This window comes from uncultured Lutibacter sp., from assembly GCF_947493565.1.
Classification (GTDB): Bacteria; Bacteroidota; Bacteroidia; order Flavobacteriales; family Flavobacteriaceae; genus Lutibacter; species Lutibacter aestuarii.
On the sequence record NZ_CANLRG010000005.1, the window covers coordinates 173015 to 288357 of the forward strand.

Sequence of the window (115343 nt, forward strand, 5' to 3'; positions counted from 1 at the left end):
CTTCTATTGATGAAGTTTTTACATTTATTGAAAAATGGGATTTAGAGCGTTTTAATTTACCTTATGAAACAGATGGAGTGGTGGTTAAAGTTAATTCATTAGACCAACAAGAAGAATTAGGATATACTGCTAAAGCTCCGCGTTGGGCCATAGCTTATAAATTTAAAACCGCTCAAGAAAGCAGTGTTTTAAAAGAAATTACTTACCAAGTTGGTAGAACAGGAGCTATAACTCCTGTCGCTAATTTAGAACCTGTGCAATTAGCAGGAACTATAGTTAAAAGAGCTTCTTTACACAATGCAGATCAAATTGAGAAGTTAGACATTAGAGTGGGGGATACTGTGTTTGTAGAAAAAGGAGGTGAAATTATTCCTAAAATAGTTGGTGTAGATTTAAGTAAAAGACCTTCAAATTCTGAGCCCACAAAATACATAACGCATTGCCCAGATTGTAATACAAATTTAATTAGAAAAGAGGGTGACGCAAAGCACTATTGTCCAAATGAATATGGCTGCCCAACTCAAATAACAGGTCGTATTCAACATTTTATTAGTAGAAAAGCAATGGATATTGATGGTATTGGTGCAGAAACAATTGAATTGTTGTTTAAAGAAGGCTTGATAAATAATTATGCCGATTTATATGATTTAAAAGTTGAACAAATTATTCCTTTAGAGCGTATGGCTGAAAAATCAGCTCAAAATATGATTATTGGAATTGAAAATTCTAAACAAATACCTTTTGAAAAAGTGCTTTTTGCCTTAGGAATTAGATTTGTTGGAGAAACTGTAGCTAAAAAATTAGCCAAACATTTTAAATCAATTGATAATTTGATGAATGCAAGTTTTGAAGAATTAATTGCTGTGGATGAAATTGGAGAACGGATAGCACAAAGCGTGATTGATTTTTCAAAAAATTTACTAAATATTCAATTGGTAGAGCGGTTAAAATCTTATGGAGTTCAGTTAGAGCTTTCGGCTGAGTCACTAGCTAACACTACTACAATTTTAGAAGGTAAAACATTTGTTGTTTCAGGAGTGTTTACCATATTTAATAGAAATGACTTAAAAAAATCTATTGAGGATAATGGTGGTAAAGTGGCAACATCAATCTCTAAAAAAACAGATTATGTAATTGCTGGAGATAATATGGGACCTAGCAAAAAAACAAAAGCTGAAAATTTAAATATACCAGTTATTTCAGAAAGTGATTATTTAAATATGTTAAAATAGAATTTAAGGTTTAGATATTATCAATTATAATTCTATTACGTCTAATTTTAATTTTACCTTCGTTTTCTAACTGTTTTAACAATCTTGAAACTACTACTCTAGAGGTGTTAATATCATCTGCTATTTCTTGGTGAGTAATAATTAAAGTGTTTTCTTTCATTATTTTAACCTTGTCTGTTAAATATTTTAATAATCTATTATCTAACTTCATAAAAGCTAAACTATCAATAGATTCTACCATTTCTATAAGTCGCATATGGTAGCTATCAACAATAAAGTAACGCCAAGTTTTATATTTTTTTAGCCATTCATCAACTAAACTGACAGGAATAAAAATGCCTTCAGTTTCTTTTTCAGCTAAACCTCTAAACATGCTTTTACTGCGGTTGATACAATTTATAAATGAAATAGCGCATGTATCACCTTTTTCTAAAAAATAAAGTGCTATTTCATCTCCATTTTTATCTTCTCTAATAATTTTAACAGCTCCACTAAGTATCAAAGGAACATGGGTCATTTTATCATCAATATCAATTAACATTTCCCCATTACTAATGGTTCTAAAAATACCATTTTCAACAATTTCATCAATCAATTCTTTTTCAAAAATTGATGAATAATAATCGTTCAATTTACTTCTTAAAATATCTTTATCTGTTGTCATATTTTATATTTAAATGGAGAATATTCCATTTAGCAAAAATACGAAAAAAAACATAAAAAACTCCTAACATAATTGTTAGGAGCTTTTCCTCAAATAATTACTTAATTAATTAAAACCTTACTTGAAGTTGCATTAATAAAGCATCATTATCAATGCTTAATCCAGTTTCAATTTTGTTTTGGTAGTTAACTTGTAATCTTGTTTTAGCATTTATAAAATAGTTTACACCTAAAGTCATCATTTCTTGGTATCCAACTTTTTTAATATCTAAATCTTGATCAAAGTATTCATATTTAAAAACAGGTTGTAATTTTTCATTTACATTATAAGTTGCCATTACATAAGCACCTGCTCTTTTTTCACCTAATTCTAATGGAGTAGATCCACAACCACCATCAGCAGCTCTGTTATAATCACCTTCATCATAAATATACTCACCTTGTAAAGCAAAATCTTTATAGTTTACTAAAAATTCAGCTCCATAGGTGGTTCTGTCTAAGTCGTTATTATTAGGGTAACCATATCTAAAACTACCTCCTACAGTTAAAAAATCGAATAATTTATAAGAAGCTCTACCAATAACATCTTTTTTAGTGTTGTTGTCTTTAACACCTAAACCTCTACCATTCATTAAAGCTAAAGAGTAGCGAAATTTTGTTTTGCTAGTTCCACCTAACATCATTACCCCTAAATCTCTTTGAGGTGCTACTAATTGATCTGAAACAATAGCTCTATCAATAGTTGTTAAGGCATGACAAGCAGTAGTAACTTCTAAACCAAAAGGCTGTTTAAATGATCCCATTGAAAATTTTGTCCACTCATGTTTATCATAAGTAATAAAGGCATCTAATAAATAAACATTGCCATCTGATGATACAAAGTCACTAGTTTCTAGGGCAACATAGTAAGAGAAAGAACGATTAACTCTACCACGTACTCCTAATCTAGCTCTTTTAAATTTGAAGGTATTTTCGTTTGCATCAGTAAAATGAGATTCAAACATTGGTTGTATATAACCGAAGAAAGTCATATTACTTGTTGATGGTACCCCTGAAGTACTAGAGGCTGGAGCATCGTCTTCGCAACCTTGTGCAAAAGAACTATTAGTTGTAAAAGCAAATAGTGCGATGAATATTAATAAAATTCTTGTTTTCATATTGTTTAGTTTTTTAAAAGCCCTAAAAAGTAGGTTACTTAGTATTTGCTAAAGAATGCAAATAATTATATTTATGAATTAGATTTTAGGGCTTTAAATTTTTAATTTTTAGATTATTTATTGAACTAATGGTAAATCTTTAGGCTTGCTATCAGCTCCCCATTGGTTTGAGCTAAATGCAGAATTTGTATTGTATAAACCATTCATACCAAAGGTTAAGCTATAAGCGTCATATCCTAAAACTCTTAAGCAGGCGGTAACCACAGCTGAGGTTTGCCCTGTATAACAGTAGGTTACCACTTTTGCATTGGTTGCAGGATCTAAGCCTTTATAGCTATTATCAGCTAAGGTTAAAGGTAAAATTCTGTAAGCACCATCAATATGTCCAAATCCTGAGTAGTCTGCTTCAGAAAAGTAGTTGTTGATATAATAATTAGTTGGATTGTTTAAAACATCTGTTCCAGTAACTGTTTTAAAACCAGCTTCTACAGCATCTTCCACTCTTTTTCTAAGAATTGTTCCACCATCAGTTGATAAAGATGTAAATGAAGGGTCACTAAACACATTATTTGTTGGAGCTCCACCATAAGACCAATTTGAGTGTCCTTTAGCTTCTTCAACCCCAATTTTTCCATTCCAAGGTCCTGCAGTAGTTGCATTCCAACCAGACATTCCCCATTTTAAAGCTTGGGTATGTGAAAATCCATACATACGCATTAAAGCTGTTGCATAGCAAGCAGTTTGTCCAGTATAACATACCATTAGAACAGGTTTGCTAGCAGCAGCTCCTTCAGTTAATATATCTTTAAATGCTATGTTTTTTGCACCTTCTATATGACCAGCAGCAAATGCATCAGCGCTTCTAATATCTAGAATAGTATATTTTGCGATAAATGCAGGAACATCTGCAGCTGTTGCAGGAGGGGCAGTTACAAATTTTTCACCGTCTGTATTTGTAATAATTTGATTAATATCCATATTATTTGTAATCAAATAATCTTTCATAAGTGTAAAAGCAGGAGCTGATACCACATTTAGATCATCTCCTTTATCACAGGAGGTTAAAAAAAGTGATGGAATTAAGAATAATCCTATTAAAAATAATGATAGTTTTTTCATGATTTGTTTGTTTTGATTTGTATAATTGATTGCTTAAAAGCGTTGTTTATTCTACTACAGGGAAGTTTTTTATCTCACTGCTGCTAAAGCCATTCCAGTTTTTTTCTACTAGATTTTTATTCATATAGCTATTAGCGCCATACGCTAAATTAGCAACATCGTATCCTAAAACATTTAAATAAGCTACTACATAAGCTGCTGTTTGTCCAGTATCACAGCTAACTAGTACTTTTTTATTTGTAGGTAAAGTATATAGATTAGTTGTTGATGAAAGAGATGTTCTTGGTTCATACTTGATAGCGCCAGGAACGTGTCCGAAATTATATTTTTCTTCATTCACATAATTTATTATGTAGAAATTTTCAGGAGCTGCAAAAACATCTTCTACTTTTGTAATAAACTCTTTGTAAGGTGTTTCAAAGGCTTTTCTAATTCTTTCTTTTAAAATTTCAGAAGCTTCTGTTTTACCTGTATTTAATGTAGGATATTCACCTTTTTCTGGCATTGGATTGGCAGTTTTCTCAACTTGATCAGCAAAATCATTTTTAGAATTTTTTACCCAAATATTTTGAGCAAATTCTTCAGCCCAAGAACTCATACCCCATTTTAAACTATATACATTATCAAAACCATAAAGTCTTAAAAGGCTTGCATAATAAGCTGCAGATTGTCCTGAATAGCATACGATAGTTATTTTTTTGTAATCAGAAGGTGTAATTTCGTTTTCAAAATAATTAAGTAATTCAGGACCTTTTACATTTTTGGCATTTTTTATATGACCATAATCGAACCAGCTTTCACTTCTAATATCTAATACTAAATATTCTTTATTTTTTAGGTTCTCTTTAATTTCATCAGCTAATACAATTGCAGGTGCATGATTACTGTTTATAAAGTTTCCATTTGCCTCTAAATGTTGAACTAAAAGTTCAAATTCTGTTGGAGGGTTATTTTCTTGTTGTTGATTACTTTTAAAACTACTAAATAAGGTAGCTGTTATAAAAAGTAGTACTAAATATGATGTTAATTTTTTCATCGTGTATTAATTTTAATTCAGTAATTAATGTTTGTTTTATACTATAAAATTAAGTACCAATGACATGTGTTTTTATGATAATTGTCATTTTTAAGTTATATATATTTATTCTCTACAGTAACTTTAGTAACATAATTAACTATCTGATAACTAAAAAGTTAAGTATGATTTTTTTATTTTTTTTGAAAGTGGGAATGACTTTGTTTTTGGAAGTATTATTTTGATAGGTTTTGAATAACAAAACGATGGAATTTTTTTAAGTAAGTTTAAAAAAAAAGCTGTTTTTTAAAAAACAGCTTTTCAATAATTAAAAACTAACAACCGCCTTCAACAGGCATTTTCTTTTTCTTTTTAATTGGAATAATTTTTTTAGGAGTTTTAATAACTTTAGGTGTTGGTTTTGGTTGTAAAGCAGCTTTTTTAATGGATTCGCTTATAAATGCGTTTATATCGGCTTCCGATTTTTCAACAACTATATTTTGTGTGATTAATTTGTTTTGACTGTAACTGTTTTTTATAGTTGCAATTTTTAGGTTTTGATATCCTAATTGATGTAAAATCATAAATGGAACCACTACTTCTTCAGGAGTATTTCCATACATTATAATGGTTTTATTTGTGCTTTTTAACTCTTCTAAAATACCTGTATTTTCTTCATTTAAAATTTCAGGAGCATACATATTTAGGGCATTGTTTAAATGTCCTTTTTCAAATTCATATTGATTTCTAATGTCTATTAAAATAACATCTGAGTTTTCAATTTCATTTAGGGAAATTAAATAATTTTCAGTGGTGATATTTTCTAAAGTAGTTTTAGAATTTACTGCATACATATGTTTTGGTCTTTTATACGTTAAAAGTCCAATAAGTACTACAAGTATAAAAAGTACTGAAGCTATAGATATTCGTTTAGTTTTTTCTAATTCTTTCATATAATAGATATTTAACAATTAACAACCTCCTTCAACAGGCATTTTCTTTTTCTTTTTAATTGGAATTACCTTTTTTGGAGTTACTTTTTTTACTTCAGGTTTTTTTTCTATTTTAAGCTGTTCTGGATAAACTACGCCAAAAAACATACTCGCAGATTTTCTAAATGAATATAGTTCAAAATCTTCTGCTGGCATATTTTCAGTAGGTTTTGTAGGATTTATAATTGTTAAATACCAATTATTGATCCCACCTTTTAGAACTCTTAAATTTTTATAATCTAATCTATTACACAATACCCAAGCTTGATCTGCGTAAAAGTGATCATTTGAAATAAATATAACATCATACTGATTTTGATTAAGATATCCAATAGCATCTTCATCTAATAATTTTTTTAATGGAATATTTATTGAATTAGGGATTGAGTATTTATTAAATTCGTTCTCATTTCTAACATCAATCATTATAAATGATGGATCTTGATTTATAATTTTATTTGCTAATTCATCAGTTGAAATATATCTTTCTGGACTTATAGCATTACTCAATAATTCTTCAGGCTTTATTCCTTCATGTTTTTCGTACTTTGGAAGTAGTACTAAACCTGCAGCTAGTAATAAAAATATGCCAGCGAGTATTTTATATCTAAAAGTTAAAACTTTTGCTACTTTTCTATTAACCATTCTAATTTTTTTAAATTAATAAAATATTTTTTTTCTTCTTTTTCTGATTAAATCTGAAATTACAAAGGCAAGGATTGCAATTATAGTAAAAACAAATACAAACCAATAACGATTGATACCAAAGGAATCCATTAAAGTTATATTACCATAAAAATAACCTTCATAGAGTGGTTGAAATACGGTATATAATTCAGAAAAAATAAATATTCCTACCATAATACCAATTACATAAACTATAGCGTCAATTTTTCCAATGGCAACAGCACATAAGCTTGTTCCAGGGCAAAAACCAGCTGAAACAAAACCTACTCCCATGATAACGCCTCCAATTATTGCTCCCCATAAATAGGTTGGGTGAACATATAGTTGCTCCATATTTATATAACCAAGGTAATCCATATATAAAATACCAATAAGTGATACTAATGCAGCAGTAAAAAACACTTTAAGCACTGCAAAATCGTATCCGTAAAATACTCCTGCTAATTTTCGTGAAGAAGAAAACCCTGATGCTTCTAAAACAAATCCGAAAACAATTCCAATGATAATTGCTATTATGTTGTTCCACTCATAAGGTATGACTCCATTAGGAATTAAAGGTCCCATATATTTTTTTATTTTTTAATTATTAAATCCAATTTTTTCTAAAGAAATATGCTACTAAGAATCCTGTTCCAAAAATAGCAAGCATAGTTATAAAACCACCTGTTGATAATACCGCCATACCACTTAAAGCAGCACCGCTTGTACAACCACGAGCAACTTGTGCACCAATACCAAATAATATTCCACCACCTAAAGCAAATAGCAATCTTCTGTTTTTAGTTATTTTAGGTGAATGTTGAGTTCTCCAGCCAATTCTACCGGCCAATCCACCCGAAATAAAAGCTCCAATTAAAACGCCTAAAGCTTCAAAAACTAACCAAGAGTTTAAGGGAGATTTTTCATCTTTTACAAATTTACTGTAGTAGGCATTGTTTTCTGCATGGTTTGAAGCCAATGCATCAACAATAGTTACTACACCACTTTTCATAGCGCCACTTGCACCTAGTCCTCTTCCTGTCATATAAAAAGTGAAAAGAATAAGTATTCCTAGAAGAAAACCACCAAAGTATGGATTCCAGTATGTATGTTTATTTTTTTGAATATTCATAATATTTGTTTTAATATAAGTATCTAGTTATTTGTCCAGCTTCTACCATTACAAATCTAAAAACTAAACCACCTATTAAAATTAAGATTGCTGGCACAGCAACTGGTACTTTGTACCCAATTAATTCTGTTAGTTCTAAAATAGCGGGAACTATAAGTCCTAAAATAATTACAAAGCCAAAAAACATAAGAGTAAACTCACCTCCAACTAATAGTTGCATGGCCTCTAATTGTACTTCAGAACCAGCGTACATTCCCATCAGCATATGGATTATCAACCCTAACTCAATAACAATAAGGGCTAAATCAATTTTGCTGAAAAGATGTCTTTCTTTAGCGTTTTTAGCTAATAAAATAATGGTTGCTGCTCCTGTTGATAAACCAGATGTTAAAAATAATGGACCTAGTATTGCATTATTCCACAAAGGTCTGGCATTAAAAGCTGATAATAATATTCCTGTATAAATACCTAGTACAATTGATAATGGAATTAAAGCTATCGCCATATTCATTCTATTTTCTTGAAGGAATTTTTCGAACGTGTTTAAAAAATTAAACTTCAATTTCCATTTAGGAAATAATTCAGTATAATAACTAAATACCCATAAAAATGAAATAGGGGTAATGATTAATAATACCCAAGCACCCCAACTCATAGGAGATTCAATTCTGATAGTTGTGTATAATCTCCAAAAATATAATTTGTGAGTTAAATCATAAAATAAAGCCAATAAACCTAATGTTAAAGCAATTGGAGATACAATTGATGCAAACTTAACCGCTGCAGGATATTCTTTGTCCTTTTTTAAAACAGTAATTAATGCTGCAAAAAACAGTAATCCAGCAGCCAAGCCTCCTAAAAATAAGTATACAGATATTGGCCAGTGCCATATTTGTAATGAAGGATCTATATTTGGAATATTTCTTCCACTTGTAAATAATTCTTCTTGCATAATTTTTAATTTATATTAAATAATAAACTTGAGGCTTAGTTCCTGCTTCAGGAGCCAATGTTTTATGTTTTCTATTTTTTAACAATTGCGAAACTTCACTATTTGGATCATCTAAATCCCCGAAATACATACATTTAGTTGGGCAAACAGATACACAAGCTGGAAGTTGTCCTTTTTCTAATCTATGATGACAGAATGTACATTTGTCTACATAACCATCAGGGTGTTGGTAACGAGCGTCGTATGGGCAAGATTCTATACAAGCACCACATCCAATGCATTCATCAGCCGTAACTAATACAATGCCATTGTCTAATTGATGACTAGCACCTGTTGGACAGCATCTTACACAAGGAGCATTATCGCAATGATTACATCTTTCAGATTTTAATTCTAATTCTATACTTGGATAAGCACCGTTAACAGTTTCGGTTATCCAATCTCTACAGTATCCAATAGGAACATTATTTTCGGTTTGACAAGCAACTACACAATCGCTACATCCAACACATTTTAAGGTGTCAATTACCATTGCATATCTCATAACTCAATATTTTTATGTGGATTTTCAGTTAAAATTGATACAAAATTTCCTCTCATACCAGTCCCACCCATAATTGGGTCGATAGCTACTTTTGAAATTAGTTGAGTATCGTTAATACCTTTTCCAAAGGCGCGACTTAATTTTTTATTGGTGTGTCCAAAACCATGAACCATATAAACAGAATCCCAACGAACTCTTTCCGTAACTCTAACTTTAATTGGGAAATTAGAAGTAATTTCATCCTGATTTTTTAACCAAACTTCTTGCCCTGTTTTTAAGCCTAAAATTCTAGCAACTTTTGGGTTCACCCATAAATTATTTTCACTTTTTAAATCGTTTAAATTAGGGTTATTAGCTGTTCTACTAAATGTATGCATTGGAGCTCTACCATAATTTAATCGGTAAAAGCCTTGTGGAGGTTCTGGGTGTTTTATGTAATTTGGCAATGGGTCAAAACCTAAATTTTTTAATTCTTGAGAATACAATTCAATTTTACCACTAGCTGTTGGAAAATGATAGGCTTCATTTTCATTTAAGTATAATGGACCCGATGTTCTTGAAAAATTTTTCACTCCAATTTTATTCATTTCGTCTAAAGAGGTTCCCATTTGTTGTAACTGCCATTCAATTACTTCTTCATAATCATCATAATTAAAATAGTCACCTAAACCTAAACGTTCTCCAATTTGTTTTGCTACCCACCATCCCGGTTTAGAATCGTATTTTGGTTTAACAGCTGGCACTCGAACAGCAATTGAAGGCTCTCTATTAGTTGCAGATCTTATATCATCATAACGTTCTAAATAAGTACATTCAGGTAAAACTACATCTGCATACCCAGTAACATCCATCGGCATGGTATCCATTACAACCATAAATTCTAATTCATCCATTGCTTTTTCAAGCATTTCTTTTTCTGGAATAGATTTGGTAATATTAGTACCGGCAACCATCCAAGCTTTTATAGGATATTTATTATCTTTACTAGGGATTGAACATTTAATAACTTCACTTGTAATACCCATTTGAGCTACAGGATATTTCTCTCCAATATTTTTCCAATCCCACTTAGGATGAGGGTATTTTGGTGAAGGGTATTTAGGAACTTTAATACTTTCTTTAAAGTAGAAACCACCTCTACGACCCCAAGAACCTAATAAAGCATTTAAAATAGCTATTGAACGAGCTCTTTGAGTATCATCTCCATACCAACTTACATGGCGTCCTGGATGTATAATAACTGATGGAGAAGCACTTGCCATTGCTCTAGCAGTTTTTCTAATTTCTTCAGGTTTTATAGTTGTTATTCCATAAGCCCATTCAGGAGTAAAAGTACTCACATGGTCTTTTAATTGATTAAATCCTGTAGTGTATTTTTCAACATATTCTTTATCATATAAACCTTCCTCAATAATTACATTCATCCAAGCAAGCATTAAAGCTATATCTGTAGCAGGTTTGATAGCTAACCAATGTTTTGATTTGCTAGCTGCTGTTGAAAAGCGTGGATCTACTGTAATGATTGTAGCACCATTATCAATTGCATCTGACATTTCTTGCACTTGAGAATTGTGCATGTTTTCACCAATATGAGATCCAATTAACACTAAGCATTTGGTGTCTCTAATGTCAGTTGGTTCAGGTGAACCAACCCAAGATCCATAGGTTAATGCAAAACCTGCTTCACGAGCACCTCTACATTGTGCATAAGCTGGTTCTGCGATGGTGTCTGATCCAAAAGCTTTAAATAAATGTTCTAAATGTTTTCCAGGTGACCCATGTTTTAATAAGGCAATAGCTTCTGGGCCATATTTTTCTTTAATATTGCTAAATTTTGAAGCAATTAAATCAAGAGCTTCTTCCCAACTGGCTTCTCTAAACGTTTCTTCTCCATTAATAGTTGTTCTAATTAAAGGAGTTTTTAATCGATCTTCATCATTATACATTCCAACACCACCAGTTCCTCTTGGACATAAACGTCCGTAGCAATGTGAGTCATTTTCATTACCAATAATTTTTTGAATATTACCTTCTTCATCGGTATAAGTCCAAGCAGCACATTTCCAAAAACAAACTTCGCAATAAGTAGGAGTTCTCTTAAATTTTTTGGTAACATTTTGTTTTACAAGCTCATCTAAATATGAGTTTGCACCAAACATATTTAGTGCACTTGTAGTAGCTGCTACACCACCCAAACCTAATGCAGAAATTTTAATAAATTTTCTTCTTGAAGTAGTCATAAGTTTAATTATTTATTTCTTGTGTAAAGGTATTTACAGATGTATTTTTATAGTATGATAAATGTCATTAAAAATGGCGTAAAATAGTAACAATGGTTACATTAATAGCTTGAAAATCATATATTTATATGTAACAAAAGTAGCATAACTAAACTCCTTGATTGGTTATCAGTTAATTACATTTTTTAGTAAAAAAAGCTAACATTTTAAATTGTTGTAAATTTGTACAAACGCTCTATTTATGAAATTAAAATACTCTAAATTTTGGTTTTTTTTGGTAGTTACAATTTTAATTGTAGCTCTATTTTTTGTTAAAAATTTTAAGCTTCAACAAGAAATAATAAAAGAAGATAATTATGTTAAAATTGAAACTATTGAAAAGGAGACTTGTTTAGAGTGTCATCAAAATACCAAGGGATATTCTAATTACCATAATCCAGAATTAATAGGTTGTATAAGTTGTCATTTAGGAAATCCAAACACTATGGATAAGGATGATTCTCATAAAGGAATGGTTCTAATTCCAGGGAATTTAAAAGATGCTAAAGCAACTTGTGGAGTTTGCCATCCAAATGAATTAAACAAGATTGAAAACTCTTTAATGACCACTAATAGTGGTTTGGTGGCTGTAGATAAATATATTTTTGGAGAAGCTGATAGCCCAAATGGTAGATACCACATTCAATTAATTGAAAACTCAGCTTCAGATAAACATTTAAGAGATTTATGTGCAAATTGTCACTTAGGAGCACAAAAAGAAGAATTTGGACCAATAACACAGTTGAGTAGAGGTGGAGGTTGTAATGCTTGTCATTTAAATTATTCTGATGAAGCAATAAAAGATTTAAAGACTTATTTAACTTCAAATAAAAAGGAATTACCTCAATTTCACCCAGCAACTGATATTTTTGTAACCAATGAACATTGTTTTGGTTGCCATAGTCGATCTAGTAGAATTTCAACAAATTATGAAGGATTTCAAGAAACACTGCTAGATGAAAGTGAAGTGATAGCTAAAGATGGATTTAAGGTAATAGAAGATAAAAGAGTTTATAAATATATTGGAGAAGATGTACACCATACAAAAGGAATGTTATGCATAGATTGTCATTCTTCACATGAAGTAATGGGCGATGGTAAGCGTTATATTCATGAAGAACAAGCTGTTAAAGTACAATGCTCAGATTGTCATTTTAAAGAGCAACCCAATACTGTACCTTATGATTCTTTAGATGCGGAAAGTTTATTGGTTTTTTTACACAGAGATTATAAACATTCAGATAAAGAGATAGTTGCAGTTAAAAAAGGAGGGCACCCATTAGTAAATACATTTGTTGATTCGCTTGGAAATGCTTTTTTAATTGGAAAGAGAGATGGAGAGTTGCACCCTTTAAATCCACAATCAGAGGTTTGTTCAAGAGATAATGCACATAAAAATGTAAGTTGTGCAACTTGCCATTCTTCTTGGACTACACGTTGTATAGGCTGCCATAATGAATATGATAAAAACGAACCACGAGCTTTTGACTTGTTAGATAGAAAGTATGGCAAAGGACAATGGAAAGAATTTGTAGCAGAGTTTTCATCATCATTACCAGCTATGGGAGTTCGAGAAAATTCGGAAGTCATACATATTGAACCTGCCGTTCCTGGAATGATTTTAACGATTGATAAGGGTAGTTATTCTGGAAAAGAGTTAGGAGAAGATGTTTCTTTTCATAGATTATATGCACCAAACTCGCCTCATACAACTACTGCTAAAGTTAGAGATTGTAAAAGTTGTCATACCAACCCAGCTACTTTAGGTTATGGTAATGGTGAATTAATTTATAAAATTAGTGAAGGTGTTGGAACATGGAGTTTTACTCCAGCCTATGAATTAAATCCAAATGATGGTTTACCTGAAGATGCTTGGATTCCTTTTTTAAAAGAAGTGGATAAAAATGTGGTTAATTCTACTAGAACAGATTTTAGACCATTTACTGTAAAAGAGCAACAAGAATTGTTGTTAGTTGGAGCTTGTTTACAATGTCATAAAGAAGACTCTAAGGAGATGAAACAAAGTTTAATTACTGGTATTCAGCCATTATTGAAAAAATTAGATAAAAGTTGTATATTGCCAACATGGTAATAATTGCTTTAGATTATGATTAAAAAAATAGCTCTAATTGGATTTCTGCTAGTTTCAATTTTAGATATTATTGGAATCGCTTTTAAAATAGAAAGTTTAATTTTCTTATTTAAACCTTTGATACTTTTATCTCTATTGTTTTTATATTCAAATTCTGTGGTAGATAGAAACAAATGGTATTCAACTGCGTTAGTTTTTTCTTTTTTTGGAGATGTGTTTTTAATTTATTCAGGAGATTTTACTTTTAAAGCAGGTTTAATTTCATTTTTAGTTGCACATATATTATTTATAAGTATTGTTATTAAAAGAATACAAAAAGCGTCTTTTTTAAAAGCTTTACTAGCAGCTATTCCATTTTTTATTGTGTTAACAGGCTTAATTTTTTTAATTAAAAATGCTTTAAATGAATTGTTAGTTCCCGTTGTAATTTATGGAATAACTATTTCAATTTTTGGAATGGTATCTTTCTTAGACTATAGTACTAAAAAAACGAAAGAATCTTTATGGATGTTATTTGGAGCTATTGTTTTTATGATTTCTGACTCTATATTAGCCATCAATAAATTTTATGAATCTTCATTATTTTTTGAAATAATTGTAATGATTACGTATGTTTCGGCACAATATTTAATTTATAAATCAATGGTTTGCGAACAGGTAGAGGAGGCTGAACTAAAAAGTTTTGCCAATTAATGGCAAATTTTTACGTTCATTCCATAAAACAATACTACTTAATATAAAGGTACTTATAGCCATAAAAAAGAGGGTGCCTCCATCATTATTAACTTCAATTCCAAGTAGGGTAAAGTGTATAAATATTGCACCACTGATAACACTTAAGATTAATATTGCTCCAACCCAAACAGTTTTTGGGATTAAAATGAGTATGGCTCCTATTAATTCTAAAATACCTATACCTATTCTTCCATAAGGTTCCATACCTGCCTTTGAAAAAATATAAACACTATCGGGATGTGCAGTAAATTTAAAGCGAAGAGTTTGGATTAAAATAACAGCAATTATAATTCTTATGGTAACTAATAGGTGTTTTTTCATCATAAAAAACTTTCTCGTTTAGACGAAAAAGTTTTAAATAATTACAATAAAGCTTTCTTTTTATTTAGAAAAAACTTCGTTATGCTGTTCTTGTACTTTTATAAAAGTAGTTCTTTTAGTGAGTTCTTTTAACTTACTAGCTCCAACATAAGTGCAAGTAGAGCGTAAACCACCTAAAAAATCTTGAACAGTATTTTCAACGGTTCCTCTATAAGGAATTTCTACTGTTTTTCCTTCAGAAGCTCTATAGTTGGCTACGCTACCTGCATGTTTTTTCATAGCGGTTTCAGAACTCATACCATAAAACTGTTTATACTTTGTTCCATCAATTTCAATAGTCTTACCACCACTTTCAGTATGTCCAGCTAACATACCTCCTAACATAACAAAATCAGCACCGCCACCAAAAGCTTTGGCAATATCACCAGGTATTTTACATCCGCCATCAGATACAATTTGACCACCTAACCCGTGTGCTGCATCTGCACATTCAATAATTGCAGATAATTGTGGATAGCCAACGCCGGTTTTAACACGAGTTGTACATACAGATCCAGGACCAATACCTACTTTAATAATGTCGGCTCCAGCAAGTAATAATTCTTCTACCATTTCACCAGTAACTACATTTCCAGCCATGATAACTTTATCAGGATATTGTTTTCTTGTTTTTTTTACAAAGTTTACAAAGTGTTCAGAATAGCCATTAGCCACATCAATACAAATAAATTTAATTTGTGGATGCTGACTAAATATGTTGGTTAATTTTTTTGAGTCTGCTGTGCCAGTTCCAGTACTTACAGCAAAATAATCAATCATTTCATCAGGAACACTATTCATAAAGTGTTTCCATTCATCTAACGTATAATGTTTATGTATTGCAGTAAATATTTTATGTTTGGCTAATGCCTTAACCATTTCAAAAGTACCAACGGTATCCATATTTGCTGCCATAATTGGTACACCTTTCCATTGGTAATTACTATGTAAAAATGTAAAATTTCTTTCTAAGGTTACTTGTGCTCTTGAGTTTAATGTAGATCTTTTTGGACGAATCATTACATCTTTAAAGCCTAATTTTAAATCTGATTCTATACGCATTTTAATAATTTGAGTTATACAATGATGCTTTTTCCTTTACTTGCTTTATTTTGATCGGCGTCAAAATAAAAATCAATTCTACCCACATTTAAACCATAGCAACCTACTTGATTTACCAATACATTTTCTCCAATGCTATTTTTTGTAATGGTAGGTTTAGGTAGAAAAGTGTGTGTGTGGCCCCCAATAATTAAATCGATATCTTTTGTTTTGGAAGCCAAAACTAAATCGCTAATTTTTGCTTCGTTTTTGTAGTGATATCCTAAATGTGATAAACAAATTACTAAATCACATTTTTTATCTTCTTTTAAAATTCGACTCATATCTTGAGCAATTTCAATAGGGTTTAGATACACTGTTTCTTTGTACATTCTTGGGTCAACTAATCCTTCCAATTCTATACCTAAACCAAATACACCAATTTTAATTCCATCTTTTTCAAAAACTTTATATGGTTTTACATGGGTGTTTAAAATAGTGTTTTTAAAATCGTAATTAGCTATTAAAAAATCAAATTTAGCGTTTGGTAGTTGCTTGTATAATCCATCAATACTATTATCAAAATCGTGATTGCCAATAGTTGCAGCATCATATTTAAGCATGCTCATAAGCTTGAATTCCAATTCGCCTCCATAAAAATTAAAATATGGTGTTCCTTGAAAGATATCACCAGCATCTAATAATAATGTGTTAGGATTTTCTTGTCTTATACTATCAATTAAAGTAGCACGTCTTGCAACACCCCCTTGATTTGGACTTTTATAATGATCATTAGGAAATGGTTCAATATGACTATGCGTGTCGTTTGTATGTAAAATAGTAATATGTTTTTTATTCTCTTTTGCAAATGATTGAAGGGATAAACCACCTAATGTTACAAAAGCTGTAGCAGCCGTTGATTGTTTTATAAAATTTCTTCTTTCCATAATTTTTAAATCTCTTTTCTAAATCTTCCGTCTAATTTAACTTTTACAGTATCAATTTCTTTAAAATAATCAATAATTGCATTTCTTACTTTGTAATCTAATTTATGAAGTGTAACAGGTTCTTTAAAGAAAACCATATTGTCTCCACCGTTTTGTAAATAATCTGATGTTAACACAAAGTAAGTTTTATTTTTTTCAATTGTTTTATGATTGATTTTTAAATCAAAACCATCTTTGGTAACTACTAAATTAACTTGTTTTGAAATTGGATGCGCTCTTTTACCATTGATTAAATATTGAGCTAATTCATTTATTTTCTCATAAGTTAATTCAGTAACAACTAAACTGTTTTCAAAAGGCATTAAATTAAAAGCATTTTCGGTAGTTATATTTCCTTTAGTAATTCCTGCTCTAATTCCACCATAGTTAAACATAGCAAAATCGATATTTTTTCCAGTTCTTGAGTTAAAAACGGGGTTGGCTCTTTCAAAGCATAAATCTGCCATTAAATTTCCTAAGCTGCTTTCTAGTTGACTATCTGTTCTAACTAAATCTGTTTTAGTATAGGAAAGAACAGTATTCATTTCTTTTTCGACTTTCTCTTTATAAGGTTGAATAAAAACTTCAATTTCTTTAACAGATTCTAATTTTTCATTAACAGGAAGTAATTTTCCTTCAATTTTAACCAAATGTTGAGGTTCATTTTTACAGCTAATTACAAGTAAAAGTGTAAAAAATGAAATAATAAATTTTTTCATTGTTGAAATACTAATGATTTTAATTAATTTTGTGAATCAACCGTAAATATAGATGATTTTTACAGGATTCAAACGAAAAACCAATCAAATATTTTTCAACAAAAGAATAGCAGAATTAACAGAAAATTCAACTAAAACAACTTCAAATAAAGTAAAAAATATTATGGTTGTTATTGATGATTCTTCTTTGAAAGATGCCGTTGTAAATGAATTGTCACAACTTTTTTCTATTTCAAAAGATAGTATTGAAATACTTGTTGTTAAATCAAAAAAGGCTAAAAGTGAAGTTGTAGAAAATAGTATATCCCCAAAAGATTTTGGCTGGTATGGAAAAATTAAAACCGAATGGCTAAAAGAAATTTTAACAAAAAAATACGATTTGTTAATAAACTATAGTAAAGTTGAAAACTTATATACCAACTTATTATTATTGCATTGTAAAGTAATATTTAAAGTTGGTTTTGCACATCTAGATAATAGATTTTACGATTTAATAATTAAATGCGAACCAACTGAAATTACCTTATTTAATAAAGAGTTAAAGAAGTATTTAGAGATTTTAAATAAAATATAATGAAAGAATTGTTAGGGACCGGAGTAGCTTTAGTAACACCTTTTAATGAAGATAAATCGGTAGACTATAACGCGTTAGAGCGTTTAGTAAACCATCAGATTGACAATGGTATTAATTATTTAGTTGTTTTAGGAACTACAGGTGAGCCAGCAACTTTAACAGCTGAAGAAAAGGAACAAGTTAAAAATACTATTATTAGAGTTAATAATGGAAGACTGCCATTAGTATTAGGCATTGGAGGAAATAATACACTGGCTGTTGCTAATGAAATTAAAACAACAGATTTAACTGCATTTTTAGCAATACTCTCAGTTTCTCCATATTATAATAAACCAACACAAGAAGGTGTTTACCAGCACTTTAAAGCAATATCTGAGGCTAGTCCATTACCAATTATTTTATATAATGTGCCTAGTAGAACAGGTAAAAATGTTGAACCAGCTACAATTATTAGACTGGCAAATGACTTTGAAAATATAGTAGCTGTTAAAGAAGCTGCAGGAGATATCGTTCAAGCAATGCGTTTAATTCAACATAAACCAAAAGAATTTATGGTGATTTCAGGAGATGATATGATTGCTTTACCTATGACTTTAGCTGGAGGATCAGGTGTTATTTCAGTCATTGGACAAGGGCTTCCAAAAGATTTTTCAGAAATGATACAGCTTGGTTTACAGGGAAATGTAGGTGAAGCTAATAAATTGCACTATAAAATTATGGATAGTATAGATTATATTTTTGAAGAAGGAAACCCGGCTGGTATAAAGGCATTATTGCAAAAAATTTCAATTTGTTCAGAAAATGTGCGTTTACCTTTAGTAAATGCAACTTCAAAATTACACCAAAAATTAGCAAATTTTATAGATAATTATTAGTATTTTTACAGTTCTAAATTTCAAGTAGAATAAATAAAAAATAAGATTATGTTATCAGAAAAAATGCAAACAGCTTTAAATAATCAAATTAGAATTGAAGCTGAATCTTCACAAATATATTTAGCAATGGCTTCTTGGGCTGAAGTAAAAGGTTTAGAAGGAGTTTCTGAATTTATGTACAATCAGTCTGATGAAGAACGCCAACACATGTTAAAATTCTTTAAATATATTAATGAACGTGGAGGTCATGCAATTGTTTCTGAATTAAGTGCCCCAGCTGTCGAGTTTGGTTCTATTAAAGAAATGTTTGAAACGTTATTTAAACATGAGGTTTTTGTTTCACAAAGTATAAATGAATTGGTTCATATTTCATTAGAAGAAAAAGATTATGCGACACATAATTTCTTACAATGGTATGTGGCTGAACAAATTGAAGAAGAAGCTCAAGCTCGAACAATTTTAGATAAAATTAATTTAATTGGTGACGATAAAGGAGGCTTATACTTATTTGATAATGACATTAAACAGCTTTCAGTAGTTAGTTCAGTAGCTCCTCCACCTGCTCAATAATTAACAAACAATTAAGATTGTTAAGCAATATTTATTGTAAAAGCTAGTTATTTTTGTGGTAGAACATACTAAAAAAAATCATTTTAATAATCCATAATAAATAACTAATTTTGCCAAATGCAAAAAAATAAAATATACATATTCATTTTATTGATAAGTATTGGTGTTTCATCTTGTGGTGAATATCAAAAAGTATTGAATAAAGGTACCGTTCAAGAACAGTATCAAATGGCTACCAAAGTGTATGAAGAACAAAAGTATAATAAAGCCATACAATTGTTTGAGAAAATTACACCAAGTTACCGAGGAAAACCTCAAATGGAACGCATTCAATATATGGTCGCACAATCTCACTACAATACAAAACTATATAGCTTAGCAGCCTATTATTTTGATAAGTTTGTTAAAAATTACCCTAAAAGTTCTAAAGTAGAAGAAGCAGCATATTTATCAGCTCATAGTTACTATTTAGCTTCTCCAGTATATAGTTTGGATCAAAAAGATACTCAAGAAGCCATAACAGCTTTGCAAAATTTTATATTTAAATATCCAGAGTCTGACAAAGTAATTGAAGCAAATAAAAATATTAAAGAGCTTACTTTTAAATTAGAAAAAAAATCTTTTGAAATAGCTAAGCAGTATTATCATACAACTGATTATATAGCGGCTATAGTAGCTTTTGACAATTTATTGTCAGATTATTTAGGAACTTCTTTTAGAGAAGAAGCGATGTATTACAAATTTAAATCGGCTTACGAATTAGGTATTAATAGTTTTATTGCTAAAAAAGAAGATAGAATTAAAGATGCTTTAAAATCGCATGAAAGATTTAAGCGTAATTACCCAAAGTCAGATTATTTAAATGAAACTGAAAAATTAGTAAACAACTTAACTGAAGAATTAAACTCTTTATTAGCACTAAAAACTGAAAACTGATGGATTATAAAAACACAAAGGCAGCTTCTACTACTGTAACGTATGATAAAACTAAAATAGAAGAGCCAACCAATAACATTTACGAAGCTATTACAATAATAGCAAAAAGAGCACAGCAAGTTAACGGAGATTTAAAAAACGAACTAATTGAAAAGTTAGAAGAATTTGCAACTTATACTGATAGTTTAGACGAGGTTTTTGAAAATAAGGAACAAATAGAAGTTTCTAAATTTTATGAAAAATTACCAAAACCAACTGCAATTGCAGTAGAAGAATGGTTAGAAGGTAAAATTTATTACAGAAACCCAGAAGAAACTAAATAACACATGTCTATTTTAAGCGGTAAAAAAATTCTTTTAGGTGTTACAGCCGGTATTGCTGCTTATAAAACGGCACATTTAGTGCGACTTTTTATAAAATCGGGAGCAGAAGTTAAAGTTGTTATGACTCCTGCTTCAGTTGATTTTGTAACCCCATTAACCCTTTCAACCCTTTCACAAAATCCAGTTTATACTTCTTTTTATGATAAAGGAGAAGAAGAAACGGAAGAATGGAACAGCCATGTAGATTTAGGTCTTTGGGCAGACTATATGATAATAGCTCCTGCTACAGCAAATACCTTGTCTAAAATGGCAAACGGTGTTTGCGACAATCTGTTGTTAGCTGTGTATTTATCCGCCAAGTGTAAAGTCTTTTTTGCACCTGCAATGGATTTGGATATGTATAAGCATCCAACAACAAAAAAAAGCATTGAAAAATTACAGAGCTACGGAAATATTTTTATTCCTCCATCTACAGGATTTTTAGCAAGTGGATTAGAAGGTGAAGGCAGAATGGAAGAACCAGAAAATATTGTATCTTTTATTGAGAATGATATTGTTACAAAATTACCATTATACAATAAAAAAGTACTAATTACAGCTGGACCAACTTATGAAGCAATTGATCCAGTTAGATTTATTGGAAATCATTCTTCAGGAAAAATGGGTTTTGAATTAGCTAAATCAGCAGCCAACTTAGGAGCTACGGTGTATTTAATTTCAGGACCTTCTAATGAAAAAATTACACATTCTTTAGTGTATAGATATAATGTTGTAAGTGCTGAAGAAATGTATCAAGAAGCTCACAAACATTATCAATCTGTTGATATTGCAATACTATCTGCAGCTGTTGCAGACTATAAACCTAAAGAAATTTCTGCAACAAAAATCAAAAAATCTTCTGATTGTATGACAATTGAAATGGTGCAAACAAAAGATATTTTAGCTTCATTAGGAAAACAAAAAGAAAATCAATTTTTAGTAGGTTTTGCTCTTGAAACCAATAATGAAATTGAAAATGCGACCATAAAACTTCAAAAGAAAAACCTAGACTTAATTGTGTTAAATTCTTTACAAGATAAAGGCGCAGGTTTTAAAAATGAAACAAATAAAGTAACAATCATTGATAAATTCGAAAAAATTTCAGAATTTAGTCTAAAATCTAAGGCTGAAGTAGCTGAGGATATTTTTAAAGAAATTTTGAACAGAATTTATGTATAAAATAATTAGAATATTTTTTTTGTTAACATTTATAACTCAATTAAGTGCTCAAGAGTTAGATTGTACAATTACAGTAAATGCAGACAAAATTCCTGGTTCTAACAAGCAAGTTTTTTCAACCTTAGAAAGTTCCTTAAATGAATTTGTAAACCAAAAGCGTTGGACAAATTTTAATTATAAAGCACAAGAACGAATAAGTTGTAATTTAACATTAACTATTTTAGAGCAAACAGGAAACGACTTTAAAGGTCATATTCAAATACAATCGTCTCGCCCAGTATTCAATTCTACCTATTTAACACCAGTTTTTAATTTTAAAGATGATAATTTTTCATTTCAATATACTGAGTTTGAACCTTTGCAATATAATGAGAATACTTTTGAGTCTAATCTAGTATCTGTAGTAACATTTTATGTGTATACTATTTTAGGAATGGATGCAGATACTTTTGCTTTAGAAGGTGGATCACCGTTTTACACACAAGCACAAAATGTTTTAGTACAGGCGCAACAAAGTGGTTACAAAGGCTGGAACCAAAACGACGGTACAAAATCTAGATTTACATTAATAGACAATCTTTTATCGCCAACCTACACTATGTTTCGTACTTCATTGTATGAATATCATTTAAAAGGTTTAGATGTAATGAGTACCAATAGTAAAAATGGGAAAAAGACCATTGCAGAAACTATTTTAAAACTTAAATCAATTTATGATTCTAGACCCAATGCATTTTTATTACGTGTATTTATGGATTCAAAAGCAGATGAAATAGTTTCCATATTTTCAGATGGACCACGTTATGATACGTTTAAATTAAAAGAAGATTTACTGAAAATTTCTCCAATTAATGCGGCGAAATGGAATAAAATAAAGTAATATTCTTAATCCTAATTAATTAGAATGCTTACAAATCTTTCCATAAAAAATTATGCTTTAATAGAACAATTAAAGGTTAGTTTTAAAGATAATTTATCAATAATTACAGGTGAAACAGGTGCAGGAAAATCTATTTTATTGGGTGCCTTAGGCTTGGTTTTAGGGAAAAGAGCAGACTCTTCAACGCTAAAAGATACAACAAGTAAATGCATAATTGAAGCTCAGTTTTCAATTAAAAATTATAGATTAGAACCTTTTTTTGAAGAAAATGATATAGATTTTGATCAAGAAACGATTATTCGTAGAGAAATTTTACCAAGTGGAAAATCGCGTGCATTTATAAATGATACCCCAACAACATTACAAGTTTTACAGCTATTAAGTGAAAAATTGATTGATATTCATTCTCAACACCAAACCTTACAGTTATCTGACGTTAATTTTCAATTTGAAATTATTGATAGTTTGGCTAACAATTCAGCTAAAATTGAATCTTATAAAAGAGGATTATCAGTTTTTAATAAATTAACTAAAGAGCTAAAAAAAATAAAAGAACATCAGGCAGTTGCAAATGAACAATATGAATATAATTTACATTTGTTTGAAGAATTAGAAAAAGCCAATTTAAAACCTGATGAGCAAGCTATTTTAGAGCAACAATTAGATAAAGAAAATAACATAGAAGAAATTAAATTAAATTTAACAGAAGCACAAGCTTTGGCGCTCAATGAAGAAATTGGGATACAGGCATTGTTGAGTTCTTTTACATCTAATTTAAATAAAATTAAATCTTATGCTCTAGAGTATAAAGAGTTGTATGAAAGGTCTTTAAGTTTAAAAATTGAGTTAGATGACATAACTAATGAATTAGAAAACTTAAATGAAACTATAGAGTTTGACCCTTTAGAATTGGAAAAACTTAATGATAGATTGCAACTCATTTATAATTTGCAAAAAAAACATGCTGTAAATTCAATTTCAGAATTGATAAGTATCAAAGAAAATCTTTCTATTAAAGTAGAAGCTGTTGAAAATTCTGCAACTTTGATCAATGAAAAAGAGAAGGAAATAAAAGTAGTTGCTGAAAAAATAGACAAATTAGCATTCTCTATATATAACGAAAGAAAAAATGCAATTCCTATTTTAATTCAAAAATTAGAAACGGTACTTACTAATTTAGGAATGGAAAATACCCGATTTAAGTTTGAAATTACTCATAGTACAAGTTATTTTACAAACGGTAAAGATGAATTGAGCTTACTTATTTCAGCAAATAAAGGAGCTAATTTTGGAACGTTAAAAAAAACAGCATCAGGTGGAGAAATGTCTAGAATAATGTTAGCTGTAAAAGCTATTTTATCTGAGTATTCCAATTTACCAACCATTATTTTTGATGAAATTGATACAGGGGTTTCTGGTGATGTTTCACAAAAAATAGCAGACATTATGCAACAAATGAGTGCTAATATGCAAGTAATTACGATTACTCACTTACCGCAGATTGCCGCTAAAGGCAAACAGCATTATAAAGTTTATAAACAAGATTTAGATAACAATATAGTTACAAAATTAATGCAGTTAAATGAACATGAACGAGTTAATGAAATTGCAGAAATGCTCAGCGGTAAAAACTTTTCAGAAACAGCCGTTGAACATGCAAAACAGCTGTTAAATTAAGAATTTACTATATTTGCAGCCAATTACACTAAAATCGAAAACAAAATTAGAACTATGCATAATTTATTAAAAGGTAAAAGAGGTATTATTTTTGGAGCATTAGATTCAAAATCAATAGCTTGGAAAGTAGCTGAAAGAGCACATGAAGAAGGAGCAACATTTGTTTTAACCAATGCTCCAGTTGCATTGCGTTTAGGAACTATTTCAGAACTAGCTGAAAAAACAGGGTCGCAAGTAATACCTGCTGATGCAACTTCCATGATGGATTTAGAAGATTTGATTGATAAATCAATGGAAATTTTAGGGGGTAAAATAGATTTCGTATTACACTCAATTGGAATGTCGGTTAATGTAAGAAGAGGAAATCATTATACCAATCAAGATTATAATTTTACAAAAACTGGTTTTGATGTGTCAGCACTTTCATTTCATAGAGTAATGAGTATGTTATACAAAAAAGACGCAATGAATGAATGGGGAAGTATAGTAGCACTATCATATATGGCTGCTCAACGTGTTTTTCCAGATTATAATGATATGGCTGATAACAAAGCTTATTTAGAATCTGTTGCGCGTAGTTTTGGTTACTTCTTTGGACGTGATAAAAAAGTTAGAGTAAATACAATTTCTCAATCTCCAACACCAACAACTGCTGGTAGCGGTGTAAAAGGTTTTGATGGTTTTATTGCTTATGCTGAAAAAATGTCTCCTTTAGGGAATGCAACAGCGTTAGAATGTGCTGACTATACAATCAGTCTATTTTCAGATCTTACAAAAAAAGTAACACTGCAAAATTTATATCATGATGGAGGTTTTTCTAATATGGGAGTTAGCACTGCTATAATGGAAGAGTTTATGAAAGACAACCAGTCTGAAGAACAAGTAGTATCAAAAGAATAAAATAAAAATAAGTTTAGAGTTTATTAAACACAAAAAAAGCGATGATTTTTAAATCATCGCTTTTTTTGTGTTTTTACAGAAATAGTATGGATATCTAAAAATATGTGAAGTATGAGTATTATCACGTTTTTCCCCAATTAAAAACTTTAATTTTGAGAGAAATAAACATAAATTTTTAAAATAATACTATGAGACCACTTAAAATTGTAGTACTAGCTAAACAAGTTCCAGATACGAGACACGTAGGACCGGATGCTATGAAACCAGATGGTACTGTAAATAGAGGTAAACTTTCCACTGTATTTAACCCAGACGATTTACATGCGTTAGAGTTGGCATTAAATATCAAAGATAGAATTCCAGGAACAACTGTTACTTTATTAACAATGGGACCACCAAAAGCGGCTGATATCATTCGAGAAGGATATTATAGAGGTGCTGATTTTGGTGTAATGATTTCAGACAGAAGATTTGGAGGTGCTGACACCTTGGCGACAAGCTATACTTTAGTTAAAGGAATAAAAAAGTTAGCTCCTTATGATTTAGTTTTAAGTGGAAGACAAGCCATAGATGGAGATACAGCTCAAGTAGGACCACAATGTGCAGATAAATTAAATATTCCTCAAGTAACTTATGTTGAAGAGGTGGTACAAATAACAAATGATAAAATTATTGTTAGAAGACGTTTGTCTAAAGGAGTTGAAACAATTTCTTCTCCATTCCCTTGTTTAATGACGGTTCATGGCTCATCTCCAACTTGTAGATCAAGGCATGCTAAAAAAATGATGCAATACAAATATGCTCGCACCAAAACAGAGTTGCGTTCAGCAGATGAAATGTTACTTTCATTACATCAAAAAAGACCCTATTTAACAATTCCAGAGTGGAGTGTTGAAGACATTGAAGCAAATATGGAAAAAATTGGGTTAAATGGCTCACCAACAAAGGTAAAAAGTGTAGAAAACATTGTTTTAACAGCAAATGAAGCTAAATTTTTAACAGAATCTGATGCTGATATTGAAATGATGATAAAAGAATTAATAGAACATCATACCATAGGGTAATTTAAAACTTTTAAAATGGAAAAAATAAAAAGTGTCTTAGTCTATTGTGAAGTTGAAAATCAAAAAGTAGCAGATATAAGTCAAGAGTTATTATCAGCAGGTAAACGATTAGCGGAAAAATTAGGAAGCCCTTTAGAAGCTATGATTTTTGGTTCTGATTTACATGGAATTGAAAGTCAAATTGCTCCTTTTGGTGTAGATAGATTATTTGTTGGAAATAGTTTGAGGCTAGAACCTTATAGAACTTTACCTCATGCTGCGTTAGCTGCACATATATTAAAGGAAGAAGATCCGCAAATTGTATTGTTTGGAGCCACTTCAGTTGGAAGAGATTTAGCTCCAAGGCTAGCTTCAAAATTAAACTGCGGACTTACAGCTGATTGTACAATATTAGATATTGGAGATCATTTTGTAAAAAAGGAAAAGAAAGAATATAAAGATTTATTATACGCAATTCGCCCAGCTTTTGGAGGTAGTATTATGGCTAATATTATCAATTGGGATATGCATCCTCAAATGGCAACTGTGAGGGAAGGTGTTATGAAAAAGGAAATTTTTGATGAACATTACAACACAGAAATTGTTGAAGTAGATGTGCATTCAATTGTAAATGAAGAAGATTTTGTAGTTGAAATTATAGATCGTCAAATTAAAGAATCTGGTGTCAATTTAAAAGAAGCACCAATTATTGTAGCAGGAGGGTACGGAGTAGGCTCTAAAGAAAATTTTGATTATTTAAAAGAATTGGCAGAATTGTTGGGAGGAGAAGTTGGTGGTTCAAGAGCAGCTGTTGATGCAGGTTTTATTGAGCACGATCGTCAAATTGGCCAAACAGGAACAACTGTTCGTCCTAAATTGTATATCGCAGCGGGTATTTCAGGAGCCATTCAACATACAGCAGGAATGCAAGATGCCTCTATGATTATTTCTATAAATAATGATCCAGAAGCACCTATAAATAAATTAGCAGATTACGTAATACATGGAGATTTAGGAGTAGTTGTTCCTAAAATGATTAAGTACTACAAACAAAATGCAAAATAATAAGCAATAATATTAAAAGAGTTATAAAACTCAAACTATAAAAATATATAAAAATGGATAATTTTTTTAAAGATACTCCAGATTTTAAATTTCATTTAGAGCATCCTATCATGAAAAAGATAGTTGCTTTAAAAGAACGCAATTTTTCAGAATCAGAAAAATATGATTATGCTCCAATTAATCATGAAGATGCTATTGATACTTATGAAAAGATATTAGAAATTGTTGGGGAAATTTGTGCAGATACCATTTCAAAAAATGCTGAAGGAGTCGATGTTGAAGGACCTCATATTGAAAATAACAAAGTAGTTTATGCAAAAGGTACTACAGCAGATTACAAAGCATTGTATGAAGCAGGTTTAATTGGTATGTCTTTGCCTAGAAAATATGAAGGATTAAACTTCCCGTTATTGCCTTATGTAATGGCAGCCGAAATGGTGGCGAGAGCCGACGCTGGTTTTGCTAACATTTGGGGGTTGCAAGATTGTGCAGAAACCATCTATGAATTTGGTTCCGAAGAGCAACGTGAAAAATACTTGCCAAGGTTTAATAGAGATGGGGCAACAGCAGCAATGGTTTTAACGGAACCAGATGCGGGGTCAGATTTACAATCAGTAAAACTAAAAGCAACCTTTAATGAAGAAGATAAAAAGTGGTATTTGAATGGGGTTAAACGTTTTATAACCAACGGTGATGCCGATATTTCATTGGTTTTAGCACGTTCAGAAGAAGGAACTACGGATGCTCGTGGATTATCTATGTTTATATATGATAGAAATGATCACGCTGTCCAAGTTCGTCATTTAGAAAAAAAACTAGGCATTAAAGGTTCTCCTACTTGCGAATTAGTATTTAAAAATGCTCCTGCAGAATTAGTGGGTAAAGAACGATTTGGATTGATTAAGTATGTAATGGCTTTAATGAATTCTGCACGTTTAGGAGTTGGAGCACAATCTGTTGGTATTGCTGATGCAGCTTACAGAGAGGCATTGAAATACGCAGAAGAAAGAGCACAATTTGGAAAAGTAATTATTAATTTCCCTGCTGTTTATGAGATGATTACAAATATGAAAGTACGCATTGATGCTTTACGATCATTGTTATATGAAACTACACGATTTGTTGATCTCACCAAAGTTTATGAAGATGTAATGCAAGAAAGACCTTTGGAAAAAGAGGAGCGTATGGAGATGAAGGGTTATGCCAAATTAGCCAATGTTTTTACACCTCTTCTAAAATTAATGGCTAGTGAAGCATGCAATGTTATTGCTTATGACTCATTACAAATTCATGGTGGAACTGGATTTATGAAAGATTTTCCAATTGAACGCATTTATAGAGATGCCAGAATTACTTCAATTTATGAAGGAACAACTCAATTGCAAGCAGTGGCTGCAATTAAAGGTGTAACAACTGGAGTATTTTTAGAACAAATTAAAAATTACGAAGCAAAAGTTTTTGAAGAAAATGTAACTTTAAAAACGAAACTTCAAGAAATGACTGTTTCATTTGAAGAAATTACTCAACAAGTAATTGATACTCATCATACAGAATTATTAGATTTTCATTCAAGAAGATTGGTTGAAATGGCTGGTAATATAATTATGGGATATTTATTGTTATTGAATAGTCAGAGAGATGAAAAATTTAATAAATCAGCTAAATTATTTATCAATTTGGTCAGTTCAGAAAATAAAGAGAAGTTTGATTATATCAATAATTTTAATATTGAAAATTTAGATTTATACAAGTTAGTGCCAACTGAATTATTAGAACCTCAAGTTTAATTACTTTTAATAATTAAAAGCAAGCCTACTTTTAAACTTAAAAGTGGGCTTTTTTTGTGCCATAATTTATAGTTTCTTTTAAAAAACACTAAATTTGAATTCCTAAAAAATTAATTTGTGGAATTGCAATTTTCAATCATTGTTCCAGTGTATAACCGTCCTCAAGAAATTGAAGAATTACTTTATAGCCTAACAAAACAAACATATAACAAAAGCTTTGAAATACTTGTAATTGAAGATGGTTCTAGTTTAAAAGCTGATGAAGTTGTAAAGAAGTTTTGTAAAAAATTAGACGTAACATATTTTTATAAAACCAACAGTGGAGCAGGAGATAGCAGGAATTTTGGAATGAGAAAAGCTTTAGGTAATTACTTTATTATTTTTGATTCAGATTGTATAATTCCGCCAAATTATTTAGTTGAAGTTGAAAAAGCTTTGCGTAAAAATTATACAGATGCTTATGGAGGAGCAGATGCTGCACATCAATCGTTTTCAACCATTCAAAAAGCAATAAATTACAGTATGACTTCTTTTTTTACAACAGGAGGAATTCGGGGTAATAAAAAATCTGTAGGTAAATTTCAACCAAGAAGCTTCAATTTGGGGATTTCAAAAAAGGCTTTTGAAATAACTAAAGGTTTTAGTAAAATGAAAATTGGAGAAGATATAGATTTAACATTTAGACTTTGGGCGTGTAATTTTGAAACACAATTTATTGAAAATGCTTTTGTATACCATAAAAGAAGATCCACCTTTTTACAATTTTTTAAACAAACTTTTGCTTTTGGAAAAGGACGACCTTTTTTAAATAAAAAATATCCTGAAACTGCAAAAATTACCTATTGGTTTCCAACATTATTTATAATGTTATTAGGTTTATCAATTGTATTTTTATTTTTAAAAATTTGGATATTTGTAGTATTTTTTGGCATCTATTTTGTTATTTTATTTTTTGATTCATTTATAAAAAACAAAAAAATATCCGTAGCTTTTACAAGTGTACTAACAACTTTAACACAATTTTTAGGCTACGGACTAGGCTTTTTAAAAGGGCAGCTTTTTAAAAATTAATGAGAGCTATTTTGTCTAAATCTTTTAGAAATAATTTTAAGTTCTTCATTTGTTAATGTCGAAGTTTCTTTTAATTTGTATATAAAAGCATCAACTTCTTCTTGTGTACCTGGGCAACCAATATTATTTCCTTTTTCTTTTAAAACAAGTTCGCCTTCAACCATTTTAGAATCGGCTAAAAGATTTCCATTAGGATCAAAAATTAGCCAATAGGGAATACCACTTTTATCGCCTCCATATTTTGATAAAATTTCATCTGCTCCTAGATTTTCAAGATTCTTTTTATTTGTGGCTTCTTTTACAACTAGGTGTTCAATAACATAGTTTTTATCAAATAAATTTTTTGTTGTTTCATCTTTTATAGAGGCATCCATTTTTTTACACCAACCACACCAAGATGCTTTAAACATAACAAAAACATTTTTGTTTGTTTTTTTAGCTTGGTCAAAAGCATTAGATAAAACTTCTTTAGCAGGTTCTGGTTTTTCTTGTGCTGATGTTATATTAAAAAAAAGGATGGTTAGGGTTAAAATTGTGATTGATTTGATATTCATTTTAAATATTGTTAAGGGTTTATTTAATAGTTTTTAAAGGTGTAATTTCAATAAAATAATATACAATTGAAGCTACTGTTCCACCAAAAATAAGAATTAATGTCCACATGATTTTTTTATTGGTATCATTTGTTGGATTGTTATTAGTGTGAACAATATAATATATTTTAATACCTATACTTACTAAAGCTGTTAAAATAATTAAAATAAAGAATCCGATAAAAGATTGAATTAATTCTATAGGAAATTCTTTTTGATGAGTTTCTAATGCTATTATATTTTCTAGAAAAGTGGAAAAGAAAAAAATAAAAATTAAAATGATGAAAACAATAGGTAAAAAAGTGAAAATTGTAAGCCAAAATTTTGTAGAAAATTTCATGATGATGAATTTATAGATGTACCTTTTTAAAGGTATAATATTTAAAGCAAAAAAAATCCAGAATTTATTTAACAAATTCTGGATTTTTTTATGAGTTAATATACGTTATTCTACTTTGTCTTTTCCTTTTCCTTTGGTAATTTTTATGGTTAATTCATTGGTTTTTTTGTTTAAATCCATAAAAATTGTATCGCCTTCATTTAATTTAGAATTTACAATTTCTTCGGCCAAAGCATCTTCAATATATTTTTGAATTGCACGTTTTAGGGGTCTTGCACCATATTGTTTATCAAAACCTTTATCTGCAATATAATCTTTAGCTTCTTCTGTTAAATTAAGTTGGTAGCCTAAATCTTCAATTCGTTTAATTAATTTGCTTAATTCAATATCAATAATAGAATGAATATCTTCTCTCTCTAAAGCGTTAAATACAATAACATCATCAATCCTATTTAAAAACTCTGGTGCAAAAGATTTTTTTAAGGCATTTTCAATAACACTTTTGGCATTTGCATCAGCTTGTGCAACTTTTGCAGCTGTACCAAAACCTACACCTGCACCAAAATCTTTTAATTGACGAGAACCAATATTAGAAGTCATGATAATTATGGTATTTCTAAAGTCAATTCTTCTTCCAAGACTATCAGTAATATGACCATCATCTAAAATTTGAAGTAGCATATTAAAAACATCAGGGTGTGCTTTTTCAATTTCATCAAACAATACCACTGCGTATGGTTTACGTCTAATTTTTTCAGTAAGTTGCCCTCCTTCTTCATAACCAACATAACCAGGAGGCGCTCCAATTAAACGAGATACCGCAAATTTTTCCATATATTCACTCATATCTATTCTAATCAAAGCATCTTCACTGTCAAAAAGTTCGGTAGCTAACACCTTGGCTAGTTGTGTTTTACCAACACCTGTTTGACCTAAAAAGATAAATGAGCCAATAGGTTTATTAGGATCTTTAAGTCCAACTCTATTGCGTTGAATGGCTTTGACAACTTTAGATACAGCTTCATCTTGCCCAATTACTTTTCCTTTAATTAAATTTGGAAGTTCATGTAATCTATGGCTTTCAGCTTCAGCAACTCTGTTTACAGGGATGCCAGTCATCATTGAAACTACTTCAGCAACATTATCTTCTGTAACAATTTCACGGTGTAATTTTGAAGCCTCTTCCCATTTTATTTGTTCTGCTAAAAGCAATCCTTCAACACGTTTTTCATCGTCTCTTAAGCGTGCGGCTTCTTCATATTTTTGACCGTTTACAGCAGCAGTTTTATCTTCTTTAATTTTTTCAAGTTGAGCTTCTAACTGTAAAACTTCTTTTGGAACTACAATATTTGTGATATGAATACGAGAACCAGCTTCGTCTAAAGCATCAATTGCTTTATCTGGTAAATAGCGGTCTGTCATGTATCTGTTGGTTAATTTAACACAAGCTTCAATGGCTTCATCTGTAAAATCAACGTTATGATGTTCTTCGTATTTTTCTTTTATATTATTTAATATTTGAATAGTTTCTTCAACAGAGGTTGGTTCTACAATTACCTTTTGAAAACGACGTTCTAAAGCACCGTCTTTTTCAATATTGGTTCTAAACTCATCTAGAGTTGTAGCTCCAATACATTGAATTTCACCACGTGCTAATGCTGGTTTTAACATGTTTGAAGCATCTAAAGAACCTGTTGCTCCTCCAGCTCCAACAATGGTATGAATTTCATCAATAAAAAGAATGATATCATCATTTTTTTCAAGTTCATTTACCAAGGCTTTCATGCGTTCTTCAAATTGTCCTCGGTATTTAGTTCCTGCAACTAAACTTGCTAAATCTAAAGAAACAATTCGTTTGTTGAATAAAATTCTGGATACTTTACGTTGATTTATTCTTAAAGCTAAACCTTCAGCAATAGCAGACTTTCCAACTCCAGGTTCACCAATTAAAATTGGATTATTCTTTTTTCTTCGACTTAAAATTTGTGAAACGCGTTCTATTTCTTTTTTTCTTCCTACAACAGGGTCTAACTTACCTTCTTCAGCTAAGCGTGTTAAATCTCTTCCAAAATTATCTAAAACAGGTGTTTTAGACTTCTTAGGGGGTGTTTGACCTGACTTAGGTTGTTCAAAAGGATTTGGCTTTGATGTATCAAAATCGTCATCCGATGTGTTTTCAGCTTTTGGTAAATCAATTTCTTCATCCATAAATAATAATTTAAATTCAGCTTTAACATTTTCATAAGTTGCATCAAAATTATTAAGCAACTTAGTTGTAGGATCATTTTCATTACGTAAAATACATAAAAGTAAATGTGCTGTATTTACAGATGCACTTCTATATAATTTAGCTTCTAAAAAAGTAGTTTTCAAAGCTTTTTCGGCTTGTCTTGTTAAATGTAAATTTTTCTTTTCATTGGTAAAAAAAGTAGCAGAGTTTAAAGGACTTAAACCTTCAATTTTTTTGCGTAAATGATCAAGATTTATATCTAATGAATTTAAAATTTCTATAGCTTTTCCATCTCCTTTACGCAACAACCCCAACATGAGGTGTTCCGTACCAATAAAATCATGTCCTAAACGTAAAGCTTCTTCTTTACTATAGGCTATTACATCTTTAACTTTTGGTGAAAAATTATCGTCCATTTCTATGAGTTTAATATGTAAATTTAACTGATTTTTTTCTTTTTGATGCACAAAAACAAGACCACTTTTTTATAAATCAGTAAAATTGTCATATATGATAGCTTAAAATTATTGAATACCAGTCATTTACAGTTGTTTGGTGTGTGTGTATTATTGTTAATAAAAAATATAAAAACTACCTGACAAATAGGTTGTAAAAAAGTGAAAAATTGTATATTGCTTTGTTAAAAAAAGACAACTAAAATAAATTAAAAAACATATGGCAGACGGAGAAAAACTGATACCAATTAACATTGAAGATGAAATGAAATCTGCATACATTGATTATTCAATGTCAGTAATTGTTTCAAGAGCATTACCAGATGTACGTGATGGTTTAAAACCAGTACATAGAAGAGTATTATATGGAATGCATGAATTAGGAATAAAAGCAACAGGATCTTATAAAAAATCGGCTAGAGTAGTTGGGGAAGTTTTAGGTAAGTACCATCCACATGGTGATACTTCAGTATATGATTCTATGGTACGAATGGCTCAGGATTGGAGCGTACGCTATATGATGGTAGATGGTCAAGGAAACTTTGGTTCTGTTGATGGTGATAGCCCTGCAGCAATGCGTTATACAGAGGTACGTATGCAAAAAATATCAGAAGAAATGTTATCTGATATTGAAAAGGATACCGTAGATCATAAATTAAATTTTGACGATACCTTAAATGAACCTACTGTTTTACCAACAAGAATTCCTAACTTATTAGTAAACGGAGCTTCAGGTATTGCAGTTGGAATGGCTACAAATATGGCTCCCCATAATTTAACTGAAGTTATAAATGGAACTTTAGCCTATATTGATAATAAAGAAATTGAAATTTCTGAATTAATGCAGTACATCAAAGCCCCAGATTTTCCAACAGGAGGAATCATTTATGGCTATGATGGAGTAAAAGAAGCCTTTGAAACAGGTAGAGGTCGAATAGTGATGAGAGCTAAAGCGACCATTGAGGAAGTAAATGGGCGCGAGTGTATTATTGTAACCGAAATTCCATATCAAGTTAACAAAGCAGAAATGATTAAAAAAACTGCTGAACTTGTAAATGAAAAAAAATTAGAAGGCATTGCCAATATTAGAGATGAATCGGATAGAAATGGAATGCGTGTTGTATATGTACTTAAGCGTGACGCCATACCTAATATTGTTTTAAATAAATTATACAAATACACAGCACTACAAACCTCTTTTAGTGTTAATAATATTGCTTTAGTTAATGGTCGTCCACAACAATTAAACCTAAAACAACTAATTCATTACTTTGTTGAACACAGACATGAAGTAATTGTAAGAAGAACTGAATTTGAGCTTAAAAAAGCAGAAGCAAGAGCACATATTTTAGAAGGATTAATAATTGCAAGTGACAATATTGATGAAGTAATTAAAATTATCAGAGCATCTTCCAATGCTGATGAAGCAAGAGATAGTTTAATAACTCGTTTTGAATTAACTGAAATTCAGGCAAAAGCAATTGTAGAAATGCGTTTGCGTCAGTTAACAGGATTAGAGCAAGACAAATTAAGAGCTGAATACGATGAAATCATAAAATTAATTGCCGATTTAAAAGATATCCTAGGTGATGAATCAAGACGTTATCAAATTATTAAAGATGAATTAATTGCAATTAAAGATAAGTATGGTGATGAAAGAAGATCTGTTATAGAATACGCAGGTGGAGATTTATCTATTGAAGATATGATTCCTAACTCTCAAGTAGTAGTTACCATTTCACATGCTGGATATGTTAAACGTACCAACTTAGATGAATATAAAGTTCAAAATAGAGGAGGTAGAGGTCAAAAAGGAGCTACCACTAGAAATGAAGATTTTCTAGAACATTTATTTGTTGGAACCAACCATCAATATATGTTATTCTTTACTCAGAAAGGAAAAGTGTTTTGGATGCGTGTTTATGAAATTCCTGAAGGAGGTAAAAATTCTAAAGGAAGAGCCATTCAAAACCTTATCAATATAGAACAAGATGATAAAGTAAAAGCTTTCTTAGTTACTGAAGATTTGAAAGATGAAGACTATATAAATAACCATTATATTATTATGGCAACTAAAGGAGGTCAAGTTAAAAAAACTTCTTTAGAACAATATTCTCGTCCTAGAACAAATGGTATTAATGCAATTACTATTAAAGATAATGATGAATTACTTGAAGCTAAATTAACAACAGGAAATAGTCAAGTAATGTTAGCATTAAAGTCTGGTAAAGCTATTCGATTTGAAGAAAGCAAAACTAGACCAATGGGAAGAAATGCTTCAGGTGTAAGAGGTATTACCTTAGGAAGTGACAATGATGAAGTGATTGGAATGATTGCTGTTGATGATAATGAAAGTAATATTTTGGTAGTTTCTGAAAATGGGTATGGAAAGCGTTCAAGCCTAGAGGATTATAGAATTACAAATAGAGGTGGTAAAGGAGTAAAAACAATTAATATTACTGAAAAAACAGGTGATTTAGTTGCTATAAAAAATGTTACAGATGATGACGATTTAATGATTATAAACAAATCTGGAATTGCAATTAGATTGGCTGTGTCAGATTTACGTATTATGGGAAGAGCAACTCAAGGAGTTAAACTTATTAATATAAAAGATAATGATTCTATTGCAGCTGTAGCAAAAGTAATGCACGAAGACGAAGAAGAATTTGATGAAACTGAAAATGGCACGGAAATTGAAAATAATAATGAAGAGAATACAAATCAAGAATAAAATAAATAAAATGAAGAAACAAATATTAATACTGTCTGCTTTTTTATTAAGTATGACTGTTTTCGGACAAAAGAATGAACTTAAAACTGCAGAAAAGGCAATTAAATCAAATGACTTTACTGCTGCTATGTCGGCTATAAATCAAGCTGAAGGGTTGATTGCCAATGCTGATGAAAAAACTAAAGCAAAATACTATTATTTAAGAGGTTTAGCATTGTACCAAAATGGTTCAAATCAAGCTGATTATGAAAAAGTAGGAGCTGCTTTTAATAAGTTAATTAGTTATGAAAAAGAAATTAACAAAGCAAAATATACCAACGAAGTTGCTGGTTTAATCAATACCTTAACATCTAATATTGCTACAGCAGCATCGTCAGATTATCAAAACGCTGTTACTACCAAGGCTCCTGAAGACTATTTAAAAGCTGCAAAAGGATTTGCTCAAGTATATGCATTAAGTCCAAATGATACCGTATTTTTAGATAACGCGGCACTACTTTACTATTTTGGGGAAGATTATGATACTTCTATAAAATCGTATCAAAAACTTTTAGATTTAAATTACACAGGTATTGCTACAGAGTATATTGCAACTAACAAGTCTGATGGTAAAGACGTTACATATGCAGATAAAAAAGCAATGGATTTGCAAGTAAAATTAGGTTTAGCTGAAAATCCAAGAGAGGAGAAAAAAGAATCTAAAAGAGATATGATGTTTAAATATTTATCTCAAAATTATGTAAAATTAGGAGACACAGACAAAGCTCTTGAAATTATTGCCAAAGGAAGAGAAGAATTTCCAAGTAGTTACTCTTTATTAATTGATGAAGCTAACATTCATTATCAAAAAGGAGATGAAGAAATGTTTAAGCAACGTTTAGAGGAAGCTATTGAGCTAAACCCAACTGAACCTACATTATATTACAACGTTGGTGTAATGAATATGAATCAGAAAAAAGTAGATGAGGCGATTAAATATTTTGAAAAAGCAATTGAATTAAAACCTGATTATGCTGATGCTTACAATAATATTGGAGCAGCTATTATTGATAAAGCTAATCCAATTATTGAAGAAATGAATAAAAGTTTATCCGACTTTGCTAAATATGATAAATTACAAGCAGAACAATTAGAGATATATAAGAAAGCAGTTCCTTATTATGAAAAAGCTTTTGAATTGAATAAAACTAATATTGGAGTTGTTACAACATTAATGGGTTTATATGAAAACCTTGAAATGACGGATAAACTAAATGAAATTAGACCAGTTTATGAAGAATTGAAGCAATAAACTTAATATTGTTATATAATAAAAAAGCTCACTTTTAAGTGAGCTTTTTTATTATATAATCTTTTTTATAACTCTTAATTTATGAGTATGTCTTTTTGTGTCAATATTAAAAATACCGCTATGATCTATTCTATCAATTCGAACTTTTCCATATGCATGAATGATATAATTATCTTTCATAATAATTCCAACATGAGTAATAATACCTTCATTGTTATCAAAAAAAGCTAAATCACCTGGTTCACTTTCTTCAATAAAGCTTAAAACTTCGCCTTGAGTAGCTTGTTGCGATGCTTCACGTAGTAATTTATATCCACAAAGTTTATAAACCATTTGTGTAAATCCGGAGCAATCAATTCCAAAAGGAGTTTTACCACCCCATAAATAAGGGGTATTTATATATTTTTGGGCAAATTTAACAATGTTTTCTTTGGCTTTTTTCTTAGAATGAACACAACCTTCATAAATAAAATTAGATTGATTAATTTGTAATTTTTGATTAGAGTAAAAAGGTAGGTTAGATCCTAAAATTACTGTAGAAAAATGATGGTTTTCATCTGTTGCAAAATCAATTAATTCACCAGCTAAAACAGTAGGCTCTTTCGCTATATTATTAAATGTCTCTTCAGAAATTTCTTGATATTGTTTATGATCAATCCATCCTTCATATTTATCAAAAGTAAGACGTATTTTACTCCAATGTTTACGTATTTCTAAAATTTTAAAATAATCACCAAATAAAACCTGTGAAATCATTTCACTTGTATCGTCGGGGTCTATTCTAAGAGGCACAATACTTAAATTACAAATTCCGTAATTCATTTAAAATGTATTAAAATTATGAAATTCGTTCAATCACAATAGCACTTGCTCCACCGCCACCATTACAAATACCAGCAGCACCATATTTGGCATTATTTTGTTCTAAAATTGAAGTTAAAGCAATTACAATTCTTGCTCCAGACATCCCTAAAGGATGACCTAATGATACGGCTCCTCCATTAACATTTACTTTTTCAGGGTTCAATCCTAAGATTTTAATATTCGCTAATCCTACTACAGAAAAAGCTTCATTTAATTCAAAATAATCCACTTCATTTTGTGAGATTCCAGCTTTAGCTAATGCTTTTGGTAATGCCTTAGCAGGTGCCGTTGTAAACCATTCAGGTTCTTGAGCAGCATCTGCATATCCTTTAATTTTAGCTAATGGTTTTAAATTTAATTCGTTTGCTTTTTCTAAGCTCATAAGTACTAATGCTGCAGCTCCATCGTTCAAAGTAGAAGCATTTGCAGCTGTTACAGTACCTTCTTTATTAAAAGCTGGACGTAAAGTAGGAATTTTTTCTAAAATTACATTTTTATATTCTTCATCTTCAGAAAAGATTATTGGATCTCCTTTTCTTTGAGGGATTTCTACGGGTACTACTTCATTATTAAAGCTTCCTTTTGCCCAAGCATTAGCTGACCGTGTGTAAGATTCAATTGCAAAATTATCTTGATCTTCTCTAGTGAAATTGTACTCAGAAGCACATAAATCACCACAAGTTCCCATATGTTTTTTGTCGTATGCATCTGTTAAGCCATCAATTAATAAACCATCAACAACATTAATGTTTCCAAATTTGGTTGCTTTTCTTCCAGCAATATAGTGTGGAATGCTACTCATGTTTTCCATACCGCCAGCAACAACAATTTCAGCATCACCACTTTTAATCGCTTGAGCTGCAAACATAATAGCTTTCATTCCCGAAGAACAAACTTTGTTGATAGTTGTACATGGAACCGTTTTAGGAATTCCAGCAAAAATTGCAGCTTGTCGAGCAGGTGCTTGACCTAAACCAGCAGAAACAACATTTCCCATAAATACTTCATCAACAAGTTTTGTGTCTAAGTTTATTTTATCTAACGCCCCTTTTATAGCTATTGCTCCTAATTTTGGAGCCGAAATATTGGATAAACTTCCTAAAAAACTTCCTATAGGTGTTCTTGCTACAGAAACAATGACAACTTCTTTCATAATTTTATAAACTGTTTTTTCAAATGCGAATTTAGGCATTTTTAGACAATTTTTTAGTTTTTAAAATAGAGTTTATTATTTGTAATAATTATTACTTTCAAAAGCTAAAGGTTTTATAATTTTCATGAACTATTCAAAATCTGATTATTATGATTGAAAATGGCACATTTAAAAAACATTATATAGCAGTTATTGGAGGGTCAATTTCTGGTTCTGAAGCAGCAAGTTTGTTGGCTAAAAATGGGTTTAGAGTGGTTGTTTTTGAAATGAATAAATTACCGTATGGTAAAATTGAGGATGGTTTGCCAAATTGGCATTTTAAGTTAAGAGATAGGCAAATTGAAGAAATTGATAAGAAACTTAACCACCCAAACATCAGGTTTGTTCCAAATACAAAAATTGGAGATGATATTGATTTTTTAGATTTGGTAAACAACTGGGGTTTTTCTGCAATAATTTTAGCAAATGGTGCTTGGGTAGATAGGAAATTTCCTGTTAAAAATATGGAGAGATTTAGAGATAGAGAACTAATTTATCAAAATTCATTGATTAATTGGTTTAACCATAAACACGAGAGAAACTATTTAGGGAAAAATTATTTCATAAAAAATAATACAGTGGTTGTTGGTGGAGGCTTAGCTTCATTAGATGTAGTTAAAATTGTAATGATTGAATTGGTAAAAAAACAATTATACCTGAAAAAAGGAATTGATGTTGATTTATTTACCATAGAAAAAAAAGGAATTGATAGCGTTTTAAAAGAATATAATATTGACTTTGAGGAACTCAATATTGGTAAAGCCAAATTAGTATACAGAAGAACGGCAAGGGAAATGCCTTTAAAATCGTCAAATAGTGATAGTTTAGAAAGTATAGAGGCGGCTAAAAAAGTATCAGAAAAGTTGCTTAACAAATATGTTGAAAAATATTTATTTGAGTTTATTCCATTAAGTATTCCTTATGGTTTTACAGAAGAAAATGATAAATTAACAGATGTAATTTTTCAAAAAGTGAAGCTTAATAATCATAAAATTGTCCCAATTGAAAATAATTTTTTTGAAATAAAAACCAATTTGTTAATTTCATCAATAGGAAGTATTCCAGAGCAGATAAGTGGGTTAGAGTACGAGTATTCTTCATTAAAAATGAAGGGAAACGGAGATTACCATGTAGCAGGATTTGATAATGTATTTGCCATAGGAAACGCAGTAACTGGTAGAGGAAATATACAAGAATCTAAACTACATGGAAAGCATATGACTGAAGTAATTATAGACAAACATTTAACAGAAGATAAATTTGAAGAGTGGTTGATAAATCATAACAATCAAATAAAGGCAAAGGTGAAAGAACAACTAGCCTCTATTGTATTAGAAGTTAATGACTTTAAAATTCAACCAAAATCAATTATTCAACAAATTTTAAACAAAACCTCTCAAATACACAAAGCTCAAAGATATACTACTTATAAAGATTGGGTTAAAAAAAATATACCTATTAGGTTGGAAGAAACTTTAAAAAATACTTATTCTTGCAAACACTTATAAAATAATATTGTTATTTTTGAATTGCAAATAACAACTTCGTGAAAAAACTCATCAATAAATTACTTGTAAATCATTCCTTAATTTATAAGTTGTTTTTATACATAGCAACCATCATACTGGTAGTTTACTTATTTCCTAAAGGAGGTCAGTTTAAATATGAATTTCAAAAAGGAAAACCTTGGCAGTATGAAAATTACTATGCACCTTTTGATTTTGCAATCCAAAAAACGGAGACTGAAATAGAGAATGAAAAGCAGCAAATCACTCAAAATTCAAAACATTTTTTTGAATATAACGAAGAAATTGTTGAACGTGTAAAAAATGAAGTCACCCAAAAATCAACCGAAGTTTTTCAAAACTCAGAATTATCACAAGAAGAAAAACTTGATTTAAACACTAGAATAACAACAATACTTGCAACAATATACCAATATGGCTATATAGAAGCTTCAAGTGAATCGAAAATAGAGAAAGCAGCAATTACCTTACGCAAAGGAAATAAAATTGAGGAAATTCAGCCATATAAACTTTTTACTTCCTCACAAATATTAAATTTTCTGAATTCTAAAATTGGAACTCAACCCTATACTGAAGCGCAAAACCAGCTTCTCAATATTTTATATGATGCTATAAAGCCAAATGTAAGTTTTGATGAAGTTTTTACGCAAAAAACACTCGAAGAAAATTTAAATAAAATTTCATATACTAAAGGTTTGGTTTCAGAAAATGAACGAATTATTTTAAAAGGTGATATTGTAGAGGGTGAAAATTTAAGAGTATTAAATTCAATAAAAAATGAATTTGAATCTCAAATATGGAGTAAATCTAATTACAACTGGATTGTTTTTGGATACACTATTTTGGTTGCTCTCGCATTTTTAATGTTGTTTTTATTTTTAAGAAAATATAGGTTAGATATTTTTGAAAATAATAATAAAGTAACGTTTATTTTTTTCAATATTATTTTAATAGTTCTTTTAATAACCATTATTGTAAAATATGATGCACAATACGTATATGTAGCTCCAATTGTGATATTACCGCTAGTTTTAAAAGCTTTTTTTGATGCCCGTTTAGGACTGTTTTCACATGTTTTAACCGTGCTTTTGCTTGGGTTTATTGTACCTAATAGTTTTGAATTTATTTTTCTTCAAATTATAGCTGGTATTGTAACCATTTTAACCATTTCAGAATTGTACAAAAGAGCTAATTTATTTATTTCGGTATTACAAATTACCTTTGTGTATTTTATAGCTTATTTTGCTTTTTCAATAATTCAAGAAGGTAATGCAAGTAATTTAAATTGGGAGAAATTTTTATACTTTGCTTTAAATGGAGCTGCTACTTTATTTGTTTTACCTTTAATTTATATATTTGAAAGATTATTTGGATTAATTTCTGATGAATCATTAAAAGAGTTATCAAATACCAATTCTAAATTATTAAGAGAATTGGCAGAAAAAGCTCCTGGAACATTTCAACATTCATTACAAGTTGCCAATTTAGCTGAAGCATCCGCAAATGAGATCCATGCCAATGCCATGTTGGTTAGAACAGGAGCCTTATATCATGACATAGGAAAAATGGATAATCCTATGTACTTTACAGAAAATCAATCTACTAATGTAAATCCTCATAATGAACTAACGCCTAGAGACAGTGCTCATATAATTATAAACCATATTATAAAGGGAGTTGAATTAGCTAAAAAACATCATTTACCAGATAGAATTATTGACTTTATTAGAACCCACCATGGAACCTCGTTAGTTTATTATTTTTATAAAAAGGAAGAAGAATATACTGGAGAAGATGTAGATGAATCTTATTTTCAATATCCAGGTCCAATTCCTTTTTCAAAGGAAACAGCTATTTTAATGATGTGTGATGCTGTAGAAGCCGCTTCTAAAAGCATTAAAGAGCCAACAGCACAAGCATTTGATGCTTTAGTGGAAAAAATCGTAAATAAACAAATGGAAGATGGGCAATTTATGAATGCAGATATTACATTTAAGGAACTACAAATAATTAAAAAGGTGTTAAAGAAGAAGTTAAAGAATATTTATCATTTACGAATTGAATATCCTGAATAAAATTGTATAAAATTTATGTAAAAAAAGTAAAAAAATGTTGTTTAAATGTAATTGTAATGTTACATTTGCACTCGCAAAAATAAGTTCATACACATATTTTAGGAGAGGTGCCAGAGTGGTAATGGAGCAGATTGCTAATCTGTCAACGCGTAAGTGTTGCCAGGGTTCGAATCCCTGTCTCTCCGCAAAAATTTAAAGAAATACTTCGGGGTGTAGCGTAGCCCGGTTATCGCGCCGCGTTTGGGACGCGGAGGTCGCAGGTTCGAATCCTGCCACCCCGACTACTTTAAATTTTAATATTTAAGAATTTAACTAATTCTGATGGTCGCGTAGCTCAGCTGGATAGAGCATCTGCCTTCTAAGCAGACGGTCACAGGTTCGAATCCTGTCGCGATCACAAAAAACCTTTATAATCAATTGATTTTAAAGGTTTTTTTGTTTATTAAGGAACAGTTTTGGGGACTTAATATTTTTGATATTTATATCAATTCTAAATAACCATTTAGTTTTTTTCTTTCTGATATTCGTTATTTTTCAGAATAATAAAACCTTCTTTTAACTTATTTATTTTTTATACGTATTTACATATAATTTATTATACTTGTTTAATATTATATTTAATTGCATATAATGAAATCATTACAAGAGTTTGTTAAAGAGCGTAGGAAAGAAGTTCACTTGACTCAAGAAGAGTTTGCAGAAAGGGCAGGAGTTGCCTTAACGGTTGTTCGGAAAATAGAACAAGGGAAAAACAATTTAAATTTAGAAAAAGTAAATTTAGTATTAAAAATGTTCGGGCATGTATTAACTCTGGTAGATGAGCGCTTACTTAATTCAAATATAGGTTATGATGAGAAAAGCTAAAATCTATTATAATAACATTTTGGCAGGAGTTTTAACAGAAACCAATGATGGTGATTATACTTTTCAATATGATACAAATTATATAAGTAAGTACCCCAATCAATTTATCACATTTACAATGCCGATCAGTGATAAAGTATATAGAGACAAAAGGCTATTTCCTTTTTTTGAGGGGTTAATTCCAGAAGGTTACCCATTGTCGCGATTAGAAATTTAATTCCACGATTACTTTTTGATACGGGTTCCACGGTTGTAGAAACTGCAATTCCCTTTAAAACATTACAGACAAGTTGACGCATTGCAGCTGTAAGTTGTTCATCCATTTTACCATTGATAACAAGATGATGGTTTCAGAGTCTTTAAACTCAAGGGATTGGTAGGGGAGCAGTTTATAGGTCGCCAAGGGTGGCTGTGAGGTGTACAGGAGTCTACAGAAACGAAAATATAGGTACTATTACAGTTTCTACATATGTAATGCTTTGGCTGGACTCATGAACCGACAATACAATATTGAAGATTTAGGTGACCATAGCGACGGGGGCACATCTCTTTCCATTCCGAATAGGGAAGTTTAAGCCTGTTTGCACCGATGGTACTACCACACCAGGTAGGGAGCCTAGACACTGCCTTCCTCGAAGCCCGATACATCAGTATCGGGCTTTTTTATTCCTACATGTCATAGGCCCTGAAATAATAGATTGCATCCGAAGGAAGGGAAGAAATTACCGTATGTCTGTGGTTTTTGAACCAAGAAACATCTAAGCCCCTTTCATGTTCCAAGGGATATTTTCCAATTACTTCGGTTTTGACCAAGTTCCAACCAGGTTTAAAATGTAGATCATAGTTCACGTTGGTTTTAACATCAAGTGAGTTTGTCCCATCTTTATAAACTTTTCCACTCCATTCTTGATCCATGACCAATGCACAATTTTCATTGGCATATGCCCAATACAAAATATAGCCTTCGTCACCGGAATCGATACCACTTTGAGTAGTCAGGTTTTTGGTCACCCTAACCGAATTCCCTATGGTTAAGTTGCCTAGTGTTTTCCCATCTTTCATGATCAATAAAGCTGTATTGGTTATAAACCCTGTTTTCTTATTGGTATAATTAATGGGGCTGTTCCCATAAATGTCAAAAAACAGGCCCTGAGGTCCCATTTGTCTTTCAAATGTGGTTTTTGTGTTGACCGAAGAAGGTAAATTGAATATAATGCTCCCATCTTCCTTAATGGAACCAATTTTGAAAGTCTGCAACCTTACACCTTTATACGTCATCACAATATCTACAACACCTCTGGACCAACCGTTGAACTTTCCTTGGGTACTTGCCAGAGTGTTTTGCCAATACCAATCGTCCGCGTTGTTTTTATTTGAGGTTGACTTGGTTTCATTCGCGGTTGCATATTTGGCATTCATGGAATCTTACATTTTTTGCATCTCCTGTATTTTCTGCATCATTTCCTTCATTTGAGGTGAATTCATGACGCTGTCCTGTTTGCGCATTAATTCTTCCATCTGTTTTTTCTGTTTTTTGGGCGTTTGGGCAGTACCCATATATCCAATAAAGGAAATGGATACTAAGACTATTGTTTTAATAAAAATTTTCATAATCTGTTGTTTAGTTTTTACTTCCAATGTTATTATATAAGGTTGTAATTGATTTTGTGTGAAATTAATTTTCATAGTTTTAGTGTTTAATAGTTAATATTTATTCATTAATTGATTCGACAATAGGTTTGGAATGAGCTTTTAATATTCAGGAACAAGAAACTGAAAATCCTGCGATAAGTTTTTCAATGGTGCTGTTCCACGGAGAAGCTGCATTGATATTTTCAAGAGTACTTATGGCAGTGCCGATTCTCCCCATGCTGGAATAAAGGATTTCTTTGTAAACATCGCATGCTAAAGCTCTCAGGGCTTCGTTTATTTTTTCATCCATACCACCCGCATCCATTATTATGAGGGCTTGTGAGGCCAAAACAGATAATTTTTTTAGTCAAATCAGTAAAAAATGTAATATAAATAAAGTTGTTGCCGGGTTAATTACAAACAGGCGCATTATTGCCCATAGCCGCGATTAGAAATTGAATTCCACCATTGCCTTTGGACAAGGACTTTTTTGCTCTGGAAACCATTATCGTCTTTAAAACATTACAGGCAAGTTGTTGCATTGCAGCTGTAAGTTGTTCGTCCATTTTTTCTGTTGACATCAAGATGATGTTTTCAGAGGCTATGGCTTATAACCGTACCAAGGTAAAACTATAGGCATCACCTTCCTTGAAAGCCCGACACCTATCGTATCGGGCTTTTTTTTGTAATGACTAAGATTATTATAGACCGTATAAGGGTAGGTTATTTTAACTTTAATACCACTTGCTGGCTTTTTTTATCAAACATTATAACAAATTGATCACCAGGAATGAATGAATCACCTGGAATGAATGTATCTCCCGGAATATAGGGTTTTTTTACATTGGCTGTAATAAGGGCATTCTGTAAGTCTATATTAAAACTCCGTGCACCTTTAAGCGGTAAAGATTTTGTCTTCCTTGTTGATCTTGCGCCATTCTTATATAGTTTACCGGAATAAAAGGTACTTTTTGGATATTTCCTTGCTAAGTTTTTAGCATTGCTTTTATCAAAAGGTATAATGTCCGTCAATTTTTTATTGGAATTATCTACTACCAACAATACGTCTTTTCCATTGGAAAGTTTGGTTTGGGCGTTAGCATTTGGGTTTACAGCCCATACCAATAGAATCAAAAAAATCATTGTTTTCATCGGTGTTTTCATAATTATATTATTTAAAAGTTAATATTTATTCATTATTAGGTTCAACATCAATTTTAGAATTGGACTTTTAATATTCAGGAACATGAAACTGAAAATCCTGCGATAAGTTTTTCAATGGTGCTGTTCCCCGGAGAAGCTGCATTGATATTTTCAAGAGTACTTATGGCAGTGCCGATTCTCCCCATGCTGGAATAAAGGATTTCTTTGTAAACATCGCATGCTAAAGCTCCCAGGGCTTCGTTTATTTTTTCATCCATACCACCCGCATCCATTATTATGAGGGCTTGTGAGGCCAAAGCATATAACTTGACAAGGGTAATACTATATGTAGCAACTATTCCAATGGGCATGGTGCCAATTCCCGTCATCGTCATACCAAGGTTCATTCTGGCAACCAATTTTGAATATTCCTGTACAACGACCTGTAACGCCTTCAGCTGTTCTTCTGTAGTGCTGCCTCCTCCTCCCGTTTCGTCGGGCAATATGCCATAGAGTTCTCCATTCGTACGGTCTATCTTCCAAATAGATTTTGTCTGTAGTGTGGTATCTACAAATTTCAATTCCGAACGGCCCAGTAGAATAGAGTAATAGTGAAGAAAGTTTTCCTTATAGGCCTTTTTTACAAATTGTTCATCACTTCCGCTATCCATGTTCAATAGTAAGGGTTTTCCTTTCAAATGGGAATAAGCACTATCATCAAACATATGACCCTCCAAAATGGCCAGTTGTGCCGTTTTTTTAAGGGTTTCCCTAAAACCTCCCTCTCCACTCCGTGTTACCGAGAGATATTCTGAGGTGGGCAGATAATCGAAGGATATTCTAGTTTTTTTATTGTAATAGCCCGGTATGACCTTTATAATGCATGTTCTAAATCCTTTGGGGTAGGTAATGGCTTTTTCTGTGACCTGATCTTGTAAAGGCTGCATCATGGACAATAGAATCTGAGGATAACTTAAAGTACCCTTGCTCAATTCCTCCAGAGCCTTGGGTATGTTGTTGTCCTGATATGCCTCAAACCATCCCCGATTACTCATCAATGTCTGTAAGTATTCGGTAAGTTGGAGCGAAAGGGTGGGAGCTTCCCGTTCAAAGGACATGACTAGACCGCCTAACAACGTTTCGTGCACTTCATGTATCATTTGACGGTTAGGTTTTATGTGGGCTCCGTTGCGGTCCAAATGGGGTTCATACCCGGCCAACACTCTTTTAATTGTACCCATACCTTTTCCCTTGATGGTCAGGTAGAGCCCGATCATACGGTTTCCCAGAACATTATCGTTCATAGGGAAGTTATAAGGAAGTTCAATCTGGTGCTCGGTCCCTTTGATTTTTACGATGAGCTTGTGATCTTTATCCTCTTCAAAAGAATTGTAGGTGAGTACATAAGTGGGAAAACTTAACTGATCTACGTATTTTTTAATTTCTGCAATGGTCGTTTCCTGATCATCCGCAGCTATTTCCGTAAAGTCTATATTTTCCCTTAAACGCTTATAATGTATTTCTTTGTTATATACATTCAGCAGGATGGCTGGTGGTCCGGCATTATATATGGACTCATATGAGGCATCGTACTCATCACTGTTCTCTCCGTCCGTAGCATAAAGAATCAAATCAGCATCAAATTGCTTTCCATTTAATAAGGAGGTATAGAGTGTTGAATCTGTTTCTTGTAGGAATACTTGGGCCGAAGGGTAAGCTTCCCGTATCATCCCCTCGGTTTGTGTCAAAAACTCCTTGATGCCATCTCCCCGATATGCTTTAGGCATACTACCGGAGGTATCGTACATCAAAAGTATTTTTGGTGAAATGGAGTTTTGTTTCATCCAACCTACAATGGGTTGCCCATTGTCCACAAGCTCAAAATTGCCTATGGAAAGCCCCCCGACAATATTTCCCTCGGCATCTTTTGGTTCCAGCTCCAGTCTCACCTTTGGAAAAGCTTGCGGATAAACCTTTCCTTCCAATGAACGAATATTGTTTAAGGCCACCGTCAACTCCTCTTCGGACTGTACGATCGGTGTGTAGCGTTCCAATACTTTTTCGCCCTCCAAAGTAATGGGCTCGCCCAAAAAGGAGCGTTTCTCTACATAGCTAACATCTTTATGGATATCCTGAAGAGCCAAACACGGGGTAAAATTGGATATTTGGGAAACTGATTTTGTGGCCTGGTCCCCGAACGTCATATTGTTCAGAAATTGTACCTGTAGCTGATTGCCCAATAATTCTGATAATTTCCAAGTTCCTGAAACCAATGTGGTTTCGTTCCATTTATCCATAACGTTCCTGCAAGAGAGGGTAGCTGTAATGTCCTGTTCTTTAGGTTCCTTAAATTCCCTGGCGTCTTTGATCTCTTTATTTTCATTGGTAGGGTGCAGCTGGCCAAAGGGGACTTCGGGGTCAAATATGTGCGCATATTTTTCTTCTTCGTTTTCATAAAAGACCACCGAAGGAATGCCTTTTTCATCAAATCCTTGTTCGGTTGGTTTCTCACGGATATATTCTTCCTTGATCTGCCCCAATAGGTCATTGGCCAATGCCTCCGTTTTTTGTTGAAAATCCGGGATGGTTTCAAAGCTCCTGTTTGTTTCCGTAACGCCCAAAGCTTTATGCCATTTACGCATTTTACGGTTGGAAATGGGCGGGTCAAATTCCGGGATGTATTGTCTAAAAGTAATGTCCTTGACCTTGTCCAACGAAATAGTGGTGGTTTCCCAAACCACTTTGGCCTCAAAACCGGCTTCTACCAACATGTTTTTCAATATTTCGGCCTTTTCCCTAGGTGTGGCGAGTCCACAACGCAAAGCCATCTCGGTACCATACTGGGTTTCGGTAGCGATGTATTTATAAAAATCACGTTTGGATGGCAGTATTTGGAAACTGTCCCTTACGAATTCCGTCATGGCCTTAGGGTTTTTGGAGGCTACAAGCACTTTGCGCCGGCCGACCAAGTGATCCGGACTCTGCTCCAACATTTTGATCATATCTTCCCAAACCCCAAAGGGAGGTCTGCCCAAATCTTCGGTATTGCAGCTTTGAAAGAGCAAGGGCGATAGGTACAGTCCTGAACCGGCCAATACCAATTGTTTGAAAAAATCCCTGCGGGAGGCATTGGAAACGAATGGTGTACTATGGTCTTTCATACAGATAAGGTTGGTTGGATTAGTGAAGTTGTTCTAAATTCAAATCCTTTACGATTTGCTCCAATTCATCATGGCTCACTTCATAGGTTTCCACATCAACGGCAAATCGGTTGTTATAGAACATGGACAAGCTAAATTTACCGCTCTTAAGGGCGGATTCCTTTACTTTGAGTCCATTGAGAGTTGTGGTCTTGGTAGTGCCCCAGGAACCTTTTTCATCGTATTCTCTAGTGCTGGAAAACCGGTAGGTGCTCACGGCGTTGTTTCCCTTTTCGCCAGCGCCATCAATGACCATTACCCTTACCCTTCTATTGTTTACACTGTAGGTACCACCACAGGAACCCATTCCCGAAATCACGTTAATGGCGGAAGAGGTCAAGGGCATGCCCAACACCGTTTTGGGCATCCAAGCTTCAAACTGTTCTTTGGTAAGCGGTGTTTTATGAACCAGTGTTCTCTTATTGTCTTGGATGTCCTCAACTGTTTTGACCAAATCATTGGTGCTAGAGGTTTTTGGTTCTGTTTTATTATCTTCTTTACTCCCACAAGAAATAATTAGAAGCAAGACCATTGGAATAATGAATGATGATATAATGATTTTCATGGTAGTTGAAATTTTTATCCTTTGCTGCATGGTAAAGCGCTCATTGTATTACCGATATCCACACTTTCTTTTATGATGGCTAATGGGTGAAAATATGTGTTAAGCAAATACGAAATACGCTCGTGAGCACGAATCATATGTTTTCTTTTGTTTTTTTCTTTATCATTGGAAACGGTTAAACTCTCTTCGGCAAAAAGAAATTCGCGCAAGGTTTTCTGAAAATCTTCGTGTAGTTGGTTGTATCTTTTTCCATATTTGGGACTATTATTTAGACCATATTTTCGATCATCATGATCACTAATTAAATCATAATAATCCCCCAATACGATAACATATTCAGGACTATCGAAAATTGAACCTCCTAGGTTACCATCTCCAAGTATCAGATTGTACAGGCCTTCAGTACAGTATATTATGGTAGTTGATGAGGCAATAGCCATGAGTTGCATACCATACAAATCGTATTTTATTAGACAATCATCTGTCTTGTTGGTTTCCTTTTTCAGTTTCACGAAGTTTTCCTCATATTTGATCATCAGATAGATGCATTTTAATTCGGGAGAGTACATATCCAACGAACTTAAATCCGTTGCTAGATTTTTAAACTTCTTCTTGAGGTCATCTATGGCTTTATCGTCCGCCGCATGCTTGGCCTTATCCTTCGCCTCTCCAAAAAATTCCTGCGCTTCGCCCATGATGTCACCGAGGTTAAGTTCTTGTGCCTTTGTTCCGGTACTTATAAGCAGAAAGAGTATGGTGTAAACTAATATTTTTTTCATGTGTTACATTTTATAATGGTTCAATTTTATTAAAACCCACCCATGGTGGTGTATTCTTCTTTCTTTATGGTCATACCTTCTTCCTTGAGTTCGATGCATACCATACTAAAGTTGTCCTTTTTCTTCTTGGCAGACTCAAAATGCATTTCCATGAACATGGTGTTCTCACCAAGCGGCAATATACTAGATGGAAGATTCTCGGCATTGGCTATGCCGCCTAAATACCCCACCGGGGTATCATTGGTAATCCATACTTTGGAGATGCCATCTTTACTGGTAATCTGATAGCCTTTGCATACGTAGCCCAAAATAACCTTATCGGCAATGGGGGTAATCTTAATGTCCTCCATGGCTTTTTGGTTTTTTTCCTCCATTTTTTTGGTCAGTTTTTCAATCATTTTTTTACTGGAAGGAATTTTCATGGCGGTCTTGCGTTTCCCATCGTCGTTGAACATGACCATGGCTTGGTTTTCCAAGTCCATAACGGCAATGCTATTGGTCTGGCCCTGATCGTACTTGTTGCCAAAATAACGTTGGCCTGGTTCCATCCAATATTGGATTTCTGTCTCCTCTTTTAGGGAGGTGATTTTCATGGTGGCCCTATAGGAGAATTCATAAACATCGGGAATTCCTTTTAATCCAGAAGCACCTGCAAGCATACCTGTCATTTTTTTCTGAATAGCAGCTTCTTTAGCCTTATTTTGCTTTTGCTTATCTAGGTTTTTTTCGGTCTCGCCTATGTTCTTGGAGGTGTTTCCGCCTATAGTGCTCCCTGTGGTTTTGTTCTTAGTTGTTTTGTTCCCTTTTTTTCCTTGGGTAATGGAGTCTATGGCCTTGTCCGTTCCTTTTGAAACCTCTTCATCCGTACGGTTTAAGATGGTCCGCTCAACTGCTTCCTTTGCCTTTTTCTTCAATTTCTTCAGAAACTGAGCCTCTGCTGAATAAGATACTGCAAGTCCACATATCATCAGTAATAAAAATCTTTTTTTCATAATAGTAGTATTAATTGTTCTTTATATTTCATTGAGATAACAGACTGAGAAGGGGCTGTGTCTTTCCCTTACATTTTTGATGAGATATTTTCTTCTTTATTGATTACTAAGGTCTGTACAACTTTGTTTTCCAATAGAATGTTGAGTTGGTATTTCCCATTTTTCAGATGGTCTATACTCATATAAATCTTATCGTGTTCCATTCTCTTGTCTCTTGTTTATGTTCTTTAGGAATATCCTAAGTTGATGTGATCATTTAATGGAATACTAAATTAGAACGGAAAATACTTTATGGATAGAATATATGTTTTCAATGATAGAACATATGTTTACAACAGTTTTAAACCATTTATTTACTGTGGTTTACAAATATATTCATTAGGAGTGCAGCCTTCTATTTCCTTAAAACATTTGTTGAAGTAGGAAGGCGTGTTGAATCCAACCTGATAAGCAATTTCAGAAATGGAGGCATCAGATTTGCGTAATAGTTCCTTAGCTAGGTTAATGCGCTGCATCCGAACAAATTCCGTGGTCGACATTCCTGTAATAGCACTAAGTTTTTTGTGTAATTGAGAGCGGCTTATGTGCATGAGTTTAGAGAACCTTTCGCTCGTAAATTCAGGAGAAGTAATGTGTTTATCCAAAACCTGCTGGAGACGTGTTAAAAATTCGGCTTCTATTTTTGTGGGAACAAGTCCGGGGTCTACCTTAAAAGTTTTGGAGTAATGCTCCCGAAGCCGTCTTCTGTTCTCCAAAAGCTTTTCCACCCGAACCTTTAAAATATTAGGATTAAAGGGCTTTGTTACATAGGCATCAGCACCAGTTTCAAGACCCTTCAACTGGTTTTCTTCACTGGCTTTTGCAGTCAGTAATAATACAGGTACATGACTGGTTAATTGATTACCCTTTATTTGTTTGCAGAATTCAATACCATTTTGCACGGGCATCATGACATCGCTTATAATGAGGTCGGGAAGGTTCTTCAAAGCCATTTCAAAACCTTCTTTTCCATTTCTGGCCTTCATGACCTTATAATCATCATTAAAAATAGACATGGTATATTTTAAAACATCCTTATCGTCTTCTACAATAAGTAAAGAAGCTTTTTGGGCTGGCTGCAATATGGCTTCGACGGAGTCTACGGGGTCACTATCCGGTATAGAGAAATGTTTTAATGTATTTGTATCATAGCTCTCCTGGGTAATGGGTATGGTAAGGGTAAACTGGATTTTGTCTTCTCCAATATTGTTTGCAATAATACTTCCCATAGACAGGGCCACGAGTTCCCTGACCAAAGCCAGACCCACCCCGACTCCTTCGGCTGACTCATTGTTCTGGTAAAAACGTTGGAACAGTTTGCTCAAATCTTCAATTTCCATCTCGTTGGTGGAATTCAGAATGGAAAAAACAAAACTGTCCTCTGTCCGCTCCGCGTTCACTAGGACTTCACTATTCTTCGGAGCGTATTTTACGGCATTGGACAATAGATTGGATATTATTTTTTCAATCACGTCCCTATCAAACCAAGCATTGTCAATCTTTTTGAAGCTGTAGGTAATGGTGATGTGTTTTTCCTTGGCGATATATCTAAAAGCTTCTATCAGCTGTACCAACAGTCCCCTTAGATCTCCCTTGGCAACATTGAGCTGTAGATGGCCAGAATCTATCATGGATAGGTCCAACATTTGATTGACCAGCCCTAGTAGTCTTTGGGCATTGTTTTTAATGAGGGAAAGTTCTTTTTCATCTTCATCGGAAAGATCTGTTCGGCTCAATTGATGCTCTATTGGCCCCGAAATAAGGGTGAGTGGGGTTCGTATTTCATGGGAAATATCCGTGTAGAGTTTTGTCTTTAGTTCATCAAGCTTTTGAAATCTGTTTTTTTCCATTTCAATATGGTAAAATTTGTGGCCCAGTCCCATGGAAAATACAAGTAGTTCCAAGAAAACTCCTAATTGGGAAATATTGAAACTATAAAAGCCAAAAACGTTGTTGGATTCCACACCCCCTGAAAATGTATCCTGATTCCCTAAATTTAAAGCAACCATGCTAAATCCTATAAGGAAAAAATTTCCAAGGAAAATATAATACCGTAATGGAGATTTTACCACAATGAAGGCTCTGATCACGGCATAAATTCCATATAAATGTAAGGGTAGTAAAAGCAAGTTTAAGTGTCTTTTTACCAATAAAAAATCTTTGGTCAGGAGTACATAAAGGAATATAGAAATTGCAGCTACATAGGTGGCAATGGAAAACCACTTGAGTTCTCGTGAAAATTTGGCATGATGTTCCCGAATTTCCGCAAATGAGTCTACAAAAGCAATAAAAATTCCTGATATTAAAAATAACAGTGGAGCCAAAAAATAATAGGTGGTATTATAATTTTTAAAAAACAGCTGCAATTCTAATTTAAGGTCTATTCTTAAAAAGAAATAGGTGGCAAATATCAAAATATAAACACTGTACAATACATAATCCTGCTTCCTTAATCTAAAATACAGCAGTAGCATAAAAATACCAATGGCAATAAAGCACCCTTGGAAGATAAATGTGATAAATACGGCCACAGCCATATTTGTAAAGTGCCACGGCTGTTCAATTTCAAAATCATAGACAGCAGGTACATTACCCCAAACCCCATCATAGTTACTAGAAATCACTTGAAAATTATATTTGCCGGGGGGTAGATTGGTATAGCGTACCTCATTGTTGTTCCCCGCATAAACCCAGCCTTCATCATGGCCTGCTAAACGGTATTTATACTCATTCAATTTGGGTTGAGAAAACTGCAGAGATGAAAAGGTGAAGGTGATAGTGTTTTGCGTGTGCTTTAAAGGAACATTTTCTGTAAGGTTACGACTTGTATTGAAAACCTTTACATTGGTGATTACAGTTTTGGGTTTGAAAGGATTGGTCTTCAGTTGCTCCGGCTTGAACCAGTTTAGCCCTTCCAGTCCACCGAAGTAGAGTGTGCCATCGCTTCCTTTAAAGTAGGCTCCGGTATTGAATTCATAGGATTGCAGGCCATCATAATTTTCATAATTCTCAATAGAGGGTTTCCCGTTTATACTGGAAAATTTAGAAATCCCCTTATTGGTGCTCAACCATAAATTATTTCCTATATCCGGTAGAATACCATATATGACATTATTAGGGAGGCCGTCCCGAGTGGTAAAGTGCTGTATGTTCCCATTGGATGGGACATAAGATTTCAGTCCGTTCCCATTAGTGCCTATCCAAAGGGTATCTGCTTTATAATACAGAGATTTAATTTTATCAGGCACCGATTTGATTTCAGTAATGATATGGGTTGTCATATCCAAAGAAAAGAGGCCGTTTTGTTCGGTTCCTATCCAGAGGATATTCTGCTTTCCGGGTTCGGCGGTTCGTATATTGTTAGATGTCAGTGTTGAGTTATGCGTGGTATATTGGATCGTTTTTCCTTTCGATTTGTCATAGAGAATTAATCCCTGATTACGGGTACATAACCATAAGCGATCTTTTGGGGCATTTAGAATTTTCCAAATGGTCATGTTTTGCGTTTCAGGGGTAGTGGTTATCCTACCGTCGGAATCCATCATTTGCAAACCATAACCCTGATGACCGATCCAAAGAGTCTTACCATCGTAATAGAGGGACATAATCCGATTTCCCAATAAATTGGAGGTTTCAGCTTTGATGGTTTTGTATTCCCGGGTATCCAAACGGGCTTTTGTTAACCCCTTTCCCGATGTTCCTAGCCAGATAGTACCATTCTCCTCTGCAATAGCCCTGATAACATCCACATGGATATCTTGTGGGAGTTGTTTACTGATAAGCGTGTTAAATTTTGTAAGGTATTGGTCAAAATAGCTTAGACCTGCCCCGTCTGTACCCAGCCAAACTGTTCCTGAATTATCTTCAAATAAGGATAGTATGTCGTTATAGTGAATGGCGTTCGGGTTATTCTTGTTTGCCATAAAATGGCTGATACTTTCTGAAGAGAAATCAATAATGTACAGTCCTTGACCATAGGTGGCTACCCAAAGCCTACTATTTTTATCCACCAATAGATCCAGGATGACTAAATCTTTTGGGAATATTTCCTGACCGAACCCCTTGAACTGTTCCAGACCATCATCATATGAGGACATAAAGAGTCCATTTCCATAGCTTCCCACATAGATTTTATCGTCTTTTTGACTAAAGGAACTAAAATTGATTCCAGACATGCTATGAACCTTGTCCAAGGTGTTTTCTTTTGTATTCAACTTGAACACCCCTCCCGAAGCGGCGATCCAAATGTCTTTTTTGTATTCTATGAGGTCATAAATACTCAGACTTTGGTCTACTTTATCCAAAACCTGTAAAGTGTCCTCTACATTATAGGGTATCCTGTAAAGGCCATTTCCAAAAGTGCCCACATAAAGACTTTTCTCAGCATCTTCATAGATGATACTGGCACTATCAATGGCCTGCACTTTTTGAAACTTCTCATTTCTTGAATCATAAAATTGTAAGACTCCAGGGTTGGTAATGGTCCACAAGGTGTTTTTTTTATCAATGTAGACTTTGCCCAGTTTACTATACGAAGGTCTGGTTACGTCTTCGAATTGTTCTTGGAAAATTTTGAATTCCCTACCGTCATATTGATTGAGTCCGTCCTGTGTGGCAAACCAAAGAAATCCGGTAGTGTCTTGGGCTATGCTAACCACACTGTTTTGGGAAAGACCATCGTTTACTGTAAGATCGTTAAATGAGAACCTATCTTGAATTATTGATGAATTTTGTGCATTACCCGATATATAATTCCCAATATAGAGAATCATGATTATTATCTTAAAAGGGACAGACAGGACATGATATTTATGGTCGCAAATAATATGCAATGCTCTTAACGATTAAGGTTTAGTCTTTACAATATACTCTTTTTTTGGACTTGCAACAAAAAACTGAACAATTAGTTGAATGACTATGTTGCTAGTTTGAGGTTATACATATCTAATTCAAATTCTCTTATAGTTCTATTCCCTAAAAAGGAATGTCATCTTTTATTGTTGTACCAAGTTTCTATACATCCAAAGATGGATAACTCCGTTTCAGATCTCAATTTATAATTGTGCCTATAAACCCATTCTACCTTTAATGATTTAAAGAAGGATTCTGCAATAGCATAATCCCAGCAATTACCTTTTACTCATTACATTTTATTTTTAATTAAGGTATTCGTGATGTGCTTCGAAGTTCTACTCATTGATTGGTTTACTAAACCATTGTAACTTTTAATTAAAGAGGTAAACTTATGGCTGGCATATTGTATGCCTCGATCGGAATGAAAAATTAAAGGCTGGGTTAAGGTTGTTTTCTTTATAGCCATATACCAAGCTTTAATAATAGTATCCTCTGTGCTCAGATTGTCACTTAGAGCCTATCCAACAACTTTGCGGTTAAACAAATCAATAATGACAGTAAGGTATAACCAGCCTTATTTGGTTTTTATATAGGTAATATCACTTACCCAAACTTGATTCTGCCTGCTTACTTCAAAATTTTGGTTTAATAAATTAGTTGCTATTGGGTAATTATGCTTATTATCGGTGGTTGCTTTAAACTTACGTTTTCGTTTTGCAAACAAATAATTAGTACTCATAATACGAGCCACTCTAGGCTTTGATATTTTATAACCTAATGACTCCAGCTCTGTTTTTATTTTGGGTGAACCATAGCTTTGAAAACTATCTTTAAATATAGATTTAATAAGCGTAGTTATTTTTTGATTTTCTAACCATAATTTACTTGCTCCTGATTGTAACCAATGGTAGGTAATAACCGCTTTTGCTTACTTTTAATATTTGACACATCGTCTCGATAGGAAATCTCATAAGAGGTTGTTTTATAAACCTGTATTTTTCTTGTCGCTCGCAGAGAATATGCTGATTGCCTTTTTTAAGATGTCACGTTCTAACTCGGCTTCTTTTAAATCCTTTTTTAATCGAGCTATCTCTTTTTCTTCATCGGTCATTTTAGGATTACCACGGCCTGGAAAACTGTTCTTACCGTAATCTTTTAATTCTCAACGCCAACGGTAAAATACTGATGGAAATATGTCCAAGTCTTCACATACTTGTTTTACATTGCCTTTGGCATAACTAACTCGACTGCTTTTTGTTTAAATTCTAAAGTGTAATGTTTAGATTTTCTTCTCATAATTGCTAAGATAAAAACTAACTAACATATTCTCTCATCTTTATGTCCAGTCTAATATAGGAAGTCCAATCTTAAAATAATCTTTTTCAAAAGACAGATGATTAAGTTACTACAAGAGCTATTCCGAATATAGTAGTTGTCTATATAAATTTGTAGAGTAAAGTTAATTAAGGGTTATTGTACTAGAAATTATTTATAAATACAAATGCTAAACATCGCAATACTTACAATTATGAATAAAATTTTTAAAAAAACAATTCTTTGATTTATAGTATTTATTTGTTTTAAATAGTTGTTGAGCTTAATTTCTATTAAATTGTTTGAATATGCGCTATTTTTTAATTCCAAATTTCCAATTTACTTTGATTATTATTTTATAAATATAATTTGGGGTTTTCTAGGGGGTAATTTTCAGGTATTTAATCATTAAACTTTTTTGGGAACTTCATTTTTTGATCCATCTCTTTTTTTAAGTCCATTGCTTTAATGTATAGCGACATTTTACTTCGAATAAAATATAGAATGGCAATAATTATTGCTGCAATAGGTATAGTATAAATAAATTCTACAGTATCAACATACTGTATGCTATCATTAATAACCGCAATTAACTGAAATAAGTATACTGAAATTGGAATTAAAATTGCATGAACCCACCAATGCTTATTTGTAATGAACCAGATAAAAAGTAGTAGTAATGGTACAAATTTTGAAAAAAAGTAGTAGATGTAGTTTTGAGCCTTTACATAATGCCCTCCCTTAATTACACCTATAATTGTATTCCAGTCTTCAGGTTGATAAGGGTCATCTGGAAATAATACAGGGACAGATTGGTAAAAGTATAATAAGTAAGGTGTAATAACGATTAAAAATATTATAATGCTTCCAATAAATAGCGATGATCTTTTATTATTTTTAAACATGCCTTGTATAACTAATTTTGCCTAACAAATATAGTTAAATTATTAAAATCACAAAATGAAAAACACAAAAACCACAATAATGTGATACTATTGTGGTATTTTAGATGTTAAATCTAAATATTTAAATAAAGACTAGCCTCTTGTTGGTAAAAACATTTGACCAGACTTTTTAATAGCTTGGCTGTCTGAAGTTGAACTTAAAACAATTGTTGCAAAAAATCCTGCTACAAGTAGCAATCCGAAAATTAATTTTAATTTTTTCATTTTTAGTAAGAATTAAATGATTAGTAAGAACATCAAATATAACTAAAAACTTATGTATAAACAAAGGAATTCCTGCATTATTTTTGTAGTTTTTAAAAAATAACGAGGCTGAATAGTATTAAATTTCTATAATTTACAAGGCTTTAGCTTGATTTTATAAAAATTAAAATATTCTTAAAATTTTTAATAAAATTTCTATTTTGGAGATGTTTAAAAGCTCAAAAATCAATTTTTAATAGATAAAATTGGGTGATTTTATCTTAAAAACGATTGAATTACAAATCCTCTCCGTAAAAATTTGCAATATATAGGGACGCTCTTATAGAGCAAATGTAAAAAATAATATTGATATTTGCAAGTAAAATATTAAAAATAATACCATTTATTGATAAAATCACGTATTTTATATGGTAAAATATGTTTTTTATTAAATTTAGTTATTGGAATATATTGTAGCTTTTTTTCCTCTTGAGAATCCTATTAGGCAAATTCCAAATTCTTTTGCAAAATCAACTGCTAAGCTTGAGCAGGCTGAAACTGCAATTACGAAAGGAATTTTTGCAATAAATGCTTTTGAGATAATTTCGTACGAAACTCTACCACTTACTAACATACAATTTACTTTATCTAATGTTTTATTTTGTAATAGTTCTCCTATAACTTTGTCAACAGCATTATGTCGGCCAATATCTTCTTTAATACTTAAAATTTGATAGTTGCTATTAAATAAGGCAGCTGCATGTGATCCACCAGATATTTCGAAAGTGTCTTGTTGTTCTTTCATTTTAGAAAACATGTTTTCTATTCGGTTAAAATCAAAATCAAAATTATTATTTAGCTTAATTCCATTGACCGAGATATCATCTAATTTTTGTTTGCCACAAATCCCACATGAAGATACAGATAGTAGTGTTCTTTTATTTAAGTAACCTTTTCCTAACTTGGTTTTAGGAATAATTGTATTAATTATAGAAAAGCCATTTTCTCTCTTTTCAATCAATTCAAAATTTACGTTGTCTTTTTCTTTATAAATATCTTCAGCATATAATAATCCACGTATTAATTCTATATCATCACCAGGAGTTCTCATAACTACTGTATAGGGCTCGCTATTGATATTTATTTGAAGAGCTGCTTCAACAACAAGTGCATCTTTTACTTTTTTTAGTGTTCCTTTTTTTATTTGTAAACCTTCGTAGGTTAGTGTTTGCATAAATTAATAATTAAAGACGTTCAAAATCAACCGCTACAACTTTGTACTCTGGAGTTAAAGTTTCTTTATCTCCAACACTTCCTGTAATAATATTAATAAATACCTCAGGTTGATGAAAAGTAGTTCTTAAAACCCCTCTTTTTACGTTTTTAGAATATTTAATAGGAATAACAACGCTTCCTCTGTCAGAAATTACTCTAACGGTTTCATTATCATTGATTCCTTTGCTTATAGCATCTTTAGGGTGAACTTCTAATACATCTTCGGAAAGGATTGTTTGGTTATCAGTTCTTCTAGTCATGGTTCCAGAATTGTAATGTTCTAATTCTCTTCCTGTTGTTAAAATAAAAGGATATTTTTTGCCATGTGAAACAATCTCTGGAGATTCTTCGAAATCAAATGAATGAAAAGTTCCTATTCCTTTTTTAAAATTTCCATTAATATGTAACATAGGTGTATCGGTACCATCTTCAAGAATTGGCCATTGTAAGCCATTTTCTCCCAAGCGTTCCCAAGTTAGACCTTTCATAAAAGGAATAACATCAGCAATTTCTTTAATTACATTTTTAGCATCATAAGTTAAGCCTGTTGGCTGTTGATACCCTAAACGACTCATAAGGTCTATAATAATTTGTCCATCAGGTTTTGTATTTCCAATAGGTTCAATTACTTTATTAACACGTTGTATTCTTCTTTCTCCGTTGGTAAATGTTCCATTTTTTTCAAAATAAGAGGAAGCAGGTAATACTACATCTGCCATTTCGGAAGTAGCGGTCATAAATAATTCTTGGACAACAATTAATTCTAAATTTTCAAAGGCTTTAATACTATGGTTTGTGTTTGGGTCTGTCATTATGGTGTCTTCACCCATAATATATAAGGCTTTTAATTTTCCATTTATTGCAGCATTTAACATTTGAGGTATTTTTAAACCTTCATGTTCGGGCATTTTATCAACTCCATATTTTTCTGCATAATATTGTTGAATTTTAGGATCGTTAATATCTAAATACCCAGCACCTTGGTGAGGTTGTACCCCCATATCAGCAGCACCTTGTACATTATTTTGTCCTCGTAAAGGATTTAATCCAACTCCTTTTCTACCAATATTTCCAGTCATCATTGCTAAATTGGAAAGAAGCATTACAGTTTTACTTCCTTGAAAGTGTTCGGTAACCCCTAAACCGTGAAATTCCATAGCTCTTTCAGCTTTTGCGTAAGCTATTGCGGCTTTTTGTGCTAATTCTTTTGAAACACCTGTTAGTTTTTCTAACTCATTAATGTCTAAATTATCAACATGTTCTTTAAATTCTTCATATTTTTCAGTGTACGAATTGATAAAATGATGATTTACCAAGTCTTCTTTAATGATAAAATAGGCAAGCATATTTAAAATTGCAACATTGGTACCAGGTCTTATTTGCAAATGATAATCAGCTAATTCAGCCAAAGATGTTTTAATAGGGTCAACTACTATTGAAGTGACCCCTTTCATAAAAGCTTGTTTTATTTTGGCTCCAGTTACAGGATGTCCTTTTACAGGGTTGGCTCCAAACAAGAAAATAGCATCGGTTTGTTTTAAATCTTCAATGGAATTTGTTGCGGCACCTGTACCAAATGATTGCTGCATACCAAATGCTGTTGGTGCATGGCATACTCTAGCACAACCATCTATATTGTTTGTTCCAATAGCTACACGAATCATTTTTTGCATTAAATAGTTTTCTTCATTTGTGGCTCTAGATGAAGAAAATCCGCCTATTGCATCTGCTCCGTAGTTGTTTTTAATTTCTTTTAATTTTTTAGCAATAAAATCATAAGCTTCATCCCAAGTAACAACTTCAAATTTTCCGTTTTTTTTAATCATAGGCTCTTTTAACCTATCAGGATGATTGTAAAATTGAAACGCAAAGCGACCTTTTAAGCAGGTATGACCTTCGTTGACTTCGGCAGTTTCTGGAGCTTGAATTCCTTTAATTTCTCCATTAATTACTGAAACATCTAACTGACAACCAACTCCACAATACGTACATGTTGTTCTTACAGTTTTATCGGCTTTTAATGTTTTGGTTTCAAATTTATCAGTTAAAGCTTCTGTTGGGCAAGTTTGTACGCAAGCACCACAAGAAACACAAGCAGATAAATTAAAAGTAGTATCAAATCCTTTAATAATGTTAGTTGCAAAACCTCTGCCAGACATTCCTAAAATCATTTCTCCTTGAATTTCTTCACAGGCTCTTACACAACGAAAACAATTGATGCATTGAGATAAATCAGATTTTATATACGGATGCTCTCTGTCTGGTTGTATGTTTAAATGGTTTTTACCTTGTGGATATCGAACATTAGGAATGCCAATTTGTGCAATTGTTTTTTGGAACGGAGTAGCACTTTTGTTATCAGAAGGAAAAACTTTGTCTGAAGGGTAATCTGTTAACACAAGTTCAACAATATTTTTACGTAATTTTTGAATGCGTTCTGTGTGAGGATAAATGTACAATCCTTCAGAAATAGGAGTGTGGCAAGAAGCCATAGTTTTGGTTACACCATCTTTTTCACGAGCTACTTCAACCGAACAAACTCTACAAGAACCAAAATTTTCCAAGCGATTATCCTGACACATCGTAGGAATTGCATTTTTATCTTGTTCAATTCTTCTAATGAACTCTAAAATAGTTTCACCTTGGTTAAATTCATATGCAATATTATTGATATAAGCTGTCATAGTTGTTTATTTTGAAGTGAAATATTGGGATAATTCTTCAGAAAAATATTGAAGTGCATTTTTAACAGGTAAAGGAACTCCACCGCCTAATGCACATAAAGAACCAATTTCTAAGGTTTCTAATAAATCATCAAATAATTGACGGTTTATTCGATAGTTTTCGTTTTGAGCTTTTTGAAGCATTTCCATTCCTCTAAATGAACCAATTCTACAAGGGTAACATTTGCCACAAGATTCATCAGCAGTAAACTCCATTAAGTGCTCTAAAAATTTTATCATTGGAAATTCTGATGGAATAGAAACTACACTAGCATGCCCCAGTAAGAACCCTTTTGTATTAAAACTCTCAAAATCGAGTGTTAATTCTCCTATTTTGTTCATTGGAACAATTCCGCCAAGTGGACCGCCAATTTGAAAAGCTTTAATAGTTTCTTTGAATCCATTTCCAAATTCATAAAAAATGGTATGCAAATCAGTCCCCATTTCAATTTCATATATTCCAGGGGTATTAAAAAAACTATCTAATGAAACTAATTTAGTGCCTGCTGATTGTTTAGTGCCAAGTTTTGAGTAACTGTCCCCTCCATTTTCTAAAATCCAATGAATATTTGCAAATGTTTCAACATTGCTTAAAACGGTTGGCTTGCCATATAAACCATATTGAGCAGGATATGGAGGGCGTACCCTAACTTCAGGTCTTAAGCCTTCAATGGAATTTAACAATGCAGTTTCTTCTCCACAAACGTAAGAACCTTGTCCTCTAATTATTTTAAATTTAAAATTGGTAATTAATTTTTTTTCGTTTAGTTCTTCAATTGCATATTGGATATTTCTAATAGAATCTGGATATTCACCTCTAATATATAAAACACCAGTATTAGCTCCTACAGTAAGTCCAGATACATACATTCCAAACAAAACTTTGTGAGGTTGATGCTCCATTAAATACATGTCTGAATACGCTCCAGGATCGCCTTCATCAGCATTACAAACAATATATTTTTGGTTGTTATCTTCTTTAATAACTGCATCTAATTTAAACCAAAAAGGGAAACCAGCTCCTCCGCGTCCTCTTAAATTTGAAATTTTTAATTCTTGAATAACTTGTTTAGGATTGTTTTTATACTTTTTTACTAAAGCATAAAATTTAACAATATCTTCAACTTTTGAAGTTAAAATAGGGGTGGTGTTACAATTAATATGGTAGTTGTTTGCTTGGTGATTGTTGTTAGAAATAATAGCTGATAACTCTTGTTTATTAGAAGTAGTATAGGTTTTGCCCTTATACATAAATGCACTGTTGGTATGGCAACGCCCAACACAAGCCGCATGTCCAATTTCTTCTTTTTTAAAATGTTGTTCAATATGTTTTTGAAGACCTACTTGTGTTTTTGCAACCATACAAGCTGTTCCACTGCAAACATGTATTTTTTTATTTCGGTTTTCTTCTTTTGTAAAATCGTAAAAAGAAGAAGTTCCAAAAATTACAGAGTCATCAACCATAAATCGTTTTGCTAATGCTTGAAACTCTTCTTTTGAAGCATCTCTATGCGATAAATCTGCAATATTTTCGAATAAATTATCATCCAATCCTTTTCTTGATGATAAAGAGCGTATATTTTTATTTGCCATTTTAATGTATCTAATAGGCTAAAAATACTAAAAAAAAATTGATGTATGCAAAAACTATTGTTACACAGTATTTTACTTTGAAAATTGGGTTTTTCCCAAAAGTTAAATGATATTTTGTAAAAGGTAAAATTACTTAACAATCCTTAAAAATGATTATACTTTAAAAGCCTATTTACAAGGTGTATAGAAATGTGTTATTAAAATAATTAAAGGACTTCTATTTTCTTACAGATCAATACAATTTTATGGTTATTTATATCAGTGGTGAAAAATAGATATTGATTACCACCGTCTTTTAACCCAGTTTTTTTTCTGATTTGAGCTACTGTTTCAGGAAAATTACGTGTTGTTATGTTTGCTTTTTTTGAAGGAATTAAATGTTTTAGTTGTTTTTTATTATAAGAAATACAATGCAAAATTTCGAAGCTTCTTCCTGGAAAATCAATTAGTAAATTGGAAGTGTATAGGTGAGAATGTTCGTGTAACTTATCAACTTTTAAAAATTCTGAAATTTGGTGAAATGCACCGGCTTTTAAAATAGCTGTATTGGGTTCGAACAAGTATTTTTTAGGTTCTGAAAAAGTAGATTGAGCTTCTTTTTTATAGCTAAAATTAAATTGTTGAACATTATTTTTATTAAAATTTAAGGTTTGTGTGTTTATAGTTTGATTGTAGTTTTTTTCTAATACAAATAATAATTCTTTTACTTCGTTATTAACTGCAATTATATGTATTTCTTTTACAAAAATTAATTCATTTATTGCACTTGAAATATCTAAAATTGGAGAAACTTTTAGTAAAATATGATCAGCTTTTTTAAATAAAATAGTTAAGTTATCAGGTATATTTGGCAAGCAATCTTTTAATAAAAATACTTTACCTTTAGTATCATTTCTTCGTGAGGGATCTGCATATATCCAATCGAAATTATTAGTTGAATTTTTTAGAAATTCAATGCCATTACCTATATGAGTATAAATGTTTTGAGTGTTGAGTGATTGAAGGTTTTGAGAAACAATTTGAGATAATTCACTATTTATTTCATAATGGATTATATTTTTAATTTTTTTTGAAAAATAATAAGCATCTACACCAAATCCTCCTGTAATATCAATTAAAGAATTTCCTGAAACTAATTTAGCTTTATAGGCTGCTGTTATTTCAGAAGAGGTTTGTTCAATATTTAATTTATTGGGATAATAGATGTTAGGTGAATTAAACCAAGTTGGTAATTTTTTTTGGCAGCGTTTTTTTGCTTCTATTTGCTCAGCAATTTCTTGTATGGAAATAGTTTTAAACGGACTCCCTTTTAAAATTAATGAAGTTAGGTTAGTTTCTAGATTTTTATTGATAAAATCTTGAACCTCTATATTTAAAATATCAATATTCAATTTACTGATTACTTAATTCTACAAGTTTTGTAATTGTTTTCCAGTTTCGTGTTGTAGCGTCAACTTTTAATTTGTGTTCAAATAAATTATTGGTAAGTTTGGTTTTACCAAAACCACTTGGGCAATTCAAATAAATTTTTTTATCATCCAAAATAAACTCATCTTTTGAGTTTGCAGCTAGTTCTTTAATTGGAGCTAAATTATTAATAGTCGTTTTTTGACTTAGCATGGTAACGCACAACTTTGAAATGTCAATTTCAGTATTATTTTTTATAAAGGGATTGGATTTAAAAATACGTTCTAATTCATTTTTTGATATCACCAAAACTTTAACCTCATAATCAAACTTTTTTCTAATGGCATCAATTACAGTTTGTTCTATTTTTGATGTTGTTGTTTCACTTACATTAAAAATTACATTACCACTTTGAATATAGGTTGTAACTTTAGTAAATCCGCAATCGATAAATAATTGTTTAAGCTCAACCATTTTTATAAGGTTTTTACCTGAAACATTTATACCACGTAAAAAAGCAATATAGGTTTTCATAAATTACAAATCTTTTGTTAACGATTTTACTATTTTGTTTTCGGCTAAAAATGCTTTTAAAATTACTTTTATAGCTGTATATGTTGGAATTGCTACAATCATTCCTGTAACTCCAAATAATATTCCAGCAATCATAATTACCAAAAATATTTCAAGTGGATGAGATTTCACACTGTTTGAAAATATTAAAGGTTGACTTAAAAAATTATCAATTAGTTGCGCAATAATATAGCCAATCATTACATAAATTGTGGTTGGTAAAATTTCAGTTTGAAAATCTTGCCCTAAATTACTGCTCATAGTTAAAAATAGCATAATAATACCACCAATTAAAGGACCTATATAAGGAATAAGATTTAACAAAGCACATAAAAATGCGATGACAATAGTGTTTTCAATTCCAAAGATTGCTAATGTAATGCTATAAATAATAAACAAAATAGTGATTTGAACAACCAACCCTATAAAATAACGAGATAGTAAATGATTGATGGTTTTAAGAGATTTTCGTAATTTATTTTCACTTTTGTCATTCACTAAAACATACATAGAATTTTCCATAATATGGGTGTCTTTCATTAAGAAAAAAGTAATAAAAATTACAGAAAACAATCCAATACTTAAATTTCCTAAAGTACCAATTACCGAGTTTAGTAAGTTGGGTATTGCAGTCATATTTTGAAATAAATCAGCATGTTTTAATTCATCTAAAATATCTACTCCCTTTGCTAAAAAATAATCATTTATTTGAATTAGTAAATTTTGAATGTTAGATTGAAGTTGTTCAATGTTTAATAAAGATAAATTTTGACCCTGTTCAATAATTAAAGGAATAAACATGCTTATTAAACCTGAAAAAATTCCAATAAAAATTAACATTGTTGAAATGACTGCCAAGGTGTTGGGAAATTTTAATCTGAGTTTTAAAAAACGAATTATAGGGCTTCCAATTAATGAAATAACTGCTGCAATTGCAATGTAAACGATTATTGATTGAATTTTATATAAGAAATATAAAAGGATAAAAATACCAGTTAATATTGCAATGGCTTTAATGATTCCATTTGAAATAGTATTTGAATTCATTAGTTGTAATTTTAATAGTTAATACCCCGCTGCACTATCATCTCCTCTCGGATCTGCACCTCCTTCTAATTTTCCGTTTGGAAGTACTAAAATAGCATCTACTTTTCCAATTACCAACGATTCTCTCTCTAAAAGTTGATATCCTAAACTTTTTAATTCGTTTTTTATTGAATTTTCAAAACCATTTGGCTCCATCCTAATGTTATCTGGTAACCATTGATGGTGAAAACGAGCTTTGTTCACAGATTCTTGCATTCCCATATTAAAATCGGTGATATTTAAAATATTTTGTAGAACTGAGGTAATGATAGTTGATCCTCCTGGGCTGCCAACCACCATTTTTAGATTTCCGTTTTCAGCTACAATGGTAGGAGTCATGGAACTTAACATTCTTTTTTCTGGAGCTATTGAATTTGCTTCAGAGCCAACCAAGCCATAAGAGTTTGGAACTCCTGGCTTAACACTAAAATCATCCATTTCATTATTTAAAAAGAAACCGGCTCCTTTAACATATACCTTAGAGCCATAACTTGTATTTAAAGTAGTTGTTACTGCCACAGCATTGCCAAATTTATCAACAATAGAATAGTGTGTTGTTTCATCACTTTCATACGCATTTAATTTACCATAGGAAATATCACTAGACTTGCTTGCTTTTTCCCAAGAAAAATTATTCATTCTGTGCTGGATATAATTTGAATTAATTAAGCTATCTATACTTACAGAAATAAAGTCTGGATCTCCCAAATAATGAGCTCTATCTGCATAAGCTCTTCTTTCAGCTTCTGTTAAAAGTTGTATGTATTTGGTTGAATTGTGTTGAAATTCTTTTATGTTATAAGGTTCAATAGCTTTTAATATTTGAGCTAAACAAATTCCGCCGCTTGACGGTAGAGTCATAGATGTAATTTCAAATGTTCGATAGCTAAATGTAATAGGTGTTCTCCATTTTGCTTCATAAGAAGCTAAATCTTGTAAAGAAATAATTCCACCCATTTCTTGAAGATAATTAACTGTTAAATGTGCGGTTTCTCCTTTGTAAAATTCATCCTTCCCTTTAGTTTTAATTCTTTCTAAAGTTTTGGCTAATTCAATAAATTTTAAGGTATCACCAGCTTTCCAAAGAGTGTCTAAATGTATTTTGAAATTGTTAGCTTTTTGAAATTTGTTGCGATTGGCGTTTAAAGATTTTGCCTGTTTTTTGGTGACTATAACTCCTTTTTTAGCTAACTCAATTGCTGGTTGAATAAGTGTAGCCATTGGTAGTGATCCAAATTTTTTATGAGCCTCAAAAATACCCGCTATGGTGCCAGGAATACCAACAGCCATAGCACCAAGCGTACTTTTATTTTTTATAACATTGCCATTTTCATCCAAATACATATTTTTTGACGCCAAAATAGGGGCTTTTTCTCTATAATCTAAAGCACCAGTTTCGCCATTATGAAGCCTGTAAACCATAAATCCACCTCCTCCAATATTACCTGCAACTGGGTAAGACACTGCTAAAGCTAGTTCTGTTGCTACCATAGCATCAAAAGCATTGCCTCCTTTTTTTAAAATGGAAACCCCAATTTTTGAAGCTTCTTCTCTAGCGCTAACTACCATAGCGCTATCTGCAAGTAATCCTATAGTTTTGTTTTGTTGAGTTGTATTTGTTGAATTGTTTTTACATTGAATTAGTAAAAAGGGTAGGAGTAAAATTAAAATATAGTTTTTCATTTTGTTAATAAAAAAGTAGTTTTTTGATTGGTAAAGGCTATTAAATCTTCAAAAAATGCTGTAAAATCCTCTTCAAGCTCCTGATAATTAATTTTTAAATCTTCAATAGCTAAATCCATTTGTGATACACCTTTGGTACGTTTATTCATTCCTTTTAAAATTTTTTCAATACCTTCAATTGAAGCATAGCTTACCAACCAATTATAGTTTATCATAAAAGGAACTAAGTATTGAATTTTTTCAGGAAATGTTTCTATGTTTTTTTCTAAAAATTGATATATGTTTTCTGCGTATAGTTCTAAAGGAATTTCTGAATAGTTGTTCCAGTTTTTTGCTAAAAAATGATCATACAAAATATCTATAATCACTCCATCATAATGTCTATAACGTTCATTTAAACGATGCATACTTCTTTTAACAATTTTATGCGTATCGGTATAATTATCAATTTCTCTATGTAGTAGAATTCCTACTTTAATTTCTTTAGGGTACATTTTATATTTTTTGCCTTTTACAGCATCGGCTATAAAATTTCCGATTAAAATATTAGTATTGTTTTTTGAGAGGTAGAGATGAGCTAAAAAGTTCATAAAGTAATTTTAAACAATGATACAAAAAAAATCCGCTTTTAGCGGATTTTCACTTGGTATATTTTAGTTGGATTTTAGCTGTTTAACATAACTGGCATTACTAACATAGTAACAAACTCACCTTCATCTACACCGTCAATTGGAGTTAAAATACCTGCTCTGTTTGGTAAAGACATTTCTATTAAAACTTCGTTAGAGTTTAAATTGCTTAGCATTTCGGTTAAAAAACGTGAATTAAAACCTATTTGCATATCATCACCTTGGTAATCACATACCAAACGTTCTTCAGCTTTGTTCGAATAATCGATATCTTCAGCAGAAATGTTAAGTTCTGTTCCTGCCATTTTTAAACGAATTTGGTGTGTAGTTTTGCTAGAAAAAATAGAAACACGTTTTACAGAGTTTAAAAAAGTTCCTCTATCTACGGTTAATTTGTTTGGATTTTCTTTTGGAATTACTGCTTCATAATTTGGATATTTTCCATCTATTAACCTACAAACTAACACTACATTATCAAATGTAAATTTGGCATTAGCATCATTGTATTCAATAGTTACATCGCTTTCATTTCCGCTTAAAATTCCCTTTAATAAATTTAAAGGTTTTTTAGGCATAATAAATTCCGCTGTATCATTAGAAGTAACATCAGTTCTAGAATATTTTACCAATTTATGAGCATCAGTTGCAACAAAAGTTAAGCTTTCAGAACTGAATTGAAAAAATACCCCACTCATAACTGGTCTTAAATCGTCATTACCAGCTGCAAAGATAGTTTTTGAAATTGCAGTAGCTAAAACTTCACCAGGAACTATTGTACTACTTGGAGATTCTATAGAAACTGCTTTAGGAAATTCGTTTCCATCAAAATAAGCCATGTCATATTTTCCATAACTTGAACTAATTTCAACAGTGTTGTTTTCTTCTGTTTTAAAAGTTAAAGGCTGATTTGGAAATGTTTTTAAGGTATCTAGTAAAAGACGCGCAGAAATAGCTACAGATCCTTCAGAGTCAGATTCAACTTCAATGGTTGTACTCATAGTTGTTTCTAAATCCGAGGCAGAAATTTTTAATTCGTTTTCATTTAATTCGAACAAAAAATTATCTAAAATTGGTAAGGTATTGCTGCTGTTTATAACGCCTCCTAATACTTGAAGCTGTTTTAATAATTGGCTACTTGATACTATAAATTTCATTTACAATTAGTTTATATAGAATAATTCACAAATATATTCTAAAAATGTTGTTTTAAAAAAGTTATTTATTAACAGTTTAAATTCAATTTTTAACAGTTAAATTTAACATTTATAGTGTTTTATAAATGGTTTTTTAAAAATAGTTATAATTATGTTAATATACTGCTAATAAAATGAGATACTTTGAATTAAATTTTATATTTGTTATCACTACTAAAATAATCAAACACTTTTATGAATAAAATAGTTTTTTCTCTATTTCTAACTTTTTTCTATTCAACTTTTATTTTTGCACAGACTCCTAAAAAATTAACTTCTGGAGAAATTTATGAAGGTATTCAAAAATTAAATTTTTTGGGAAGTGTATTATACGTTGCAGCACATCCTGATGATGAAAATACACGGTTGATTTCTTATTTTGCTAATGATGTAAAAGCTCGAACAGCTTATTTAAGTTTAACAAGAGGTGATGGAGGACAAAATTTAATTGGTCCAGAATTACGTGAATTGTTAGGAGTTATTAGAACTCAAGAATTATTAGCCGCTAGAGGCATTGATGGAGGAGAACAGTTTTTTACTCGTGCCAACGATTTTGGTTATTCCAAACACCCAAATGAAACTTTACAAATTTGGAATAAAGAAGAAGTGTTAAATGATGTTGTAGCAATTATTCGAAAATTTAAACCCGATGTTATTGTAAATAGATTCAATCACAGAACACCGGGAACTACACATGGACATCATACTTCCTCAGCAGTTTTAAGTGTTGAAGCTTTTGATTTGGCAGCTGATAAAAGCTACAAAACACATTTAAAAAATGATAAATTGTGGAAACCTCAAAGGCTATTTTTTAACACATCTTGGTGGTTTTATGGAAGTCAAGAAAATTTTGAAAAAGCTGATAAAACAAACTTGTTAAAGTTAAATATTGGTACATATTACGTTAATAAGGGTTTGTCTAACAGTGAAATAGCATCTTTAAGTAGAAGTCAGCATCAATCACAAGGTTTTGGAAGTACTGGAACTCGTGGAAGTCAAATAGAATATTTAGAATTTTTAAAAGGCGAATTTCCTAAGGCTAACAATGTTTTTGATGGAATAGATACTTCTTGGAATAGAGTTGAAGGTGGGAAAGCTATTGGAAACCTATTACAAAAAGTTGCGGACGAATATAATTTTAATAATCCTGCTGAAAGTATTCCTAATTTATTGGAAGCTTATAAATTGATTCAAAATTTAAAAGATACGCATTGGAAACCTATAAAAACGAAAGAAATTAAAACTATTATAGCAGCTTGTGCAGGATTGTATTTAGAAGTGGTAGCAAAACAATCAACCACTGCTAGAGGGAGTAAAGTGCCAATAAGTATTGAAGCTATTAATAGAAGCAATTTTGAAATAAGTTTAAAATCGGTTGTAACATCAAATCAAACTCCAATAGTAAATTCGGTTATTTTAGAAAACAATAAAAGCTATCAAAAAGATTCAGAAATTATTATTCCATCTGAAGAAAACTTTACATCACCTTATTGGCTTCTTAAAAAGGGAAGTTTAGGAATGTATCAAGTATCAAATAAAGAATACATAGGACTTCCTGAAACTCCACATTCATTAAATCTACAATTTAATGTTGATTTTAAAGAGGTGATTATCCCTTTTTACAAAACGATTATATATAAATACAATGATCCTGTAAAAGGTGAAGTATATAGACCCTTTGAAGTATTGCCAAAAATTTCAGCTTCTTTTAATGAAAAAGTATTCATATTTGCTGAAGATACTTCTCAAAAGATAAAAGTTAAAGTAAAGTCTAATGGCACCCATTTGAATGGAAAACTTTCTTTAAGTATTCCTAAAAATTGGAAAATTTTTCCTGAATTTCAATATTTTAATGCTCTTCAAAAGAATGAAGAAAAAACTTTTGAGTTTGAAATTACTCCACCTAAAAATCATTCTGAAGGTTTAATTTCACCATTTATTGAAATAGGAAATCAATCATTTTCCAATCAATTGGTAGAAATAGAATATAATCATATACCATATCAGTCTATTACAATGCCTTCGGAAGCAAAAGTTGTAAGGCTAAACATTCAAAAAAAAGGGCAACTAATAGGATATATCCAAGGAGCTGGAGATGTTATTCCAACAAGTTTAAGACAAATAGGGTATACTGTAGTGGAATTAAAAGATGATGATATTACATCTGAAAAATTAGTAAATTTTGATGCAGTTGTGTTAGGGATTCGAGCATACAATACAAATTACAGAGCTAAATTTTACCAAAAAAAATTATATAATTATGTAAAAAATGGAGGGACACTTATAACCCAATATAATACTAATTTTAGGTTAAAAGTTGATAGTGTTGCACCATATCCACTTCAATTATCAAGAGATAGAGTTACCGATGAAAATGCGAAGGTTACCATTTTAAATCCAAATCACGAGATCTTAAACTATCCTAACAAAATTTATTCAAGTGATTTTGATGGTTGGACGCAAGAGCGAGGATTGTATTTTCCTAACGAATGGGATTCAAATTTTGAAGCCATTTTAAGTATGAATGATGCAAATGAAACTCCTAAAAATGGAAGTTTACTCATTGCTAAATATGGTGAAGGTAATTTTATCTATACAGGATTGAGTTTTTTTAGAGAATTACCAGCGGGTGTTTCTGGAGCATATAAACTGTTTGCTAATATGCTTTCAGTAGGTAAAAACAAAACAGAACAATCCTTGAAAAATTAATTATGGAAACTCCAAAATACAGTTGGAAAAAAGAATATACAGTTGTTTTAATTGCAAATGTAGTTTATATAGTGCTATTTTATATTTTAATGAAAATACTTACATAAATTATGCAGCAATTAGATTGGATTATACTTATTGGAACGCTTTTATTTATTGTTTCTTATGGAGCATATAAAACCAAAGGAAGTAAAAATGTAACCGATTATATAAAGGGTGGAAGTGAGGCAAAATGGTGGACCATAGGTTTATCTGTAATGGCTACACAAGCTAGTGCTATCACATTTTTGTCAACTCCAGGACAAGCTTTTCATAGTGGAATGGGATTTGTTCAGTTTTATTTTGGATTGCCCATTGCTATGGTTATTATTTGTTTAGTCTTTATCCCAATTTATCATAAATTAAAAGTATTTACAGCTTATGAATATTTAGAAACTAGGTTCGATTTAAAAACTCGTAGTTTGGCAGCCATTTTATTTTTAATTCAGCGTGGTTTGGCTGCTGGAATTACAATTTTTGCACCAGCAATTATTTTATCAGCTGTTCTAGGGTGGAATTTAACTACTTTAAATATTATTATTGGCGTTTTGGTAATAATTTATACTGTAACAGGAGGAACTAAAGCTGTAAGTGTTACGCAAAAACAACAAATGGCTGTAATTTTTGGAGGTATGTTTGTTGCATTTTATTTAATAGTAAGTTATTTACCTGCAGATATTTCATTTTCTAAAGCATTAAAAATAGCAGGAGCAAGTGGCAAAATGAATGTGTTAGATTTTTCATTTAATTTTGAAAATAGATACACTTTTTGGAGTGGAATTATTGGAGGAACGTTTTTAGCATTGTCTTATTTTGGAACCGATCAAAGTCAAGTTCAAAGATATTTGTCGGGTAAATCTGTAAAAGAAATGCAAATGGGGCTTGTTTTCAATGGCTTATTAAAAGTACCTATGCAATTTTTTATTTTATTGGTAGGTGTTATGGTTTTTGTTTTTTATCAGTTTAATGCATCTCCTTTAAATTTTAATCCAGCTGCAAACGAAGCGGTTCAAAACTCTGTTTATGCAGAAGAGTACAAACAGTTAGAAATTAAACACTTAGAAATTGAAGAGCTAAAATCCAAGACTAATTTAAATTATGGAAGTAATCTTGATAATGAAGAATTAGTAGCTGATATTCAAAAGTTAAATGTTTTAGAGAATGAAAATAGAACAAAAGCAAAAGAAATTATAAAAAAGGCGGATGATTCAGTTGAAACCAATGATAAAGACTATGTGTTTATTCATTTTATACTAAATAATTTGCCAAGAGGTTTAATAGGTTTGTTATTGGCTGTGATTTTATCTGCAGCTATGTCAAGTACTGCTTCAGAACTAAATGCATTGGCAAGCACTACAGCAATGGATTTATATAAAAGAAATATAACTGTTGACAAAACAGACCAGCATTTTGTGAAAGCCTCTAAATGGTTTACACTTGGATGGGGACTAATTGCAATTTTAGTAGCTTGTTTTGCCAATTTATTTGATAATTTAATTCAATTAGTAAATATTATTGGATCTATATTTTATGGAAATGTGTTAGGAATTTTTCTAATAGCATTTTTCATAAAATTTGTTAAAAGTAATGCTGTATTTTTAGCAGCAGTAATAACACAAGCTATAGTAATTGTTGGGTGGTATTTAGATTGGATGCCTTATTTGTGGCTAAATTTATTTGGTTGTGCATTAGTGATGGGAATAGCTATAGTATTACAAATGTTCTTTGTTTCTAAAAAATAAAAAAGACTGTTAATTTTATTTTAACAGTCTTTTAAAAAATATAATTATTGAATGTAACTATTCAATAGGAATTACAATTTTAACGTTAGCCCAAGAAACAACTATTCCTCTATTATCAATACTATAATTCAATATTTCAGTGGAGTTATCTTCATATTTAGGAGAAATATTTAATCGAAGTATGTCTTTTTCTTTATTATAACCATTGGCACCCCAAGCATCATTTTTTTTGTTTAAAATAATTACCCAATCTTCATTCTTTTTTGGAATAATAAAAAAGCCATATTTTCCTGCAGGAATTGTTTTAGCTCCAATTTTTACATTTTTATCAAATGAAATGGTGGTGTTTTCATTAGCTCCAGCTCTCCATACTTTGTCGTATTTTACAAGCTCTCCCCAAATAGTTCTATCTCTAACACTTGGTGCTCCATAATCTATTGCTATTACTACATCACCAATGTTTCCATTGGCTTGTTTTCTTGGACTTTTTTGTGCAAAAGTTAGTGTAGTAATAAGTGCAAATAAAATTGTGATTTTTAATTTATTCATCATTATTTCATCCATTTAGCAATTGATTCTTTATTCATTTTTACATAATCAGCATTATTGGCTTTTTGGGCTCCAGCTAAAGATTTTTTTGCAGTTTCTATAGCACCTTCAACATCTCCTAAATCAGCTTGAATTAAACTCATTCTGCGTAAATACCAAAAAGGAGGGTTTTCACCTTGAGTAGCTTTTTGTATCCAAGCTAAAGCTTGCTTTAAATCTTTACCTTCTGTATGATAATAAGTGGCAGCCTGAAAATAATCGTTTCCTGATGGACCAGCCATAACGTTTTCAATACTTTTTGAAGCAATGGCATCGGTAGGAACATCAAATTTTACTCCAACGTATACATTTTCCCATAGTATTCCTAAAACTGCTGAGTTAGAAGTTAAATCGTCAAAAGTTATTGTAAAAGATTCTATTTTCACCGGCATTTCATATACTTCAACAGAAGTTTTAGCAGCTACCTTTGTGTCATCCCATTTTTGAGGTGTACCCCAATTGTTTGCATCGCTGTAAAAAATTACCTCCCAAGAAGTTTGATTTGGAATGGTGTAAATTGCATAAGTTCCTTTCTTCAATTCTTGACCATCGATAGTAACATTATCACTAAAAGTAATTTTTGTATTGGCATTGGCACCTGTTCTCCATACTTTTCCAAAAGGTACAAGGTCGCCAAAAATTGTTCTACCTCGCATTGCAGGTCGAGAATATTCTAAGGTAACATTTGTTAATCCAACAACTTGTTCAATTGTTGAAGCAGGACTAGGTTGAGGTGTTTTAATTTGGGCATTTGTTGTTGATATTACTCCAACAAAAAGCAGTAAAATTGATAATTTTTTTAGCATAATAGTAATATTTAAGTTTAGTAACAAATATAACATTAAATAATGCTACAATTTTTCCTAATAGAATTTTAACAAATTTTTAAGAAGTTAAATGGTTGATTTATTGGTATTTCCTTTTTCTAAAATAGTTAAAAATAAGTCCACCCAAACTCAATAAAAATAAGGGAAATAAAATGTTAATGAGCTGCCATTTTTCAGCTTCTTTGTAAGCTTTTTGTTTATTTAGAAAATCAATGGTAATTTTTTTAGATCGGATATTTAATAAACCGGTATCATCTAATAAATAATTCACGGTATTTAATAAAAAATCTTTATTTCCGTACTGTTGATTCGTCCATTTGTCAACACCTAATTCTAAGGACTGGCCATTAGCAATATCATTAGCAATAATATCACCATCAGAAATAACAACCATTTTGTTTAAATTACTTTTTTCTATTGAGTTGTTTAAATTAAATGGTTTCACTCTTTGGTAATAGGCTGAAATAAATTCACCTTCTAAAAGCACTGCTAAAGTTTTATTTCCATAAGTAAATTTTGATGGATCTTCTTTTTGAGTGATAGATTTTAATGAAACTATTGAAGGTGTTCCAACTTTTGCCGAAAGTGCTGAACTTTGTAGTAGTACGGTTTTTTTTATATGATTTTTTAAGGTGTCTATTTCATTAGGGAATTTTAAATTTACAGCCTCAATATTGATATTAATAGGGTGATTGTTTGTTGAAATAACTAATGGGTAATATTTCCAAGGAAATGAATTGAATTGAGTTTTATTTCCAATTTTTCCTGTAGCCAGTGTAATTTGCGAGCTATATAAATCGGTAATAATAGTCGGATTTATTCTAATGCCATAATTAAAAAAGAAATCGGTTAACCCTAAATCTCTTGGGTAAGCTAAAGTTTCACCAGTTTGCATAAGACTGTCTAATTCAGCTTGAACATTATCAATCATCCAGAGTGTTTTACCACCATTCATTATAAATTGGTCTAGCGTATATTTTTCTTGTTCTGTAAATTTTTCAGTCGGTTTGGCAATAATTGCTATATCATAATTAGCAAGTTGATGTACTGTTTTTTGAGGTTGAGTAGCTACTGAATCTAATGTAAAAGGTGCTAAATAATAATATTCTCCAATTTTTTTTAAAAAGTCGGCAATGTAAATATCATCAAGTTCTCCATTGCCCTTTAATACAGCTATTTTTTTAGATTTTTTTGTGGTTACTTTATGAATAGCATTTGTAAAAGCAAACTCTAAGTTTTGGATGGAACTTTCTAATTGTTCATTTTGGGTATTTGAAAAAATATCTTTAAGCAAAGAAACTTGTTCGGTTTTGTTTTTATAGCTAACTTCAGCAAAAGGGAACAATACAATTTCAGAAAGTTTACCATTTTCTTGTACTTGTAAACTACTTGGTTGCATTCCTTTATCTATAAGCTCTTGACCAATTTCAGAAGGATTTATAAAACGAAATTGTATTTTTTTGTTGAGTGCTTTTAATTCTTCTAAATGCAATCTAGTTTCAGTTTGAAGGCGTTTAAATTCAGCTGGAAAATCACCTTCTAAATAAACTTTTATACTAACTACCTCGTGTATATTTTCGATAATTTTTTTTGAAGTTTCTGAAATGGTATATCTGCCATCTTCAGTTAAATCAAAGCGTTGATAAACTTTTGAACTTAGAAAGTTGATTAATAATAACCCAACAACTAAATAACTTATTTTAGAGTAGTTATTTTTCATGCTGAATCTTAAAATTAGTAATCACTAAAAATAGAAAAGTGATGCTTGCAAAATAGATTAAATCTCTAGTGTCAATCACTCCTTTACTGATGCTTTTAAAATGCTCGTTCATACCAAATTGTTGAAGTGTATAGTCTAAGTTTCCTAATAAGTTATAATTAGCAAATGCTTCAAAACCATAATAAAAAAGAAAAGAAATACTTACTGCAATGATAAATGAAACGATTTGATTTTTTGAAATTGCAGAAGAAAAAACACCAATAGCAGTGTAGGCACTTGCTAAAAAGAGTAATCCTAAAAATGATCCAATAGTTGCTCCAAACTCAATGTTTCCAATCGGTTCGCCTAAGTTATAAATGCTATACACATAAATTATAGTTGGTAAAATTGCTAAAAATACTAAAATTAATGAACCAAAGTATTTACCGAAAAGAATTTGCCAGTTTGTTAAGGGTTTGGTTTTTAAAATTTCAATTGTACCGCTGTTGATTTCATCAGAAAAACTACGCATAGTAATTGCTGGAATTAGAAAAATGAAAATCCAAGGAGCTAAAAAAAAGTAGGCATTTAAATCTGCAAAACCCGCTTGTAAAATGTTAAAATCACCATCAAAAAACCATAAAAACAATCCATTTATAAGTAAATAAATTCCAATTACTAAGTAACCAATTGGAGATGAAAAAAATGAAGTAAGTTCTTTTTTTATGATGGTTCTCATAAATAAACGACTTTTTTAATTAAGTTAAACATTCAATACTATCAACGCTCCAAGCTTCAGGTTTGTTGTTGAACAATATTTTTGTTTTTGACCAAACGGTTTTAAATAGTTCAGAGTTTCTATACGTTTCTAAATGTGTTTCTGTTTCCCAATAGCTATAAGTGAAAAATATGGTTGGGTTATTTTTGTCTCTCAATAATTCTAATCTGTTACAACCCTTAAAATTTCTTATTTTTTCTTTATTTGCATTAAAATTTTCAAGAAATGTATCAATTTCAGAAGTTTTAAAAGTCATTTTAACAATTCGTATTAACATAATTTATCAACTAAATTTTATAGTAATTACGTCTCTATAATTTAAACCTAAAAGAGATGATGCACCTCCTACAGTATTTAAATTACTTCTAAACATAGCAATTTCTAAATAATTTGCAGTATTAAAAATGGCCAATCTTGTGCCGTCTTTTTGACGTTGTTCTTTGGAAACCGAAAAATCTATAATATCAGAATATTTAGTATTAATTTTTTTAAAGGAATATTTATTAGCAATTACTTCAAAATCACGTCCTTTTCCAATTTCTTGAAATAGTTTTTTTGAAATATTACTAATTGAATTTCCATAATTATCTACATAAATGATATTTCCGGAAATAGTACTACTATCTGATGATACACTTGGTTGTAATTCTACCAATTGTTTAAAATTTAGGATTGTTTTACCAATAACCTCTAACGTTCCTCCTCGGGCAATATGGCAGGCCACTTTAACAAAAACATCTAAAACAGGAAAACTTGTTTCAATTCTATCATGAATATTTATTTCAACAATTTTTTCGGGCTTAATTTCAGAAGCTAACAGTGATATTACCCCATTATCTGGACAAATAAAATAATGATTGTCTAAAATTAGTGCAATATGTTTGTTCTCTTCATTTAATTCAGAATCTACACCAATAATATGAATGCTGCCTTCAGGAAAACTCTTATAGGCATTTTTTAAAATATAAGCAGTTTCGGTAATATTAAAAGGAGAAATATGGTGCGAAATATCAACAATCCTTGCATTTGGTAACTCACTATAAATAGTTCCTTTCACCGCTCCAACAAAGTGGTCTTTAGTTCCAAAATCAGTAGTTAAAGTAATTATTGACATATAAGATTTTCACGAATTTTTTAGGTGTGTAACTTTTGTAAATCCTTAATAACATGTTTAAAACTTATTTACAAAGAGTTAAAATTTGTTATTCTATATTCCTTACATTTGTTATGCAAACTTAATCAAATATTCTTTTAATTTGCATACAAATTTTTAATTAAACTTAACATTTTAGCCATTTGAACGAACGTATAATTGAATTGACAGAGATAAACCCTAACGATCTATTTGGGACTCAGAATTCTAATGTAGAAATTTTACGTAAATATTATCCGAAACTTAAAATTGTTGCTCGTGGTACATATTTAAAAGCCTATGGAGAACCAGATATTTTAGACGACTTTGAGAAAAGATTAACAATGTTAATCAATTATTTTAATCGTTATAATAAATTAGATGAAAATAGTATTGAACGAATATTAACATCTAACGGAAAAGAACAAAAAAGTTCAGCAAAAGCCGATGGAGTTTTAGTTCATGGAGTTAGTGGAAGGCTAATAAAAGCACAAACAGTGAACCAGCGAAAAATGGTTGAAAAAATGGAGAAAAACGACATGCTTTTTGCCATTGGTCCAGCTGGTACAGGAAAAACATATACAGCAGTAGCTTTAGCTGTTAAGGCTTTAAAAGAAAAAGAAGTTAGAAGAATTATATTAACGAGACCAGCTGTAGAATCTGGAGAAAATTTAGGATTTTTACCAGGCGATTTAAAAGAAAAATTAGATCCATATATGCAACCATTATATGATGCTTTAAGAGATATGATTCCTTTTGAACGTTTAGATTCATATATTGAAAAAGGAATCATACAAATAGCTCCTTTGGCATTTATGCGTGGAAGAACTTTAGATAATGCATTTGTAATTTTAGATGAAGCGCAAAATACCACCCATAACCAAATGAAAATGTTTTTAACACGTATGGGTAAAAATGCTAAATTTATTATTACAGGTGATCCAGGCCAAATAGATTTACCTAAACGACAAGTGTCGGGGATAAAAGAAGCCATTTTAACCTTAAAAGAGGTAAAAGGTATTGCCTTTGTATATTTAGATGATAAAGATGTAATTAGACATAGATTAGTAAAAGAAATAATTTCAGCATATAAAAGTATTGAAGTAGGAAATGAGTAATACAATAAACAACACAGCATTTAATTTCCCAAAGCAAAAATCATATTACAAAGGAAAAGTTAGGGAAGTGTATAATATTAATGATGAATTATTGGTAATGATAGCTTCTGATAGGTTATCTGCTTTCGATGTGGTTATGCCAAAACAAATACCATTTAAAGGTCAAATTTTAAATCAAATAGCTTCCAAAATGATGCAAGCTACGGAAGATATAGTTCCTAATTGGATTTTAGATATTCCAGATCCAAACGTGGCTGTAGGACTTTTATGTGAACCTTTTAAAGTAGAAATGGTGATTCGTGGTTATTTATCAGGTCATGCTGCACGTGAATATAAAGCAGGAAAAAGAATGTTATGTGGTGTTTCTATGCCAGAAGGTATGAAGGAAAATGACCAGTTTCCAACCCCAATTATAACACCAGCTACTAAAGCTGAAGATGGGGAACATGACGAAGATATTTCTAAAGATGAAATCATAGCAAAAGGGATTGTTTCTAAAGATGATTATGAAGTTTTAGAAAAATATACAAGAGCTTTATTTAAAAGAGGAACCGAAATTGCAGCTAAACGTGGTTTAATTTTGGTAGATACTAAATATGAATTTGGAAAGACTAAAGATGGAAAAATTTTGTTAATTGACGAAATTCACACACCTGATTCTTCACGTTATTTTTATGCAGAAGGTTATAAAGAAAGACAGGCTAAAGGTGAAGCTCAAAAACAATTATCAAAAGAATTTGTTCGTCAGTGGTTAATAGCTAATGATTTTCAAGGATTAGAAGGGCAAACAGTTCCTGAAATGAGTGATGAAAAAATTAATGAAATTTCAGAGCGTTATATCGAATTGTATGAAAATATCACGGGAGAAACCTTTATTAAATCTGATGTAAGTAATATAATTGAACGTATTGAGGCTAATGTTCTTAACTTTTTAGACAAACAGTAACTATTATAATTATTGATATTTAAAATAGCTATTTATACTGGTATAGTTGATAGGAGTATTGTGATGCTCTAGATAGTTTATTAAAGTTTCAGCAGTAGTATAGGGTAATAAAGTGGGTGTTTGAGTGAAATAAGTGTCGTATACGGCTGGTATATAGTCGTTTACACCAACAGTTAGTATGGTGTTATCATCTATGGTTTGATTGTTCTGATCCTTAATAATTATGGTGTTATTTTCTTGTGTGATTGAAGAAACACCTGAATAATAGATAGATGCTTTACTACCTTTTAAAAAATTTTTAATTTCAGCAACACTCATCGTGTAAGTTACGCTTCCATTATTAAATGGATCAATGCTGTAGATTTCACGCTTTAATATATTTCCTTCATCTAAATCGTTTCTAATACCTCCAGTATTTTGAAATGTAATATCTACGTTCATTTCATTTCTTAAAGCATCAGTATAAAAACTTCCCACACTAGCTCTATTATGATATACTTCTGAAAAACCTATAATATCATCTAAATTTGCCGTATCATTATATGTTTCTATTAAAGTTTGAATTGAGTTGTCTTTGTTTTGATAAGTGTTTAAATTTATAAGTGTATAATCTAAACTTTCAACTTTTTTATTTTTCACTTTTAAGCTTATTTTTCCTAAATAATTTAAGTATGAGCCTGCTTGAAAAATAGGGATGTTATTTATAGAAGTATTCACTTTTGAATGAGAGTGTCCTCCTATAATTAAGTCAAAATAAGGATAATTATTAGCGATATTTATATCTGAAGATTCTCCTAAATGCGTAAGTGCTATATATAGATCTGAATTTTCACTTTGTTTTACTTGGGCAAAGTTATTAATAACATTTTGATATTTTTCAAAAGTTAAATTTTTAACTCTCCATGGATGTGTAGAGGGAATAACATCATTTTCTTTTCCATTGGTTTCTACAAGTCCTAAAAAAGTAATTTTAAGATTATTAATTGTAATAGTTTTAAACTCATCAGGTTCAGGTATGTTTGTGTTATTCATAGCTACATTGGCACAAACCCAATTAAATTGAGATTGATTTAACCTATCTTTTAAAATATCTTCACCATAATCAAATTCATGATTACCAATTACAGAGATGTCGAATCCAACTTTATTCATTAAATCTATCATTGGAAATCCTTTTTCAATGTGATTGTCTACTACAGGGTTTCCAGAAAATATATCGCCACTGCAAACTAGTATTACATTGGTTTTTTCTTTTTCTTGGTCAACAATATGTTTAATTTTAGAAAAATTAGCTATTTGACCGTGTGGGTCATTAATGTGGAAAATAGTTAATTCTTTTAGTTCATTTTGAGGAATTGAATTGGTGGAAGTATCATCTTTAGAACAGGAAATTAGAATTAAAAAAACAATTGTTGTTAAAATATATTTATATAAATTTCTCATCGTAAAGTTCATTTATAGATTTATAATCTATCGCTAATTTCAACTTAAAATAAAATTAAGGTTTTATAACCAATCTATAAGTAATTTTATTTGAAAAAAATTATATAAGGGATGGTTGATTTTTTAATTTTAAGAATAAAGAGTCTAATTCTTTAGCTGTCAAGCTACTATTAAGCCATTGTAAAGCAACTTCATAAGTTGAAAAAACTTCAACAGATTGATTGATTCCTTGTTGTTTCATTTTATAGATAGTTACAGGTACAGTTTGATCTGGTGTCTTAGTAATAATGGCTAGATTTTTGTTGCCAAAAATTTTAGGATTTTGTTTTAATGAGCTTACATATTCTTTAATTTCTTCAGGTTTAATTTTAAACTCAACATTTTTAAAATTTATGATATAATTATAATTAGTAGAGTATGATGCATCATTAAGCAATAGTGCTTTAAATTTTTTGTAGGATTCTATATCCAAAACACCAGTGTGATGTTCTATAATTAAATGGTAAGTAGGTAATACTTTGTAGTGGCTTTTTAACATTGAAATTTTTAGTTGGAGTTGCAACAACAATGATACAAAAAAAAGCCTTAATTTTTAAAAATTAAGGCCTTGTGAAATGTTAAAAAATGTTAAAATTTTATTTTTTCTTTCTTTGTTGTGCTTGTTGTTCTTGGGCTTGTTTCATAGCTTCATTCAGTCTTTTTCTAAACTTGCCTTCTTTTTTAGGTTTCTTTTTGTTTTCCTGAATTTGAGCATGAATTTTTTCTTCATCAATTATGTAATGTTTAATTACTAACATAATTGCAATAGTTAATAAGTTAGAAACAAAATAATATAAACTTAAACTACTGGCATACATATTAAAGAATACCAACATCATAATAGGTGAAAAATACATCATCATTTTCATCATTTTCTGCATATCAGGCATTCCTTCTTGTGTAGGTTGTTGCATATTCATTTGTTGACTTTGACTCATTCTCATATAAAAGAATATAGCAACGGAAGCTAAAATTGGAAATAAACTAATGTGTGAACCATACATTGGAATATGAAAAGGTAATTTATAAATAGAATCATAAGCAGATAAATCATCGGCCCATAAAAATCCTTTTTGACGTAAATCTATATTTGATGGGAAAAACCTAAATAACGCAAAGAAAACTGGCATTTGTAATAAGGCAGGAATACAACCCGCTAAAGGACTAACACCTGCTTTACTTTGAACCGCCATAGTTTCTTGTTGACGTTTCATAGCGTTTTCTTTTCCAGGTAAACGCTTATTAATTTCTTCCATTTCTGGTTTTAGTACTTTCATTTTTGCACTAGACAAGTATGATTTATATACCAAAGGAGACATTAAAATTCTAACTACAATTGTTAGTAAAATAATAATTAACCCATAGTTTCCTATAAAACCTTGTAAAAAGTTAAATACTGGTATAAAAATTAAACGATTGATATAACCAAAAATACCCCAACCTAGATTTACAACTTCTTTAATGTTTCTATCGTATTTTTTTAAAATTTGATAATCATTAGGACCAACATACCAATTCATGTTGTAGTTTAGTTCACCTCCTTGCAATGTTAAAGGGGCTTTTAAATAAAATGCTTTGGTAAATGTGGTATCTATTTCCTCGTCTTTTGTCAATGTTTTTGATGCTAAATTTGCTTTTTCAAAAGCTTGATCAGAAATTAATATTGTTGAGAAAAAATGTTGTTTAAAGGCTACCCAATTTACATTGTTTTCTTCTGCATCATCTTCGCCTCCTATGGATAAATAATCGATATCTTCATCTTCTTTCTCATAATACATCTCAGTTTGTTGATTTTCATAACGAATACTCTTTTCATGGCGGTAACCTTGTAAATTCCAATCTAAAACAATTTCTTGAGAGCTGTTTATGGCATTGCTTAATCCTTGTGAGCGTATGGTAAAATCAACCATATATTCACCTGGCTTCATTTCATAACGATACTCTAAGTATTTATCTTCAGCAACTTTCAACTTCATTGAAAGTACATCTGCTTCACCATTTTTACTAATTGTTGGTTCAAAAAATAAATCTTGTGTATTAAGTGTTCTGTTGTCTGCAGTACCAAAATTTATATTAAAAGAAGCGTTTTTATCTTTAATCATATATAATGGTAAAGAATCGTAAGTAACATACTTCTTTATCAAAGCTTCTTTAATCTGACCTCCTTTGTTAGCGATAACTAATTTAAGCAGTTCATTTTCAATAACAGTTTCTCCATCTTTAGCCGATGGAAGTGCTGCTGAATAAGCAAAAGCACCTAATTGACTTTGAGCTTTAACTAGTGATAGTGAGTCGGTAGCTTGAACTGTAATTTCATTAACATTGTTTAGAGTTGCTTCGTTTTGTTGTGAAGCTTCTTCTTGGACTTGTTCTGTTTTTGCTTTTTGTTCCGCTTCTAATTCTTCAGCTGTAGGTTGATTGCTGTACATCCACCATATCATAATTGCTCCTAATAAAACAAATCCTATAAGTGAATTGATATCAAATTTTTTTTCTTCCATGAGAGTTTTAAAATGTCATTTTGTCATACGCTAATTGAAAACAAATCAAAAAGCCCGACAAATGTACTAAAAGTAACGTTATTATATGTTATTTATTAATGATTCTCTAAGAGTTCAAAGAGTGTTCCAAAGTTGCTTTTACAAAATCTACAAATAATGGGTGTGGATTTAACACAGTACTTTTATATTCTGGATGGTATTGCACGCCTATAAACCAAGGATGTGTTGGAATTTCAACAACTTCAACCAAGTTTGTTTTAGGGTTTTTACCGGTAGCAATCATACCTGCTTTTTCAATTTGTTCTAGATAATCATTATTAAACTCATATCTATGTCTATGACGTTCACTTATTAATGAGTTTTTATAAATGTTATAAACCTTGCTATCTTCTTTTAATTTACAATCCCAAGCTCCTAATCGCATAGTACCACCATAATCTGTAATACTTTTTTGTTCTTCCATTAAATCGATTACAGGATACTTGGTTTCGTTGCTCATTTCAGTAGAATTAGCATTTTCAAAACCTAATACATTTCTTGAAAACTCAATAACTGCCATTTGCATTCCTAAGCAAATTCCTAAAAAAGGAATGTAGTGTTCTCGAGCATATTTAACAGCTTCAATTTTACCTTCAATTCCACGTTCTCCAAACCCTGGGGCAACTAATATTCCGTTTAAGTTTTTTAATTTATTAGGAACATTTTCAACGGTTAATTCTTCAGAATGAATCCAATTAATATTTACATTAACTTCATTAACTGCTCCTGCATGTATAAATGCTTCTGTTATTGATTTGTAGGCATCATGCAACTCTACATATTTACCTATTAAACCAACTTGAACAGTGTTTTTTGGGTTTTTAAATTTATTTAAAAAGTTGTTCCAAGCTTTTAAGTCGGGAAGCTTATCGTTTGCTAAATGAAGTTTTTTAAGTACTACACTATCCAACCCTTCTTTAAACATTAAATTAGGAACATCATAAATGGTTTCTGCATCAATAGATTCAATAACATCTTCTTCTTTTACATTACAAAATAATGCTAATTTATTTTTTATAGGCTCGGCAATTTCATGTTCAGTTCTGCAAACTAAAATGTCTGGACTTACACCACTTTGCATTAACATTTTTACTGAATGTTGTGTAGGCTTAGTTTTTAATTCGCCGGCAGCTGCTAAGTATGGAACCAAAGTTAAATGAATAACAATTGCATTTTCTTTTCCTAATTCCCAAAGAAGTTGACGAACAGATTCTACATAAGGTAAAGATTCAATATCACCAACGGTTCCACCTATTTCAGTAATAACAATGTCAAATTCTCCAGTATTTCCTAAAATTTGAATTCGGTTTTTAATTTCATCAGTAATATGAGGAATTACTTGTACTGTTTTTCCTAAAAATTCGCCTTTACGCTCTTTTTCAATAACGGACTGATAAATTCTTCCAGTAGTAACATTATTGGCTTGAGAAGTAGGGATGTTTAAATAACGTTCATAATGTCCCAAGTCTAAATCTGTTTCAGCTCCATCATCGGTTACATAGCATTCACCATGTTCATATGGGTTTAAAGTTCCTGGGTCAATATTAATGTATGGATCTAGTTTTTGGATGGTAACAGAGTAGCCTCTTTCCTGTAAAAGTTTTGCTAAAGAAGCTGCAATTATCCCTTTTCCAAGCGATGAAGTAACGCCTCCTGTTACAAAAACATATTTAGTTTTTTTCATTGTTATTAGGTTTGGGCAAAAGTACTAAAGCTATTTTAGTTTACAAAAACAAAACCCTTTAAAAATATAATTTTTAAAGGGTTTTGTTAGAATAAGTACCAATTAGTTTTTAGTAACTCGGCTAAATGAGTAGTGTTATTTTTTAGTTGGAGTCTCTGGAGAAATAAATTTATAAACCAATCCGGCTAAAATGGCTCCTATAATAGGTGCTACCCAAAACAGCCATAATTGGCTTAAAGCCCAATCTCCTACAAAAAGAGCTTGACTTGTGCTTCGCGCTGGATTTACAGAGGTATTAGTGATAGGAATACTAATTAAATGAATAAGTGTTAATCCTAAACCAATAGCCAAACCTGCTAAATATTTTGGTGCTTTAGAGTGTGTAGTTCCCAAAATAATGATTAAAAACATAAATGTCATTACAATTTCTGTTACAAGAGCAGCTTTAAAGTCATAACCTCCAGGAGAATGCTCTCCATAACCATTTGCTGCAAACCCTCCAATATCAAAGCCTTCTTTTCCAGATAAAATTAAATAAATAATGGCTGCACCTAAAATTCCTCCCAATACTTGAGCAATAATGTAGGGTAATACTTCTTTTTTATTAAAACGACCACCAACCCATAAGCCAACTGAAACAGCAGGGTTTAAATGACAACCAGAAATATGGCCGATAGCGTATGCCATGGTAACAACCGTTAAACCAAAAGCTAGAGCCACTCCCATAAAACCAATTCCTAAATCAGGAAAGGCAGCTGCAAATACAGCGCTACCACATCCGCCCAATACTAACCAAGCGGTTCCAATAAATTCTGCTACTAATTTTTTCATATAATAAAGTTTAAAGTTAAAGGGCTAGTGTATCAAATATAAAATTTTTTATTTAAAATAATTATAAAGCTAATTATTAAATGAATTTGTTTAATTTTAGTAATTAGCTATTTTTTGAATGATTTATTTTGATGATTTTATTTAAAAAAGAGGTTTTAAAATTATTTTTTATACTAATTTTGTGGAGTTTTTAAAAGTAAACTAGGTTCTAAGAATTTCAATTTTTTTAGATTTTCGATTAAAATTAATTTTTTTAAAATTCTATTTGTTAGAAACAAAACTAATTGTATATTTGCCCACGCTTTTAGCGAGCGAATTTCGCAAGGCAATTAACAACAAAAGAAACACGATTTTTAAAGATATTTGTAATGAGTAAAAGAACTTATCAGCCGTCAAAAAGAAAGAGAAGAAATAAACACGGATTTAGAGAGCGTATGGCTAGTGCAACAGGTAGAAAAGTGTTAGCTAGAAGAAGAGCTAAAGGTAGAAAAAGATTAAGTGTTTCTTCTGATCCGAGACCAAAGAAATAATGAAACAATAGTTTTATATATAAGGTGTTACTTTTTATTAGTAACACCTTTTTTTATATCCTTTTGATAAGTTTTTAAAACTATTTTATTATAAAAAACGAAATTTATAGATATTTACACATTCATATTTTATTTTAACAAATGCCAAAAAATACTAACATAAAATCAATTTTAATTATAGGTTCTGGGCCTATTATTATTGGTCAGGCTTGTGAGTTTGATTATTCTGGTTCTCAAGCAATTAGATCGTTAAAAGAAGAAGGAATTGAGGTGACTTTAATCAACTCTAATCCTGCAACTATTATGACAGACCCTTCTTTAGCCGATAATGTTTACTTAAAACCATTAACTACAAAGTCGATTATTGAGATTTTACAAATGCATCCTAATATTGATGCTGTTTTACCTACCATGGGAGGACAAACAGCATTAAATTTATGTATTGAAGCTGATGATAAGGGAATTTGGGAAGATTTTAATGTAGAACTTATTGGAGTTGATATTGATGCAATTAACATTACTGAAGATAGAGAACAATTTAGAAAATTAATGATTGAAATTGGTGTTGGACAAGCCCCATCAACAACAGCAACATCATTTTTAAAAGGTAAAGAAATAGCACAAGAATATGGTTTCCCATTAGTTATTCGTCCTTCATTTACATTGGGAGGTTATGGAGCTTCAATTGTTTATGATAAAAATGATTTTGATGAATTATTAAGTAGAGGTTTAGAAGCTTCTCCAATTCACGAAGTTATTATAGATAAAGCATTGTTAGGTTGGAAAGAATACGAATTAGAGTTGTTACGTGATAGTAACGACAATGTTGTAATTATTTGTACTATTGAAAATATGGATCCTATGGGAATCCATACAGGAGACTCTATTACCGTAGCTCCAGCGATGACTTTAAGTGATACAACTTTTCAGAAAATGCGTGATATGGCAATTCATATGATGCGTTCAATTGGAGATTTTGCGGGAGGTTGTAATGTTCAATTTGCTGTTAGTCCAGATGAAAAAGAAGATATTATTGCCATAGAAATTAACCCACGTGTTTCTCGTTCTTCTGCATTAGCTTCAAAAGCCACAGGATATCCAATTGCAAAAATTGCAGCTAAATTAGCTATAGGTTATAACTTAGATGAGTTAAACAATCAAATTACTAAAACAACTTCTGCATTATTTGAACCAACATTAGATTATGTAATAGTAAAAATACCTCGTTGGAATTTCGATAAATTTGAAGGTTCAAATAGAACTTTAGGGTTGCAAATGAAATCTGTTGGAGAGGTAATGGGTATTGGTCGTTCTTTCCAAGAAGCGCTTCATAAGGCAACGCAGTCGCTAGAAATTAAAAGAAATGGATTAGGAGCAGATGGTAAAGGTGAAAAAAATTACGATCTAATAATTGAAAAATTGAAGAACCCTAGTTGGGATAGAGTGTTTGTAATTTATGATGCTATTCAAATGGGAATACCTTTGAGTAGGATTCATGAAATTACAAAAATTGATATGTGGTTTTTAAAGCAATATGAAGAATTACTTGCTTTGGAAAACGAAATTTCGAGTAAAACTTTAGAGTCTTTATCATATGAATTACTTCTTGAAGCAAAACAAAAAGGATTTGCAGACAGGCAAATAGCACATATGTTGGGTTGTTTAGAGAGTGAAGTAAAAGCTAAACGTACCGAATTAGATATAAATAGGGTTTATAAATTAGTTGATACCTGTGCTGCAGAGTTCGGAGCTCAAACACCGTATTATTATTCTACTTTTGAAAATAAAATGATAACTTCTAATGGAAGCTATGCAGATAATGAAAGTGTTGTAACTACGAACAAAAAAATTATAGTTTTAGGTTCTGGTCCAAATAGAATAGGTCAAGGGATTGAGTTTGATTATTGTTGTGTTCATGGAGTATTGGCTGCAAAAGAGGCTGGTTATGAAACAATTATGATTAATTGTAATCCAGAAACGGTTTCAACAGATTTCGATACCGCAGATAAATTATATTTCGAACCTGTTTTTTGGGAGCACATATACGATATTATTGAACACGAAAAACCAGAAGGTGTAATTGTACAGCTAGGAGGACAAACAGCTTTAAAATTAGCAGAGAAATTAGCGAAATGGGGAGTTAAAATTATTGGAACAAGTTTTGAAGCTTTAGACTTAGCAGAAGATAGAAAGCGATTTTCTGAATTATTAGTTGAGTTAGATATTCCTTTTCCAAAATATGGAACTGCAACTACTGCAGATGAAGCATCAGCAATAGCCGATGATTTAGATTTTCCAATTTTAGTACGTCCATCATATGTTTTAGGTGGGCAAGGAATGAAAATTGTAATAAATAAAGAAGAATTAGAAAAACATGTAGTAGATTTACTACGTAAAATTCCTAATAACGTTTTATTATTAGACCATTACCTAGATGGAGCAATAGAAGCTGAAGCAGATGCTATTTGTGATGGTGAAGATGTTTATATTATTGGAATAATGGAACATATTGAGCCTTGTGGTGTGCACTCAGGAGATTCAAATGCAACGCTACCACCTTTTAATTTAGGTGAATTTGTAATGCAGCAAATTAAAGACCATACTAAAAAAATAGCACTTGCGCTTAAAACAAAAGGATTAATAAATATACAGTTTGCGGTAAAAGATGATACAGTATTTATTATCGAAGCAAATCCGAGAGCATCTCGTACTGTTCCATTTATTGCAAAAGCATATCAAGAACCTTATGTAAATTATGCAACAAAGGTAATGTTAGGAGATAAAAAAGTGAAAGACTTTAATTTTAATCCGCAATTAGAAGGATTTGCAATTAAGCAACCAGTTTTCTCTTTCAACAAGTTCCCGAATGTAGATAAAAAATTAGGGCCAGAGATGAAATCAACAGGTGAAAGTATTTTATTTATTGATAGTTTAAAGGATGATCAGTTTTACGAGTTGTACTCCAGAAGAAAGATGTATTTAAGTAAGTAAATTTTAGTAAATTATTAAACAAAAAGTGCTTCATTATGGAGCACTTTTTGTTTAATTAAAAAATTATAGTACTTTTGTTCAATTAAAAATATTTAACATTGAACAACATAAAGACTGAATTTACGATTAAAGACTTGGAAAATTTTTCAGGGATTAAAGCACATACAATTAGAATTTGGGAAAAACGGTATAATATATTGCAGCCAAATAGAACAGAATCTAATATTCGCTATTATGATATTAGTAACTTACAAAAGTTATTAAACGTTTCCTTATTAAATGCTAATGGATTAAAAATTTCAAAAATAGCAGAATTACCCGAATCAAAATTAAATGCGTCGGTTAGAGAATTGGTAACAAAGAACGGAGTTGACAGCCAGGCTTCGAATTCTTTAAAGCTTTCTATGTTAAATTTTGATGAAAACTTATTTAATGTTACTTATAATAATTTAATAGCTCAATCATCTTTAAGAGATGTTTTTAAAAATATTTTTATTCCGTTTTTAAATGAAATTGGACTTTTGTGGCAAGTAAATTCTATTACGCCTGCCCACGAACATTTTATTACTAACCTTATTAAGCAAAAAATTAGTATTAATATTGAACGCTTGCAACTGTCATCTCCAACTAATTTCGATAAGGTTTTTGTGTTGTATTTACCTTTAAATGAAATACATGAGTTAGGGTTGTTGTATTTACATTTTGAATTATTGCTACATGGTTACCAATCTATTTATTTAGGACAAAGTGTTCCCGTTGCCAATTTAAATGATGTACAAAAGGTTTACAACAATATTTGTTTCATTAGCTATTTAACTGTTGAGCCATCAAGATTATCTGTTTTGGAATATATAGATGTAGTAAATAATTCTGTATTAAATAATAACGAAAATGAAATTTGGTTGTTAGGAAAAAAAGTTTCTGAGATGAATGAAAAATTAGACCTTCCAAACGTAAAAATGTTCGATTCTATCGAAAACTTGTTAAAAGAATTATAAAAAATATTGAACAAAGTTGCATTTGTTTAATAAAATCGTATATTTGTTAAACAAATGAAGAATATAGCAATAATAGGTTCAGGATTTTCATCACTTGCATCAGCTTGTCACTTAGCAAAAGCTGGTTATAATGTGACTATTTTAGAAAAGAACTCCACGTTAGGAGGAAGAGCCAGAAAGTATGAGAAAGAAGGATTCAAGTTCGATATGGGACCAACGTGGTATTGGATGCCAGATGTATTTGAAAAGTTTTTTAAAGATTTTAATAAAAAGCCTTCAGATTATTATGAATTAGAGCGATTGTCTCCAGCATATCAAGTTTATTTTGGCAAGGAAGATTCCATTACAATTCCGGGCACATTAAACGAAATTTACGAAGTATTTGAGAAAGAAGAGCCAGGAAGTTCAAAGCATTTAAAATCATTCTTAGATTCAGCTAAATTTAATTACGGGGTTGCAATTAATGATTTGGTGTATAAGCCGGGAGAATCAATTTCAGAATTAATCAATTTTACGACACTTTCAAAAGCGAATCAGTTTTTTACATCGATTAGTTCAACAGTTCGCAAAAGAATTAAGAATCATAAACTTCAACAGATTTTAGAATTTCCAGTGTTGTTTTTAGGTGCTAAACCATCAAACACTCCAAGTTTTTATAATTTTATGAATTATGCAGATTTTGGTCTTGGTACGTGGCACCCAAAAGGAGGAATGTATGAAGTTGTTAATGGTTTTGTAAACTTGGCTAAAGAATTAGGTGTTGGGATTTTAACGAATCAAAATGTTGAAAAAATTGTAGTCGAGAATGGAGTTGTAAAAGGTGTTAATTCAAATTCAAAATTTATACAATCAGATATAGTTATAAGCGGTGCAGATTACCACCATTCGGAAACTTTATTAGATAAAGAAAACAGAATGTACAAGGAAAAGTACTGGGAGAAAAAAACTTTTGCACCTTCAGCTTTACTATTTTATGTAGGATTCAATAAAAAAATAAAAAATGTAGAACATCATACCTTGTTTTTCGATACGAGTTTTGACGTTCATGCTAAAGATATATACGATACGCCAAAATGGCCAAAGGAGCCGCTTTTTTATGCAAGTTTTTCAAGTATAACCGATAATAGTTTTGCCCCTATTTCAAAGGAAGCGGCGACTTTTTTAATTCCTTTAGCGCCTGGATTAACAGATATTCCTGAAGTTCGAGAAGAATATTTCAAAAAAATTATGAATAGATTAGAAAAGTTAACTGGTCAAAGTTTAAAAGATGAAGTGGTATTTAAAGAGTCGTATTGTGTAAATGATTTTGTGAAAGATTACAATTCTTATAAAGGTAATGCTTATGGTTTGGCAAACACATTATTTCAAACTGCTTTTTTAAGACCTAAAATTAGAAGTAACAAAGTAAAGAATCTATATTTTACTGGTCAATTAACAGTTCCGGGACCAGGTGTGCCTCCAGCAATCATTTCCGGAAAAATAGTTTCAGATCTAGTTATAAAAAACTCAAAATAAAAAATCAACTAAAAAAATCAATTTAATGAAACAGCTATTCGACGAAACCTCATTTAAATGTAGCAAAATTGTTACCAGAAAATACAGCACTTCATTCTCATTAGCGGTGTATATGTTGTCTCCTAAAATTAGAGAAGCCATTTACAGTATTTATGCTTTTGTTCGTTTTGCTGATGAAATTGTAGATTCTTTCCATAACCATGAAAAAGAAATACTATTAAACGAGTTTGAAGCTGATTATTATAAAGCTCATAAGAACAATATTAGCTTAAATCCTGTTTTAAATGCTTTTCAACATACGGTTAAAAAATACAATATTACAGACGATTTAATTCAATCGTTTTTAAAAAGTATGAAAGCAGATTTAAACAAAGAAACCTACAATACTGTTGAAGAATATAACGAGTATATTTATGGCTCTGCCGATGTTGTTGGTTTAATGTGTTTAAAAGTTTTTGTAAAAGGTGATGATAAAAAATATGATGAATTAAAATATTCTGCAATGAAATTGGGTTCTGCTTTTCAGAAAGTTAATTTTTTACGTGATTTAAAAGATGATTATGAATTGTTAAATCGTTCATATTTTCCAGGTGTTAATTTAAAAGAATTAAATGCCAATGAAAAAGCTCAGATTATTGCAGATATTGAGGCTGATTTCAACGATGCTTTAATTGGAATAAAAAACCTTCCAATGGAAGCAAAATTTGGTGTGTATACAGCCTATGTATATTATAAAAGATTGTTGAATAAATTGAGTAAAACACCATCAACTGAAATTTTAAACACACGTATTAGAGTTTCTAATCCTTTAAAAATAAGTTTATTAGCAAAATCTTTTGTAGTTTATAAACTTAATTTATTATAATGAAAATTTTTACAATAATAGTAGTATCGTTTTTAACTTTAAATTTTCAAACACCGCTTGAGAGCGCAAGGCAAGATTTTCCGAATATAATGTCTTTAGAGCAAGCAAAAGAACACATAAGTTTATTAGAGAGTGATGATTCTCCGGAAGCAATAGGCTATACTGCGGCAATGATTTTAATGAAGTCGCGCTATGTAAAAGGGCCTTTTGCTAAATTGAAGTATTTTAAACAAGGAAAAAAATTATTGGATCAAGATATTGTTGAAAACCCAACAAGTATCGAGATTAGGTATATACGCTTTTTAATGCAAAAGCAAATACCTGATTTTTTGGGTTATAATAAAAATATTGAAGAAGATTTTAATATAATTTTTAATAAAATAGTAACTTCAAACTTAAACAACAATTTTAAAATTAAAATATTAAATACTATGTTGTTGGTAGACGATTTAAGTGAAGTTAGAAAAAATAAAATTCATCAAATACTAGATAAATTATGATATTTGCCTTAATTACAATAGCTACTTTTTTACTGATGGAATGTGTTACTTGGCTAACACATAAGTACGTTATGCACGGTTTTTTGTGGTATTTTCACGAAGATCACCACCAACCAAGATATCAAAACTGGTTTGAACGAAACGATGTTTTTTTCGTGATTTTTGCAATTCCAAGTATAGCTTTATTTTACTTTGGTGTTGAAGGAGGTTTAAACTATTTATTTTTTATTGGTTTGGGAATTATGTTGTACGGAATGGCCTATTTTTTAGTACACGATGTTTTAATTCACAAGCGTTTTAAATGGTTCAATAAAACAAATAATAAGTATTTAATTGGCTTGCGTAAAGCACATAAAGTACATCACAAACATTTAGGAAAAGAAGAAGGTGAATGTTTTGGTATGTTATTCGTTCCTTTTAAGTACTTTAAAATATGACCGCTTTATACTTTATTATAAATGTAGCTTCGCTGTCAATCCCATTTTTGTATAGTTTTGAAAAAAAAATGCGATTCATACAGTATTGGAAATCAGTATTATTAGCTATTTCTATTGTTGCTATACCATTTTTAATTTGGGATGTCTGGTTTACAAATATGGGGGTTTGGGGATTTAATCCAGCATATTTATTGGGTCCAACTATTGTAAATTTACCTTTTGAAGAGGTACTTTTCTTTTTCTTTATTCCGTATGCAAGTATTTTTACGCATTACGCTTTGTTGTATTTCTTTATAAATTTAGCATTGCCAAAAAAGCTTACAAAATTAATTACCATTGGTTTGTTAATTGTGGCAATTGTAATTGTGTTTTTTAATTACGATAAGTGGTATACGCTTATAAATTTTTCCGTTTTTGCAGCGCTTTTAATCTATGCGTTGGTAACTAAAGACACTATTTTAAAATCGTTTTATCTAACTTTTCTTGTGGTTTTAATTCCGTTTTTTATAGTAAACGGACTGTTAACAGGAAGTTTTATTGAAGATCAAGTTGTTTGGTATAACAATGCTGAAAATTTAGGAATTAGAATGGGAACTGTTCCGGTTGAAGATGCTTTTTATGCCTTTAGTATGTTGTATGGCGCAACGGTATTGATTGAAAAATTTAAGCCAATTTTTAATAAAAACTAAATGACAAACAAACAAGAAATTGCTATTTTTTGGTTTCGAAGAGATTTAAGATTACACGATAATACAGCCTTGTTCTATGCGTTAAACTCAAAATATCCAGTACTTCCAATTTTTATTTTTGATGAAGCCATTTTAAATGAATTGCCAAAAAACGATGCTCGCGTAAATTTTATTCACGATACGTTGAGTAACATAAATACAGATTTAACTAAAAATAATTCTTCATTTTACATTCAAAAAGGTGAAGTAATTACTGTTTGGAAAGAGCTTTTAAATAAGTTCAACATAAAAAAAGTATATTTTAATAAAGATTATGAGCCTTATGCAATTAAAAGAGATACTGAAATAACCAATTTATGTGCTGAAAACAATGTTGAAGTGCACCAATATAAAGATCAGGTTATTTTTGAAGCTGGTGAAGTTTTAAAAGCTGACGGAAAACCTTATACAGTGTACACGCCTTTTAAAAATAAATGGTGGAATTTATTCAATTCGCAAGAACTAAAATTACTTCCTTCAGAAAATTATAAAGAAAACTTTTTAAAATCTAGCTTTAATTTCCCTTCTTTAAGCGACATTGGTTTTACCAAAAGCACAATAAAAGTAAGGCCAATAAATAAAAATGCAATTTTAGATTATCAAAACTTTAGAGATCTTCCAACGGTTGCCACTTCTAATAATTCTGTGTATTTAAGGTTTGGATTAATAAGTACGCGTAAATTATTTAAATATGCGCAAACTAAAAACGAAACCTATTGCAACGAGCTTATCTGGAGAGAATTTTTTATGCAAATTTTGTATCACTTTCCAAATGTGGTGAATGAAAATTTTAAACCGAAATATAATTTTATTCCTTGGCGAAATAAAGAGGAAGAATTTAAATTGTGGTGCGAAGGAAAAACAGGTTATCCAATTGTTGATGCAGGAATGCGCGAATTAAACCAAACTGGTTATATGCACAACCGAGTTAGAATGATTGTTGCAAGTTTTTTAAACAAACATTTGTTAATAGATTGGCGTTGGGGAGAAGCTTATTTTGCTGAAAAGTTAATGGATTACGATTTAGCGGTAAACAACGGAAACTGGCAATGGGTTGCTGGAACAGGTTGCGATTCGGCTCCTTATTTTAGAGTTTTTAATCCAACAACGCAGCAACAAAAATTTGATCCAGATTTAAAATACGTTAAAAAATGGAACCCAAATTATAAAAATATTCCTGAAATTGTTGAACATAAATTTGCGCGTTTACGTTATCTAGAGGTTGTTAAAAAATCTTTAGTACAATAAGTTAACGTGGATTTACTAATCTTGAAATCATTCCATTAAAAACAAACCAATGGAATGGAGTAACTGCATACCAATACAAGCGACCTGCAATTCCTTGCGGTCTAAAAGTTGCAGTTTGGTAAAGTACATTATCTTCAATTTTAAATTCCAACCAAGCCTCTCCAGGCAGTTTCATTTCGGCATACAATAATAATTTTTTTGCTTCTTTATTGGCATAAATTACACGCCAAAAATCTAACGAATCGCCATTATTTAGTTCTGTTGGATGCGTACGTCCGCGTCTTAAACCAATGCCGCCAAAAAGCAAATCTAAATAACCGCGTAATTTCCATAGAAAAGTACCATAATACCAACCGTTTTTGCCTCCAATAGACCAAATTTTTTCTAATGTATATTTTTCATTTTTTATGGTACGTTTTTTCTTATCTGTAAAACAACCGTACGTTGGAACATTAATATGTTTGTGTAAATCGCTTTCTAAAGCACTACTTATAAAAGAATCTTTCCAACTAGAGACAATGCTATTTTGTTCAATTTTTACAAAAGCATTTTCTACAGCTTCTCGATATGAAATTGGTCTTACTTTTAATAATTGGTAGATGTTGCTGGGTTTTCCAATAATTTCTATACCCATACTGTTTACCAATGACGCTGCTAATTTATATGAAGTTGAAGTAACAAAATATAACCAATACGAGGATAATTTTGGAGTCATTAACGGAACAGTAATAATGCGTCTTTTTAAACCTCTTATTTTGGCAAATTGTAAAAGCATTTGCTTATACGTCAATATTTCAGGTCCAAAAATATCGAATGATTTATTGTACAATTCTTTTTTACCAATAGCTCTTTGCAAAAATGCCAAAACATCTCTAATAGCAATTGGTTGAGTTTTGGTATTCAACCATTTTGGAGTTACCATAAATGGTAATTTTTCAACCAAATCTCTAATAATTTCAAAAGAAGAACTACCAGATCCAACAATAATTCCTGCTTTAAAAGTGGTTAAAGCATAATTATTAGAAGCCAATCTGTTTTCAACATTTTTACGAGACAATAAATGTTTAGATAATTTAGTGTCGTTTGTAATTCCGCTTAAATAAATTACTTGTTTTGTGGTAGTTGTTTCAATGTAATTTTTAAAATTTTGAGCGCAATTTTCTTCCAAAGTATGAAACTCGGTTGAGGAATTTGACATAGAATGAATTAAGTAATAAGCAGCTTCAATATCTTTGGGAATATTATTAAAAGTATCTGATTTTAAAAAATCGACTTCTACAATTTGTATATTTTTATCATTTACAAAATGTTTAGGCGCTCTATTTTTATCACGCACAGTGCAAACAATAGTATGACCATCGTTTAATAACAAAGGAATTAAACGTTTTCCAATATAACCGGTTGCTCCTGTAACTAGAATTTTCATTTTTTATTAAGTTGAAGATTAAAATCTCATAATTATATTATTTTTTTCATTCCTGCGAAAGCAGGAATACAAGTGTTACGAAAATAGATTCCTGACTTCGCAGGAATGACAGCTACTTTACATTATCCATTGTTGGTGTTTTTAATCAATAATTAATGTATATTCTAAAAGGTAACTACTTTTTAGGTCTTTGGTATTCAAAGCGCTCTTTTAAAGTAGGAACTGCATAACCGTTTAATCCGTTTATGGTTGCAATATTTCCTTCAGATAAATTTACAAAACCATCTTCTTTTAATAGTTTTTCTTCAATATACAACTCTTAAATTTCTCCTACAACAAGTTTTGTGTTATTCGATTTTATATCATATTCTTCAATATATTTCATTCCAATTTGAATAGGACAATCTTTTACAAACGGCGCAATAAAATTATTTTTATAATCGGTTTCTAAATTGGTAACATCGAACTCTGAAATTTCGCGTTTGTATTTTGCTGAAGTATGATGCGCATCTTCTAAAATTTCCTGATGAATGTGATTTATAGTATAAAAACCAGTTTCTATAATATTTTGGTAAGTATTTCTGGGTACAGTTGTAGGTCTTAAAATAAAGCCAAGTAGCGGCGGCGCAGAGCCTAAATGTATTACCGAACTAAAAACAGCAACATTTGTAGTGTTATTTATAGATTTTGTTGCAATTAAGTTGGCCGATTTGTAACCAGTGCAACTGTTAATAAGGTTTATTTTATACAAATGCGCTAATTGATGTATTTCATCAATATTAAAATGCTTCATTATAAATTATTAAAATTGTTGATGTGAACTTCAGTTGCTTTTAAATCGAACATTAAATTATACAATCCAAAAAATGTTCTGTTTATGTAAATAAAATGCTTTGAGCCTCTGTTACCATTCATTTTTTTAAGTTCAGTGCTTTTAGAATAACGCTCACCCAATTCAGCAATTTGTTTAAAGAAGTGTGGATCGGAAAAATCGAATACTTCTTGATGAAAAGGTTGCGTAAACAAACTTAACATATCGTGAAACATTGCAGTAAAAAAGGCTAATTCTTCAGGAGAATCATCAGCTCTTAAAATCTCTAATTCAAATAATTTTTGTTTAAAAATTTCAGGATTGTTTATGTTCTCCTTTTTAGCCAATTCAAAATAGGGAACGTAAAAATCATTAGGAATGGTTTTTATACAGCCAAAATCTAAGGCAATTAAATCAGCGTTTTTTGATATTAAAAAATTTCCAGGATGTGGATCTGCGTGTACTTTTTTTAATTTATGAATTTGATACATATAAAAATCCCACAAAGCTTGTCCTAGTTTATTTGCTTTTTCTTCATCGGTATTGTAAGCAGTAAATTCAGATAAATGTTCACCGTGCATCCAATCCATAGTAATAATTCTTTCCGAAGAATATTCTTCATAATATTTTGGAAAATATAAGTTTGGAATGTGTTTGCACGCTTCTGAAATTTCTTTACTTTGCTGAATTTCAATTAAATAGTTGGTTTCTTCAATTAGTTTATCTTCAACTTCTTTAAAATATTTATCAGAATCTTTTCCTTTAATATTAAACATACTAATGGCAATAGGTTTTACCATAGTTAAATCGCTAGAAATACTGTTTGCAATACCAGGATATTGAATTTTAACAGCTAACTGTTTGCCATCTTTTTCAGCTTTGTGTACTTGCCCAATGCTTGCTGCATTTACTGAATTAGCATTAAAGGTGTCAAATATCTCGTTTGGAGCTTTTCCAAAATATTTTTTAAATGTTTTTACAACTAGTGGTGCAGATAATGGTGGTACAGAAAATTGCGACAGAGAAAATTTCTCTACATAGGCTTGTGGTAAAACGCTTTTTTCCATACTCAACATTTGAGCAACTTTTAAAGCGCTACCTTTTAACTTTTTCAATCCGTCGTATATATCTTCAGCATTATTTTTGTTGAGTTTTGCTTTAGCTTCGTCTTCTGTACTAACTAATTTATCTCCATAATACTTTAAATAATTTACACCAACTTTTGCGCCAGTTTGCATTAGTTTGGTCGCTCTTTGTATTTTAGAAACTGGAATTGTATCTATAGTTTTTAGCATAATAATTTAGTTAATGTTCATTTTTTCTTTGTATAAAAACTTCCCAAAATCTATAATGCTTTTTAAAGGAGTTGAGTCAATTAAATCAAAGCTAGTGTTTACAGATTTTTCAATAAAAATGTCTGTTTTTTCAAAATTGGCAGAGCTATCATCTAACCAAAACTTTATGGTAATTAACAGTTGAAGCCAAGCAGTTTCTTTAATGCTTTTTTGTTGAATTTGAACAATGTTTTTTTGTTTTAAATCTATGGTTTCAATTCCAAGCGCATCTATATAATTTGTAAAGCTTGTTTTTAAGCTAGATAGTGCTTCTAATTTTTTTAAATCTAACTTTTTTGAATCTAAAGTTGCTACAACATAACTTCTGTTGGCAGTTAAGTTTTCAAAAAATGTATAATAGAAGCTTAAAAGTTTGTTGCGAGCATCAAATGTTTCGTAATCGTTACTTTTTGCTAATGCAGCAATGGTGTTTTCGAAAAAGGCATTGAAAATTGATTTCTCAACAGCTTCAAACGATCCAAAGAATTTGTAAAAAATAGCTTCTTCAAATTTGTTTTGTTTTGCAAATGCATAAACCGATGAGGGTTTCGAGTTGTTCTCTAAAACATAATCTATATAGAAACTTATAATGTCTGTTGAATTTAATTGTTTTGTGCGTCCCATAATTTTATATATTGTCTAATAAATATTTATACAAATTAAACAAAAATAATCAATTAAAAAAAATGGTTACTATGTTAAAAGTTTATTAATGTATAGAGAAAATAAATAATCAATAGTTAAATGTTAAAATAAAATGTTTAACTTTGTGTAAAATAAAATAAACATAATGAATTTTAAGGTAGCAATATCAAGAAGAGAACATTTTAATTCGGCTCACAGGTTGCACAATGCTAATTGGACAGATGAAATGAATTTAAAAGTATTTGGTAAATGTAACAATCCAAATTATCACGGGCATAATTACGAATTAGAAGTAAAAGTAATTGGCACAGTTAATGAAGATACAGGTTATGTTATAGATACCAAACAGTTGTCGGATTTAATAAAGGAGCACGTATTAAATAAATTCGACCATAAAAACTTGAATTTAGATGTTGCTGAATTTAAAGATTTAAATCCTACTGCAGAAAATATTGCAATTGTTACCTATAACATATTAAGACCTTTAATAGAGGAAAACTACGAACTAAAAATTAAGCTTTATGAAACACCAAGAAACTTTGTTGAATATCCCTACTAACGGATCAAGATTAAACGGTTTTACTTTTGATGAAATTGGAGACGATCATTTATATACAGGAATTGAAACACCTTTAAAAGAAACTGCTTTTGATATTTCTGACGAAGAAAAAAAAGAAAAGATAGCCGATTTATTTTCGCAAATAATGGATGTTATGGGGTTAGACTTAACCGACGATTCTTTAAAAGGAACACCTAAAAGAGTGGCGAAAATGTATATTGAAGAAATATTTTCAGGATTAAACCCTGAAAATAAACCCAAAATTGCATTGTTTGATAATAAATACAAGTACAACCAAATGTTGGTTGAAAAAAACATTCAATTTTATTCTAATTGTGAGCATCACTTTGTACCCATTTTTGGAAAAGTACACGTAGCTTATGTTTCTTCAGGAAAAGTAATTGGATTGTCGAAAATTAATAGAATTGTGCAATATTTTGCTAACAGACCACAAGTGCAAGAGCGTTTAACAAACCAAATTGCTTTAGAACTTTCTGAAATTTTAGACACCAAAGATATTGCAGTTATAGTTGATGCAAAGCATTTATGTGTAGCTTCAAGAGGAATTAAAGACGATTCTTCAGCTACGGTTACTAGCTATTATGGAGGCGTATTTAATACACCAGAAAAAATTGTTGAACTTCAAAATTATTTAAAATTATAAATTATGGAATTGGTAGAGAAAGCGTTAGAATTTGAACAGCGTAAAATTTCATTAAAATCTACAAACGATAGAATTATAGCTTCAAAAGAAGTAAAAGCATTAATATTAGGTATTAATGAGATTTATAAAAAAACGAAAAACCCTGAATTAATGGATATTATGAAGCGCTTAACAGTAATTAAACAAAAAATTGAAAAACGCTTAAAATTACGCATTACAATTTAAAAATAAAGTATGAAAACAGTTGTTATAATTGGAGGAAGTAAAGGAATAGGAGCGGCCATTTCAAATTCGTTGCTTGAAACTCATAAAATAATAAATGTAAGTAGATCGCAACCAGAATTAATGCATCAAAATTTAACGCATTATGCGTGTGATGTTTTAGCTGATGAATTGCCCGAAATTGAAAAAGTAGATTCGTTAATTTATTGCCCTGGAAGTATAAATTTAAAACCATTTGAACGTTTAAAAATAGAAGATTTTAAAAACGATTTTGACATTAATTTTATTGGTGCAGTAAAAGCGATTCAAAAATATATTCCAAAATTAAAAGAAGCCGATAAAGCAAGTATTTTAATGTTTAGTACAGTTGCCTCAAAATTAGGTATGCCATTTCATACAAGTGTTGCAAGTGTAAAATCTGCTATCGAAGGTTTGGTAATATCATTAGCTGCAGAATATGCTCCAAAAATTAGAATAAATGCAATTGCGCCAACGGTTACGGATACAACATTAGCTTCTAAATTATTACGAAACGACCGACAAAAAGAACAAATGATAGAAAGGCATCCGTTAAAAAAATATTTAAGTCCTGAAGAAGTTGCTGAAATGGCTTCATTTTTAATTTCAGAAAAATCAGCATCAATGTCTGGTCAAATATTTGAAATGGATTGCGGAATCACTACATTTAAAAATTAATCATAAATAAAATAGATAAATGAAAATAGTAGGTTTAATAACAAGTATCATACTTTCAGTATTTTTTATAAACGAAACAAATTTAAACAACACAGCAATGAGCACACAACCTTCATTATATGATATTTCAATAAATAGCATTACAGGTGAACCAATTAATTTAAGCGATTTTAAAGGCAAAAAAATATTGTTTGTAAACACTGCATCGGAATGTGGGTTTACAGGGCAGTATGAAGGTTTAGAAAAAATACACCAAACGTATAAAGATAAATTGGTGGTAATCGGGCTTCCTTGCAATCAGTTTGGTGGGCAAGAACCAGGAACGCTTACAGAAATTCAAACATTTTGCAAACAAAATTATGGAGTTACATTTTTAATGACCGAAAAAATTGATGTTAAAGGAAAGAATCAACATCCTTTATATGCTTGGTTAACAAAAAAAGAATTAAATGGTGTAAAAAGTTCTTCGGTAAAATGGAATTTTCAAAAGTATTTAATTGATGAAAATGGAAAATATATCGATTTCTATTATTCACTTACAAAACCAATGAGCAGTAAAATCACAAAGCAACTATAATGAAACAATTAATGTGGTTAGTATTATTTTTAATCATAAATTTTGCAGCACTAGGTATTGGTAGTTGGTTAATGAATAATGGTCCATCTTCTGGTTGGTATTTAACCTTAAATAAAGCTCCTTGGACACCACCAGGATGGGTTTTTGGTGCGGCTTGGACAACCATAATGATCTGTTTTTCAATATACTTATCGTATTTGGCGAATATTAAACAAACAAACTTATTTTGGACACTTTTTATAATACAATTTGTACTAAACGTATCTTGGAACTTTATATTTTTTAACCAGCACGCTATAGGTATTGCCTTAATAGTAATTATTTTATTAACCGTATTAGTGGGTTATTATCTATTCAGTTTTTTAGCCGATATGAAGTTAAAATCCTTGTTAATAGCACCTTATTTTATATGGTTGCTAATTGCAACTAGTTTAAATGCTTATACATATATAAAGAATTAATTCAATGAAATTTTCATCAAAAGGAATTGTTTATCGGTTATCATCAAAGCAAAAGTTACCAATTACGGTAGATGAAGCTTGGGATTTTTTATCGAGTCCTAAAAACTTAAAAACCATAACACCAGATTATATGAGTTTTGATATACTTTCTGGTGCAGACAAACCAATGTTTGCTGGACAAATAATACAATATATTGTAACTCCTGTTTTAGGAATTAAAACAAATTGGGTAACGGAAATAACACACGTAATAGATAAACAGTATTTTGTAGATGAACAGCGATTTGGACCTTACGCACTTTGGCATCATAAACACTTTATAAAAGAAATTGATGGAGGAGTTGAAATGGAAGATATTATAGATTATAAAGTTCCGTTTGGGTTTTTAGGAAGATTGGTTCATTCAATTTTAGTAAAACCAAAACTAACCGAAATATTTAATTACAGAACCAAAAAGTTAATTGATCTATTCGGAGAATACAAAAATTAAACAATGCTAATTTTAAAATACATAGTACTAATGTCAATAACACTTCAAACTAACTATACCATTGTAAAATTTTCAAAAAACACCAGTCTTACAAGTTGGACAATTGTTAATGATGTGGTAATGGGTGGAAAATCTACAAGTACAATTAGTAAAAATTCTGAAGGAAATGCTGTTTTTAAAGGCGAAGTTTCTTTAGAAAACAATGGTGGGTTTTCATTATTAAGGCATCGTTTTGATAAAATAGATATTTCCCAATTTAATAAAATTAAAATCCGTTTAAAAGGCGATGGGAAAAAATATCAATTCAGAATAAAACCATCCAGATTTAATCAATACTCGTATGTTAATTATATTCAAACCAATGGAGATTGGCAGACAATTGAAATTAATTTATCAGATTTTTCTCCTGTTTTTAGAGGTAGAAAATTAGACTTACCAAATTTTTCAGGAAATGAATTAGAAGAAATTGGTTTTTTAATAGGAAATAAAAAAAATGAATCATTTAAATTAATCATCGATTCTATTACTTTAGAATGAAAACAAGACCAGTAATACCTAATGCTTTAATACTTGATAAAACAAAGGATATTGAAAAGTTTCAGAATGAATCTCTGCGTCCAATCATTAAGTCTTTAAATGATTTAATAGTTGTTTATTTTCAGAATTATGCCAAATCAAAAAAAATAGAATTCATAAACCTAACAGAAGACCAAAAAAATAAGTTTATTGCAACCGCTTTTTTAAAAGACCAAAATTTAAAGAGCGAGGTTAAAGGGTTTGTAATTGGTCAGTTTTCTGTAGCAGAATTCAATTTTTATAAAATTTTTTCTAAAGAAATAAATAAAAGAATCTTAGGCATCGTAAAACAACGTATTTTAAAAGCATTTTAATTCCCATTTTCAGAAGTAGATTTATCACTTTATCTTTAGGAATTTAGCTGCAAAATTCTTTTTATTTAATTTAAACGTTTAAATATAAAAGTATGTTTAAATTTTAGTTAATTATTTGAAAAACAATTTAAAATACGATTAAAAACTATTGCTGTCCTTTTGTCATTTTTGTTACAAAATGTTTCTACTACTAGATTTAAAAAAAGATAAGTAATTGAAAATAAATAAATTAAAAATTTTATTTTGAATTGCTCTAATTAGCAAATCACCTTTTTTAGCTGATATATATCATTATAACTCTTACATTATTACTATAATTTTACTATATCAAAAAAAGAATAGTAGAATTATTTAGTTTGTTAAGCAATCCCATTACCAACTGCTTTTCAAATTATTATGTGTAAATATAAAGTAAAATGAGACGAGAAAATTCAAAATTAATTTGTGATGCGAATGAGGCAGTTGCTAGAATTGCTCACAAAACAAACGAAGTTTGTGCAATTTATCCAATTACTCCAGCATCACCTATGGGTGAGCATGTGGATGTATATAGTGCTAAAAATCAAAAAAATATTTGGGGCGATGTCCCTAGAATTGTAGAGATGCAAAGTGAAGGTGGTGCAGCAGGTGCTGTTCATGGTTCATTACAAGGAGGCGCTTTAACAACAACATTTACCGCTTCACAAGGATTGTTGTTGATGTTACCTAATATGTATAAAATGGCTGGAGAATTGTTACCTACAGTTATTCATGTAGCAGCAAGAACAATAGCAACACATGCATTATCAATTTTTGGAGACCATTCTGATGTTATGGCGGCAAGAGCAACAGGTTTTTCAATGTTGTTTGCAGGTTCTGTGCAAGAAGCTCATGATTTTGCATTAATTTCTCAGGTAGCTACCTTAAAAAGTAGAGTTCCATTTTTAAATATATTTGATGGATTTAGAACTTCACATGAAATATCTAAAATTGACGCTATTCCTGATGAAGTTATTAAAGCGATGATGCCAGAAGATGAGGTGATGAAACTTAAAAAACGTTCTTTAGATTCTGACAACCCAGTAATAAGAGGTACTTCACAAAACCCAGACGTGTTTTTCCAAGCTCGTGAGGCTGCCAATAATTATTATCAAAATGTACCTGAAATTGTACAAAACACAATGGATGAATTCTATAAACAAACAGGTAGAAAATATAGTTTGTTTTATTATATAGGTCATCCTGAAGCTGAAAAAGTAATTGTAATTATGGGATCAGGTGAAGGAGCTGTTAGAGAAACTATAGAAACTTTAGCTGAGCAAGGAGAAAAAGTAGGTGCTTTATTTGTGCGTTTATTCCGTCCATTCTCCATTCATCATTTCTTAGAGCAACTACCAAAAACTGTTAAAAAAGTAGCGGTTTTAGACAGAACTAAAGAGCCAGGAAGTATAGGTGAACCTTTATATTTAGATGTGGTAAGTGCGTATGTTGAGATGGGAGACTATATGCCAACCATAATTGGAGGACGTTACGGACTTTCATCAAAAGAGTTTACACCTGCTATGGTTAAAGGTATTTTAGATGAGTTGGATAATAATTCTCCAAAAAATCACTTTACTATCGGTATCAATGATGATGTTAGTAATACTAGTTTAGCTTATAATTCTGAATTTAAAACAAAAAAATCAACATTTAACTGTATGTTTTATGGTTTAGGTTCTGATGGTACTGTTGGAGCTAATAAAAATTCAATTAAAATTATTGGAGAAACCACCGATAATTATGTACAAGGATATTTTGTATATGACTCTAAAAAAGCAGGTGCACAAACGGTTTCTCATTTACGTTTTGGACCTGAACCAATTTATTCTTCTTACTTAATTAACAAAGCTAATTTTATAGCTTGTCATCAATTTAACTTTATTTTTAAATACGATGTTTTAGAACATATTAAAGAAGGAGGTACATTTTTATTAAATACCCCATTTTCAAAATATAAAGTTTGGACAGAGCTTCCAAGCATAGTTCAAAAAAGAATTATTGAAAATAATATTGATTTTTATGTAGTTGACGCAACTAAAGTAGCTCAAGAAGTAAATTTAGGAAAACGTACAAATACCATATTACAAACGTGTTTCTTTGCAATTTCAGGAGTATTACCAAAAGACGAAGCAATTAAAAAAATTAAAGATGCTATAGTAAAATCCTACTCTCACAAAGGCGACAATATTGTTGAAATGAACTTTAATGCAGTTGATAAATCTTTAGAAAATCTTCAAAAAGTTGAATATCCAAGACATACCACTAATCATGATGGCTTAAAACCAATGATGACAGAAAATGCAGATGACTTTGTAAAAGAAATTTTAGGAACTATTTTAGCAGGTAAAGGAGATTCATTACCAGTAAGTGCTTTTTCAATTGATGGTACGTTCCCAACTGGAACTACACAATACGAGAAACGTGGCATTGCAGATTTTGTTCCTGTTTGGGATGATGCTGATTTATGTACACAATGTAACAAATGTGTTAGTATTTGTCCTCATGCAGCTATTAGAGCAAAAGTTGTTTCTAACGATTTATTAATTGATGCCCCAGAAACATTAAAAAGTGTACCAGCTAAAGGAAGACCATTTACTAGCGAAACAGAAAGTTATATCTTACAAGTTTCACCTCAAGACTGTACAGGTTGTGATTTATGTGTTGCTGTTTGTCCAGCTGAAAGTAAAGAAGTACCTAATACTTTTGCAATTAACCTAACTGATGTGCGTAAAGTAGAAGAGGTGGAAAATGCAAATTGGAATTACTTTATTAATTTACCAGATTATGACAGAACAGAGCTAAAAACTTCTACTTTAAAAGGTTCTCAATTCTTAGAACCATTATTCGAATTTTCTGGTGCTTGTTCTGGATGTGGTGAAACACCTTACATTAAACTAGTTACACAATTATATGGCGATAGTATAACTATTGCAAATGCAACTGGTTGTTCTTCTATTTATGGTGGTAATTTACCAACAACACCTTATAAAACAAATAAAGATGGTAGAGGACCAGCTTGGGCAAACTCTTTATTTGAAGACAATGCAGAATTTGGTTTAGGTATTCGTTTAGCTTTGACTAAAAAACAAGAAATAGTTGTTGATTTATTAAAATCTTTAGAAAGTAAAATTGGTAGCACTTTGGTGAATGATATTATTACAAACCCAGAAGATACTGAAGCTCTAAAAGCTAAAAAAATAAATCAAATAGATGAACTAAATGAAATACTAGACACTATTGATAGTTATGAAGCTAAAAAACTAAGAAACCTCTCTGAATACTTGCGTAAAAAAGGTGTTTGGATATTTGGTGGAGATGGTTGGGCTTATGACATCGGTTTCGGTGGATTAGATCACGTTCTAGCTTCTGGTGAAGATGTTAATATTTTAGTGATGGATACCGAGGTATATTCTAATACTGGAGGACAAGCTTCTAAAGCTACTCCATTAGGTGCAAGTGCTAAGTTTGCAATGAATGGAAAACTAAGCAATAAGAAAAGTTTAGCATTACAAGCAGTATCTTATGGAAATGTGTATGTAGCTCAAATAGCAATTGGTGCTAAAGACAATCAAACTTTAAAGGCAATTGAAGAAGCAGCAGCTTATCCAGGACCGTCTATTATTATTGCTTATTCTCATTGTGGGGAACACGGATATGATTTAAAAGACGGTGCAAAACATCAGGAAAAAGCAGTTGAAACAGGTTATTGGCCATTATTTAGATTCAATCCTTTAGCAGAAAAAGGAAAGAAATTTAAATTAGACTCCAAAGCTCCTTCAGCTCCATTAGAAGAGTTTATGTATGAAGAAGCTAGATTTACCAGAGTTGTAAAAGACAATGCAGATTTAGCAAAAGAGTTACTTAATCAAGCTCAAGAGCAAGTTGATGTTCAATGGGAAAGATTAGAGCTTTACAAAAATTTATAATAACTATTTTAAAAAGTGCTGGGTTAAAAACACCTAGCACTTTTTTTATCACTCTTTAAAAACTATTGATATGAAATCACGATCAGAAGCTTTTTTTAAAGAAGCATCAAAAAAATTAGAACTAGCAAAAGAAGAATTGTTTAAACCGTCTGAAGATATTGTTAGTTACTCCATTTGCAAAAACTCTCAATTCGCAATTGAAAACTATTTAAAAGGTTTTTTGACAATGAATGATGTAAAAATTGAGAAAAATGAAACTATTGCTACATTATATGGCAAATGTATTGCGGTAGATAAAAATTTTAAATCAATAGAAATGAGTGCTATTGGTTGTAAAAACCATCAAATAGACTCTCGTTATTGTTCTGAAATTAATTCAGTAAGTGCTTGTTACGATACTGCAGATATTATTGATACCTATTTAAAAAAGAATAAAATACTGTAAATACAAATTTTAATTTCAAAAATAAAAACTTACTGTACATTTGTAAAAAATAGTTTAAAATGAATTATATTTTATTTGATGGTACAGTTCATAAATCTTTATTGCCTTTAACCTACACAAGACCGGTAGCGGAACTAAGAATAGGAATTCTTACCATTCGTGAAAAATGGGAAAAGTATTTAGGGTTTACAACTACAACAATTACAGAAGAGTATTTGGAAGAAAAATTTCCTATGGTAGAAATGGAGCATAATATAATGATAAATGCTTCTTTTTTACCCAATAAAACTTTGGTTGAATTAATTAAAAATTTAAAGGAAAACGAGGCTATTTTTAAAAATGATGAAGTAATAGCCTTTTTTACTTCAGATACACAAGAAGAAGTTAATTTTGATACTTACAAGCAAATTGAATTTGACTTCGAAATCATTCAAATTAAAAATACTTGTGATTTATTTACCTACAATAGCATTGCGTTAAAAAATGATTTTGAACTAATCACTGAAGGAAGAGTATCTCAACCAATACCTGAAGGTGTTCAATACCTTAATAAAGAAAATATTTTTATAGAAGAAGGAGCAGAAGTTTTATTGTCTACTGTTTTAAATGCTAGTAAAGGACCAATTTATATTGGTAAAAATACACTGGTAATGGAGGGTAGTTTAATAAGAGGACCTTTTGCTATGGGAGAGCATTCTGTTTTAAAAATGGGGACTAAAGTTTATGGAGCAACTACACTTGGACCAAAATGTAAAATAGGAGGGGAAGTTAATAATTCAATATTATTTGGATATTCAAGTAAAGGTCATGAAGGATATTTAGGAAATTCTGTAATTGGTGAATGGTGTAATTTAGGAGCAGATACCAATAATTCAAATTTAAAAAATAACTATTCTGAAGTTAGGTTATGGAATTATAAAACTGAAAATTTTGCTAAAACAGGATTGCAATTTTGTGGTTTAATTATGGGAGATCATTCAAAATGCGCTATAAATACCATGTTTAATACAGGTACAGTAATTGGAGTTAGTACTAATATTTATGGAAGTAATTTTCCAAGAAATTTTATTCCATCTTTTAGTTGGGGAGGAGCGGCAGGATTTACGGTGTACCATATAAACAAAGCAAAAGAAACGGCCAATCTTGTAATGCAACGTAAAAATGAAGAATTTGATACTGTTGAACAGCGTATTTTAGAACAGGTGTTTGAACTCTCAAAAAAATACAGAAACTTTTAAATAAAAAAAGCTCATTGATTTCAATGAGCTTTTTTCTTAGCTTTTAAGTTTTTCTTTTTTAAACTTATCAAATTTAGATTCTGTATTTTTAGGCCAATTGTTATTACTTGTATCTACATCAGCAGTTTGTTCATCAGGGTCAATAGTAATTTTGGTAATGGCTTTACTAGATGGAAATACTTTGGTAACTTCCTTATCATTTAGTCTCCAAATTTGAGCAGGATATTGTTTGCGTTCTTTGGTTCCATCTTCATATTCAAACTCTACAATAATTGGCATTACTAAATCACCTGGTTTTTCAAATTTTAATTCGTAAAAGTATTTAGGAGCCTTTAATGTGGCTTTTTCTTCAGTAGAAAAATTGTTTTCAATATAGTCGTTAAGTACACTATAATCTTCCGCTTTTTTTCCTTTTA

General features: G+C 30.9%; 106 protein-coding genes, 3 tRNA genes, 1 rRNA gene and 1 pseudogene (2 of these 111 running past the window's edge). 51 read left to right on the plus strand and 60 right to left on the minus strand.

Translation table 11 applies throughout. From position 1 onward, the window contains the following. Positions 1 to 1232, plus strand: partial view of an NAD-dependent DNA ligase LigA gene (gene ligA / locus Q0714_RS07845; protein WP_298264015.1) — the 3' portion only. It extends 772 nt beyond the left edge of the window; the window shows 1232 of its 2004 coding nt (coding positions 773-2004); its start codon lies beyond the left edge, outside the window; its stop codon occupies positions 1230 to 1232. 10 nt (positions 1233 to 1242) lie between these two features. Here the strand turns inward: ligA and Q0714_RS07850 are convergent, their stop codons facing one another. The 11 genes from Q0714_RS07850 to Q0714_RS07900 all read right to left on the minus strand — a co-directional run bounded on the left by Q0714_RS07850 (position 1243) and on the right by Q0714_RS07900 (position 11712). Then, positions 1243 to 1896, minus strand: a complete 654-nt coding sequence (locus Q0714_RS07850) for a Crp/Fnr family transcriptional regulator (RefSeq protein WP_298264016.1) — start codon at positions 1894 to 1896, stop codon at positions 1243 to 1245. A 109-nt stretch (positions 1897 to 2005) separates the two neighbouring features. Beyond that, on the minus strand, positions 2006 to 3052 hold the full coding sequence (locus tag Q0714_RS07855) for a porin (RefSeq protein WP_298264017.1): 1047 nt from the start codon (positions 3050 to 3052) through the stop codon (positions 2006 to 2008). A gap of 117 nt (positions 3053 to 3169) precedes the next feature. Further along, the gene (locus Q0714_RS07860; protein ID WP_298264018.1) at positions 3170 to 4171 is read right to left on the minus strand and encodes a rhodanese-like domain-containing protein; all 1002 of its coding nucleotides are present in this window, start codon (positions 4169 to 4171) and stop codon (positions 3170 to 3172) included. 46 nt (positions 4172 to 4217) lie between these two features. Then, a complete protein-coding gene (locus Q0714_RS07865; protein WP_298264020.1) occupies positions 4218 to 5207 on the minus strand; it encodes a rhodanese-like domain-containing protein in 990 nt (329 codons plus the stop codon). Between the two features lie 314 nt (positions 5208 to 5521). Further along, on the minus strand, positions 5522 to 6139 hold the full coding sequence (locus tag Q0714_RS07870) for a rhodanese-like domain-containing protein (protein WP_298264021.1): 618 nt from the start codon (positions 6137 to 6139) through the stop codon (positions 5522 to 5524). An 18-nt stretch (positions 6140 to 6157) separates the two neighbouring features. Further along, the gene (locus Q0714_RS07875) at positions 6158 to 6823 is read right to left on the minus strand and encodes a rhodanese-like domain-containing protein (protein WP_298264022.1); all 666 of its coding nucleotides are present in this window, start codon (positions 6821 to 6823) and stop codon (positions 6158 to 6160) included. A gap of 15 nt (positions 6824 to 6838) precedes the next feature. Further along, the gene (locus Q0714_RS07880; RefSeq protein ID WP_298264024.1) at positions 6839 to 7429 is read right to left on the minus strand and encodes a DUF6691 family protein; all 591 of its coding nucleotides are present in this window, start codon (positions 7427 to 7429) and stop codon (positions 6839 to 6841) included. A gap of 22 nt (positions 7430 to 7451) precedes the next feature. After that, the gene (locus tag Q0714_RS07885) at positions 7452 to 7976 is read right to left on the minus strand and encodes a YeeE/YedE thiosulfate transporter family protein (protein ID WP_298264025.1); all 525 of its coding nucleotides are present in this window, start codon (positions 7974 to 7976) and stop codon (positions 7452 to 7454) included. A 10-nt stretch (positions 7977 to 7986) separates the two neighbouring features. Then, positions 7987 to 8928 (minus strand): NrfD/PsrC family molybdoenzyme membrane anchor subunit, encoded by a 942-nt coding sequence (gene nrfD / locus Q0714_RS07890; protein WP_298264027.1) that lies wholly within the window; start codon positions 8926 to 8928, stop codon positions 7987 to 7989. A gap of 10 nt (positions 8929 to 8938) precedes the next feature. Next, the gene (locus Q0714_RS07895) at positions 8939 to 9472 is read right to left on the minus strand and encodes a 4Fe-4S dicluster domain-containing protein (protein ID WP_298264028.1); all 534 of its coding nucleotides are present in this window, start codon (positions 9470 to 9472) and stop codon (positions 8939 to 8941) included. Further along, complete coding sequence (locus Q0714_RS07900; protein WP_298264030.1) at positions 9469 to 11712, minus strand: molybdopterin-dependent oxidoreductase; 2244 nt, start codon at positions 11710 to 11712, stop codon at positions 9469 to 9471. Before Q0714_RS07900 ends, Q0714_RS07895 begins: the two co-directional genes overlap by 4 nt. Before the next feature lie 241 nt (positions 11713 to 11953). Here Q0714_RS07900 and Q0714_RS07905 point away from each other — a divergent pair, with 241 nt between their 5' ends. Together Q0714_RS07905 and Q0714_RS07910 are read left to right on the plus strand one after the other, a co-directional pair. Next, the gene (locus tag Q0714_RS07905) at positions 11954 to 13843 is read left to right on the plus strand and encodes a hypothetical protein (protein ID WP_298264032.1); all 1890 of its coding nucleotides are present in this window, start codon (positions 11954 to 11956) and stop codon (positions 13841 to 13843) included. Between the two features lie 15 nt (positions 13844 to 13858). Next, positions 13859 to 14536, plus strand: a complete 678-nt coding sequence (locus Q0714_RS07910; RefSeq protein ID WP_298264033.1) for a lysoplasmalogenase — start codon at positions 13859 to 13861, stop codon at positions 14534 to 14536. On the opposite strand, the gene Q0714_RS07915 is transcribed toward Q0714_RS07910, so the two are convergent. From Q0714_RS07915 to Q0714_RS07930, 4 genes are read right to left on the minus strand one after another with little or no spacing between them, the layout of a single operon-like run. Beyond that, the gene (locus Q0714_RS07915) at positions 14516 to 14902 is read right to left on the minus strand and encodes a DoxX family protein (protein ID WP_363317282.1); all 387 of its coding nucleotides are present in this window, start codon (positions 14900 to 14902) and stop codon (positions 14516 to 14518) included. The two genes, Q0714_RS07910 and Q0714_RS07915, sit on opposite strands and share 21 nt — an antisense overlap. Positions 14903 to 14959: 57 nt before the next feature. Further along, positions 14960 to 16000 carry a GMP reductase gene (locus Q0714_RS07920; protein WP_298264035.1) on the minus strand — a complete coding sequence of 347 codons (1041 nt, stop codon included), beginning with the start codon at positions 15998 to 16000 and terminating at the stop codon, positions 14960 to 14962. Between the two features lie 14 nt (positions 16001 to 16014). After that, positions 16015 to 16926, minus strand: a complete 912-nt coding sequence (locus Q0714_RS07925) for a bifunctional UDP-sugar hydrolase/5'-nucleotidase (RefSeq protein WP_298264037.1) — start codon at positions 16924 to 16926, stop codon at positions 16015 to 16017. A gap of 5 nt (positions 16927 to 16931) precedes the next feature. Next, positions 16932 to 17684 carry a 5'-nucleotidase C-terminal domain-containing protein gene (locus Q0714_RS07930; protein WP_298264039.1) on the minus strand — a complete coding sequence of 251 codons (753 nt, stop codon included), beginning with the start codon at positions 17682 to 17684 and terminating at the stop codon, positions 16932 to 16934. Positions 17685 to 17736: 52 nt separating this feature from the next. Here Q0714_RS07930 and Q0714_RS07935 point away from each other — a divergent pair, with 52 nt between their 5' ends. The 13 genes from Q0714_RS07935 to Q0714_RS07995 all read left to right on the plus strand — a co-directional run bounded on the left by Q0714_RS07935 (position 17737) and on the right by Q0714_RS07995 (position 30603). After that, entirely contained in the window at positions 17737 to 18258 is a 522-nt protein-coding gene (locus Q0714_RS07935; protein ID WP_298264040.1) for a hypothetical protein, read from the plus strand. Continuing rightward, positions 18258 to 19133: a 4-hydroxy-tetrahydrodipicolinate synthase gene (gene dapA, locus Q0714_RS07940; protein WP_298264041.1), complete on the plus strand. Its 876-nt coding sequence runs from the start codon at positions 18258 to 18260 to the stop codon at positions 19131 to 19133. The genes Q0714_RS07935 and dapA overlap by 1 nt, the downstream gene beginning before the upstream one ends. 48 nt (positions 19134 to 19181) lie before the next feature. Beyond that, positions 19182 to 19703, plus strand: a complete 522-nt coding sequence (locus tag Q0714_RS07945; RefSeq protein ID WP_298264043.1) for a ferritin — start codon at positions 19182 to 19184, stop codon at positions 19701 to 19703. A gap of 117 nt (positions 19704 to 19820) precedes the next feature. Then, positions 19821 to 20639 carry an outer membrane protein assembly factor BamD gene (locus tag Q0714_RS07950; protein WP_298264044.1) on the plus strand — a complete coding sequence of 273 codons (819 nt, stop codon included), beginning with the start codon at positions 19821 to 19823 and terminating at the stop codon, positions 20637 to 20639. Further along, a complete protein-coding gene (locus tag Q0714_RS07955) occupies positions 20639 to 20962 on the plus strand; it encodes a DNA-directed RNA polymerase subunit omega (protein ID WP_298264046.1) in 324 nt (107 codons plus the stop codon). Before Q0714_RS07950 ends, Q0714_RS07955 begins: the two co-directional genes overlap by 1 nt. A 3-nt stretch (positions 20963 to 20965) precedes the next feature. Then, complete coding sequence (gene coaBC, locus Q0714_RS07960) at positions 20966 to 22180, plus strand: bifunctional phosphopantothenoylcysteine decarboxylase/phosphopantothenate--cysteine ligase CoaBC (RefSeq protein ID WP_298264048.1); 1215 nt, start codon at positions 20966 to 20968, stop codon at positions 22178 to 22180. Further along, entirely contained in the window at positions 22173 to 23060 is an 888-nt protein-coding gene (locus tag Q0714_RS07965; RefSeq protein WP_298264049.1) for a DUF4835 family protein, read from the plus strand. Before coaBC ends, Q0714_RS07965 begins: the two co-directional genes overlap by 8 nt. A 24-nt stretch (positions 23061 to 23084) precedes the next feature. Further along, positions 23085 to 24737, plus strand: coding sequence for a DNA repair protein RecN (gene recN, locus Q0714_RS07970; RefSeq protein ID WP_298264050.1), 1653 nt, complete (start codon positions 23085 to 23087; stop codon positions 24735 to 24737). A 54-nt stretch (positions 24738 to 24791) separates the two neighbouring features. After that, positions 24792 to 25637 (plus strand): SDR family oxidoreductase, encoded by an 846-nt coding sequence (locus tag Q0714_RS07975; RefSeq protein ID WP_298264052.1) that lies wholly within the window; start codon positions 24792 to 24794, stop codon positions 25635 to 25637. A 188-nt stretch (positions 25638 to 25825) separates the two neighbouring features. Further along, a complete protein-coding gene (locus tag Q0714_RS07980) occupies positions 25826 to 26701 on the plus strand; it encodes an electron transfer flavoprotein subunit beta/FixA family protein (protein WP_298264054.1) in 876 nt (291 codons plus the stop codon). A 15-nt stretch (positions 26702 to 26716) separates the two neighbouring features. After that, complete coding sequence (locus Q0714_RS07985) at positions 26717 to 27745, plus strand: electron transfer flavoprotein subunit alpha/FixB family protein (protein WP_298264056.1); 1029 nt, start codon at positions 26717 to 26719, stop codon at positions 27743 to 27745. A 53-nt stretch (positions 27746 to 27798) separates the two neighbouring features. Further along, the gene (locus Q0714_RS07990; RefSeq protein ID WP_298264057.1) at positions 27799 to 29532 is read left to right on the plus strand and encodes an acyl-CoA dehydrogenase family protein; all 1734 of its coding nucleotides are present in this window, start codon (positions 27799 to 27801) and stop codon (positions 29530 to 29532) included. Between the two features lie 117 nt (positions 29533 to 29649). Further along, positions 29650 to 30603, plus strand: coding sequence for a glycosyltransferase (locus Q0714_RS07995; protein WP_298264058.1), 954 nt, complete (start codon positions 29650 to 29652; stop codon positions 30601 to 30603). Here Q0714_RS07995 and Q0714_RS08000 read toward each other — a convergent pair. From Q0714_RS08000 to Q0714_RS08010, 3 genes are all read right to left on the minus strand, one after another. Then, positions 30600 to 31157 (minus strand): thioredoxin family protein, encoded by a 558-nt coding sequence (locus Q0714_RS08000; RefSeq protein WP_298264060.1) that lies wholly within the window; start codon positions 31155 to 31157, stop codon positions 30600 to 30602. The two genes, Q0714_RS07995 and Q0714_RS08000, sit on opposite strands and share 4 nt — an antisense overlap. Before the next feature lie 19 nt (positions 31158 to 31176). After that, entirely contained in the window at positions 31177 to 31536 is a 360-nt protein-coding gene (locus Q0714_RS08005) for a hypothetical protein (protein ID WP_298264062.1), read from the minus strand. A gap of 105 nt (positions 31537 to 31641) precedes the next feature. Next, positions 31642 to 34182 carry an ATP-dependent Clp protease ATP-binding subunit gene (locus Q0714_RS08010; RefSeq protein WP_298264063.1) on the minus strand — a complete coding sequence of 847 codons (2541 nt, stop codon included), beginning with the start codon at positions 34180 to 34182 and terminating at the stop codon, positions 31642 to 31644. Positions 34183 to 34441: 259 nt separating this feature from the next. Here Q0714_RS08010 and gyrA point away from each other — a divergent pair, with 259 nt between their 5' ends. Together gyrA and Q0714_RS08020 are read left to right on the plus strand one after the other, a co-directional pair. Next, entirely contained in the window at positions 34442 to 36955 is a 2514-nt protein-coding gene (gene gyrA / locus Q0714_RS08015) for a DNA gyrase subunit A (RefSeq protein ID WP_298264065.1), read from the plus strand. Positions 36956 to 36965: 10 nt separating this feature from the next. Beyond that, positions 36966 to 38246 carry a tetratricopeptide repeat protein gene (locus tag Q0714_RS08020; protein WP_298264066.1) on the plus strand — a complete coding sequence of 427 codons (1281 nt, stop codon included), beginning with the start codon at positions 36966 to 36968 and terminating at the stop codon, positions 38244 to 38246. A gap of 51 nt (positions 38247 to 38297) precedes the next feature. Here the strand turns inward: Q0714_RS08020 and Q0714_RS08025 are convergent, their stop codons facing one another. After that, positions 38298 to 39068 carry a C40 family peptidase gene (locus Q0714_RS08025; protein ID WP_298264067.1) on the minus strand — a complete coding sequence of 257 codons (771 nt, stop codon included), beginning with the start codon at positions 39066 to 39068 and terminating at the stop codon, positions 38298 to 38300. Between the two features lie 16 nt (positions 39069 to 39084). Beyond that, positions 39085 to 40263, minus strand: coding sequence for an acetyl-CoA C-acyltransferase (locus Q0714_RS08030; RefSeq protein WP_298264227.1), 1179 nt, complete (start codon positions 40261 to 40263; stop codon positions 39085 to 39087). 149 nt (positions 40264 to 40412) lie between these two features. Between Q0714_RS08030 and Q0714_RS08035 the strand changes: the two genes are divergently transcribed. From Q0714_RS08035 to rrf, 8 genes are all read left to right on the plus strand, one after another. Beyond that, complete coding sequence (locus tag Q0714_RS08035; protein ID WP_298264068.1) at positions 40413 to 41810, plus strand: NAD(P)-binding protein; 1398 nt, start codon at positions 40413 to 40415, stop codon at positions 41808 to 41810. A 38-nt stretch (positions 41811 to 41848) separates the two neighbouring features. Beyond that, on the plus strand, positions 41849 to 43903 hold the full coding sequence (locus Q0714_RS08040; RefSeq protein ID WP_298264070.1) for an HDIG domain-containing metalloprotein: 2055 nt from the start codon (positions 41849 to 41851) through the stop codon (positions 43901 to 43903). 101 nt (positions 43904 to 44004) lie between these two features. Further along, a tRNA-Ser gene (locus Q0714_RS08045) sits at positions 44005 to 44088 on the plus strand. 21 nt (positions 44089 to 44109) lie between these two features. Continuing rightward, positions 44110 to 44184 (plus strand) — tRNA-Pro (locus Q0714_RS08050). Between the two features lie 42 nt (positions 44185 to 44226). After that, a tRNA-Arg gene (locus Q0714_RS08055) sits at positions 44227 to 44300 on the plus strand. Positions 44301 to 44533: 233 nt separating this feature from the next. Then, positions 44534 to 44767, plus strand: coding sequence for a helix-turn-helix domain-containing protein (locus Q0714_RS08060; RefSeq protein ID WP_298264071.1), 234 nt, complete (start codon positions 44534 to 44536; stop codon positions 44765 to 44767). Continuing rightward, complete coding sequence (locus Q0714_RS08065) at positions 44751 to 44984, plus strand: HipA N-terminal domain-containing protein (protein WP_298264073.1); 234 nt, start codon at positions 44751 to 44753, stop codon at positions 44982 to 44984. Before Q0714_RS08060 ends, Q0714_RS08065 begins: the two co-directional genes overlap by 17 nt. 301 nt (positions 44985 to 45285) lie before the next feature. Further along, positions 45286 to 45399, plus strand: a 5S ribosomal RNA gene (gene rrf / locus Q0714_RS08070). Between the two features lie 37 nt (positions 45400 to 45436). On the opposite strand, the gene Q0714_RS08075 is transcribed toward rrf, so the two are convergent. The 23 genes and pseudogenes from Q0714_RS08075 to dnaN form a co-directional block, all read right to left on the minus strand. Beyond that, on the minus strand, positions 45437 to 46186 hold the full coding sequence (locus Q0714_RS08075; RefSeq protein WP_298264074.1) for a hypothetical protein: 750 nt from the start codon (positions 46184 to 46186) through the stop codon (positions 45437 to 45439). Positions 46187 to 46192: 6 nt separating this feature from the next. Next, positions 46193 to 46453, minus strand: a complete 261-nt coding sequence (locus tag Q0714_RS08080) for a hypothetical protein (protein WP_298264075.1) — start codon at positions 46451 to 46453, stop codon at positions 46193 to 46195. 73 nt (positions 46454 to 46526) lie between these two features. Then, positions 46527 to 46748, minus strand: coding sequence for a hypothetical protein (locus tag Q0714_RS08085; protein WP_298264077.1), 222 nt, complete (start codon positions 46746 to 46748; stop codon positions 46527 to 46529). Between the two features lie 61 nt (positions 46749 to 46809). After that, positions 46810 to 46980: a hypothetical protein gene (locus Q0714_RS08090; protein WP_298264079.1), complete on the minus strand. Its 171-nt coding sequence runs from the start codon at positions 46978 to 46980 to the stop codon at positions 46810 to 46812. Between the two features lie 142 nt (positions 46981 to 47122). Beyond that, positions 47123 to 47563, minus strand: coding sequence for a hypothetical protein (locus Q0714_RS08095; RefSeq protein WP_298264081.1), 441 nt, complete (start codon positions 47561 to 47563; stop codon positions 47123 to 47125). A gap of 74 nt (positions 47564 to 47637) precedes the next feature. Next, complete coding sequence (locus Q0714_RS08100) at positions 47638 to 50703, minus strand: hypothetical protein (RefSeq protein WP_298264082.1); 3066 nt, start codon at positions 50701 to 50703, stop codon at positions 47638 to 47640. Between the two features lie 19 nt (positions 50704 to 50722). Next, positions 50723 to 51307, minus strand: a complete 585-nt coding sequence (locus Q0714_RS08105; protein WP_298264084.1) for a hypothetical protein — start codon at positions 51305 to 51307, stop codon at positions 50723 to 50725. Positions 51308 to 51321: 14 nt separating this feature from the next. Next, complete coding sequence (locus Q0714_RS08110; protein ID WP_298264086.1) at positions 51322 to 52086, minus strand: hypothetical protein; 765 nt, start codon at positions 52084 to 52086, stop codon at positions 51322 to 51324. A gap of 29 nt (positions 52087 to 52115) precedes the next feature. Continuing rightward, entirely contained in the window at positions 52116 to 53078 is a 963-nt protein-coding gene (locus Q0714_RS08115) for a DUF4412 domain-containing protein (protein ID WP_298264087.1), read from the minus strand. A gap of 68 nt (positions 53079 to 53146) precedes the next feature. Then, positions 53147 to 53281, minus strand: a complete 135-nt coding sequence (locus tag Q0714_RS08120) for a hypothetical protein (RefSeq protein WP_298264089.1) — start codon at positions 53279 to 53281, stop codon at positions 53147 to 53149. 150 nt (positions 53282 to 53431) lie between these two features. Continuing rightward, positions 53432 to 57889, minus strand: coding sequence for a two-component regulator propeller domain-containing protein (locus Q0714_RS08125; protein ID WP_298264091.1), 4458 nt, complete (start codon positions 57887 to 57889; stop codon positions 53432 to 53434). Positions 57890 to 58032: 143 nt separating this feature from the next. Next, a pseudogene (locus Q0714_RS08130) lies at positions 58033 to 59267 on the minus strand (IS3 family transposase). 419 nt (positions 59268 to 59686) lie between these two features. Beyond that, positions 59687 to 60190, minus strand: a complete 504-nt coding sequence (locus tag Q0714_RS08135; RefSeq protein ID WP_298264093.1) for a hypothetical protein — start codon at positions 60188 to 60190, stop codon at positions 59687 to 59689. Positions 60191 to 60322: 132 nt separating this feature from the next. Next, positions 60323 to 60454 carry a hypothetical protein gene (locus tag Q0714_RS08140; RefSeq protein WP_298264094.1) on the minus strand — a complete coding sequence of 44 codons (132 nt, stop codon included), beginning with the start codon at positions 60452 to 60454 and terminating at the stop codon, positions 60323 to 60325. A 433-nt stretch (positions 60455 to 60887) separates the two neighbouring features. Further along, positions 60888 to 61667, minus strand: coding sequence for a formate dehydrogenase accessory sulfurtransferase FdhD (gene fdhD / locus Q0714_RS08145; protein ID WP_298264095.1), 780 nt, complete (start codon positions 61665 to 61667; stop codon positions 60888 to 60890). Between the two features lie 10 nt (positions 61668 to 61677). Then, a complete protein-coding gene (gene fdhF, locus Q0714_RS08150; protein ID WP_298264097.1) occupies positions 61678 to 64392 on the minus strand; it encodes a formate dehydrogenase subunit alpha in 2715 nt (904 codons plus the stop codon). A 6-nt stretch (positions 64393 to 64398) separates the two neighbouring features. After that, complete coding sequence (locus Q0714_RS08155; protein WP_298264098.1) at positions 64399 to 66024, minus strand: NADH-ubiquinone oxidoreductase-F iron-sulfur binding region domain-containing protein; 1626 nt, start codon at positions 66022 to 66024, stop codon at positions 64399 to 64401. A gap of 206 nt (positions 66025 to 66230) precedes the next feature. Continuing rightward, on the minus strand, positions 66231 to 67415 hold the full coding sequence (locus Q0714_RS08160; protein WP_298264100.1) for a class I SAM-dependent methyltransferase: 1185 nt from the start codon (positions 67413 to 67415) through the stop codon (positions 66231 to 66233). A gap of 1 nt (position 67416) precedes the next feature. Next, on the minus strand, positions 67417 to 67965 hold the full coding sequence (locus Q0714_RS08165; protein WP_298264101.1) for a DUF1697 domain-containing protein: 549 nt from the start codon (positions 67963 to 67965) through the stop codon (positions 67417 to 67419). A 3-nt stretch (positions 67966 to 67968) separates the two neighbouring features. Next, positions 67969 to 69051, minus strand: a complete 1083-nt coding sequence (locus Q0714_RS08170) for an AI-2E family transporter (RefSeq protein ID WP_298264102.1) — start codon at positions 69049 to 69051, stop codon at positions 67969 to 67971. 18 nt (positions 69052 to 69069) lie between these two features. Beyond that, complete coding sequence (gene ggt / locus Q0714_RS08175; protein WP_298264103.1) at positions 69070 to 70773, minus strand: gamma-glutamyltransferase; 1704 nt, start codon at positions 70771 to 70773, stop codon at positions 69070 to 69072. Continuing rightward, on the minus strand, positions 70770 to 71363 hold the full coding sequence (locus Q0714_RS08180; RefSeq protein WP_298264105.1) for an acyl carrier protein phosphodiesterase: 594 nt from the start codon (positions 71361 to 71363) through the stop codon (positions 70770 to 70772). The genes ggt and Q0714_RS08180 overlap by 4 nt, the downstream gene beginning before the upstream one ends. A 74-nt stretch (positions 71364 to 71437) precedes the next feature. Further along, the gene (gene dnaN / locus Q0714_RS08185) at positions 71438 to 72556 is read right to left on the minus strand and encodes a DNA polymerase III subunit beta (protein ID WP_298264106.1); all 1119 of its coding nucleotides are present in this window, start codon (positions 72554 to 72556) and stop codon (positions 71438 to 71440) included. Positions 72557 to 72790: 234 nt separating this feature from the next. On the opposite strand from dnaN, the gene Q0714_RS08190 reads away from it, so the two are divergent. Together Q0714_RS08190 and Q0714_RS08195 are read left to right on the plus strand one after the other, a co-directional pair. Further along, the gene (locus Q0714_RS08190; protein ID WP_298264108.1) at positions 72791 to 75304 is read left to right on the plus strand and encodes a PIG-L family deacetylase; all 2514 of its coding nucleotides are present in this window, start codon (positions 72791 to 72793) and stop codon (positions 75302 to 75304) included. Positions 75305 to 75414: 110 nt separating this feature from the next. Continuing rightward, positions 75415 to 77085, plus strand: coding sequence for a sodium:solute symporter (locus Q0714_RS08195; RefSeq protein WP_298264109.1), 1671 nt, complete (start codon positions 75415 to 75417; stop codon positions 77083 to 77085). Between the two features lie 57 nt (positions 77086 to 77142). Here Q0714_RS08195 and Q0714_RS08200 read toward each other — a convergent pair whose 3' ends face one another. The 6 genes from Q0714_RS08200 to Q0714_RS08225 form a co-directional block, all read right to left on the minus strand. Then, positions 77143 to 77637 carry a DUF2911 domain-containing protein gene (locus tag Q0714_RS08200; RefSeq protein WP_298264111.1) on the minus strand — a complete coding sequence of 165 codons (495 nt, stop codon included), beginning with the start codon at positions 77635 to 77637 and terminating at the stop codon, positions 77143 to 77145. Beyond that, complete coding sequence (locus Q0714_RS08205; protein WP_298264112.1) at positions 77637 to 78479, minus strand: DUF2911 domain-containing protein; 843 nt, start codon at positions 78477 to 78479, stop codon at positions 77637 to 77639. The genes Q0714_RS08200 and Q0714_RS08205 overlap by 1 nt, the downstream gene beginning before the upstream one ends. Positions 78480 to 78579: 100 nt before the next feature. After that, positions 78580 to 80220 (minus strand): gliding motility-associated ABC transporter substrate-binding protein GldG, encoded by a 1641-nt coding sequence (gene gldG, locus Q0714_RS08210; protein ID WP_298264114.1) that lies wholly within the window; start codon positions 80218 to 80220, stop codon positions 78580 to 78582. Next, entirely contained in the window at positions 80210 to 80938 is a 729-nt protein-coding gene (gene gldF, locus Q0714_RS08215; protein ID WP_298264116.1) for a gliding motility-associated ABC transporter permease subunit GldF, read from the minus strand. Before gldF ends, gldG begins: the two co-directional genes overlap by 11 nt. Before the next feature lie 19 nt (positions 80939 to 80957). Next, a complete protein-coding gene (locus Q0714_RS08220; RefSeq protein ID WP_298264118.1) occupies positions 80958 to 81254 on the minus strand; it encodes a putative quinol monooxygenase in 297 nt (98 codons plus the stop codon). Between the two features lie 6 nt (positions 81255 to 81260). Continuing rightward, positions 81261 to 82091 (minus strand): SAM-dependent chlorinase/fluorinase, encoded by an 831-nt coding sequence (locus Q0714_RS08225; RefSeq protein ID WP_298264120.1) that lies wholly within the window; start codon positions 82089 to 82091, stop codon positions 81261 to 81263. Positions 82092 to 82273: 182 nt separating this feature from the next. Between Q0714_RS08225 and Q0714_RS08230 the strand changes: the two genes are divergently transcribed. Beyond that, entirely contained in the window at positions 82274 to 83227 is a 954-nt protein-coding gene (locus Q0714_RS08230; RefSeq protein WP_298264121.1) for a PhoH family protein, read from the plus strand. Beyond that, positions 83220 to 84173, plus strand: a complete 954-nt coding sequence (locus Q0714_RS08235) for a phosphoribosylaminoimidazolesuccinocarboxamide synthase (RefSeq protein WP_298264123.1) — start codon at positions 83220 to 83222, stop codon at positions 84171 to 84173. Before Q0714_RS08230 ends, Q0714_RS08235 begins: the two co-directional genes overlap by 8 nt. 9 nt (positions 84174 to 84182) lie before the next feature. Here the strand turns inward: Q0714_RS08235 and Q0714_RS08240 are convergent, their stop codons facing one another. The 5 genes from Q0714_RS08240 to aqpZ form a co-directional block, all read right to left on the minus strand. Then, the gene (locus Q0714_RS08240; protein WP_298264124.1) at positions 84183 to 85616 is read right to left on the minus strand and encodes a bifunctional UDP-sugar hydrolase/5'-nucleotidase; all 1434 of its coding nucleotides are present in this window, start codon (positions 85614 to 85616) and stop codon (positions 84183 to 84185) included. Positions 85617 to 85716: 100 nt separating this feature from the next. Continuing rightward, positions 85717 to 86154, minus strand: a complete 438-nt coding sequence (locus tag Q0714_RS08245; RefSeq protein WP_298264125.1) for a hypothetical protein — start codon at positions 86152 to 86154, stop codon at positions 85717 to 85719. A gap of 97 nt (positions 86155 to 86251) precedes the next feature. Beyond that, positions 86252 to 88156: a membrane protein insertase YidC gene (yidC, locus tag Q0714_RS08250; RefSeq protein ID WP_298264126.1), complete on the minus strand. Its 1905-nt coding sequence runs from the start codon at positions 88154 to 88156 to the stop codon at positions 86252 to 86254. A 106-nt stretch (positions 88157 to 88262) separates the two neighbouring features. Continuing rightward, on the minus strand, positions 88263 to 89879 hold the full coding sequence (locus Q0714_RS08255) for a CTP synthase (protein WP_298264128.1): 1617 nt from the start codon (positions 89877 to 89879) through the stop codon (positions 88263 to 88265). A gap of 135 nt (positions 89880 to 90014) precedes the next feature. Further along, positions 90015 to 90710, minus strand: coding sequence for an aquaporin Z (gene aqpZ, locus Q0714_RS08260; RefSeq protein WP_298264129.1), 696 nt, complete (start codon positions 90708 to 90710; stop codon positions 90015 to 90017). 368 nt (positions 90711 to 91078) lie between these two features. On the opposite strand from aqpZ, the gene rpmH reads away from it, so the two are divergent. The 9 genes from rpmH (at position 91079) to Q0714_RS08305 (ending at position 100522) form a co-directional block, all read left to right on the plus strand. Further along, complete coding sequence (rpmH, locus tag Q0714_RS08265; RefSeq protein ID WP_298264130.1) at positions 91079 to 91240, plus strand: 50S ribosomal protein L34; 162 nt, start codon at positions 91079 to 91081, stop codon at positions 91238 to 91240. A 141-nt stretch (positions 91241 to 91381) separates the two neighbouring features. Next, entirely contained in the window at positions 91382 to 94231 is a 2850-nt protein-coding gene (gene carB, locus Q0714_RS08270) for a carbamoyl-phosphate synthase large subunit (RefSeq protein WP_298264132.1), read from the plus strand. Between the two features lie 98 nt (positions 94232 to 94329). After that, a complete protein-coding gene (locus Q0714_RS08275; RefSeq protein WP_298264134.1) occupies positions 94330 to 95229 on the plus strand; it encodes a MerR family transcriptional regulator in 900 nt (299 codons plus the stop codon). A gap of 54 nt (positions 95230 to 95283) precedes the next feature. Beyond that, positions 95284 to 96744 carry an NAD(P)/FAD-dependent oxidoreductase gene (locus tag Q0714_RS08280; RefSeq protein WP_298264135.1) on the plus strand — a complete coding sequence of 487 codons (1461 nt, stop codon included), beginning with the start codon at positions 95284 to 95286 and terminating at the stop codon, positions 96742 to 96744. Positions 96745 to 96769: 25 nt separating this feature from the next. Continuing rightward, entirely contained in the window at positions 96770 to 97609 is an 840-nt protein-coding gene (locus tag Q0714_RS08285) for a phytoene/squalene synthase family protein (RefSeq protein WP_298264137.1), read from the plus strand. Continuing rightward, positions 97609 to 98109: a hypothetical protein gene (locus Q0714_RS08290; RefSeq protein WP_298264139.1), complete on the plus strand. Its 501-nt coding sequence runs from the start codon at positions 97609 to 97611 to the stop codon at positions 98107 to 98109. The genes Q0714_RS08285 and Q0714_RS08290 overlap by 1 nt, the downstream gene beginning before the upstream one ends. Further along, positions 98106 to 98546 carry a sterol desaturase family protein gene (locus Q0714_RS08295; protein WP_298264141.1) on the plus strand — a complete coding sequence of 147 codons (441 nt, stop codon included), beginning with the start codon at positions 98106 to 98108 and terminating at the stop codon, positions 98544 to 98546. Before Q0714_RS08290 ends, Q0714_RS08295 begins: the two co-directional genes overlap by 4 nt. Next, positions 98543 to 99235, plus strand: a complete 693-nt coding sequence (locus Q0714_RS08300) for a lycopene cyclase domain-containing protein (RefSeq protein ID WP_298264143.1) — start codon at positions 98543 to 98545, stop codon at positions 99233 to 99235. Before Q0714_RS08295 ends, Q0714_RS08300 begins: the two co-directional genes overlap by 4 nt. After that, the gene (locus Q0714_RS08305; RefSeq protein WP_298264145.1) at positions 99236 to 100522 is read left to right on the plus strand and encodes a deoxyribodipyrimidine photo-lyase; all 1287 of its coding nucleotides are present in this window, start codon (positions 99236 to 99238) and stop codon (positions 100520 to 100522) included. It begins immediately after the preceding gene. 1 nt (position 100523) lies between these two features. On the opposite strand, the gene Q0714_RS08310 is transcribed toward Q0714_RS08305, so the two are convergent. From Q0714_RS08310 to Q0714_RS08325, 5 genes are all read right to left on the minus strand, one after another. Then, positions 100524 to 101948 carry an SDR family oxidoreductase gene (locus tag Q0714_RS08310; RefSeq protein WP_298264146.1) on the minus strand — a complete coding sequence of 475 codons (1425 nt, stop codon included), beginning with the start codon at positions 101946 to 101948 and terminating at the stop codon, positions 100524 to 100526. Positions 101949 to 102123: 175 nt separating this feature from the next. Continuing rightward, positions 102124 to 102264, minus strand: a complete 141-nt coding sequence (locus Q0714_RS14220) for a hypothetical protein (protein ID WP_367181334.1) — start codon at positions 102262 to 102264, stop codon at positions 102124 to 102126. Positions 102265 to 102267: 3 nt separating this feature from the next. Next, a complete protein-coding gene (locus Q0714_RS08315; RefSeq protein ID WP_367181335.1) occupies positions 102268 to 102741 on the minus strand; it encodes a flavin reductase family protein in 474 nt (157 codons plus the stop codon). After that, a complete protein-coding gene (locus Q0714_RS08320; protein WP_298264147.1) occupies positions 102741 to 104054 on the minus strand; it encodes an AarF/UbiB family protein in 1314 nt (437 codons plus the stop codon). The genes Q0714_RS08315 and Q0714_RS08320 overlap by 1 nt, the downstream gene beginning before the upstream one ends. Before the next feature lie 6 nt (positions 104055 to 104060). Further along, the gene (locus Q0714_RS08325) at positions 104061 to 104717 is read right to left on the minus strand and encodes a TetR family transcriptional regulator C-terminal domain-containing protein (RefSeq protein ID WP_298264148.1); all 657 of its coding nucleotides are present in this window, start codon (positions 104715 to 104717) and stop codon (positions 104061 to 104063) included. A gap of 166 nt (positions 104718 to 104883) precedes the next feature. On the opposite strand from Q0714_RS08325, the gene Q0714_RS08330 reads away from it, so the two are divergent. The 12 genes from Q0714_RS08330 (at position 104884) to Q0714_RS08385 (ending at position 114927) form a co-directional block, all read left to right on the plus strand. Then, entirely contained in the window at positions 104884 to 105297 is a 414-nt protein-coding gene (locus Q0714_RS08330) for a 6-carboxytetrahydropterin synthase (RefSeq protein WP_298264150.1), read from the plus strand. Next, the gene (folE, locus tag Q0714_RS08335) at positions 105260 to 105961 is read left to right on the plus strand and encodes a GTP cyclohydrolase I FolE (protein ID WP_298264151.1); all 702 of its coding nucleotides are present in this window, start codon (positions 105260 to 105262) and stop codon (positions 105959 to 105961) included. Before Q0714_RS08330 ends, folE begins: the two co-directional genes overlap by 38 nt. 3 nt (positions 105962 to 105964) lie before the next feature. After that, on the plus strand, positions 105965 to 106186 hold the full coding sequence (locus Q0714_RS08340) for a hypothetical protein (protein ID WP_298264152.1): 222 nt from the start codon (positions 105965 to 105967) through the stop codon (positions 106184 to 106186). Between the two features lie 9 nt (positions 106187 to 106195). After that, complete coding sequence (locus Q0714_RS08345; protein ID WP_298264153.1) at positions 106196 to 106879, plus strand: SDR family NAD(P)-dependent oxidoreductase; 684 nt, start codon at positions 106196 to 106198, stop codon at positions 106877 to 106879. A gap of 97 nt (positions 106880 to 106976) precedes the next feature. Next, positions 106977 to 107456: a glutathione peroxidase gene (locus tag Q0714_RS08350; RefSeq protein WP_298264229.1), complete on the plus strand. Its 480-nt coding sequence runs from the start codon at positions 106977 to 106979 to the stop codon at positions 107454 to 107456. Further along, entirely contained in the window at positions 107456 to 107917 is a 462-nt protein-coding gene (locus tag Q0714_RS08355) for a TspO/MBR family protein (RefSeq protein WP_298264155.1), read from the plus strand. Before Q0714_RS08350 ends, Q0714_RS08355 begins: the two co-directional genes overlap by 1 nt. A 4-nt stretch (positions 107918 to 107921) precedes the next feature. Beyond that, on the plus strand, positions 107922 to 108407 hold the full coding sequence (locus Q0714_RS08360) for an SRPBCC family protein (RefSeq protein ID WP_298264156.1): 486 nt from the start codon (positions 107922 to 107924) through the stop codon (positions 108405 to 108407). A gap of 30 nt (positions 108408 to 108437) precedes the next feature. Continuing rightward, positions 108438 to 108944 (plus strand): CIA30 family protein, encoded by a 507-nt coding sequence (locus Q0714_RS08365; protein WP_298264158.1) that lies wholly within the window; start codon positions 108438 to 108440, stop codon positions 108942 to 108944. Then, complete coding sequence (locus tag Q0714_RS08370; protein WP_298264160.1) at positions 108941 to 109297, plus strand: glyoxalase; 357 nt, start codon at positions 108941 to 108943, stop codon at positions 109295 to 109297. Before Q0714_RS08365 ends, Q0714_RS08370 begins: the two co-directional genes overlap by 4 nt. 416 nt (positions 109298 to 109713) lie before the next feature. Then, positions 109714 to 113244 carry a pyruvate:ferredoxin (flavodoxin) oxidoreductase gene (gene nifJ, locus Q0714_RS08375; RefSeq protein WP_298264161.1) on the plus strand — a complete coding sequence of 1177 codons (3531 nt, stop codon included), beginning with the start codon at positions 109714 to 109716 and terminating at the stop codon, positions 113242 to 113244. A 70-nt stretch (positions 113245 to 113314) separates the two neighbouring features. After that, on the plus strand, positions 113315 to 113689 hold the full coding sequence (locus Q0714_RS08380) for a HEPN domain-containing protein (protein WP_298264163.1): 375 nt from the start codon (positions 113315 to 113317) through the stop codon (positions 113687 to 113689). Positions 113690 to 113748: 59 nt separating this feature from the next. After that, complete coding sequence (locus Q0714_RS08385; protein ID WP_298264164.1) at positions 113749 to 114927, plus strand: GlmU family protein; 1179 nt, start codon at positions 113749 to 113751, stop codon at positions 114925 to 114927. A 36-nt stretch (positions 114928 to 114963) separates the two neighbouring features. On the opposite strand, the gene Q0714_RS08390 is transcribed toward Q0714_RS08385, so the two are convergent. Further along, positions 114964 to 115343 carry the final stretch of a M1 family metallopeptidase gene (locus Q0714_RS08390; protein ID WP_298264166.1) on the minus strand. 1879 nt of this gene lie beyond the right edge of the window, so only the last 380 of its 2259 coding nucleotides appear in the window; the start codon falls outside the window, past its right edge — the gene reads right to left on this strand; it ends in the stop codon at positions 114964 to 114966.

What these genes read in the sequence shown, in the direction of transcription:
- Q0714_RS08190 (WP_298264108.1), top strand. Translation starts at nt 72,791, where the DNA reads ATGAATAAAATAGTTTTTTCTCTATTTCTAACTTTTTTCTATTCAACT.
- Q0714_RS08325 (WP_298264148.1), bottom strand. Translation starts at nt 104,717, where the DNA reads ATGGGACGCACAAAACAATTAAATTCAACAGACATTATAAGTTTCTAT.
- Q0714_RS07915 (WP_363317282.1), bottom strand. Translation starts at nt 14,902, where the DNA reads ATGATGAAAAAACACCTATTAGTTACCATAAGAATTATAATTGCTGTT.
- Q0714_RS08100 (WP_298264082.1), bottom strand. Translation starts at nt 50,703, where the DNA reads ATGAAAGACCATAGTACACCATTCGTTTCCAATGCCTCCCGCAGGGAT.
- Q0714_RS08225 (WP_298264120.1), bottom strand. Translation starts at nt 82,091, where the DNA reads ATGTCAATAATTACTTTAACTACTGATTTTGGAACTAAAGACCACTTT.
- Q0714_RS08105 (WP_298264084.1), bottom strand. Translation starts at nt 51,307, where the DNA reads ATGAAAATCATTATATCATCATTCATTATTCCAATGGTCTTGCTTCTA.
- Q0714_RS08195 (WP_298264109.1), top strand. Translation starts at nt 75,415, where the DNA reads ATGCAGCAATTAGATTGGATTATACTTATTGGAACGCTTTTATTTATT.
- Q0714_RS07865 (WP_298264020.1), bottom strand. Translation starts at nt 5,207, where the DNA reads ATGAAAAAATTAACATCATATTTAGTACTACTTTTTATAACAGCTACC.
- Q0714_RS08025 (WP_298264067.1), bottom strand. Translation starts at nt 39,068, where the DNA reads ATGAATTACGGAATTTGTAATTTAAGTATTGTGCCTCTTAGAATAGAC.
- Q0714_RS08355 (WP_298264155.1), top strand. Translation starts at nt 107,456, where the DNA reads ATGAAACAATTAATGTGGTTAGTATTATTTTTAATCATAAATTTTGCA.
- Q0714_RS08385 (WP_298264164.1), top strand. Translation starts at nt 113,749, where the DNA reads ATGAATTATATTTTATTTGATGGTACAGTTCATAAATCTTTATTGCCT.
- Q0714_RS08035 (WP_298264068.1), top strand. Translation starts at nt 40,413, where the DNA reads ATGATTGAAAATGGCACATTTAAAAAACATTATATAGCAGTTATTGGA.
- Q0714_RS08360 (WP_298264156.1), top strand. Translation starts at nt 107,922, where the DNA reads ATGAAATTTTCATCAAAAGGAATTGTTTATCGGTTATCATCAAAGCAA.
- Q0714_RS08095 (WP_298264081.1), bottom strand. Translation starts at nt 47,563, where the DNA reads ATGAAAACACCGATGAAAACAATGATTTTTTTGATTCTATTGGTATGG.
- Q0714_RS08110 (WP_298264086.1), bottom strand. Translation starts at nt 52,086, where the DNA reads ATGAAAAAAATATTAGTTTACACCATACTCTTTCTGCTTATAAGTACC.
- Q0714_RS08365 (WP_298264158.1), top strand. Translation starts at nt 108,438, where the DNA reads ATGTCAATAACACTTCAAACTAACTATACCATTGTAAAATTTTCAAAA.
- Q0714_RS08135 (WP_298264093.1), bottom strand. Translation starts at nt 60,190, where the DNA reads ATGTTTAAAAATAATAAAAGATCATCGCTATTTATTGGAAGCATTATA.
- Q0714_RS07905 (WP_298264032.1), top strand. Translation starts at nt 11,954, where the DNA reads ATGAAATTAAAATACTCTAAATTTTGGTTTTTTTTGGTAGTTACAATT.
- Q0714_RS07990 (WP_298264057.1), top strand. Translation starts at nt 27,799, where the DNA reads ATGGATAATTTTTTTAAAGATACTCCAGATTTTAAATTTCATTTAGAG.
- Q0714_RS08030 (WP_298264227.1), bottom strand. Translation starts at nt 40,263, where the DNA reads ATGAAAGAAGTTGTCATTGTTTCTGTAGCAAGAACACCTATAGGAAGT.
- coaBC (WP_298264048.1), top strand. Translation starts at nt 20,966, where the DNA reads ATGTCTATTTTAAGCGGTAAAAAAATTCTTTTAGGTGTTACAGCCGGT.
- Q0714_RS08340 (WP_298264152.1), top strand. Translation starts at nt 105,965, where the DNA reads ATGGAATTGGTAGAGAAAGCGTTAGAATTTGAACAGCGTAAAATTTCA.
- Q0714_RS07870 (WP_298264021.1), bottom strand. Translation starts at nt 6,139, where the DNA reads ATGAAAGAATTAGAAAAAACTAAACGAATATCTATAGCTTCAGTACTT.
- Q0714_RS08205 (WP_298264112.1), bottom strand. Translation starts at nt 78,479, where the DNA reads ATGCTAAAAAAATTATCAATTTTACTGCTTTTTGTTGGAGTAATATCA.
- Q0714_RS08245 (WP_298264125.1), bottom strand. Translation starts at nt 86,154, where the DNA reads ATGTTAAAAAGCCACTACAAAGTATTACCTACTTACCATTTAATTATA.
- dapA (WP_298264041.1), top strand. Translation starts at nt 18,258, where the DNA reads ATGAAAGAATTGTTAGGGACCGGAGTAGCTTTAGTAACACCTTTTAAT.
- gldG (WP_298264114.1), bottom strand. Translation starts at nt 80,220, where the DNA reads ATGAAAAATAACTACTCTAAAATAAGTTATTTAGTTGTTGGGTTATTA.
- Q0714_RS07850 (WP_298264016.1), bottom strand. Translation starts at nt 1,896, where the DNA reads ATGACAACAGATAAAGATATTTTAAGAAGTAAATTGAACGATTATTAT.
- Q0714_RS07955 (WP_298264046.1), top strand. Translation starts at nt 20,639, where the DNA reads ATGGATTATAAAAACACAAAGGCAGCTTCTACTACTGTAACGTATGAT.
- Q0714_RS07950 (WP_298264044.1), top strand. Translation starts at nt 19,821, where the DNA reads ATGCAAAAAAATAAAATATACATATTCATTTTATTGATAAGTATTGGT.
- Q0714_RS07945 (WP_298264043.1), top strand. Translation starts at nt 19,182, where the DNA reads ATGTTATCAGAAAAAATGCAAACAGCTTTAAATAATCAAATTAGAATT.
- Q0714_RS08200 (WP_298264111.1), bottom strand. Translation starts at nt 77,637, where the DNA reads ATGATGAATAAATTAAAAATCACAATTTTATTTGCACTTATTACTACA.
- Q0714_RS07985 (WP_298264056.1), top strand. Translation starts at nt 26,717, where the DNA reads ATGGAAAAAATAAAAAGTGTCTTAGTCTATTGTGAAGTTGAAAATCAA.
- Q0714_RS08125 (WP_298264091.1), bottom strand. Translation starts at nt 57,889, where the DNA reads ATGATTCTCTATATTGGGAATTATATATCGGGTAATGCACAAAATTCA.
- Q0714_RS08330 (WP_298264150.1), top strand. Translation starts at nt 104,884, where the DNA reads ATGAATTTTAAGGTAGCAATATCAAGAAGAGAACATTTTAATTCGGCT.
- yidC (WP_298264126.1), bottom strand. Translation starts at nt 88,156, where the DNA reads ATGGAAGAAAAAAAATTTGATATCAATTCACTTATAGGATTTGTTTTA.
- carB (WP_298264132.1), top strand. Translation starts at nt 91,382, where the DNA reads ATGCCAAAAAATACTAACATAAAATCAATTTTAATTATAGGTTCTGGG.
- Q0714_RS07895 (WP_298264028.1), bottom strand. Translation starts at nt 9,472, where the DNA reads ATGAGATATGCAATGGTAATTGACACCTTAAAATGTGTTGGATGTAGC.
- Q0714_RS07925 (WP_298264037.1), bottom strand. Translation starts at nt 16,926, where the DNA reads ATGGAAAGAAGAAATTTTATAAAACAATCAACGGCTGCTACAGCTTTT.
- Q0714_RS08075 (WP_298264074.1), bottom strand. Translation starts at nt 46,186, where the DNA reads ATGAATGCCAAATATGCAACCGCGAATGAAACCAAGTCAACCTCAAAT.
- Q0714_RS08115 (WP_298264087.1), bottom strand. Translation starts at nt 53,078, where the DNA reads ATGAAAAAAAGATTTTTATTACTGATGATATGTGGACTTGCAGTATCT.
- gldF (WP_298264116.1), bottom strand. Translation starts at nt 80,938, where the DNA reads ATGAGAACCATCATAAAAAAAGAACTTACTTCATTTTTTTCATCTCCA.
- Q0714_RS08235 (WP_298264123.1), top strand. Translation starts at nt 83,220, where the DNA reads ATGAGTAATACAATAAACAACACAGCATTTAATTTCCCAAAGCAAAAA.
- Q0714_RS07860 (WP_298264018.1), bottom strand. Translation starts at nt 4,171, where the DNA reads ATGAAAAAACTATCATTATTTTTAATAGGATTATTCTTAATTCCATCA.
- Q0714_RS08120 (WP_298264089.1), bottom strand. Translation starts at nt 53,281, where the DNA reads ATGGAACACGATAAGATTTATATGAGTATAGACCATCTGAAAAATGGG.
- Q0714_RS08295 (WP_298264141.1), top strand. Translation starts at nt 98,106, where the DNA reads ATGATATTTGCCTTAATTACAATAGCTACTTTTTTACTGATGGAATGT.
- folE (WP_298264151.1), top strand. Translation starts at nt 105,260, where the DNA reads ATGAAACACCAAGAAACTTTGTTGAATATCCCTACTAACGGATCAAGA.
- Q0714_RS08300 (WP_298264143.1), top strand. Translation starts at nt 98,543, where the DNA reads ATGACCGCTTTATACTTTATTATAAATGTAGCTTCGCTGTCAATCCCA.
- Q0714_RS07975 (WP_298264052.1), top strand. Translation starts at nt 24,792, where the DNA reads ATGCATAATTTATTAAAAGGTAAAAGAGGTATTATTTTTGGAGCATTA.
- Q0714_RS08220 (WP_298264118.1), bottom strand. Translation starts at nt 81,254, where the DNA reads ATGTTAATACGAATTGTTAAAATGACTTTTAAAACTTCTGAAATTGAT.
- recN (WP_298264050.1), top strand. Translation starts at nt 23,085, where the DNA reads ATGCTTACAAATCTTTCCATAAAAAATTATGCTTTAATAGAACAATTA.
- Q0714_RS08320 (WP_298264147.1), bottom strand. Translation starts at nt 104,054, where the DNA reads ATGCTAAAAACTATAGATACAATTCCAGTTTCTAAAATACAAAGAGCG.
- Q0714_RS08305 (WP_298264145.1), top strand. Translation starts at nt 99,236, where the DNA reads ATGACAAACAAACAAGAAATTGCTATTTTTTGGTTTCGAAGAGATTTA.
- dnaN (WP_298264106.1), bottom strand. Translation starts at nt 72,556, where the DNA reads ATGAAATTTATAGTATCAAGTAGCCAATTATTAAAACAGCTTCAAGTA.
- Q0714_RS07885 (WP_298264025.1), bottom strand. Translation starts at nt 7,976, where the DNA reads ATGAATATTCAAAAAAATAAACATACATACTGGAATCCATACTTTGGT.
- Q0714_RS08010 (WP_298264063.1), bottom strand. Translation starts at nt 34,182, where the DNA reads ATGGACGATAATTTTTCACCAAAAGTTAAAGATGTAATAGCCTATAGT.
- fdhF (WP_298264097.1), bottom strand. Translation starts at nt 64,392, where the DNA reads ATGACAGCTTATATCAATAATATTGCATATGAATTTAACCAAGGTGAA.
- Q0714_RS07855 (WP_298264017.1), bottom strand. Translation starts at nt 3,052, where the DNA reads ATGAAAACAAGAATTTTATTAATATTCATCGCACTATTTGCTTTTACA.
- Q0714_RS08065 (WP_298264073.1), top strand. Translation starts at nt 44,751, where the DNA reads ATGATGAGAAAAGCTAAAATCTATTATAATAACATTTTGGCAGGAGTT.
- rpmH (WP_298264130.1), top strand. Translation starts at nt 91,079, where the DNA reads ATGAGTAAAAGAACTTATCAGCCGTCAAAAAGAAAGAGAAGAAATAAA.
- aqpZ (WP_298264129.1), bottom strand. Translation starts at nt 90,710, where the DNA reads ATGAAAAAATTAGTAGCAGAATTTATTGGAACCGCTTGGTTAGTATTG.
- Q0714_RS07920 (WP_298264035.1), bottom strand. Translation starts at nt 16,000, where the DNA reads ATGCGTATAGAATCAGATTTAAAATTAGGCTTTAAAGATGTAATGATT.
- Q0714_RS08155 (WP_298264098.1), bottom strand. Translation starts at nt 66,024, where the DNA reads ATGGCAAATAAAAATATACGCTCTTTATCATCAAGAAAAGGATTGGAT.
- Q0714_RS08170 (WP_298264102.1), bottom strand. Translation starts at nt 69,051, where the DNA reads ATGAATTCAAATACTATTTCAAATGGAATCATTAAAGCCATTGCAATA.
- Q0714_RS07980 (WP_298264054.1), top strand. Translation starts at nt 25,826, where the DNA reads ATGAGACCACTTAAAATTGTAGTACTAGCTAAACAAGTTCCAGATACG.
- Q0714_RS08255 (WP_298264128.1), bottom strand. Translation starts at nt 89,879, where the DNA reads ATGAAAAAAACTAAATATGTTTTTGTAACAGGAGGCGTTACTTCATCG.
- Q0714_RS07935 (WP_298264040.1), top strand. Translation starts at nt 17,737, where the DNA reads ATGATTTTTACAGGATTCAAACGAAAAACCAATCAAATATTTTTCAAC.
- Q0714_RS08140 (WP_298264094.1), bottom strand. Translation starts at nt 60,454, where the DNA reads ATGAAAAAATTAAAATTAATTTTCGGATTGCTACTTGTAGCAGGATTT.
- Q0714_RS08345 (WP_298264153.1), top strand. Translation starts at nt 106,196, where the DNA reads ATGAAAACAGTTGTTATAATTGGAGGAAGTAAAGGAATAGGAGCGGCC.
- Q0714_RS08310 (WP_298264146.1), bottom strand. Translation starts at nt 101,948, where the DNA reads ATGAAAATTCTAGTTACAGGAGCAACCGGTTATATTGGAAAACGTTTA.
- Q0714_RS08380 (WP_298264163.1), top strand. Translation starts at nt 113,315, where the DNA reads ATGAAATCACGATCAGAAGCTTTTTTTAAAGAAGCATCAAAAAAATTA.
- gyrA (WP_298264065.1), top strand. Translation starts at nt 34,442, where the DNA reads ATGGCAGACGGAGAAAAACTGATACCAATTAACATTGAAGATGAAATG.
- nifJ (WP_298264161.1), top strand. Translation starts at nt 109,714, where the DNA reads ATGAGACGAGAAAATTCAAAATTAATTTGTGATGCGAATGAGGCAGTT.
- Q0714_RS07910 (WP_298264033.1), top strand. Translation starts at nt 13,859, where the DNA reads ATGATTAAAAAAATAGCTCTAATTGGATTTCTGCTAGTTTCAATTTTA.
- ggt (WP_298264103.1), bottom strand. Translation starts at nt 70,773, where the DNA reads ATGAAAAACTATATTTTAATTTTACTCCTACCCTTTTTACTAATTCAA.
- nrfD (WP_298264027.1), bottom strand. Translation starts at nt 8,928, where the DNA reads ATGCAAGAAGAATTATTTACAAGTGGAAGAAATATTCCAAATATAGAT.
- Q0714_RS08020 (WP_298264066.1), top strand. Translation starts at nt 36,966, where the DNA reads ATGAAGAAACAAATATTAATACTGTCTGCTTTTTTATTAAGTATGACT.
- Q0714_RS08180 (WP_298264105.1), bottom strand. Translation starts at nt 71,363, where the DNA reads ATGAACTTTTTAGCTCATCTCTACCTCTCAAAAAACAATACTAATATT.
- Q0714_RS08350 (WP_298264229.1), top strand. Translation starts at nt 106,977, where the DNA reads ATGAGCACACAACCTTCATTATATGATATTTCAATAAATAGCATTACA.
- Q0714_RS07875 (WP_298264022.1), bottom strand. Translation starts at nt 6,823, where the DNA reads ATGGTTAATAGAAAAGTAGCAAAAGTTTTAACTTTTAGATATAAAATA.
- Q0714_RS08240 (WP_298264124.1), bottom strand. Translation starts at nt 85,616, where the DNA reads ATGAGAAATTTATATAAATATATTTTAACAACAATTGTTTTTTTAATT.
- Q0714_RS08315 (WP_367181335.1), bottom strand. Translation starts at nt 102,741, where the DNA reads ATGAAGCATTTTAATATTGATGAAATACATCAATTAGCGCATTTGTAT.
- Q0714_RS08090 (WP_298264079.1), bottom strand. Translation starts at nt 46,980, where the DNA reads ATGTCAACAGAAAAAATGGACGAACAACTTACAGCTGCAATGCAACAA.
- Q0714_RS08370 (WP_298264160.1), top strand. Translation starts at nt 108,941, where the DNA reads ATGAAAACAAGACCAGTAATACCTAATGCTTTAATACTTGATAAAACA.
- Q0714_RS08060 (WP_298264071.1), top strand. Translation starts at nt 44,534, where the DNA reads ATGAAATCATTACAAGAGTTTGTTAAAGAGCGTAGGAAAGAAGTTCAC.
- Q0714_RS07900 (WP_298264030.1), bottom strand. Translation starts at nt 11,712, where the DNA reads ATGACTACTTCAAGAAGAAAATTTATTAAAATTTCTGCATTAGGTTTG.
- Q0714_RS08080 (WP_298264075.1), bottom strand. Translation starts at nt 46,453, where the DNA reads ATGAAAATTAATTTCACACAAAATCAATTACAACCTTATATAATAACA.
- Q0714_RS08290 (WP_298264139.1), top strand. Translation starts at nt 97,609, where the DNA reads ATGAAAATTTTTACAATAATAGTAGTATCGTTTTTAACTTTAAATTTT.
- fdhD (WP_298264095.1), bottom strand. Translation starts at nt 61,667, where the DNA reads ATGCAAACACTAACCTACGAAGGTTTACAAATAAAAAAAGGAACACTA.
- Q0714_RS08285 (WP_298264137.1), top strand. Translation starts at nt 96,770, where the DNA reads ATGAAACAGCTATTCGACGAAACCTCATTTAAATGTAGCAAAATTGTT.
- Q0714_RS08165 (WP_298264101.1), bottom strand. Translation starts at nt 67,965, where the DNA reads ATGAAAACCTATATTGCTTTTTTACGTGGTATAAATGTTTCAGGTAAA.
- Q0714_RS07880 (WP_298264024.1), bottom strand. Translation starts at nt 7,429, where the DNA reads ATGGGACCTTTAATTCCTAATGGAGTCATACCTTATGAGTGGAACAAC.
- Q0714_RS08000 (WP_298264060.1), bottom strand. Translation starts at nt 31,157, where the DNA reads ATGAATATCAAATCAATCACAATTTTAACCCTAACCATCCTTTTTTTT.
- Q0714_RS07965 (WP_298264049.1), top strand. Translation starts at nt 22,173, where the DNA reads ATGTATAAAATAATTAGAATATTTTTTTTGTTAACATTTATAACTCAA.
- Q0714_RS07930 (WP_298264039.1), bottom strand. Translation starts at nt 17,684, where the DNA reads ATGAAAAAATTTATTATTTCATTTTTTACACTTTTACTTGTAATTAGC.
- Q0714_RS08005 (WP_298264062.1), bottom strand. Translation starts at nt 31,536, where the DNA reads ATGAAATTTTCTACAAAATTTTGGCTTACAATTTTCACTTTTTTACCT.
- Q0714_RS08280 (WP_298264135.1), top strand. Translation starts at nt 95,284, where the DNA reads ATGAAGAATATAGCAATAATAGGTTCAGGATTTTCATCACTTGCATCA.